Source organism: Pediococcus pentosaceus (genome assembly GCF_001437285.1).
In the GTDB taxonomy this organism is placed as follows: Bacteria; Bacillota; Bacilli; order Lactobacillales; family Lactobacillaceae; genus Pediococcus; species Pediococcus pentosaceus.
In genome coordinates, this window is sequence record NZ_JQBF01000001.1 from 230,687 (window position 1) to 346,029 (window position 115,343).

The 115,343-nt window shown below is 36.5% G+C and carries 97 protein-coding genes and 1 riboswitch (2 of these 98 running past the window's edge); of the genes, 75 read left to right on the forward strand and 22 right to left on the reverse strand.

Going from position 1 to position 115,343, the window contains the following annotated elements; all coding sequences use genetic code 11:
* The 9 genes from IV86_RS01135 to IV86_RS01175 form a co-directional block, all read left to right on the forward strand.
* Positions 1–2,337 carry the 3' portion of an HAD-IC family P-type ATPase gene (locus tag IV86_RS01135; protein WP_056979300.1) on the forward strand. 369 nt of this gene lie to the left of the window's left edge, so 2,337 of the gene's 2,706 nt are visible here — the last part of the coding sequence; its start codon lies off the left edge, out of view; it ends in the stop codon at positions 2,335–2,337.
* Positions 2,338–2,365: 28 nt separating this feature from the next.
* Entirely contained in the window at positions 2,366–4,303 is a 1,938-nt protein-coding gene (locus IV86_RS01140) for an ABC transporter ATP-binding protein/permease (protein WP_002832923.1), read from the forward strand.
* Between the two features lie 248 nt (positions 4,304–4,551).
* The gene (locus tag IV86_RS01145) at positions 4,552–6,174 is read left to right on the forward strand and encodes an ABC-F family ATP-binding cassette domain-containing protein (RefSeq protein ID WP_011673785.1); all 1,623 of its coding nucleotides are present in this window, start codon (positions 4,552–4,554) and stop codon (positions 6,172–6,174) included.
* A gap of 273 nt (positions 6,175–6,447) precedes the next feature.
* Positions 6,448–6,891, forward strand: a complete 444-nt coding sequence (locus tag IV86_RS01150) for a MarR family winged helix-turn-helix transcriptional regulator (RefSeq protein WP_002832925.1) — start codon at positions 6,448–6,450, stop codon at positions 6,889–6,891.
* Between the two features lie 154 nt (positions 6,892–7,045).
* Positions 7,046–7,960, forward strand: a complete 915-nt coding sequence (locus IV86_RS01155) for a DMT family transporter (protein ID WP_056979301.1) — start codon at positions 7,046–7,048, stop codon at positions 7,958–7,960.
* Positions 7,961–8,086: 126 nt separating this feature from the next.
* Positions 8,087–8,539 carry a CopY/TcrY family copper transport repressor gene (locus tag IV86_RS01160; protein WP_002832927.1) on the forward strand — a complete coding sequence of 151 codons (453 nt, stop codon included), beginning with the start codon at positions 8,087–8,089 and terminating at the stop codon, positions 8,537–8,539.
* A 1-nt stretch (position 8,540) separates the two neighbouring features.
* Complete coding sequence (locus tag IV86_RS01165; RefSeq protein ID WP_002832928.1) at positions 8,541–10,631, forward strand: heavy metal translocating P-type ATPase; 2,091 nt, start codon at positions 8,541–8,543, stop codon at positions 10,629–10,631.
* 96 nt (positions 10,632–10,727) lie between these two features.
* Positions 10,728–11,165, forward strand: a complete 438-nt coding sequence (ndk, locus tag IV86_RS01170) for a nucleoside-diphosphate kinase (RefSeq protein ID WP_023440769.1) — start codon at positions 10,728–10,730, stop codon at positions 11,163–11,165.
* A 181-nt stretch (positions 11,166–11,346) separates the two neighbouring features.
* Entirely contained in the window at positions 11,347–11,769 is a 423-nt protein-coding gene (locus IV86_RS01175) for an Hsp20/alpha crystallin family protein (protein ID WP_002832930.1), read from the forward strand.
* 60 nt (positions 11,770–11,829) lie between these two features.
* Here IV86_RS01175 and IV86_RS01180 read toward each other — a convergent pair whose 3' ends face one another.
* The gene (locus IV86_RS01180) at positions 11,830–12,510 is read right to left on the reverse strand and encodes an EAL domain-containing protein (RefSeq protein ID WP_002832931.1); all 681 of its coding nucleotides are present in this window, start codon (positions 12,508–12,510) and stop codon (positions 11,830–11,832) included.
* Between the two features lie 160 nt (positions 12,511–12,670).
* Between IV86_RS01180 and IV86_RS01185 the strand changes: the two genes are divergently transcribed.
* The 9 genes from IV86_RS01185 (at position 12,671) to pepF (ending at position 22,535) form a co-directional block, all read left to right on the forward strand.
* Positions 12,671–14,017, forward strand: coding sequence for an FAD-dependent oxidoreductase (locus IV86_RS01185; RefSeq protein ID WP_002832932.1), 1,347 nt, complete (start codon positions 12,671–12,673; stop codon positions 14,015–14,017).
* Between the two features lie 18 nt (positions 14,018–14,035).
* Positions 14,036–14,587, forward strand: a complete 552-nt coding sequence (locus IV86_RS01190; protein ID WP_002832933.1) for a sugar O-acetyltransferase — start codon at positions 14,036–14,038, stop codon at positions 14,585–14,587.
* Positions 14,588–14,792: 205 nt separating this feature from the next.
* Complete coding sequence (locus IV86_RS01195) at positions 14,793–16,361, forward strand: BCCT family transporter (RefSeq protein ID WP_002832934.1); 1,569 nt, start codon at positions 14,793–14,795, stop codon at positions 16,359–16,361.
* 77 nt (positions 16,362–16,438) lie between these two features.
* Positions 16,439–16,912, forward strand: a complete 474-nt coding sequence (locus IV86_RS01200; protein WP_002832935.1) for an S-ribosylhomocysteine lyase — start codon at positions 16,439–16,441, stop codon at positions 16,910–16,912.
* Positions 16,913–17,210: 298 nt separating this feature from the next.
* On the forward strand, positions 17,211–17,771 hold the full coding sequence (locus IV86_RS01205) for a biotin transporter BioY (RefSeq protein ID WP_029258151.1): 561 nt from the start codon (positions 17,211–17,213) through the stop codon (positions 17,769–17,771).
* Between the two features lie 26 nt (positions 17,772–17,797).
* Complete coding sequence (locus IV86_RS01210) at positions 17,798–18,781, forward strand: biotin--[acetyl-CoA-carboxylase] ligase (RefSeq protein ID WP_002832939.1); 984 nt, start codon at positions 17,798–17,800, stop codon at positions 18,779–18,781.
* Positions 18,782–18,880: 99 nt separating this feature from the next.
* On the forward strand, positions 18,881–20,056 hold the full coding sequence (locus tag IV86_RS01215; RefSeq protein ID WP_011673776.1) for an MFS transporter: 1,176 nt from the start codon (positions 18,881–18,883) through the stop codon (positions 20,054–20,056).
* A gap of 144 nt (positions 20,057–20,200) precedes the next feature.
* Positions 20,201–20,668, forward strand: a complete 468-nt coding sequence (locus tag IV86_RS01220; protein ID WP_002832941.1) for a hypothetical protein — start codon at positions 20,201–20,203, stop codon at positions 20,666–20,668.
* 67 nt (positions 20,669–20,735) lie between these two features.
* Positions 20,736–22,535, forward strand: a complete 1,800-nt coding sequence (gene pepF, locus IV86_RS01225) for an oligoendopeptidase F (RefSeq protein ID WP_002832942.1) — start codon at positions 20,736–20,738, stop codon at positions 22,533–22,535.
* Positions 22,536–22,796: 261 nt separating this feature from the next.
* Here pepF and IV86_RS01230 read toward each other — a convergent pair whose 3' ends face one another.
* On the reverse strand, positions 22,797–23,642 hold the full coding sequence (locus IV86_RS01230) for a DNA-binding domain-containing protein (protein WP_011673773.1): 846 nt from the start codon (positions 23,640–23,642) through the stop codon (positions 22,797–22,799).
* A 270-nt stretch (positions 23,643–23,912) separates the two neighbouring features.
* Between IV86_RS01230 and argF the strand changes: the two genes are divergently transcribed.
* From argF to IV86_RS01260, 6 genes are all read left to right on the forward strand, one after another.
* A complete protein-coding gene (gene argF, locus IV86_RS01235) occupies positions 23,913–24,914 on the forward strand; it encodes an ornithine carbamoyltransferase (protein WP_002832944.1) in 1,002 nt (333 codons plus the stop codon).
* 13 nt (positions 24,915–24,927) lie between these two features.
* The gene (gene arcC, locus IV86_RS01240; RefSeq protein ID WP_011673772.1) at positions 24,928–25,857 is read left to right on the forward strand and encodes a carbamate kinase; all 930 of its coding nucleotides are present in this window, start codon (positions 24,928–24,930) and stop codon (positions 25,855–25,857) included.
* 52 nt (positions 25,858–25,909) lie between these two features.
* Positions 25,910–27,133, forward strand: coding sequence for an arginine deiminase (gene arcA, locus IV86_RS01245; RefSeq protein ID WP_002832946.1), 1,224 nt, complete (start codon positions 25,910–25,912; stop codon positions 27,131–27,133).
* Between the two features lie 95 nt (positions 27,134–27,228).
* Positions 27,229–28,647, forward strand: a complete 1,419-nt coding sequence (locus IV86_RS01250) for a basic amino acid/polyamine antiporter (RefSeq protein ID WP_002832947.1) — start codon at positions 27,229–27,231, stop codon at positions 28,645–28,647.
* Between the two features lie 165 nt (positions 28,648–28,812).
* Positions 28,813–30,234 (forward strand): arginine-ornithine antiporter, encoded by a 1,422-nt coding sequence (gene arcD, locus IV86_RS01255; protein ID WP_056979302.1) that lies wholly within the window; start codon positions 28,813–28,815, stop codon positions 30,232–30,234.
* 364 nt (positions 30,235–30,598) lie between these two features.
* On the forward strand, positions 30,599–32,140 hold the full coding sequence (locus IV86_RS01260; RefSeq protein ID WP_002832950.1) for a YfcC family protein: 1,542 nt from the start codon (positions 30,599–30,601) through the stop codon (positions 32,138–32,140).
* A 96-nt stretch (positions 32,141–32,236) separates the two neighbouring features.
* On the opposite strand, the gene IV86_RS01265 is transcribed toward IV86_RS01260, so the two are convergent.
* From IV86_RS01265 to IV86_RS01280, 4 genes are all read right to left on the reverse strand, one after another.
* Positions 32,237–32,956, reverse strand: a complete 720-nt coding sequence (locus IV86_RS01265; protein WP_002832951.1) for an MIP/aquaporin family protein — start codon at positions 32,954–32,956, stop codon at positions 32,237–32,239.
* Between the two features lie 13 nt (positions 32,957–32,969).
* Positions 32,970–34,787, reverse strand: coding sequence for a type 1 glycerol-3-phosphate oxidase (gene glpO / locus IV86_RS01270; RefSeq protein WP_002832952.1), 1,818 nt, complete (start codon positions 34,785–34,787; stop codon positions 32,970–32,972).
* Between the two features lie 17 nt (positions 34,788–34,804).
* Positions 34,805–36,319, reverse strand: coding sequence for a glycerol kinase GlpK (glpK, locus tag IV86_RS01275; RefSeq protein WP_002832953.1), 1,515 nt, complete (start codon positions 36,317–36,319; stop codon positions 34,805–34,807).
* 347 nt (positions 36,320–36,666) lie between these two features.
* Positions 36,667–38,187 carry a ClC family H(+)/Cl(-) exchange transporter gene (locus IV86_RS01280; RefSeq protein ID WP_056979303.1) on the reverse strand — a complete coding sequence of 507 codons (1,521 nt, stop codon included), beginning with the start codon at positions 38,185–38,187 and terminating at the stop codon, positions 36,667–36,669.
* A gap of 129 nt (positions 38,188–38,316) precedes the next feature.
* Between IV86_RS01280 and IV86_RS01285 the strand changes: the two genes are divergently transcribed.
* From IV86_RS01285 to IV86_RS01295, 3 genes are all read left to right on the forward strand, one after another.
* Positions 38,317–38,946, forward strand: coding sequence for an HAD-IA family hydrolase (locus IV86_RS01285; protein WP_002832955.1), 630 nt, complete (start codon positions 38,317–38,319; stop codon positions 38,944–38,946).
* A 75-nt stretch (positions 38,947–39,021) separates the two neighbouring features.
* Positions 39,022–39,936: an aldo/keto reductase gene (locus tag IV86_RS01290; protein ID WP_002832956.1), complete on the forward strand. Its 915-nt coding sequence runs from the start codon at positions 39,022–39,024 to the stop codon at positions 39,934–39,936.
* Between the two features lie 194 nt (positions 39,937–40,130).
* The gene (locus IV86_RS01295; protein WP_002832957.1) at positions 40,131–41,501 is read left to right on the forward strand and encodes an FAD-dependent oxidoreductase; all 1,371 of its coding nucleotides are present in this window, start codon (positions 40,131–40,133) and stop codon (positions 41,499–41,501) included.
* 53 nt (positions 41,502–41,554) lie between these two features.
* Here IV86_RS01295 and IV86_RS01300 read toward each other — a convergent pair whose 3' ends face one another.
* Positions 41,555–42,442 (reverse strand): LysR family transcriptional regulator, encoded by an 888-nt coding sequence (locus IV86_RS01300; RefSeq protein WP_002832958.1) that lies wholly within the window; start codon positions 42,440–42,442, stop codon positions 41,555–41,557.
* A 135-nt stretch (positions 42,443–42,577) separates the two neighbouring features.
* Between IV86_RS01300 and IV86_RS01305 the strand changes: the two genes are divergently transcribed.
* The 3 genes from IV86_RS01305 to IV86_RS01315 all read left to right on the forward strand — a co-directional run bounded on the left by IV86_RS01305 (position 42,578) and on the right by IV86_RS01315 (position 47,256).
* Positions 42,578–44,206 (forward strand): malolactic enzyme, encoded by a 1,629-nt coding sequence (locus IV86_RS01305; protein ID WP_002832959.1) that lies wholly within the window; start codon positions 42,578–42,580, stop codon positions 44,204–44,206.
* A 116-nt stretch (positions 44,207–44,322) separates the two neighbouring features.
* Entirely contained in the window at positions 44,323–45,294 is a 972-nt protein-coding gene (locus IV86_RS01310; protein ID WP_002832960.1) for an AEC family transporter, read from the forward strand.
* 216 nt (positions 45,295–45,510) lie between these two features.
* The gene (locus IV86_RS01315; protein ID WP_056979304.1) at positions 45,511–47,256 is read left to right on the forward strand and encodes a hypothetical protein; all 1,746 of its coding nucleotides are present in this window, start codon (positions 45,511–45,513) and stop codon (positions 47,254–47,256) included.
* A gap of 112 nt (positions 47,257–47,368) precedes the next feature.
* Here the strand turns inward: IV86_RS01315 and IV86_RS01320 are convergent, their stop codons facing one another.
* Positions 47,369–47,869, reverse strand: coding sequence for a YbhB/YbcL family Raf kinase inhibitor-like protein (locus tag IV86_RS01320; RefSeq protein ID WP_056979305.1), 501 nt, complete (start codon positions 47,867–47,869; stop codon positions 47,369–47,371).
* 108 nt (positions 47,870–47,977) lie between these two features.
* Positions 47,978–50,917, reverse strand: coding sequence for an LTA synthase family protein (locus IV86_RS01325; RefSeq protein ID WP_029258147.1), 2,940 nt, complete (start codon positions 50,915–50,917; stop codon positions 47,978–47,980).
* A gap of 155 nt (positions 50,918–51,072) precedes the next feature.
* Between IV86_RS01325 and IV86_RS01330 the strand changes: the two genes are divergently transcribed.
* Together IV86_RS01330 and ligA are read left to right on the forward strand one after the other, a co-directional pair.
* The gene (locus IV86_RS01330) at positions 51,073–51,828 is read left to right on the forward strand and encodes an exodeoxyribonuclease III (RefSeq protein WP_002832964.1); all 756 of its coding nucleotides are present in this window, start codon (positions 51,073–51,075) and stop codon (positions 51,826–51,828) included.
* Between the two features lie 17 nt (positions 51,829–51,845).
* Positions 51,846–53,873 carry an NAD-dependent DNA ligase LigA gene (gene ligA, locus IV86_RS01335; RefSeq protein WP_036672901.1) on the forward strand — a complete coding sequence of 676 codons (2,028 nt, stop codon included), beginning with the start codon at positions 51,846–51,848 and terminating at the stop codon, positions 53,871–53,873.
* A gap of 11 nt (positions 53,874–53,884) precedes the next feature.
* Here the strand turns inward: ligA and IV86_RS01340 are convergent, their stop codons facing one another.
* Complete coding sequence (locus tag IV86_RS01340; RefSeq protein WP_029258145.1) at positions 53,885–54,304, reverse strand: GtrA family protein; 420 nt, start codon at positions 54,302–54,304, stop codon at positions 53,885–53,887.
* Positions 54,305–54,403: 99 nt separating this feature from the next.
* Here IV86_RS01340 and IV86_RS01345 point away from each other — a divergent pair, with 99 nt between their 5' ends.
* Entirely contained in the window at positions 54,404–55,330 is a 927-nt protein-coding gene (locus IV86_RS01345) for a glycosyltransferase family 2 protein (RefSeq protein WP_029258144.1), read from the forward strand.
* Positions 55,331–55,379: 49 nt separating this feature from the next.
* On the opposite strand, the gene IV86_RS01350 is transcribed toward IV86_RS01345, so the two are convergent.
* A complete protein-coding gene (locus tag IV86_RS01350) occupies positions 55,380–60,368 on the reverse strand; it encodes a bifunctional glycosyltransferase/CDP-glycerol:glycerophosphate glycerophosphotransferase (RefSeq protein ID WP_029258143.1) in 4,989 nt (1,662 codons plus the stop codon).
* 186 nt (positions 60,369–60,554) lie between these two features.
* Here IV86_RS01350 and IV86_RS01355 point away from each other — a divergent pair, with 186 nt between their 5' ends.
* The 5 genes from IV86_RS01355 to IV86_RS01375 all read left to right on the forward strand — a co-directional run bounded on the left by IV86_RS01355 (position 60,555) and on the right by IV86_RS01375 (position 66,716).
* Positions 60,555–61,370, forward strand: a complete 816-nt coding sequence (locus IV86_RS01355) for an ABC transporter permease (RefSeq protein WP_011673757.1) — start codon at positions 60,555–60,557, stop codon at positions 61,368–61,370.
* A gap of 15 nt (positions 61,371–61,385) precedes the next feature.
* Positions 61,386–62,447, forward strand: coding sequence for an ABC transporter ATP-binding protein (locus IV86_RS01360; protein ID WP_002832970.1), 1,062 nt, complete (start codon positions 61,386–61,388; stop codon positions 62,445–62,447).
* A 33-nt stretch (positions 62,448–62,480) separates the two neighbouring features.
* Positions 62,481–64,211: a hypothetical protein gene (locus tag IV86_RS01365; protein WP_002832971.1), complete on the forward strand. Its 1,731-nt coding sequence runs from the start codon at positions 62,481–62,483 to the stop codon at positions 64,209–64,211.
* 80 nt (positions 64,212–64,291) lie between these two features.
* Positions 64,292–65,401 carry a serine hydrolase domain-containing protein gene (locus tag IV86_RS01370; protein WP_056979306.1) on the forward strand — a complete coding sequence of 370 codons (1,110 nt, stop codon included), beginning with the start codon at positions 64,292–64,294 and terminating at the stop codon, positions 65,399–65,401.
* Positions 65,402–65,528: 127 nt separating this feature from the next.
* Positions 65,529–66,716, forward strand: coding sequence for a CDP-glycerol glycerophosphotransferase family protein (locus IV86_RS01375; protein ID WP_002832973.1), 1,188 nt, complete (start codon positions 65,529–65,531; stop codon positions 66,714–66,716).
* A gap of 52 nt (positions 66,717–66,768) precedes the next feature.
* On the opposite strand, the gene IV86_RS01380 is transcribed toward IV86_RS01375, so the two are convergent.
* Positions 66,769–67,533, reverse strand: coding sequence for a DUF4811 domain-containing protein (locus IV86_RS01380; RefSeq protein WP_002832974.1), 765 nt, complete (start codon positions 67,531–67,533; stop codon positions 66,769–66,771).
* A complete protein-coding gene (locus IV86_RS01385) occupies positions 67,533–69,011 on the reverse strand; it encodes an MDR family MFS transporter (protein WP_011673746.1) in 1,479 nt (492 codons plus the stop codon). Before IV86_RS01385 ends, IV86_RS01380 begins: the two co-directional genes overlap by 1 nt.
* Before the next feature lie 148 nt (positions 69,012–69,159).
* Here IV86_RS01385 and IV86_RS01390 point away from each other — a divergent pair, with 148 nt between their 5' ends.
* The 9 genes from IV86_RS01390 to IV86_RS01430 all read left to right on the forward strand — a co-directional run bounded on the left by IV86_RS01390 (position 69,160) and on the right by IV86_RS01430 (position 76,689).
* Complete coding sequence (locus IV86_RS01390; protein ID WP_023440739.1) at positions 69,160–69,618, forward strand: MerR family transcriptional regulator; 459 nt, start codon at positions 69,160–69,162, stop codon at positions 69,616–69,618.
* A 56-nt stretch (positions 69,619–69,674) separates the two neighbouring features.
* Positions 69,675–69,799: riboswitch (FMN riboswitch) on the forward strand.
* Between the two features lie 115 nt (positions 69,800–69,914).
* The gene (locus IV86_RS01395) at positions 69,915–70,499 is read left to right on the forward strand and encodes an ECF transporter S component (RefSeq protein WP_229564428.1); all 585 of its coding nucleotides are present in this window, start codon (positions 69,915–69,917) and stop codon (positions 70,497–70,499) included.
* A gap of 43 nt (positions 70,500–70,542) precedes the next feature.
* Complete coding sequence (locus IV86_RS01400) at positions 70,543–71,061, forward strand: biotin transporter BioY (protein ID WP_056979307.1); 519 nt, start codon at positions 70,543–70,545, stop codon at positions 71,059–71,061.
* 279 nt (positions 71,062–71,340) lie between these two features.
* Positions 71,341–71,490: a teichoic acid D-Ala incorporation-associated protein DltX gene (locus IV86_RS01405; RefSeq protein ID WP_011673743.1), complete on the forward strand. Its 150-nt coding sequence runs from the start codon at positions 71,341–71,343 to the stop codon at positions 71,488–71,490.
* Between the two features lie 19 nt (positions 71,491–71,509).
* Positions 71,510–73,036: a D-alanine--poly(phosphoribitol) ligase subunit DltA gene (gene dltA / locus IV86_RS01410; RefSeq protein ID WP_002832980.1), complete on the forward strand. Its 1,527-nt coding sequence runs from the start codon at positions 71,510–71,512 to the stop codon at positions 73,034–73,036.
* Entirely contained in the window at positions 73,036–74,229 is a 1,194-nt protein-coding gene (dltB, locus tag IV86_RS01415; protein WP_002832981.1) for a D-alanyl-lipoteichoic acid biosynthesis protein DltB, read from the forward strand. The genes dltA and dltB overlap by 1 nt, the downstream gene beginning before the upstream one ends.
* 22 nt (positions 74,230–74,251) lie before the next feature.
* On the forward strand, positions 74,252–74,485 hold the full coding sequence (gene dltC / locus IV86_RS01420) for a D-alanine--poly(phosphoribitol) ligase subunit DltC (protein WP_002832982.1): 234 nt from the start codon (positions 74,252–74,254) through the stop codon (positions 74,483–74,485).
* Positions 74,486–74,487: 2 nt separating this feature from the next.
* On the forward strand, positions 74,488–75,774 hold the full coding sequence (gene dltD / locus IV86_RS01425; protein WP_002832984.1) for a D-alanyl-lipoteichoic acid biosynthesis protein DltD: 1,287 nt from the start codon (positions 74,488–74,490) through the stop codon (positions 75,772–75,774).
* 84 nt (positions 75,775–75,858) lie between these two features.
* Positions 75,859–76,689 carry a YitT family protein gene (locus IV86_RS01430; protein ID WP_002832985.1) on the forward strand — a complete coding sequence of 277 codons (831 nt, stop codon included), beginning with the start codon at positions 75,859–75,861 and terminating at the stop codon, positions 76,687–76,689.
* Positions 76,690–76,786: 97 nt separating this feature from the next.
* On the opposite strand, the gene IV86_RS01435 is transcribed toward IV86_RS01430, so the two are convergent.
* Complete coding sequence (locus IV86_RS01435; protein WP_056979308.1) at positions 76,787–78,652, reverse strand: FAD/NAD(P)-binding protein; 1,866 nt, start codon at positions 78,650–78,652, stop codon at positions 76,787–76,789.
* Positions 78,653–79,082: 430 nt separating this feature from the next.
* Between IV86_RS01435 and IV86_RS01440 the strand changes: the two genes are divergently transcribed.
* The gene (locus tag IV86_RS01440; RefSeq protein ID WP_056979309.1) at positions 79,083–80,723 is read left to right on the forward strand and encodes a peptide ABC transporter substrate-binding protein; all 1,641 of its coding nucleotides are present in this window, start codon (positions 79,083–79,085) and stop codon (positions 80,721–80,723) included.
* Positions 80,724–80,839: 116 nt separating this feature from the next.
* Positions 80,840–81,472, forward strand: coding sequence for an HAD family hydrolase (locus IV86_RS01445; RefSeq protein ID WP_002832988.1), 633 nt, complete (start codon positions 80,840–80,842; stop codon positions 81,470–81,472).
* A 71-nt stretch (positions 81,473–81,543) separates the two neighbouring features.
* Here the strand turns inward: IV86_RS01445 and IV86_RS01450 are convergent, their stop codons facing one another.
* A complete protein-coding gene (locus tag IV86_RS01450) occupies positions 81,544–81,795 on the reverse strand; it encodes a hypothetical protein (protein WP_002832990.1) in 252 nt (83 codons plus the stop codon).
* Positions 81,796–81,972: 177 nt separating this feature from the next.
* Here IV86_RS01450 and IV86_RS01455 point away from each other — a divergent pair, with 177 nt between their 5' ends.
* The 4 genes from IV86_RS01455 to IV86_RS01470 all read left to right on the forward strand — a co-directional run bounded on the left by IV86_RS01455 (position 81,973) and on the right by IV86_RS01470 (position 85,222).
* Complete coding sequence (locus IV86_RS01455) at positions 81,973–82,632, forward strand: CPBP family intramembrane glutamic endopeptidase (protein WP_002832991.1); 660 nt, start codon at positions 81,973–81,975, stop codon at positions 82,630–82,632.
* A 19-nt stretch (positions 82,633–82,651) separates the two neighbouring features.
* Positions 82,652–83,992, forward strand: coding sequence for an MATE family efflux transporter (locus IV86_RS01460; protein WP_011673738.1), 1,341 nt, complete (start codon positions 82,652–82,654; stop codon positions 83,990–83,992).
* Positions 83,993–84,060: 68 nt separating this feature from the next.
* The gene (locus tag IV86_RS01465) at positions 84,061–84,591 is read left to right on the forward strand and encodes a hypothetical protein (protein WP_002832993.1); all 531 of its coding nucleotides are present in this window, start codon (positions 84,061–84,063) and stop codon (positions 84,589–84,591) included.
* A 103-nt stretch (positions 84,592–84,694) separates the two neighbouring features.
* A complete protein-coding gene (locus tag IV86_RS01470) occupies positions 84,695–85,222 on the forward strand; it encodes a hypothetical protein (RefSeq protein ID WP_002832994.1) in 528 nt (175 codons plus the stop codon).
* Positions 85,223–85,271: 49 nt separating this feature from the next.
* On the opposite strand, the gene IV86_RS01475 is transcribed toward IV86_RS01470, so the two are convergent.
* Complete coding sequence (locus IV86_RS01475) at positions 85,272–86,213, reverse strand: ROK family protein (protein WP_056979310.1); 942 nt, start codon at positions 86,211–86,213, stop codon at positions 85,272–85,274.
* A 132-nt stretch (positions 86,214–86,345) separates the two neighbouring features.
* On the opposite strand from IV86_RS01475, the gene IV86_RS01480 reads away from it, so the two are divergent.
* The gene (locus IV86_RS01480) at positions 86,346–86,726 is read left to right on the forward strand and encodes a DUF3899 domain-containing protein (protein ID WP_056979311.1); all 381 of its coding nucleotides are present in this window, start codon (positions 86,346–86,348) and stop codon (positions 86,724–86,726) included.
* Here the strand turns inward: IV86_RS01480 and yidA are convergent.
* Both yidA and IV86_RS01490 read right to left on the reverse strand, forming a co-directional pair.
* Positions 86,715–87,527 carry a sugar-phosphatase gene (yidA, locus tag IV86_RS01485; protein WP_002832997.1) on the reverse strand — a complete coding sequence of 271 codons (813 nt, stop codon included), beginning with the start codon at positions 87,525–87,527 and terminating at the stop codon, positions 86,715–86,717. The genes IV86_RS01480 and yidA overlap by 12 nt on opposite strands.
* Positions 87,528–87,538: 11 nt before the next feature.
* Positions 87,539–88,888 (reverse strand): HD domain-containing protein, encoded by a 1,350-nt coding sequence (locus IV86_RS01490; protein WP_002832998.1) that lies wholly within the window; start codon positions 88,886–88,888, stop codon positions 87,539–87,541.
* Between the two features lie 153 nt (positions 88,889–89,041).
* On the opposite strand from IV86_RS01490, the gene IV86_RS01495 reads away from it, so the two are divergent.
* The 6 genes from IV86_RS01495 (at position 89,042) to IV86_RS01520 (ending at position 94,956) form a co-directional block, all read left to right on the forward strand.
* A complete protein-coding gene (locus IV86_RS01495) occupies positions 89,042–89,482 on the forward strand; it encodes a YwiB family protein (RefSeq protein WP_002832999.1) in 441 nt (146 codons plus the stop codon).
* Positions 89,483–89,526: 44 nt separating this feature from the next.
* Positions 89,527–90,063 carry a DNA-directed RNA polymerase subunit delta gene (gene rpoE / locus IV86_RS01500; RefSeq protein ID WP_002833001.1) on the forward strand — a complete coding sequence of 179 codons (537 nt, stop codon included), beginning with the start codon at positions 89,527–89,529 and terminating at the stop codon, positions 90,061–90,063.
* Positions 90,064–90,275: 212 nt separating this feature from the next.
* Complete coding sequence (locus IV86_RS01505; protein WP_002833003.1) at positions 90,276–91,874, forward strand: CTP synthase; 1,599 nt, start codon at positions 90,276–90,278, stop codon at positions 91,872–91,874.
* A 149-nt stretch (positions 91,875–92,023) separates the two neighbouring features.
* Positions 92,024–93,295, forward strand: a complete 1,272-nt coding sequence (locus tag IV86_RS01510; RefSeq protein WP_056979312.1) for a UDP-N-acetylglucosamine 1-carboxyvinyltransferase — start codon at positions 92,024–92,026, stop codon at positions 93,293–93,295.
* A gap of 25 nt (positions 93,296–93,320) precedes the next feature.
* On the forward strand, positions 93,321–94,607 hold the full coding sequence (rho, locus tag IV86_RS01515) for a transcription termination factor Rho (protein WP_029258136.1): 1,287 nt from the start codon (positions 93,321–93,323) through the stop codon (positions 94,605–94,607).
* A gap of 103 nt (positions 94,608–94,710) precedes the next feature.
* Positions 94,711–94,956 carry a type B 50S ribosomal protein L31 gene (locus IV86_RS01520; protein ID WP_002833006.1) on the forward strand — a complete coding sequence of 82 codons (246 nt, stop codon included), beginning with the start codon at positions 94,711–94,713 and terminating at the stop codon, positions 94,954–94,956.
* Positions 94,957–95,083: 127 nt separating this feature from the next.
* Here the strand turns inward: IV86_RS01520 and IV86_RS01525 are convergent, their stop codons facing one another.
* Positions 95,084–96,310: a multidrug efflux MFS transporter gene (locus IV86_RS01525; protein ID WP_029258135.1), complete on the reverse strand. Its 1,227-nt coding sequence runs from the start codon at positions 96,308–96,310 to the stop codon at positions 95,084–95,086.
* Positions 96,311–96,389: 79 nt separating this feature from the next.
* Here IV86_RS01525 and IV86_RS01530 point away from each other — a divergent pair, with 79 nt between their 5' ends.
* The 10 genes from IV86_RS01530 to IV86_RS01575 all read left to right on the forward strand — a co-directional run bounded on the left by IV86_RS01530 (position 96,390) and on the right by IV86_RS01575 (position 105,166).
* Positions 96,390–97,079 (forward strand): class A sortase, encoded by a 690-nt coding sequence (locus tag IV86_RS01530; protein ID WP_002833008.1) that lies wholly within the window; start codon positions 96,390–96,392, stop codon positions 97,077–97,079.
* Between the two features lie 90 nt (positions 97,080–97,169).
* A complete protein-coding gene (locus tag IV86_RS01535; RefSeq protein ID WP_011673730.1) occupies positions 97,170–97,751 on the forward strand; it encodes a LemA family protein in 582 nt (193 codons plus the stop codon).
* Between the two features lie 15 nt (positions 97,752–97,766).
* The gene (gene htpX, locus IV86_RS01540) at positions 97,767–98,663 is read left to right on the forward strand and encodes a zinc metalloprotease HtpX (protein ID WP_002833010.1); all 897 of its coding nucleotides are present in this window, start codon (positions 97,767–97,769) and stop codon (positions 98,661–98,663) included.
* Positions 98,664–98,696: 33 nt separating this feature from the next.
* Positions 98,697–99,479: a hypothetical protein gene (locus IV86_RS01545; RefSeq protein ID WP_029258133.1), complete on the forward strand. Its 783-nt coding sequence runs from the start codon at positions 98,697–98,699 to the stop codon at positions 99,477–99,479.
* 164 nt (positions 99,480–99,643) lie between these two features.
* On the forward strand, positions 99,644–101,026 hold the full coding sequence (locus IV86_RS01550) for a UDP-N-acetylmuramoyl-tripeptide--D-alanyl-D-alanine ligase (protein ID WP_002833012.1): 1,383 nt from the start codon (positions 99,644–99,646) through the stop codon (positions 101,024–101,026).
* A 292-nt stretch (positions 101,027–101,318) separates the two neighbouring features.
* The gene (gene cshA, locus IV86_RS01555) at positions 101,319–102,899 is read left to right on the forward strand and encodes a degradosome RNA helicase CshA (protein WP_056979313.1); all 1,581 of its coding nucleotides are present in this window, start codon (positions 101,319–101,321) and stop codon (positions 102,897–102,899) included.
* Between the two features lie 89 nt (positions 102,900–102,988).
* Positions 102,989–103,345 (forward strand): holo-ACP synthase, encoded by a 357-nt coding sequence (gene acpS / locus IV86_RS01560; protein ID WP_002833014.1) that lies wholly within the window; start codon positions 102,989–102,991, stop codon positions 103,343–103,345.
* A gap of 1 nt (position 103,346) precedes the next feature.
* On the forward strand, positions 103,347–104,471 hold the full coding sequence (gene alr, locus IV86_RS01565) for an alanine racemase (protein ID WP_029258132.1): 1,125 nt from the start codon (positions 103,347–103,349) through the stop codon (positions 104,469–104,471).
* 54 nt (positions 104,472–104,525) lie between these two features.
* Positions 104,526–104,765: a hypothetical protein gene (locus IV86_RS01570; protein WP_029258131.1), complete on the forward strand. Its 240-nt coding sequence runs from the start codon at positions 104,526–104,528 to the stop codon at positions 104,763–104,765.
* 38 nt (positions 104,766–104,803) lie between these two features.
* Entirely contained in the window at positions 104,804–105,166 is a 363-nt protein-coding gene (locus tag IV86_RS01575) for a type II toxin-antitoxin system PemK/MazF family toxin (RefSeq protein ID WP_011673724.1), read from the forward strand.
* A 101-nt stretch (positions 105,167–105,267) separates the two neighbouring features.
* On the opposite strand, the gene cbpA is transcribed toward IV86_RS01575, so the two are convergent.
* The 3 genes from cbpA to IV86_RS01590 form a co-directional block, all read right to left on the reverse strand.
* Positions 105,268–105,912 (reverse strand): cyclic di-AMP binding protein CbpA, encoded by a 645-nt coding sequence (gene cbpA / locus IV86_RS01580; RefSeq protein WP_002833019.1) that lies wholly within the window; start codon positions 105,910–105,912, stop codon positions 105,268–105,270.
* A 65-nt stretch (positions 105,913–105,977) separates the two neighbouring features.
* The gene (locus IV86_RS01585) at positions 105,978–107,381 is read right to left on the reverse strand and encodes a L,D-transpeptidase family protein (protein ID WP_029258130.1); all 1,404 of its coding nucleotides are present in this window, start codon (positions 107,379–107,381) and stop codon (positions 105,978–105,980) included.
* 394 nt (positions 107,382–107,775) lie between these two features.
* Positions 107,776–108,738 (reverse strand): L-lactate dehydrogenase, encoded by a 963-nt coding sequence (locus IV86_RS01590; RefSeq protein WP_002833021.1) that lies wholly within the window; start codon positions 108,736–108,738, stop codon positions 107,776–107,778.
* 250 nt (positions 108,739–108,988) lie between these two features.
* Between IV86_RS01590 and pth the strand changes: the two genes are divergently transcribed.
* From pth to IV86_RS01615, 5 genes are all read left to right on the forward strand, one after another.
* Positions 108,989–109,546: an aminoacyl-tRNA hydrolase gene (pth, locus tag IV86_RS01595; RefSeq protein WP_002833022.1), complete on the forward strand. Its 558-nt coding sequence runs from the start codon at positions 108,989–108,991 to the stop codon at positions 109,544–109,546.
* Positions 109,547–109,564: 18 nt separating this feature from the next.
* Entirely contained in the window at positions 109,565–113,062 is a 3,498-nt protein-coding gene (gene mfd / locus IV86_RS01600) for a transcription-repair coupling factor (RefSeq protein ID WP_029258129.1), read from the forward strand.
* Between the two features lie 9 nt (positions 113,063–113,071).
* A complete protein-coding gene (locus tag IV86_RS01605; RefSeq protein WP_056979314.1) occupies positions 113,072–114,655 on the forward strand; it encodes a polysaccharide biosynthesis protein in 1,584 nt (527 codons plus the stop codon).
* Positions 114,652–114,921: an RNA-binding S4 domain-containing protein gene (locus IV86_RS01610; RefSeq protein ID WP_002833026.1), complete on the forward strand. Its 270-nt coding sequence runs from the start codon at positions 114,652–114,654 to the stop codon at positions 114,919–114,921. Before IV86_RS01605 ends, IV86_RS01610 begins: the two co-directional genes overlap by 4 nt.
* A 72-nt stretch (positions 114,922–114,993) precedes the next feature.
* Positions 114,994–115,343 carry the 5' portion of an FtsB family cell division protein gene (locus IV86_RS01615; protein ID WP_011673720.1) on the forward strand. The gene runs 7 nt beyond the window's last position, so the window shows 350 of its 357 coding nt (coding positions 1–350); it begins with the start codon at positions 114,994–114,996; its stop codon lies off the right edge, out of view.

Below are 115,343 nucleotides of genomic sequence, written 5' to 3' on the forward strand. Positions count from 1 at the left end.
AAACAGATGCTTCAAATTGAAGCGACTGTTATTCGGGATGGACACAGAACAGACATTCCTGCTGAAAATTTAGTGGTTGGAGATGTTGTTTTCCTAGAAGCCGGCGACAATGTTCCCGCTGATTTGCGAATTATCGACGCTGATAATTTAAAAATTCAGGAATCAATTTTAACTGGAGAAGCTGACTCAGTTTTAAAGAATACAGACAAATTGCCAGAAAAAACGACCCTAGGTGACCAGACTAACATGGCATTTACGTCAACGGCCGTGACCAATGGTAGTGGATTGGGTATCGTAGTAGCGACCGCAACCGATACCGAATTAGGACAGATTAGTTCGAGTGTGGAAGAGGTTGGCTCTAAAACTACTCCACTAATGCGTGAGATTAATGGACTAGGTAAGTATATTTCGTACGCGATTATCGTAGTAGCGATCTTAGTCGGTATTTACGGGTTTGTTACTAAAATTTATTCGTTACCGGTTTTAGTAATCGCCTTAATTACCATGATTGTCGGTTCTTTACCGGAAGGACTTCCGGCTAGTACATCGGTTGTTTTAGCGATGGGAGTAGGGAAGATGACAAAACAAAATGCCATCATGAAGTCTCTTCCATCTGTGGAAACCTTAGGAGCGGTTAATGTTATCGCTACTGATAAAACCGGAACGCTTACTAAGAACGAAATGACGATTGAAGAAATCATTACCAAGCAAGGAACCTATGAAATTACGGGGACCGGTTATCAACCACATGGTGAAATTCGGTTTAATAACCAAGTTATTGATGTTCATCAGCATGAAGATTTACGAAAGCTAATTATTGCTGGGCATGAAGCTAACGACACAATCTTGTCTAAGGAAAATGGTACTTGGGTAATTAACGGAGAACCAACTGATGGTGCATTCCTAACCCTGGCTAACAAAGCGTTTCATCAGCAGGTACCGCAATGGGAAGAGATCGATAAAATTCCATTTGACTCCGATTACCGTTACATTGCTGAACTAAGTCAGAGTCCTGAAGGGCAGCGAAGAATTTTAGTAAAAGGTTCGCCAGATAAGATTTTTAGAATGGCCGCAATCGATGATGCTACCTTTGATGAACAATATTGGTACAACAAAGTTTCTGAAGTAGCTCAAAAGGGGCACCGAGTAGTTGCAGTAGCCTATAAGGAAGTTGAAGATAATAAAGAAACGATTGTACATGAAGATTTACAGAGTGGAATGCAGTTCTTAGGAATTGCGGGATTGATTGATCCGCCACGTGAAGAAACGATTGTAGCGTTACATGAGATGCAAAAGGCGGGAGTTAAGGTAAAAATGATTACTGGTGATCATCCTGAGACGGCCTCCGCGATTGCTGAAAAACTGGGCTTGGATGACCAGATTGCTGCAATTACTGGTGCTGAAATCAACGAGATGGATGATGAACAGTTAAAAAATATCATTCAAGACTACAACGTCTTTGCGAGAACCACCCCTAATGATAAGTTACGAATCGTAAAAGCTTACCAAGCTAATAATTCAGTGACGGCGATGACCGGGGATGGTGTAAATGACGCTCCAGCTTTAAAACGAGCTGACATTGGGATAGCAATGGGAACGAAGGGGACAGACGTTGCCAAAGAATCGGCTGACATGGTGCTAACGGATGATAACTTTGCAACCTTAACTAAGGCAATCAAAGAAGGTCGTCGAGTATACGATAATATTAAAAAGACGATTCGTTTCTTGTTACCAACCAGTTTTGCAGAAGGGTTGATTGTTCTACTTTCTATCCTAGCGCAACAAGATCTACCATTAGTCCCAACCCAATTATTGTGGATTAACATGGTATCCGCCATTACAATCCAATTTGCATTTCTATTCGAGCCTGCCGAAGAGGGCATTATGGATAGAAATCCACGTCCAGCAGGCAGATCCTTCTTAAATCGAGCCGATGTAATTCAAATTGTTTATGTTTCCATCTTAATCGCCGGATTAGGAATTTTTGGTTACGATTGGTTAATTGACCATGGAGTTAGTGAAGTAGTGGCAAGTACGGTGACGGTTAATACCATTGTATTTGGTAAGATTTTCTATCTATTTAATCTACGGACTCCTAAGCCAGCGTTCTCCAAAGATATTTTGAGAAACTTACACGCTTTTTGGATAATTGCGGTATTATTGGTGTTACAATTTGCTTTAACATACGTACCATTCATGCAGTCAATCTTTGGCACTGCTTCCATGGGATGGGCACAATGGTTAATTCCAGTGATAGCCGGAATCATTGTTTTGATTGTGACGGAAGTAGAGAAATATTTCTACCCAACACATTTCCAACAAGTTCACTCCAAATAATCACTGAAGGACCATATAGGAGGAAAGTATGAGTTTATTAGAGGTTCGGGATGTTCATAAATCCTATTTTCTAGGTAACCAAGAATTTAAAGTATTAAAAGGAATCAATCTGCAATTTGATCGAGGCGAGTTCGTTTCAATTTTAGGTGAATCCGGTGGTGGTAAATCAACCCTGATGAATATCATTGGTGGATTAGATCACCAGTACGAAGGTGATATTGTCTATAATGGACAATCATTACGCTCGGCTAAACCTAAGGTGTTAGATGCTTATCGAAGAGAAAATATCGGATTCATCTTCCAAAGTTTTAATTTGATTAGTCATCTGAACATTTTGGATAATGTAATGGTTTCTCTGGAAATGACGAAACTTTCTCATGCTAAACGAGTAGAACGGGCTAAAGCATTACTAGAACGAGTAGGCTTGAAAGAACATATGCGAAAGCATCCTAATCAACTCTCGGGTGGCCAAAAACAACGGGTGGCAATTGCGCGAGCCTTAGCTGGAGACCCTGATGTAATCATTGCTGATGAACCTACGGGAGCTTTAGATAGTCAAAATACTAAAGAAGTCTTGGAAATTTTGGAATCTATTGCTAAAGATGGAAAACTAGTTATTGCTGTAACGCATTCGCAAGAAGTAGCCGATTTTGGTACACGAGTGGTCCATTTGGATGACGGAGTGATTCATGGTGAGGCTGATTTAAGGGCGGCTTATCCAGTCCCTGACGCTGAAAAAACGTTGGTCCCTAAACATTTGACGTTCCGGGCTTCGTTACGAATGGCTTTGAAACATATGAGCTACAATCTCAAACGAAACCTGTTAATCATTTTTGGGGCATCCATTGGGATTTTCTCGGTTATTTTAATGTTAGGTTTGGGAAATGGAGTTACGGGTTATATGAATGACCAAATTTCATCACAAATCAATCCAACGGCTGTTCAAGTTGCTAAAAATGTAACCCAAGAACAAATGGAAAACGGTGAAACCGCAGATCTATCAAACACAGATTACCAACGAATGAATAAGATAAAGAATGTTAAATCAGTAGAACGCGGCTACTATGTTCAATCTGCAAAGACGGTCGCTGGTAAAAAATCAATTAGTTTGCAAGTTTTACAGACATGGAATAAGACCGAACGTGAAGGCGATATCAAATATGGTAGCAAGCCTGGTAATGGAGAAATCCTGTTAGATAAGGCTACAGCTAAAAAATTTGATAAAAAGTATAAAAACGTTGTGGGTAAGAAAATTACAGTTTTCGTAACGACCGTGGATAGTAAAAAACAACCGGTTCAACTCCAAAAAGAAGTTACAGTTTCAGGGGTAATTACCTCGGGAACGAGTGCGATTGACTATAATACGTTGAAAGAAATGTTTAAAGATAAGAACTTGGATTACCAGCCCAACTTCTTTACAGTCAACGTCAATAACACTCAGAATGTTAAGAGCGTTCAAAATAAAATTAAGAACTACAAGCATGATGTTAAGGGTAAAGAACGCCCCCAATACACAATTACTGGGGTAGGCGCAATTCTGGATTCATTGAATACTTACATCATGTTAGCCTTCTATGTGTTAGCTGGAATTGCGGGAATCTCGCTATTGGTATCAGCAATTATGATTATTGTGGTACTTTATATCAGCGTTTCTGAACGAACTAAGGAAATTGGGATTCTTCGGGCGATTGGTGCGCGTCGAAAGGATATACGTAACCTCTTTGTTTCAGAAGCGTTCTTCTTGGGGCTTTTCTCAAGTATTTTAGGTTCAGCTTTTGCATTGCTAGCTCAATGGGGAGCTAACGTAATCTCTATGAAGCATATCGACTTTGCGATTATTGGAATCGCACCAGGTTATCTGATTTTTGGGGTAGTGATTAGTGTCATCATTAGTCTATTGGCGGCCTTTACGCCATCCCGTAAGGCCTCAAAATTGGATCCAGTCGAAGCTTTGTCAGCAGAATAGAGCTAAAAAAATAAAAGTTTTTATGGCTAATGGGTGACATACAAATGGTTAAAGTGAGCCCTTTGTCTTTAATGCAGAGGGACTAAAAAATTGTGTGTTAATAAAATATAAAAGCCATTTTAATTAAATATCCTAAACAATAAGGTTGTTCAAGGATAGTAGGTATGTTAAATTAAACAGACTGGTAGAAATTGGGACAAGACATTGTTTTGCCTCTTTTTCTTTTGTCTACAAAATGGAGGAACTAAATGATAACTGTAAATGATATGAGCATGCAATTCTCTGACCGAAAATTGTATAGCGATGTTAATTTAAAATTCACTCCCGGCAACTGTTACGGAATTATTGGAGCTAATGGTGCTGGTAAATCAACATTTTTAAAAATATTAGAAGGTAAACTTCAACCAACTTCTGGTAACGTTAGTATTTCGCCTAATGAACGGATGTCGAGTTTAAATCAGGACCATTATGCTTTTGAAGAATTTACCGTAATGAATACTGTAATTCAAGGTTATAAAAAGTTATACGAAGTAATGCAAGCTAAGGATGCTTTATATGCTAAAGCGGATTTTACTGAAGAAGATGGGATGAAAGCTGCTAACTTAGAGGCTGAATTTGCTGAAATGGATGGTTGGAATGCTGAAGCAGAAGCATCACAATTACTTCAACAGCTAGGCATTGACGAAAGTCTGCATGACAGTAAGATGAGCGAATTAACCGAAGGTCAACGAATTAAAGTGCTTTTGGGACAAGCTTTGTTTGGGAAACCAGACATTTTGATTTTAGATGAACCTACTAACGGACTTGATCCAAAATCAATTAGTTGGTTAGAAGATTTCTTAGCTGACTTTCCAAATACCGTAATCGTTGTATCCCATGACCGTCACTTCTTAAACTCGGTTTGTACGATGATGTGTGATGTCGACTTTGGTAAGATTGAACTTTTCGTTGGTAACTATGATTTCTGGATGGAATCTAGTGCTTTAGCCAAACGTCTTCGTGAAAATGCTAATGCTAAAAAAGAAGAACAAATCAAAGAATTACAAGAATTCGTTGCTCGTTTTAGTGCTAATGCTTCAAAATCTAAACAAGCCACTTCCCGTAAGAAGCAATTAGATAAGATTACTTTAGACGATATCAAACCTTCTTCACGTAAATATCCTTTTATTCGTTTTGAACCAGCCCGCGAATTAGGTAATGATCTTGTTCGGGTGGACAAGGTTAGCAAGTCAATTGATGGTGTGAAAATTCTAGATAATATTACTTTCACCGTTCGCCCTGGTGAGAAGGCCGCAATTTTGAGTCAAAATGACTTAGCTACAACAGTCTTGATGCAGATTCTAGCTGGAGAAATGGAACCAGATAGCGGTTCAGTAACTTGGGGACAAACTACTGAACGTAGTTATATTCCGCGTGATATTAACAGTTATTTTGAAGACGATCGTTTTGATATTTTGGAATGGCTACGCCAATATGCACCTAAAGAAGAAAGTGATAATACTTTTCTCCGCGGTTTTCTAGGTAAGATGCTTTTCTCAGGGGAAGATGTACTAAAAAATGTTACTAAACTCTCTGGTGGAGAAAAAGTCCGCTGCATGATTTCAAAAACAATGTTGAGCAAGGCTAATGTTTTAATCCTAGATGACCCTACCAATCATTTAGATTTGGAATCAATTACCGCATTAAATGAGGGATTGACTAGTTACAAGAGTTCTATTATCATGACCTCCCATGATCATGAGTTTATTCAAACAATTGCGGATCATATTATCGAAGTTTCTGATAAAGGTTCGGTTGATCGTGCTGAAACAACTTATGATGAGTTTTTAAATCATGATGCTATCCAAGAACAAGTAAGTAAATTATATTAGGATTATCAGAAGCTATGATATGGGTAAAGTATCATAGTTTCTTAGTATGAAGGGTTAAAACGTTTTAATATGAATTTGATATTACCTTCACAATTGTTTTAAAATAAGTATTAGTAGAACAATTACTCGTTTTAAAGGGTCATTCATTAAAAGTAAGTGAACAAAAGAACACGATATGTCATCAATAATTAATATTTGCGTTGACAAGTTCTGTGAGTCTATTAATATTTAACTATGTAAACGGCTGGGAAAGCTAGAATCGGGAGGAAGAAAATGAAACAAGCTGATATTACGTTTATTGCTCAAACGTATAACAAAAGTATAAAACTAATCGGTACGCTTTTAGAAAGTAAAATGTCAGATCCACAAGTATCTTTCGATATGTTCATGATTATGCATTTTATTAAGCAAGCTGATGGTGAAGCAATTACATTGAGCTCAATCGCTGATGCGCAAGAGGTTACCAAGAGTGCCATTTCAAGAAAAATTGGAACTTTATTGGACCTTGGCCTAGTCGAACAAAATAATGATAAACAAGATCGTCGAAAAAAATACCTCAAATTAACTCAAAAAGGAATCGATTTATATGAGGAAAATGACCGTATTTTTAGAGAAATGCTTGATGTGGTTGCTAGCAAATTCGGAAAAGACGACTTTGTTAAAACTCTAGAACACATTAACTCAATCCTTGAAATTATTAAGGGAACAACTGAATAATTATCAAAATGTAATAAAAGCAGGAGATTACTCCTGTTTTTTTATATTAGCAAAAAAATACACGGTGTTAGGAAATGTGACACGAATATACTTTATAGCCTATAACTTTTTAGGTATACTTAAATATATTAGAAAAATGTATGTGAGGTTTTTGATGGAAAAAGAAGTTTTGAACAAGCATATTGGTAAAGGAATTTTTTGGGCCCTTTTAGCGTCTTGTATGTGGGGGATTTCTGGAACGGTATTGGAAGTTATTTCTCAAGGAGAGAGTATTCCAGCTTCCTGGTTTTTATCTGCTAGAACATTAGGTGCTGGTTTAGTATTAATTGTTATCAGTTTTATTAAGTATCGGATGCAAATTTTTGATGTTTTTAAATCAGTTAAAACCGTTTTATGGTTGTTAGCGTATGCTATTTTTGGTTTAATGGCTAATTTATTAACTTTCTATATTAGTGTTCAAGAAGGTAATGCGTCAGCATCAACCATTCTTCAGTATTTAAGCCCCTTATTTATTGTTTTGGGGAGCTTAGTATTTCAGCGTGTTCGCCCGATGCGAAGCGATGTGATTGCTTTCGTAATCGCAATGGCAGGTGTTTTCTTGGCAATAACACATGGAAACATCCATGAACTAGCTATTTCTAATAAAGCATTGATTTGGGGAATTCTTTCAGGAATTACAGCTGCATTTTATGTTGTACTTCCTAAACCAGTAACTAAAAACCATCCGCCAATGATTGTTTTAGGATGGGCACTAATTATCGGTAGTATATTATTTAATATTCATCAACCAGTTTGGGTAAATACACCAGCTCTGACACCACAGTTAATGGTTTCAATGGCAACGGTAATTCTAGTGGGAACTATTTTACCTTTCTGGGCTTTATTACACAGTTTGAAATTTGCCCCATCTGCCGTTGTAAGTATTTTGGATGCTGTCCAGCCGGTCGTGACTTTTGTGTTGAGTTTACTATTCCTAGGCCATCCTTTTAACGTCGTAGAATTAATCGGTGCAGTATTAGTTATCATAGCTATTATTATCATTCAACGCTCAAGAACTAATCTAGAATAAAATTAAAACTTCATCTTAATTAATTAAGACCCGATGGAAATCGAGGTCTTTTTTCTTGACTTTTTAAGTTTACAAATGTAGTCTATATTTAAAGATTACATTTGTAAACAGATTGGAGGATATAGTTTGAATACCAGTGATGAAATTGAAATTAGTCAATCAGAATGGGAAACAATGCGAGTAATATGGACGCTCCAAAAGGCTACGAGTCATCAAATTATCGAAATTTTGGAAGAGAAGTTGGGATGGAAAGCTTCCACCACTAAAACTTATTTAGGGCGGTTAGTAAAAAAAGGGGCTTTAAGAACCAGTAAAAATGGACGAGAATTTATTTATCAGCCCATGATTGAAGAACAAGTTGCAATGGATAATGCTTCTAAATCCCTTTTTGTCCATCTTTGCCAACATAAGGTAGGAACTACTTTAGCTAATTTAATTGATCAAATTGAATTATCTAAAAGTGACATTCAAATGTTAATTGGTAAGTTGGAGGAAAAGGCACAAACAGCACCGGATAAGGTGAGCTGTAATTGTTTGCCAGAAGACTGTGATATGGATTGTAAGATGGAGGATATGTAACATGAATCATAAGCAAATGAATGAAGAGCACATGGACCATTCAAAAATGGATCATTCCCAGATGCATCATGAGATGAGTGGACATCAACATGACATGCACGATATGCATGGCATGGGCGATGGACATATGATGCACATGGGGAATCTAAAACAATTATTTTGGGTAAGCTTAATTGCTACTATTCCAATTCTATTATTATCGCCATTTATGGGAATGGATTTTAGAATTGGCGACTTGAAATTGCCGATTAGTTTTACCGGTTCTGATTATATTGTCTTAATCTTAGCAACCTTCTTATTCTTCTATGGGGGTAAGCCTTTTTTGACTGGGGCAGTCAGTGAGTTAAAATCAAAAGCACCCGCAATGATGACTTTAATTGCGATGGGAATTACCGTAGCATATGGCTATTCGCTTTATGCATTTATAATGAATCAATGGATTAATCCTAGCGGTCATGTAATGGACTTCTTTTGGGAACTTGCAACACTAATTGTAATTATGCTTCTAGGGCACTGGGTAGAAATGAATTCAGTGATGGCCGCAGGCTCTGCAGTTGAAAAAATGGCCGCACTTTTACCTAGTCAAGCGCATGTTTTACATGGAGATCATGTCATGGATATGGATTTGAGCGATGTTGAAGTTGGCCAAACGGTCCGCGTACTTGCAGGAGAACAAATTCCAACTGATGGTGACGTAGTTTCAGGTTCAACTAAAGTAAATGAATCTTTAGTAACTGGTGAAGCACGTTTAATCGATAAAAAAGAAGGTAGTCAAGTAATTGGTGGAGCAGTTAACGGAGACGGAGTTATCGAAGTTAAGGTTACTGGAACTGGCGAAAGTGGCTATCTATCACAAGTAATGAAGTTAGTTAGTGACGCTCAAAAATCTAAATCCAAAGCTGAAAGTTTGGCTGATAAAGTAGCTTCATGGTTATTCTATGCGGCTCTAATTGTTGGTGTGATTGCGTTTGTGGCTTGGTTACCACAAGGCTTGGATGTGGCATTTGAACGAATGGTGACGGTCTTTATTATTGCTTGTCCGCATGCTTTAGGTCTAGCAATTCCATTAGTAGTTGCACGAAGTACCAGTATTGCGGCCACCAATGGTTTACTAGTTCGTAACCGTCAATCGATTGAAGAAGCTAAAAAAGTTAAATACGTCCTGATGGATAAAACTGGTACATTAACAGAAGGTAAATTCACGGTTAACGCAGTTAAGAGTTATGCTGACGATTTAAACCAAGATGATATTCTAGCACTGATGGCTAGCTTAGAAGACCATTCCGATCATCCTTTAGCAACTGGTATTAAAGCAGCAGCTAAAAAGCTGAAGCAAACAATTAAAACAGCTCATGATGTTTCAGCTCAAAAAGGGATTGGTTTAACAGGTACAATCGAAGGTCAGAAGTATCAGATTGTGAACGCCCCTTATTTGAAACAAAAAGAGATTAAGTTTGATACAAATGATTTTGAGAAATGGAGCACAGCTGGTAATTCAGTTTCATTCCTAGTAAGAGAAAATCAAGTTTTAGGTGGATTAGCTGAAGGCGACCAAATAAAGGAAAATGCAGTTTCCTTTATTAAAGAACTAAAGCAATTGGGTTATATTCCGGTAATGTTGACGGGAGATAACCAACAAACAGCGCAAAAAATTGCGGCAAGCCTTCAAATTGATGAATGGCATGGAGAATTATTACCAGAAGACAAACTAAAGGCACTTGAAAAATATCAAGAGCAAGGAAAAGTAATTATGGTAGGGGACGGCATCAACGATGCGCCTAGCCTTGCTAAAGCAAACATTGGAATTGCCATTGGAGCCGGAACGGACGTCGCAATTGATTCCGCTGATGTAGTCCTTGTGCACAGTGATCCAAGTGATATCTTGAACTTCTTGAAATTAGCTCAAGCAACCAATGCTAAAATGGTTCAAAACCTCTGGTGGGGAGCTGGATATAACTTGTTTGCAATTCCACTAGCAGCTGGAATTTTGGCTCCGATTGGATTCGTCCTTAGTCCGGCAGTTGGAGCGGTGTTAATGTCACTTTCAACCGTTATTGTGGCATTGAACGCGTTGGCGTTAAAGATTAAGTAAAAATTTTTTTAGTAAAAGGCTTACATTCCATATTACGTGTAAACTAGGCGTTCTCTAGTATATAATTGGCATATAAAACCAATGGGGGATTTGCCAATGAGTACAGAAAAATCACTAATTTTAGTTAAACCAGACGGAGTTCAATGTGGACATATCGGTCATGTGATTTCACGAATTGAAAATCGTCGTTATGAAATCAAAGCCTTAAAGATGGTAAACGCAACGGAAGAACAGTTACGTCAACATTACTCACAATTAGTAGATAAACCATATTACGCCGACATTGAAAAATTTATGACAAGTGGTCCAATTGTGGCCATTATTGCTGAAGGCAATGAAATTATCGACACCTTCCGTAAAATGGCTGGTCCAACTAATCCGAGTGAAGCAATGTCCGGAACGATTCGCGGTGACTTTGCCAGAGCATGGGGGCCTGGTCCTATTAAGAATGTAGTTCATAGTTCAGATAGTGTAGAAAGCGCTGAAAAAGAAATTAAGATTTGGTTCCCAGAAAGAATCAATACTGAAAACTAAATCTACAATTATAGATAAAGACTTATGCAATGGACAATATCTTGTTCTTGGGTAAGTCTTTTTTATTGAAAACATTTTCTTGAGTAAAGTAATTGACATAATACTATAATGTGACTAACATTATAGGTGTAAGGATGAAGCGAAGAACTTCACCAATCATTTAGAAAGGGGTTTTGTTTTTATGGCTAATGAAATGATGAATCGTAGGAATGATATGTGGGATCCATTTTTTGACCGTTTATCGCGCGGATTTTTCAACAACGGCTGGGATGGAACCTCAAAAACATTGAAGACCGACGTGAGTGAATCAGATACTGATTACAAAGTTAAAATCGATGTGCCAGGAATTGATAAAAAAGATATTAAATTGGATTATCAAGATGGCGTGCTAAATGTGGAAGTGAAGAAAGATAGTTTTGCTGATCATGAAGATGAAAAGCATAATGTTACGATGACCGAACGAAGCTATGGTATCATGCGGAGAAGTTACGAATTACCAAGAGTTAAGGCTGAAGATATTAAGGCTAAAGTTGATAATGGAGTTTTATCAATTACCTTACCTAAGGCCAGTGGTGAAAAGACTTCCGGAATTGAAATCGAATAGAAACTAAATAAAAAACCGTGTTACGATTGTGTCTCGCAACGCGGTTTTTCTTTACATAAGTTAATCGGGATCATCGGGATGTATTTTCATTAGTGTAGGGCGGCCATAGTAGTATCCTTGGCGTAAATCGATATTCATAGAATCGGCCCAAGCATCATCATTATCATCTTCGATACCTTCCAAAATGAAACGCATTTGATGTTTAGTTGCTAGGTTTTGCCAAAAGGTAACGTGATTTTCAGCGGCGGATTCATCCAAATGCTCTTTATAATTTTGGAGAGCGTATTTAAGTTCACGAGTGTATGGTAGTAGAGGCTTAACTGCAGGCCATGTATTAATCCCGCTACCAACGTCATCGAGACAAAATTGGATTCCAAAGTCATTCAATTGCGTAACAACTTCAATTAATTGCTCATCAGACACCGAGGGTTTAACATCATTTTCAATTAATTCGATAATTAATTTAACTGGACGTAAAACTGTCTGGGCGGCAATTAAAGCGTGAATTAGTTGATCATCAAGAATTTGGTTACGATCAACATTAAATGAAACTGAACCAACTTTAAGAGATAATTCTTTAGCAGTTGCAATCAGTAATTCTGCCATATCATGGGCTGGAATTGCTGAAAAAGAAGCAGGCATTCGCCAGGTCCCATCGCGGTATTCTTTGATCAGCATCTCGTAACCAATTACTGAATCAACAATCGTATTTAACTGCGGTTGGATAAAAAATCTAAGCATTAAGTAAACTCCTTGAAATTTGGCGTGGTTAGTTTGCTAATTTTCCTTATTAAAGCATTTACAAAGTCTTAATCCAGTCTAAAATTAAAATATAAAGCATCTGGAATCGTGTAAAAAATTCTTAACAAGTAAGTCCAGTATAAAACAAGTAGGAGGCAAAATGAAAGTAGCAATCATCGGGTGTACCCATGCTGGTACAGCAGCAGTGAGAGAAATCTTACGACAAAATCCGGATACGGAGGTAGATATTTATGAACGTAATAATAATATCTCTTTCTTATCATGTGGAATCGCATTGTATCTGAATGGTCGCGTAAAACGGCTAGAAGACATGATGTATGATGATGCAGAGGATCTCCGTTCAGAAAAAATTCGGGTGAACCTGCGACATGATGTTCTAAAAATTGACCGAAATCAAAAAGAGATTTTGGTACAAAACATGGAAGACTATAGTATTCGTCGTGAACATTACGATAAATTAGTGATGTGCACGGGTTCAGCAGTGACCTTACCTCCAATTAAAGGCATTAATCATAAACGAGTAATGCTATGTAAAAACTATGAACAAGCGCAGACTTTACACCAAGTTTTAAAACCCCACCAGCGAGTTGCATTAATTGGTGGGGGATATGTTAACGCAGAGTTAGCAGAAAGCTTGTCTGATTTAGGTTGTCAAGTAACCTTATACCATAGTCATGATGTGATTTTAAATAATTACGTGGATGTACAGCTGAGCAAAATGTTAGTTGAAATCCTGGAAGATCACGGGGTCAAAGTTAAACTTAATAGTAAAGTCGCATCATTCACGGATCAAAAGGACTCCTTACTGGTTACTACCATTCATGATCAAAATGAAGAAGTTGACGTAGCGATTGTTTCAAAAGGCTTCATCCCGGTAACTAATTTGTTAGAGGGGCAGGTTAAAATGAGTCGTAATGGTGCAATTTTAACTAACGAATATGGACAAACTTCTGATCCGGATATTTACGCGGCAGGAGATGCTCGTACTGTACATTACAATCCGACGGATACAGATAGCTATATCCCATTGGCGACGAATGCAATTCGCCAAGGTAAATTAGTTGGTATTAATATTTTCGGTAATCGTTGGCCTGAAATAGGTTCGCAAGGAACATCAGGCTTACAATTGTTTGGTTATACATTAGCTACTACCGGTTTAACCTATCAACGAGCTTTAGATGCTGGTTTAAAGGTCAAATATATCAGCTATGAGGACAATTATCGTCCAGAATTTATGCCGACAACGGAAAAAATAAACAGTATAATTGTTTATGAACAGGACAGTTTAAAAGTTCTGGGGGCCCAATTCTTTAGTGAACATAATGTTTCTCAATTGGCTAATACAATGTCTTTAGCAATTCAGAATCAAAATACGCTGAAAGATTTAGCATTTGTGGATATGTTATTCCAACCATACTACGATCGACCATTTAATTTTATTAACTTGGTAGCGCAGGCAGGGTTGCAACAAGAAGGGCTAATTTAAAGAAGGAAGCGCGTAAATATGACAAGAACTGAACGAGAAAAAATGACTGCTGGAGAACCTTACCAGCAGTTTGATGCTGAATTAATTGGTCGTCGAAAGTTCATCCGTCAACAATTACAAGTGATTAACAACGAAACAGACAATGAGAAACGTAATGGTGGCTTTAAAAAACTACTAGGTGATGTAGATGACGATTTCTTTGTCGAGAGTGAATTCAAATTTGATTATGGATGGAATATTCACATTGGTAATCATTTTTATGGCAACTACGATATGACTTTCCTTGATACGTGTCCAATTACGATTGGTGAACACTGTTATTTTGGTCCTAACGTGGGGCTGTATACTCCTATTCATCCACTTGATCCCGTTAAGAGAAATGCTGATGTAGAATTAGGTGCTCCAATTACAATTGGTAATAGCTGTTGGTTTGGAGGACGAGTGACCGTTTTACCTGGGGTAACTTTGGGCAATAACGTCGTCGTGGGTGCTGGATCAGTGGTAACAAAGAGTTTTGGGGACAATGTGGTAATTGCGGGAAATCCTGCCAGAGTAATCAAACAAATCTAGCCTAATTTGATATTTAAATTAATAGTAGTAACATGAAAGTAACAGGTATGACGAATTTCGGAGCAATCCGATCGAGCAACGCCATGCAGGTGTGAACTTAATACGCCAATGGTGTTGCTTTTTTTGTACCAATTTTTTGAAAATATGGGAGGAATTTTTTATCTTACACAGTAAGAATGTCGATCGAGCTGTCTTTTTACCAACAATGGTGTTATTTGGGGTTGTATCAATCATCCTCATCACAGGCGGCCCAGCCGTTCAGCAATTAATGAACGCGTTGTTGTCATTCGTTACAAGCAAATACGAGTGGTTGTATATCTCAATTTATGTCATCAATTTCATGTTTTTTATCGTTTTGATTTTTAGTAAATACGGTAAAATCAGATTCGGAAAGGCTGATCCAGCTAAAGACTATAGTGGTTTTCAATGGGGAAGCATGGTTTTTGCAACTGCAATTGATGCAAGTATTTTGATGTTAAGTGCAACTGATCCATTGCAATACCTTCAGCACCCGGCATTTGGCGCGAAGCCATTATCGACCCAAGCGTTTGCCTATGCTAACGTAGTGGGCGAGTTTAATTGGGGGCCGATGGCATGGATGATGTTTGCAACTGCCACCATTGCTATTGCTTATACAATGTATGTAAAAAAAATTCCAGTAATGCGATTAAGTACTGTAATTCCCCTCTTGAAGGGCGATCAATTATACAAAAAAGTTTTACGTCAACTAATTGATTTCTTAGTCGTTTTTGGGATCATGGGCGGAATTGGTTCTTCGATTGGAATGGAAATTCCCGTGATTGCACGTGTTTTAAGTATTATCGTAGGTATTAAAGATACGATTTATTTAAAACTATTTTTATTCTTTATTTTATTGATTTTATTTACGTTAACCGTGTACGCAGGTTTAAATAAGGGAATTAAAAAACTATCAGCATGGCACATTTATTTGGCAATTATTTTCTTAGCAATTGTTTTAGTAGCTGGTCCAACTAAATTTTTAGTGGGCTCAGAAGGTCAAACCTTGAAATTAATGGCGCAACATTTTACTGCGCTTTCCTTTAATAAAGCTAATGCTGGCACCAATGGTTTTGCTCAACATCAAACCCTGTTTTATTGGGGTTGGTGGTTAGCCTACATGCCGGTAATGGGGTTATTTATTGCCCGGATCTCGCATGGTAAGACGATTCGCCAAGTTGTTTTAGGGATGATGACTTATGGAGTCGGTGGCTGTATTTCATTTTATGCAGTTTTAGGGGGCTATGCTCTATGGCTTCAACAATCAGGCACTTTAAACATCGTGCACATTTTGAATACACAAGGACAAGCAGCAGTTCAAGCAGCATTGATTACAACTTTGCCGATGAATAAATTGATGCTAATTCTTTTCTGTGTTTCATGTTTTATCTTCTTAGCAACGACGATTTCTTCTTCCGCATTTATTGTTTCATCATTCACCAGTCTAGACTTGTCGCATGGTCGCCAACCTAGCCGATGGAATCGAATGGCTTGGGTCATCGTGTTTATTATTTTCTCGTTAGGAATTGTTATAGTAGGTGGATTTGAGGTCGTTCAAGCAATCTGTACGGTTGCAGGATTTCCGCTAATTTTTGTATGTATTTTGTTATTATATTCTATCTATCAAGATGTAACTGGACGTGAATTTAATCGGGTTAGAATGCCTAGTTACCTCCCCGTTGTTAATCTCCGTCCTTTGCAAAAAATGATGGTCAGTTATCATTTGATGCATAACATTAGCCAGGACGATTTTTAAATGAATTTTTTAATTTATATCAGGATCGAGTTGTTCTAAAATAGGACATAGATACCGATGAATAGGGGGATGTTTTTATGGCAAAAGTAGAAAGCTTTGAATTGGATCACACAAAGGTAAAGGCTCCGTACGTACGTTTAATTACAGTTGAAACGGGGAATAAGGGCGATAAGATTTCTAATTTCGATTTACGTTTAGTTCAACCAAACGAAAATGCGATTCCCACTGCAGGACTACATACGATTGAACATTTGCTAGCTGGATTATTGCGAGATCGAATGGATGGAATTATCGACTGTTCTCCATTCGGATGTCGAACAGGTTTCCATTTGATTGCTTGGGGAGAACCTACAACCACAGAAGTTGCTAAAGCATTGAAGGGTGCACTAGAAGAAATCGCAAATGTTACTAAGTGGGAAGATGTACCAGGTACGGACATCTACAGTTGTGGTAATTACCGTGATCATTCACTATTTTCAGCTAAAGAATGGGCGAAAAAGATTTTGGATGACGGTATCAGTGACCAACCTTTTGAACGAAATGTAATTTAATAAATTAAAAACCGAAACCGAATTAGAGTAGTTTGAATGCTGCTTTAATTCGTTTTTTTGTACAACGGATAGATCATTAATTTTAGAAGTGACAATTGAAAAGATTTTGTCAAAGAATGAAGAAAGGAATAGCTCACACCAAAATTATGAGTAAAAAGTAATCTCCAACACGGTTTAGACCTAAAAATTTTGAAATTAACCGATTAAAAAATCTGTAATAGTAACCTTGTTATATAAAAATAGGTTACTATTATATATAATGAATTTGTTTCAAAATTAAAGAAGGTAGGTTTTAAAAATGGAGAGAAGCAACCAAAGTGCAGTAAAAATGATGACTTTAGCAGCAATGATAACAGCTTTAACGATTGTGATGGGGCTGATGCCTAGAATTCCGCTCTTGTTAATTCCAGTTCCCATTGTCTTACAAAATATGGGAGTAATGATGGCTGGTGACATGCTAGGTACTAGATATGGAACGTTATCAGTAGGAATATTTTTATTATTAGTAAGTTTGGGATTGCCAATCCTTTCCGGTGGTTTAGGTGGCGCCGTAGTATTTTTAGGAGCTACCGGGGGCTATTTAGTGGCTTGGTTGTTTGCGCCACTAGTAATTAATTTAATCAAGAATGCTTTGAAAGGCAAAATTAAGAATCAATTAATACTTAGTTTACTTTCTGTTTGGCTTGGAGGAGCAGTTTTTATTGATGTATTTGGTGCGTTCTGGTTAGCGATTCAAGCACCCATGCCACTTTCAACGGCCATGTTTTCTACTTTATTATTTATCCCAGGTGATACAATCAAAGCTATTTTAGTAATTATCATAGCCAATCGATTGGAGAAGATAGTACACTTAAACTAGTTAAATAGATTAAGGGTGGTTATAAGATGGGGAATAAAACAAGCCAAAAAGTTTTATTAGAATTATTGAAAGATCGAGATCGTTGGGTATCTGGAAATGAAATAGCAGATAGTCTAGGCGTTACCCGCGAAACGATTTGGAAAAATATTAACCTATTAAAGAAACGCGGTCACCAAATCCAAAGTCAGAAAAATCTAGGTTACAAATATGAAAGTAGCTCTAAGTTGGATGAAGTAGTCATTAATTTTTATAAAAATAAAAGTGTTGATCATGTTGCTGTTGAAGAGCAAGTCGATTCAACTCAAATGTATGCTAAAAACTATCTCGCTACTCACCAAGTCGAAAAGGCATTTGCTGTGATTAGCGAGCAGCAAACGCAAGGATACGGACGAAGAGGACGTAGTTTTTACTCACCCAAAGAACAAGGACTTTACTTTAGCATAGTTATCCCTAAGCCCACTTTTGAAATTAACCAGGTGGGCTTAATAACTACTGGGGTTGCCTATGTGATTGCACAAACATTTAAAGATTTCTTCCCTGAACGTGAATTTAAATTGAAATGGGTTAACGACATTTTAATGAATCAACGAAAGGTAGCAGGAATTATTACTGAGGCAATTACCGAAGTAGAATCTGCTTCTACGCAAGCGTTTGTAATTGGGGTGGGAATTAACTTAACCACGCCTGAATTTCCAGAAGAATTACAACAAAAAGCGGGAGCCATTGTTGCTAAAAATGAACCGAACATTGATCGTAATCTAATCGCCGCCCAATTAATTAATACGATTGTAGATAATTGGCAAAATTATTTAGATGGCAGCTTTTTGTCCGAGTATCGAAAAATGTCAATCGTAATTGGTAAGCCAGTTACCTTACAAGTCGGAACGAAACAAGTAAAGGGGATTGCAACGGATATTAACGAGTATGGAAATATCGTCGTAAAGTTGGATGATGGACAAGTTAAAGCTTTTAATAACGGTGAAATTACCAAGGTGAATTTGGACTGGTAATTATGGTCTCCGTAAGATATAGGTAATGAGCTTGAGCTTTTTTATTCATTGAGTGTTATCATGAAAGAATGTATCAGATAACGAAGGAGATGAATTACAATGAGTGAAAAAAACAGAAAGACATTATATATCTTAATTGCTGGAAACTTCTTAATTTGTTTGGGGATTGGTCTAGTCATACCCGTCACACCATTTATTAAGAATCATTACGGTTATACTACTACTCAAATGGGAATTATGACGGCATTGTTTGCTTTCTCGCAATTTATCGCTTCTCCATTAGTTGGACGAGTTTCAGATAAAATTGGACGTAAGCCACTGATTGTAGCGGGATTATTTTTCTACGCCGTTTCGGAAGTAATCTTTGCTTTATCAAATTCGTTATTACTATTTAACGTATCCAGAGTTGTTGGTGGCATTTCAGCCGCTTTGTTTATTCCAACGTCGATGGCTTTAGCATCTGATGTTACCACTACGGCGCAAAGGGCTAAGGTAATTGGTTGGATTTCAGCCGCATTTAGTGGGGGACTAATTTTAGGACCAGGGCTCGGTGGTGTATTAGCAAATATCCATTATAAAGTGCCGTTTTGGGCGGCTGCAGCCTTAGGGCTGGTTTCAACATTATTTACGTATTTGGTAATGCCGAAGACTGAAGTGAAAATAGAAGAAACGGAAATGACCAAGTTTACTAAGCCGAATGCTTTGAAGAGTGTCATGACGGCACCGCTAGTAATTCTATTTACGATGATTTTTGTAGCAGCCTTTGGGTTACAGGGATTCGAAAGTATTTATAGCATCTACGTTAACCAAGTCTTCAATTTTAGTTTAGGAACGATTGCACTAGTATTGACTTTTAATGGGATTTTCTCGTTGATTTTGCAAGTGTTTATCTTTGATTTCTTGGTGCGGAAAATGGGTGAAGTGAGACTGATTGGGGCATGCTTCTTAATTGGAGCAATTTTTGTTTTTTGGATTACCCAAGCTCATACTCAAATTGAAGTAATCATTGCTACATTAGTAGTTTTCTCTGCCTTCGATGTTTTACGTCCGGCCATCACCACCTTATTAACTAAGGAAGGCAAAGACAATCAAGGCTTAATTAATGGATTAAACATGTCTTTAACTAGTGTGGGGAACGTCATCGGACCAATTATTGCCGGAATGTTGATGGATTACAATACTCACATTCCATATATGATTGTCGCTGTAATTTTATTCATATCTTATGGAATTACTTTCATCGTAGGACATGTGATGAAAAAAGAAACACGGTAGATGATAAAAACTGTAGCAGGGCGATCAAGCTCGGCTACAGTTTTTTGTTTGATATAGTTTGGAAAGTTTCATATTAAGATAGTTATTCCTTGAAAATGTTATACAATGAAAGCGTAAGCAATCTAATAATGGAGGGGTACAATCATGATTAAAACTAATAGCAATTTAAATGAACTAAAAAAAGCTGCAACAAATTTAATTGGAATGGATAAAATACCAGCGGGTAAGTATCAATTAGCTGAAATTATAGCTCGAGGAATCGATGATACATTTGAAGCACGGGAGAGTGACGAATGGGAAATTGATGAGTATCTAAGAGATCGAGCTTTAAACTTTTGGTTTTACCCATCAATGAATCTGGAAGAATTAGTACCTAAATTAACAGATGAAATCGCAAATAACTGGGAAATTAAAAGAGGAGACGACCGGATGTTATCAACATGCTTAGCGGCCGTGTTGACTTATCACCCGCACAATTTATCAGTCACATTAGGAGAACTTTTAAAATCAGATCCGACGACTCAAAATTTAGCGACGTTAGAGGGTTTCGATATTACTAAGATTAATCAAATCCTAGTTCAACACAATGCACGCCCCTTATCAGTTAATTAAGTGCCTTAAGTTGTGTATAGTTTCGGAAGTTGTAAAATAAAAGGCAATAGTATTAGGAGGATTTTACATGGCAAAAAAACAACTAACACGGGCAGAGGTTCCGGAAGCGTTAACTTGGAACGTCACCGATATTTTTACAACTGAAGCAGATTTTAAAAAGGCCATTCAACAAGTTGAAAAACAAATTGTTGAAATTCAAGCCAATTCTAGACATATGACCGAGAGTGCTACACAACTATTAGCATTAACTGAATTACTTTATGAGAGTGAAGAACTCCTTATGAAAGTTTATGGATATGCGGCTCGGGTTAATGATGGTGATACTGCTGACCCACATGGGAACGATTTGATGAATCAAGCATTATTAATTGTTAATAAGTGGGAAGCAGCCGTATCATTTTATGATCCTAAAATAACGCAACTATCAGCAGCGCAATTAGATCAATTTTTAGATGATAAGCCAGAATTAAAACGATATGAATTTAATTTACGTCGAATTCAAGAGCAAGCTGCCCATACCCTTACTCCTGCTGAAGAAAAATTGTTGGCTCAACTTCAACCGGCGATTGATGATGCTTCAGACATTTCTTCGAAATTAGATGACGCTGATTTAGATTTTGGAATGATTAAAGATGAAAATGGCGAAGAAGTTCAATTAACTAATGCTACAGCCAGTGAATTTGCTACTTCAGCAGATCAGGACATGCGAATGCGTGCTAGTAAACAAGTTGCTAAGGCGTACCGTTCAATGCGGAATACCTTTGGTGCTACCCTTAAAAGCCACGTTCATGCCCAAAATATTTTAGCCACAATTAGGCATTTTGATAGTGCACGTCAGATGAATTTGGCTGATCAAAAAATTCCAGAAGCCGTTTACGATACGTTGATTAATACGACACATGAACATCTGGATTTGATGCATGATTATTATGCTTTCCGAAAAGCATACTTAGGATTAGATCATATGTATCAATTTGATCGACATGTTCCTTTGGTTGCAGATGCTAAGTTAAGTTTGGCATTTGAAGAAGGCAAAAAGGTTACGATGGCAGCCTTGGCTCCGTTAGGCAAAGATTATCAAAATTATTTGCAAGAGGAATTTGAACAACGTTGGATTGATGCAGCTGAAAATAAAGGGAAACGTAGTGGGGGCTATGAGGACGACGTTTATGGAGTGCATCCATATATCTTACTAAATTGGAATGATATTTATGATAGTACTTCAACGTTAGCCCATGAATCGGGCCACGCACTTCAGAGTGTTTACACGGATAAGGCCCAACCTTTCTGGTATTCACAATATCCAATCTTTATTGCTGAAATTGCTTCAACTTTAAACGAAAGCTTATTAAACCATTATATGTTAGAAAAATATGCTGATGATCCTCAAATTAAAGCATTTATTTTAACACAAGATGTGGACAACTTTATTGGCACGGTTTATCGTCAAACTCTTTTTGCGGAATTTGAGCATTTTATTTATACAGAAGATGCCAAAGGAACGACCCTTACCCCCGATTTGATGGCTGATAAATTTAACGGATTGTTCAAAGAATATAATGGAGATGCTGTAACAGATTTACCTTGGAAAGACGATACTTGGGCGCAAATTCCTCATTTCTATTACGATTATTATGTTTACCAATACGCTACATCTAAAGCCATCGCAACCGCTTTAGCCGATGATATTATTTCTGGTAAACCTGGTGCATTGGAAAACTATAAGAAATTCTTATCAGCCGGAGCAAGTAATTATCCGGTCGAAATAGTTAAACAGGCTGGGGTAGATGTAACCAAACGTGACTATCTTGATCAAGCATTTAAACTATTTGGTGAAGAAGTCGAAGAATTAAAGCGAATTTTATAATATTTAAACTAAGACATTGGAATTAAAGTCATAAAAAAACTCCCCGAGTTAAAATGGGGAGCATCTAGTTTTATACATTCAATTTAGGCATGATACTTGTAATTTATCCTACTTGTACCATGTTTTTTATTTAATAAAATTGATCTTTTAAACTATTTGAAGAACTTAACTATATTTAATTTAGTTGGGTTCTTTTTTTATGGACTGAAGAAATTTTTAACTAGTATTGGGAATAAATTTTATTTTAGGGTCATATTTTTACTATGTGTCTTCGCGATAACTCTCTTGTAATAATCCATCGAAGAAATGTTGAATCGAGATTTGACCGCGTTGGGCTCCGACTTCTCGAATTCTTTGCATTTCATTATAAACGTTCTGGAAATCAAATAAACTGTTGGCATATTCTAGCAGAACTTCATTTTCGGGATATTCAATACACATACCGGCTAAATTGCAAATACCAACACGTAAGGCACGCCGAATTCTTTGAAAGGCACTTTTTTTCTCATGTTCATTTAAAGAAAGACTTTCTTGAAAATCAATCTTTGAGAAAGGAATATTTTGATCGACCATAACTTTAGCAATCCGTAAGATATCATCACAACCGTTTTCAGAAGCAATCCCTAAAAAGCGGAGGATTGAATGGATTCGATCGGTTCGAAGACGATGCTTAGATTGTGGTCGATTAAATGGTGTGGCAATTCCAGACGTTAATTTGTTAATTTCAGCCATTTTATCAACTACTTGGCAGTAAGAACCCACTAGCTTCGTAATATTTTTAAACTCCAGATGATTAAAAGGATAATCTAAATAAGCGTCAATTCCTACACGATAAGCTTCGTCTTTATAGGCTTCATTATGAGGTCCCACCACAATAAAGTGAGGTTTGATGTGGACTTGAGCGAGACGTTTGATCAAATTTAGCCCTTCTGGAAAAATTTCTAAGCAATTGATGATCATTACGTCGACTCTTAGTTGTAATAAATCGTCATAGGCACTATCAACATCGAAATTAACTCCAACTAGTGAGTTGCTAAAATCCGATTCAATAATATTTTGAACGATGGAAACACTTGATTCATCGTCTGATAGTAAATAAAAGTTCATAGTCGGATCTCCTTTTGAAGTTTTTTGAAGTTATATGATACTTTATGAATTATACAATAATAAGATATAAAAATGAAAAAAATGACAATTTTTTTGTTATATAAAATATTTATTCAAAAAATAAGTGATTTTATTCAAAAAATATTCATTTATGAAAACGTTTTAAATAAAAATAATATTAATTTTTAAGAAAATCAATTGATCACTGAAGCTTTGTGAAAGCGCTTGCTAGAATTAAACACGTAATCAAATATAGAGGAGGACGTTAAAATGTCATTTAACTTACGTAACCGCAGTTTTTTAACCTTATCAGATTTTAGTACTCGTGAAATGGAATACATGCTTAATTTAGCTGAGGATTTAAAGAAAGCTAAATATGCTGGCTATGAAGGTAATCGCTTGGCTGGCAAGAATATCGCTTTGATTTTTGAAAAAGATTCAACTCGAACACGTTGTGCTTTTGAAGTTGGTGCTAAAGATGAAGGCGCTCACGTAACTTATCTTGGTCCTTCAGGCTCACACATTGGCTACAAAGAATCAGTTAAAGATACAGCTCGTGTCTTGGGTGGTATGTTTGATGGGATTGAATATCGTGGATTCTCACAACGCTCAGCAGAAACGTTAGCTGAATATTCAGGTGTTCCTGTATGGAATGGTCTAACTGATGAAGATCACCCAACTCAAGTTTTAGCTGATTTCCTAACGGCTAAGGAAGTTTTGAAGAAAGAATATAAAGATATTAAATTTGCTTTTGTTGGAGACGGTCAAGACAACGTATCTAATGCTTTGATGCTAGGTGCTGCTGTAATGGGAATGGAATATCACGTTGTAACCCCTAAAGAACTTGAACCAACCAAGGACGTCTTAGACAAAGCTAACGCAATTGCTGCTAAAACGGGCGGTAAAATCGTTGTTGAAAATGACGTTAAAGCTGGTGTTAAGAATATGGATGTTATCTATACCGATGTATGGGTATCAATGGGTGAACCAGATGAAATGTGGCAAAAGCGTATTAAATTATTGAAGCCATATCAAGTAACTAAAGAAGTGATGGAAGCTACCGAAAATCCAAATGCAATCTTTGAACACTGTCTGCCTGCATTCCACAATACAGACACATCAATTGGTAAAAAGATTGAAGAAAAATATGGTCTATCTGAAATGGAAGTTACTGATGAAGTCTTTGAAAGTAGTCAATCAGTTGTATTCCAAGAAGCTGAAAATCGGATGCACACAATTAAAGCTGTCATGGTTGCAACTTTAGGTGACTAAGGAGGGCGAGTTTATGTCAAAAATGGTGGTTGCCTTAGGTGGCAATGCTTTAGGAAAGAGCCCTGAGGAACAGTTACAGTTAGTGAAAAATACGGCTGCATCATTGATTGGTTTGGTACGTGATGATCATCAAGTAGTAATTAGTCATGGGAATGGTCCTCAAGTTGGGCAAATCAATCTTGGGATGAACTACGCCGCCGAACATGGTAAAACAGCAGCTTTTCCGTTCCCAGAGTGTGGGGCAATGAGTCAGGGTTATATAGGGTATCATCTACAACAAAGTTTACAAAATGAACTTGCAAAACGAAACATGGATAAAAATGTTGTGACAACTATAACTCAAATTGAAGTTGACCAAGATGATACTGCTTTTCAAAAACCGACTAAACCAGTGGGTGATTTCTACAGCAAAGAACAAGCCGCACAAATTGAAGCTGAAAAAGGATATACATTTGTCGAAGATGCAGGACGTGGATATCGCCAAGTTGTAGCTTCTCCATTACCAAAATCAATTATTGAAATCAATAGTATTAAAACGCTTGTCGAACACGGTGATTTGGTAATCGCTGGCGGTGGTGGTGGCGTTCCAGTCATTAAAACTGAAACTGGCTTAAAGGGAGTACCAGCTGTAATTGATAAAGATCGTTCGAGCGCCTTGCTAGCTGATAACATCGATGCCGATAAATTAATTATTCTCACAGCTGTTGACTATGTTTACGTTAACTATAATAAGCCAGAACAAAAAGTACTCAAGCAACTAAGCGTTGAAGAAGCCCAAAAGTACATGGATGACGGACAATTTGCAGCTGGAAGTATGCTACCAAAAGTACAGGCATGCTTATCTTTTGTTAAGGGACACCCTGAACGTGAAGCAATTATTACCTCATTAAATGGTTTGGATGACGCTTTGAAAGGTAATTTAGGTACAGTAATTCACGGCTAAATAATTTATTTAAGTACCAGGTAGAAAAAATAAGAATAGGAGTGTGATTATAGTGGCGAACGCAATTCATGTAACTTCAGAAATCGGAAAACTTAAGACAGTTATGTTACATCGTCCGGGTAAAGAAATTGAAAATATTACCCCGGATTCGATGGAAAGATTATTGTTTGATGATATTCCATATCTACCAATCGCTCAAAAAGAACATGACTTTTTTGCTAAGACCTTGACAGATCAAGGGATTGAAGTGATTTATTTTGAAAAATTGGCAGCTGATGCTTTAAGTGACGATGGAGTAAGAAAAGAATTCTTAAATAGAATGATTGCTGAATCTGGCTATGCAGTTGGAGTAATCCATGACGCTTTAATGGAATATCTTTACGCAATGGATCCTCAGATGATGATTAATCAAATTATTGAAGGGGTACGAGCAAGCGATGTTAATATTGTTACTCCTGACTTACAATCCGTTTCTGAGAATACAGATTGGCCTTTCTTAATGGACCCAATGCCTAACGCATACTTTACTCGCGATCCCCAAGCATCAATTGGAGATGGGTTATCTATCAACAAGATGACTTTTGAAGCACGCATGCGGGAGTCCTTAATTACCGAATATATCATGAACTACAATCCTCGCTTTGCTGGAAAAGTCAAGGTATGGCGAGACCGTAATCATCGTACCCATATTGAAGGTGGGGATGAATTAGTTTTAAATGATCATGTATTAGCAATTGGTATCTCTCAACGTACGACAGCGAATGCAATTGAAGATATCGCTCGTAATTTATTCAAAGATTCTAATTATGACACGATTATTGCAATTTCAATACCTCATAATCATGCAATGATGCATTTGGATACAGTATTTACGATGATTAATTATGAACAATTTACAGTACATCCAGCAATTTTAACTGGTGATGGAAAAGTTGATAACTGGGTACTTCATCCTGGTAAAGATGGTGAGATTACAATGGAACATCATACAGACATTAAGGAAGTCTTGAAGAAGGCTCTTAATAAGTCTGAAATTGACTTAATTCCTACTGGTAATGGTGATTCAATTGTGGCTCCAAGAGAACAATGGAATGATGGTTCAAATACGTTATCAATCGCTCCTGGCGTTGTTGTAACTTACGACAGAAATTACGTATCGAACGACTTACTACGTCAACACGGTATCCTGGTCCATGAGGTTCGTTCAAGTGAATTATCTCGCGGACGTGGCGGTCCACGGTGCATGTCCTGCCCAATTGTTCGTGAAGACATCTAAAAATAATTTTATGGCAGAAGTGAACTGTGGTACTAGAAAATAGTAGACAGTTTACTTTTGCCATTTTTATTAAATTTAAGAATGGAGTGAAGAACATGGAAAATAAAAACGGAATTGGGCGACTAGGCTTAACCGCCTTAATTGTTAGCTCTTGTATTGGAACCGGAATATTTGGAATTACCAATGCGGTTGCCGCTGCTGCCGCACCAGGACCAGCATTATTGTCTTGGTTGTTTGTTGGGATTGGTTTTTTGTTCTTAGTTTTATCATTAAATAATTTATCTGAAAAACGCCCCGATTTAGAAGCAGGAATTTTTAGTTATGCGGGAGCTGGATTTGGTCCATTAGGTGAATTCATTTCTGGATGGGCTTACTGGCTTTCAGCTTGGCTTGGAAATATTGCTTTTGCAACCATGCTGATGAGCGCGATTGGAACTTTTTTACCGGCTTTCAAGGGTGGCCAAAACTTACCATCAATAATTGTAGCAATTATTTTCTGTTGGGCTTTAACTCTACTCGTCAATCGTGGGGTAGAAAGTGCTTCGTTTGTTAACACCATTGGAACTTTCTTTAAGATAATTCCACTAGTTTTGTTTATTATCATTGTAATTATTTTCTTTAAAGGTCACATGTTTACAACTGATTTTTGGGGAAACGTTACCAATAACTTTTCCAAAGGAACTACAACCGGATCAATTTTTGAACAATTGAAGGGAACATTATCAACTTTAATTTGGGTATTCATTGGTGTTGAAGGTGCTTCAGTTATGGGCCATCGTGCTAAAACTAGAAGTCAAGCTCAGCAAGCCACGATTATCGGCTTTGTTTTACTTCTGATAATTTATGTCATGATTTCAATTATCCCTTACGGAACACTAACACGTGCCCAGTTGGCGGGTGCTGAACAACCAGCTTTAGGAAATGATTTACAATTAATTGTTGGTAGTTGGGGCGCAATGATTATTAATATAGGTTTGATCATTTCTACGGTTATCTCATGGTTATCGTGGACGATGTTACCAGCTGAAACTACAATGTTAATTGCTAAAGATAAGGTTATGCCAAAAGTTTGGGGTAAATTAAATGAAAGAAAAGCTCCAACAACGTCACTAATGATTACAGCGGTTCTACAAACTATTTTCTTATTCTCATTGCTATTCACCTCCGAAGCTTATAATTTTGCTTATTCATTAGCTTCAGCAGCTATTCTATTCTCCTACCTATTTGTGGGATTGTATCAAATGAAATACAGCTACAAGGAAAAGCAATGGGGACAGTGGACAATTGGCTTAATTGCAGCTTTATTCCAGTTTGCCTGCATGGTGCTATCTGGTTGGCAACAAATTTTGTTAGTCTCTATCAGTTTCATCCCAGGATTCATTATCTATTATCAAGCAACGAAAGAAAATAAACGTACTTTAACTGGTAAAGAGAAAGGTATGATGGGGATGATTTTGATTCTCAGTTTGATTGCCATTTATTTGGTAGTTAATGGAACAATTGTTGTGAGCTAATTAAGCAGGTTAAAAGTATAATTTGCCTAAGAAATTAAGACGAAATATGATTTTTTTGATTATATAGGGTATTGGACACTAATTTAAGTTACGAAGAATTTAGATAAATATTCTGAAGCATCACGTATATCAAATAACTAATTAAAATTTTTGGGAGTAATTTGAATGACAGAGAAAAATGAGAAAATAGGCTTATTAACTTTGAGTGCCCTAGTGATTAGTTCATCTATTGGTAGTGGTGTTTTTGGAATTATGTCAGATCTTGCGAGGGCTGCAGCGCCGGGACCGGTTTTAATTACGTGGTTTATTGTTGGTTTGGGTGTTATGATGCTGGCTTTATCGTTAAATAACTTATTATTAAAAGAACCAGAGCTAGAGGGAATATTTTCCTATCCCAAGAAAGGATTTGGTCCTTTCATGGGTTTTATTAGTGGTTGGGGATATTGGTTGTCAGCATGGCTGGGCAGTGTGGCATTTGCAACTTTTCTAATGAGCACAATAGGTTATTTTTTCCCAATTCTTAGGTCAGAACGAAACTTACCATTAATTCTAATTGCAAGTATCTTTTCATGGGGACTGACATATTTAGTTAACCGTGGCATCGAAGGTGCTGCCATAATTAATACAATTGTAACCGTATGCAAATTGATTCCTTTATTTGTATTTATTGTATTTGGAATTATTCTTTTTAAAGGCGGAATGTTTACGCATGCCTTTTGGAATAATATGAATAATAATTTTGTTGGTGGAGATGTTATAGGTCAAGTTAAGAACTGCATGATGGTAATGATGTGGGTTTTTGTTGGAATTGAAGGTGCCTCAATACTATCGGCACGAGCCGAAAAGAAATCGGATGCGGGAAAAGCAACCATTTTGGGTTTAATTAGCTTGCTAGTTATCTACATTTTGGCATCAGTTTTACCATATGGATATTTAACCCAAGAACAGTTGGCAACGATTAAACAACCAGCCATGCTATATATATTTGAAAAGATGGTTGGTACTTGGGGTGGATACTTCATTGGAATTGGATTAATTGTATCAATCCTAGGTGCATGGCTTTCCTGGACGATGTTACCAGCCGAGACAATGTTATTGATGGCAAAGCAAAAACTATTACCAGAATATTTTGGGAAAATTAATGATAAAAAAGCTCCCACCTTTGCCTTAATTTTAACGGCTGGATTAATACAGATTTTCTTATTCACCCTATTTTTTACAACTAAAGCATACAATTTTGCTTATTCTCTTTGTACCGCAGCGGTGATTGTGTGTTATATCCTGGTTGCAGCTTACCAGATTAAATATTCGTGGACACATATCCATGAAAAAGGAAATCAGCAACAATTGGTAATTGGTGTCCTAGCCTTGTTGTTTGAAGTAATAGGCATTTTAATGGCAGGGTTAAGTTATTTATTGCTATGTTTTATTGCATACATCCCTGGAATTTATTTTTATGGTCGGGCTCGTAAAAATAATGGACACGAATATTTCCTCTCTAAGGGAGAATTGATAGTAACAGTATTTATAACAATTGGTGCTCTAATTGGAATGGGGTTAGTGATAATGGGAAAAATTATAGTTTGAATTGTAGAAAAATAAAGGTGCAACGATTAAAGAAATTCAAGATATGGAAGCATTAGCCAGCGAACTAAAACATTAACCACTTCGAGTAGGCTTATACAAGCTTTGATAACAGAGTGTGTCGGAGATTTGTATATTTCTCACATCCATTAAACAACAAAAAATTTGTATAGGCTCAAAGAGATCATATTTAAAAATCATTTTTAATTAAGTAAATAATTTAAAGTAGTAGATTGAAAAAATATAAGTTTCAAGAAATTTTAATATATGGCCTGAAGCGTTTTAAGTATAGAAAGTTTAACTTCCAAAATGGTGTCTGACGCTTAAGGCCATATTTTATATCCACATAAAATATGAGGTGATAAAAATGACCAGTAAAGCCAAAAGACGTTTTAAGTTAAAAATGCCCGGGGCCTTTGTAATTTTATTTATTTTAACAATTGTAGCAGTTATTGCGACATGGACAGTCCCTTCTGGTAGTTATGCTAAGTTAGCCTATAATCAGACTACTTCAAGTTTGCAGGTTAAAGATCCTGGGGGCGAGGTTCATAAGGTGCCTGCCACTCAAAAGGAATTAAATAAGTTGGGAGTTAAGATTGATATAAAAAAATTTACTTCAGGAGGGATTACGCAAGAAATTTCGATTCCCAATACATATCAGCGTTTGAAGCAACATCCAGCTAGTATTACTAAAGTGACTACGAGTATGGTACGTGGAACAATTGAAGCTGTAGACATTATGGTATTCATCTTTGTCTTAGGCGGGTTAATTGGGGTTGTTAGGGCTAGTGGAGCATTTGAATCAGGACTGGTTGCGTTAACCAAGAAAACTAAAGGTCATGAATTTTTATTAATTTTTTTGGTAGCAATTTTGATGATATTAGGTGGAACGTTGTGTGGGATTGAAGAAGAGGCCGTAGCTTTTTATCCAATTTTAGTGCCGGTATTCATTGCAATGGGATATGATTCCATAGTATGTGTAGGAGCAATCTTTTTAGCAAGTTCGATTGGAACAGCATTTTCAACGATTAATCCGTTTTCAGTCGTAATTGCATCGAATGCGGCGGGAATTAATTTTACAGAAGGAATTGGATGGCGTGTGTTTGGATGCATAGTGGCAGCTATTTTTGTTGTAGGTTATTTATACTGGTATAGTCGAAAAGTTAAGAACAATCCCCAGTTTTCATATTCGTATGAAGATCGTAACACGTTCAATAGTAAGTGGTCGGTTGAAAGTACTGATGACAGTGAGGCAAGTTTTACTAAACGGAAGAAAATTATTTTATTGTTATTCGTTGCCGGATTTCCACTGATGGTGTGGGGGGTAATGACACAGGGATGGTGGTTTCCAACCATGGCGTCTTCGTTCTTAGCATTTGCGATTATTATCATGTTTCTGACTGGTACAGGAGCAAATGGTATTGGTGAAAAAGGCGTCGTAGATGCGTTTGTTAATGGAGCATCTAGTTTGGTAGGAGTTTCTTTGATTATTGGGCTAGCACGTGGAATTAACCTTATTTTAAACGAGGGGATGATCTCTGATACAATTCTAGATTTCTCTTCAGCTCTAGTAGCTAACATGAGTGGTCCAATATTTATTATTGTGATGTTATTGATTTATTTTGTATTGGGATTCATTGTTCCGTCTTCTTCTGGATTAGCAGTCTTATCGATGCCGATTTTGGCCCCTTTGGCTGATACAGTTGAAATACCAAGATTTGTGGTAGTAACAGCATACCAATTCGGTCAATATGCAATGTTATTCTTAGCACCAACTGGATTAGTAATGGCGACGTTGCAAATGTTAGACATGCAGTATTCACACTGGTTAAGATTTGTATGGCCTGTGGTGGTCTTCTTATTAGTATTTGGCGGAGGAATCCTAGTAGCACAAGTTTTAATATATTAAAAAATAAAAACACCGGAATTTAAATTCCGGTGTTTTGCTGCTTTAATATTAAGCATAAAGGGTAAAAAGGGTGCATGAATTATAAAGTGTTAATTGTTAAGGGATCAAATTGAAGCAAATTGCTCCTAGAATGGCACCAACAACTGGTCCCAAAATAGGAACCCAACTATAGGCCCAATCTGAGCCGCCTTTGTTAGCGATTGGAAGCATCGCATGTGCGAGACGAGGACCTAAGTCCCGCGCAGGATTGATGGCGTAACCGGTAGTTCCACCAAGTGAAAGTCCGATTGCTGTAATGAGAACCCCAACAGCGATTGGATTAAGACCCTGAGTGAATTGTCCCCGAGTAAAGGCTAATAAACCGAAAATAAGTACTGCTGTACCAACAACTTCACTAATAAAGTTCATGCTGTAATTGCGAATAGCAGGTTCTGTAGCAAAGGTACCAAGAATAGCATCTTTATCTTTGGTTTCTTTCCAATGTGGGTAATAATGAATCCAAACGACAATCCCGCCAACTAAACCACCTAAAATTTGAGCAATGCTATAAGGAATAACGCTTGACCAAGGAAATTTACCGGCAATTGCCATTCCGACTGAAACTGCAGGATTTAAATGGGCAGGGCTGAGAAAAGAGGATGCATAAACCCCTAATGTAACAGCTAATCCCCAGCCTAAAGTAATGGCGATCCAACCAGAGCCTTCAGCTTTTGACTTTCTAAGGCTAACTCCAGCCACAACACCGTCACCAAGTAAAACTAGTACAAATGTTCCAATAAACTCCCCCAGTAGTTGAAGCGATAAACTATTATCCATGAAAAGGTTCCTCCTATTTTAGGTAAGTAAGGCTAGCTTCATCGATTGTTTCTTGGAGTTTCTTCGCTTGAGCTTCACGCTCTTCGTCAGACCATTCGAAGTAACGAGCCATTTCATTAATAACACCCTTTTTAACATCATCAATTGTATCGTGGTGGAAAAGAAGGTGATTGGTACGGCGGAGCAAGTAGTCAACGGGTGTCAGCGTCATTTCTTCATTCATTGAATAATGTAGACTAATTGTCTCAGCAAGTGTTAGCCCAGGTGCTGCTTCAATTTTACCAATCTGGCTAAATACACGAGCAGCATTTGATCCAAATAGGTTAGCTATTTGTTCAGCCTCAGCTTTTGATAGACCACTTTCAATTCCTTGTTTAGCGAAGAATGAAAGGGTAGCGTCGACGTTATTAGGATCGATATCACCACCAGAAACTTGGAGATGCTTAGAATCAATTTCGTTGAATGTTTCGTTGAAGTCTTCTTTGAGAACTTTGGTGATTAAAGCAATGGCTCCAGCAGCCATTTTACGATAATCGGTAATCTTTCCACCTGCAAGGGTGATTAGCCCATCGTTTGCAACGTCGAGGGCGCTACCACGAGATACAGCAGAAGGATTTTTTTCTGAGAGGGTGCTTTCTAGATTATTAAGGACATCTTCAACGTCAACTCGATCAGCTTCTTTATTTTCATACTTATTTACAATATCAATGACTTCATCAAAGCTATCCGAAGTAATTTTTCCGGAATTACCACCATTGTAGTCTGAGCTACCATTGGAAGAAATTAGAGGACGTAAACCTGCCCAACTAGCTTCAATATCATCAATCGTAATCTTAGCTTCTGGATAATGTTTATTAATGATACTTAACAAGTAATCGACGTCCTCTTGCTCAACTCGTGGATGCAAGAAGTCGCCTTTGTAATCTGTATCGGTGGTTCCAAAATAGGTCTTTCCTTCGCGAGGAATTGCGAAAATCATACGACCATCTTGTTTGCCAGAGTCAAAGTAAGTTGGCTGAGGGACGTTTAGACGTGAGCGATCAACAACCAAGTGCACCCCTTTAGTAGGGCGCATCTGTGGAACAACTTCTTCTTTATCATCCATTTCACGAATAAAGTCCGACCAAGGACCCGTTGTGTTGATTACCAATTTAGCGTGAATATCAAATTCTTCACCAGTCAAGAGATCTTTAACGTTAACACCATTTACACGACCATTTTCATCATGCAGAATGTGTTGAGCTTTGATATGACTGACCATTAAGCCACCATTTTCATGAGCTTTTTTGATGTTTTCAATCACTAAACGAGCATCATTATTACGAAAATCAAGGTAAACACCACCACCCAAAAGACCTTCCGGATTAAGTTGAGGCTCACGTTGAAGAACCTCGTCTTTTGAAATAGTGTAGTTGGTGTATTTAGGATCTGTAACACCAGCAAGTTGATCGTACAAATTCATTGCAATTTTAACTGAAAACATATCAAAGGTTGATCCAGGTTCGTCATAAATTGGAAGAAGCATTGGATCAGGGCGAGGAATATGAGGGGCAATTCCTTGAACAACCGCGCGTTCTTTAACGGTATCAGAAACTACCTCGACATCGAAGTTTTTAAGATAACGAATTCCACCATGAACTAACTTGGTTGAACGAGAAGATGTTCCTTCAGCGAAATCTTGCATTTCAATTAGGGCGTTGTTCATACCCATGGCGCTTGCTTGAATAGCAACACCTGCGCCGGTGATTCCACCACCGATGGTAAGTAAGTCGAGCGTTTCATTTTTCAATCTTTCGATATCTTGTTTTCTACTAATTAATGAGAATGACATGAAATAAGCCTCCTAAGTTATTTTGATTGTCGTGGTCGATGTTTAAATTGACGAGTTGCTGCAACCGCTTCTTGCCAACCTGTGTATAAGTCTTCACGCTCATCAGTTGACATCTTTGGTTTGAATACCTTCCCTGGCTTATATTCTTTCTTTAAATCTTCAAGGTCTTTCCAGAATCCAACTGCTAATCCCGCAAGAAATGCGGCGCCTAGAGCGGTGGTTTCGAGATCACTAGCACGATCAATTTCAATTCCTAAAATATCAGATTGGAATTGCATCAAGTAATCATTATTAGAAGCGCCACCATCGACACGAATGGAAGGAATATCAATTCCCGAATCCTTTTTCATAGTGTCAATAACGTCACGAGATTGGTATGCAAGGGATTGAAGGGTAGCTTTAATGAAATCTTCACGGGTAGTTCCACGAGTGATTCCAAAAACTGAACCTCGAGCATTAGGATCCCAGTACGGAGCACCCAGTCCGGTAAAAGCTGGTACAACATAGACTTCATTATCATTTTGAGAAGCAACAGCGGCTGCCTCTGATTCAGAAGCCTTTTTAAACAGTTTCATTCCATCACGAAGCCATTGAATTGCCGAACCAGCCACAAAAATACTACCTTCTAGTGCGTAATAGACTTTGCCATTAATACCGTAACCAATGGTGGTTAATAAATTATTATCAGATAATTGCGGTTTTTCACCTGTGTTCATTACGGTAAATGCACCAGTCCCGTAGGTATTTTTGACCATTCCGGGTTCGAAAGCTAATTGGCCAAATAAGGCCGCTTGTTGATCGCCAGCCATTCCAGAGATGGGAACTTCGCTACCATAAAAGTGGTAATCTTTGGTTTTACCGTAAATGGTAGAGTTAGGTTTAACTTCCGGAAGCATTGAAGCAGGGATATTAAGTAAAGCGAGAATTTCTTTGTCCCATTCTAATTTGTGAATGTTATACAACATGGTGCGGCTAGCGTTGGAATAGTCAGTGACGTGCACATCACCATCCGTTAATTTCCACATTAGCCATGTATCAATGGTTCCAAACAACAGCTCGCCGCGTTCGGCGCGTGCTTGTGCGCCATCAACGTGGTCAAGAATCCAGCGAATTTTGGTTGCCGAGAAGTAAGCGTCTGTAACTAGTCCCGTTTTTTGGTGAATCATGTCGCCATACCCATCTTTTACGAGTTGTTCAGCAATTTCTGCTGTCTGTCGAGATTGCCACACTACAGCGTTATAAATGGGAAGCCCGGTCTTTTTATCCCAAATCACGGTAGTTTCTCGTTGATTGGTAATACCAATTCCACTAATTTGGTTGGGCTTAATTCCTGACTCGATAAATGCATTAGCAATGGTCGACAATACGGCATTCCATATTTCGTTGGCATTATGTTCTACCCATCCAGGTTTCGGAAAGTACTGTGGAAATTCTCTTTGAGCATCTGCCATTTTATTTCCAGCATGATCAAAGATGATTGTACGAGTACTAGTCGTCCCTTCGTCGATGGCAAGAATATATTTGTCTGCCATGTCCGTACCTCCGTTTTTTTAATTTGTTAAGATTCAAGAAAGCGCTTTCTAAAGATCTCGTTGTTAATTATAAATCGTTTTTAATAATTAAAAAACAAAAACGCTTGTGAAATATTGTCTAATATTTATCATTTTTTAAAAAAATGTTTTACTATTTGAAAGTTAATATCATTTTATGATTCGAAGTGACTGTTATAGGGGATTTTGATGCGGATAATTGACAAAAAAGTGCTATTAATTAATGATTCAATCATTATTTGGTGAAAATAAAGGAACTGGTTGTAAACTCACTATAAAAAGAAGCATCAAGCAGCACGCTAAGTGCTGTTGGATGCTTCTTTAGTGGTTTAGTTTATTTTTGCAAAATGGGCAGCGATTTTTTTACGATTTTCCCGATGAGTAGTAACAATCAACGTATCACCAGGTTTAATTACTGAATCACCACTTGGAATAATTGAATTAGAGCCGCGACGAATGCTAATTAATAAACTTTCTTTGGGCCAAGAAATATTGCGGACTGCTAAACCATCCAGCTTAGAACCTTCGACAATTGGAATTTCTACTCGGTCTTGAGGCCCACTAGGAGTAGCAGTAATAGTTGGAACTAATTGATGAAGTAAAGATTCATAAATTGGTTCACCGCCGAGTAAATCTAATACAATGTAGGCGGTAAGCGCCACAACGGCTAGTGGCATTAAATGTTGTAGCGAACCAACCATTTCAGTAATCAGTAGAATTGCAGTAAATGGCGCTTTACCAATGGCGGCAAAGTAGCCAGCCATGGCATAAATCACAAAGTTGGGTAAGTAATGGATATCAATTAGATTAAGATTAGCCATGATACTAACGTACAAAGCCCCAAATATAGCACCCAGGGTTAGGATTGGAAGAAAAATTCCTCCGGGTAATCCAGACCCATAAGATACCATGGAAAAAATGAATCGAATAATTAATAGGGTGAAAAGCGTCATAAAAATCGGATTTTTGTTAGCAATTGCAGTAATGATGGAATTTCCACCACCTAAATATGATGGCCATAAAATTCCGATGGGAATAATCGTTATAAAAGGCACTAAACTATGGAGCCAACGTGGTAAAAAGCTAATTTTTTGATACCATTTTTTTAGATTTAATGTACAAAGCTGATATAGTCGTCCAAAAAGGCCCAGTAAAATTCCCAAGGCAATTAGGTGCCAGTAAAGCCCAAGAGGCAAAGAATGAGGATATCTAATCGCTAAAACTGGAGTTAAACCAAAAAAGTTAAGAGAAACAAAGTTTGACACAACGGCGCTGGTAAGGGCACTAATCCAAACCAACGGAGAAAAGTTATGGTAGATTTCTTCCAAAACGAATAGAGTACTAGCAATAGGAGCATTAAAAGCAGCTGAAAGGCCAGCTGCGGCTCCACCAGCGATTAAAACGCGACGTTGAGAACCACTATAGTGGAGGGTTTCACTCCAACCTTGACCTACTACCGCTCCTAACTGAATAGAAGGGCCTTCACGCCCTAGCATCAAGCCAGATCCGATTGCTAAAATCCCACCAGTAAACTTTTTCCAAAGTACTGGCCACCATTTTTCTTCATATTCACCAGATAATTGTCCTTCAATTTGAGGAATTCCTGAGCCAGATATTTGGGGAGAAGTTTTAACTAACAATCCTACCAACACTGCTAAAATAATATTAATTACTACAATCAGGGCCAACCAATGCCAACTGGAACTGGCTAGTCGATAAATTGATTGTGAAATTTCTAGAAGATGTTCGATTGCTAGTCTAAATGTGCTGACAATTAAACCAATCAAAATTCCAATAAAAATAGAGTTTAGTAAAGTAGATAATCGAGTATCTTCAATTTTCAAATGCATTTGTTTCACACCTTATTCAAACGTAGTTATTTCTATAGTATCATACGAAGAAGCTGAAAATGTTCAAATTTATTTGATAAATAAAAACGGTATAATAGAAGGAAATAGATTTAGGATGGTGTTTCAATAATGAAAAAAGTAGTTAGCTTTGCAGGATTTGATACTTTATTTGATACAGAAGTTTTTTACAGAGCAATTGGTCGATTAGGTGAACGTTATAATATTGACGATAATTTAGTTCGTAACACTTACGTTGAAAAAGAATTAGCTTTGATGAAAGCTGATGAGTTTGTAAAATACTCTAAGTTAATGGAAGAAGCCCTCAATCAAACGGCAGATGAGTTAGGATTTAAAGTTGACCCTAGTGACTTTAGTGATGTTTTGATTGCTCATACCGTGATGAAGCCTTTCCCTGATGCACCGACTGCGCTTTATCAAATTAAAGCTAAGGGCTATGAAACAGTATTAATGACGAACCATTCTAGAGATTTAATTCAAAGTAATGTGATTAATCTAGATCATGAATTTGATATGATTATTACGGCAGAAGATGTTCAGACATATAAGCCTAATCAAAAATTCTTTGACTATGTTAATGATCAACTCGGCAATGATGTAGAGAAACATGTTCATGTTGCCGTAGATGAAGTTAAAGATTTGAAACCTGCCCAAGATGCTGGTTGGAACGTGATTAAGATTGATCGTAAGTCTGAGGATGCATCGATTGCATCATTAATGGACACAGTAGATAAACTATAATTTGTCGCATATTGTTAGTTTGTAAAATCGATTTCTGTTATTCTAACCATGTTTAGATGATAGGAGGAAAGTACAATGTTAAATCAAATCAAAATTGGTAAAAGTGCAGTTGAAACTACAACTTTAGGATTAGGGACCAATAAAGTTGGTGGACATAACTTGTTTGAAGGATTAGAAGATCAAGATGGTTACGAAGTAGTTAGAACCGCTTTGGATAGCAACATTAAGTTGTTAGATACAGCTTATGCATACGGGTATGGTCGTTCAGAAGAAATCATTGGTGATGTAATTAAAGATTATGACCGTAGTAATATAACGATTGCAACTAAGGCAGCTCAGGACGTAAACCATGATTATAAACCTAACAATAATCCGGAATTTTTAACTCAACAAATTGATCATGCCTTGAAACGATTAAAAACCGATTATATTGATATTTTTTATATCCACTTTCCAGACGAAACCACTAACAAAGCAGAAGCAATTGAAGCTTTAGTTAAGGCACGGGATGTGGGTAAGATCAAAGCCATTGGAGTTTCTAACTTTAGTTTAGAGCAAATTAAAGAGGCCAATGCTGATGATGTTATCGACGTTGTCGAGGATCATTACAGTCTTGTGCATCGTGATGCTGAAAAAGAATTAATTCCATATTTAAATGAGCATAATATTACTTTTGTTCCATACTTTCCATTAGCTTCTGGAATTTTGACTGGTAAATATGCTAAGACAGATAGCGGAAAGTTCAACCAATATTCCCAAGCGGAATTTGATCGAATCATCGATGCCGTTGAGAAAGTACGTGGAATTGCTGAAAGTAAAGATGCAACGGTAGCTCAAGTAGTGTTGGCATGGTATCTAAAGAACCCCAACCTCGGCGTTGTAATTCCAGGAGCTCGTAAAGCAGAACAGGTAAAAAGTAACGTTAAAGCTACCGCAATCGAACTAAGCGATCAAGAATACCGTCAAATCGATGCGTGGTTTAAATTTTAATAACTGAATCAAAAGTCATTAACAAAGATGCTAGAGCACCAAAAAGTTAGACCAAAAATCTAGCTATTGGAAGTCACTACAGAGATAGGTTAATGGCTTTTTTTATTTGTAGTTTATAAGCGTTTTAATTGTAAGCGGTTCACAAAAAGAGTTAGACTGTAGACGTAATATTAAGAAATAGGGGGACAATACAGATGGATAAAGTGAAAGTTATCATTGTTGGGGCATCACATGGAGGGCACGAATCGGCGATTGAGCTATTAGATAAATACGATAATGTCGATGTTACAATCTATGAAATGGGAGATTTCGTATCGTTTATGTCGTGTGGGATGCAACTTTATTTAGAAGACCAAGTTACAGACGTTAATGACGTAAGAAATTTCCGGCCAGAGGATATCACTTCTAAAGGTGGAAAGATTTATAACAATCATCAAGTTACAGCAATTGATGTTGATCAAAAACAGGTGACAGTTAAAGACCTGAAAGCAGGTTCAGAAGAACAAGTAGCTTATGATAAATTAATTCTTAGTTCAGGAGTAACACCTAAGAATCTACCGGTACCAGGCACAGATCTTAAAAATGTTTATTTAATGCGTGGTTATGACTGGGCAACTAAGATTAAAGCTGCCTTGACTGATGATAGCATTAAAAACGTAGCCGTAATTGGTTCAGGATATATTGGAATTGAAGCAGCTGAAGTATTTGCTAAGAAAGGTAAACACGTCACCTTATTCGATTTCATCGACCGTCCCCTCGGAAATTACCTAAACCATGAAATGACGGAAATTATTGATAAAACATTAACTGACAATGGTATTCAAGTAGAAATGAGCCAAAGTATCACTGCATTTAAAGGCGATGATAAAGTTGCCAGTGTAGAAACTAAAAAGGGAAGTTATCCTGCAGATTTGGTAATTCAAGCTGCGGGTGTCCAACCTAATACAGAATGGCTTAAGGGCGTTGTGGACTTGACTGATCGAGGATTCATCAATGTAGATGGATACTTGAGGACCAATGTGCCAGACGTATTCGCCATTGGAGATGCGATCTTACCATTATCGATTCCAGCCGGAAAACCATCGCCGATTGCCCTAGCTACAACCGCCCGTCGAGAAGCTCAATATGTTGTGAACCATATTTTTGAAAAGAAACCAACTCAAATTTTTAAGGGAGTTGTTGGTTCATCAGCCTTACATGTGTTTGACGAACATTTTGCTTCGACCGGTGTAAATGAATTTACAGCAGAACGTTCTAATGTTGAAATTGTTAACTCACATTACGTAGATCATATTCGCCCCGCGTATGTTCCCAAGGCGGAAGGAAATGTGCGCGTTGATGTTGATATCACGTTTGATCCCCATACCCACATTGTTTTAGGCGGCGCGGTACTTTCGACCGCTGACATGACGGCACAAGGAAATGTTTTAGCTTTGGCAGTGGAACACCGATTGACGGTAGAAGACTTGGCTGAAGCAGATTTCTTCTTCCAACCAGGCTACGACCGACAATGGAGTTTAATTAATTTAGCTGCGCAACATGCTTTAGGATATGCACGTTTCTAAAGTAGATTCAAAAAAAGTTTGATACGCGATTTTTAATCAAGTATCAAACTTTTTTATTTCATTAGCGAATTTCCATAAATTAAATCGGCAATCTTTTGTTGATTGGGACTTAGAATCCGGTCTTTACGTTGGACCAAATTCATATAGAAGAAAGGTTGGTCTTCATCATAAAAAGGCAATGCTTTAATATCTGGGCGGGTAGTGAGTGCTGAATTGGCGATAAATCCGACTCCAACATTTTGAGCAACCATTTCTTGAATGACCTGAGCGTCGTTACTTTGATAGACGATATTAGGTCGAAAGTTTGTAATTTTACTAAAATTTTTTAAGGCTTCAGAATGAACGAAGTTACTATCAAAAGTAAGAAATTTTTCATTCTTTAATTCAGAAAACCAAATCTTTTCACGTTTAAAGAAAGGTGATTGGTTACCAACGATAGCGGTAAAATGGTCTTTTCCCAAGTGTTGGTAGGCTAAATTTCGATGATGTTCATTTTGAACTGATCCCATTAATGACATATCCAAAGTTCCATTTAACAGCATTTTTTCTAACTCAGCTGATCCTTTTTCTACGGGAACAATCGCTTTTAATAGATTTTGTTCGGTAAGCTGTTTAGCGATTTTTGGAAAAAAGTATTTGGTCATAATAGGGGGTAATCCCAAAATGAGTTTGTTGGTATTAATATTGTTGATACTATTTTGCGCAATGGCGATATGATCCAAAATCGCATTAACATGTTCATCTAGTTGTTGACCGCTCAAAGTGACATTTAAGTGGTGACGTCCTTGGTCGCGAGTGAAAAGGGTGGTATTAAACTCTTCTTCTAATCGGCGAACTGACATACTAATTGTCGGTTGGCTAACATGAAAAATTTCGGCAACTGAAGAAAAATTTTTATTTTTTACGAGTTCATGAAAATAATTCAAATCTTTAATGTTCATATTGCACCTCCGAAATACTATTATAACAGCATTTTTAGAATTAATATAAAAAATATTTATAACTAATAACAAATTTGACTATAGTTTTTACGAGGGATTAGACTTACACAGTAAATAAGAACTGGAGGAAGAAAAATGACTGAAAAAGCAATGAGTATTCTTAATAATCCATATTTAAATAAAGGAACGGCGTTCACTAAAGAAGAACGTGACCAATTAGGATTGAATGGTTTAATTCCACCATACATCCAAACAATCGATGAACAAGTTGAACAAGTTTATGCACAATTTCAAACCAAGGCTAATGACCTTGAAAAGCGTTTGTTCTTGATGCAAATCTTCAACGAAAACCGCGTGTTATTCTACAAGTTATTTAGTCAACACGTTGTTGAATTTATGCCAATCGTTTACGATCCAACCATCGCAGATACGATTGAAAACTATAGTGAATTATATGTACAATCACAAAATGCAACATTCCTATCAATCGATGATCCAGATATGATGGAAGAAGCTTTGAAAAATTCAGCTGCTGGACGCGATATTCGTTTGATTGTTGTTACTGATGCAGAAGGTATCTTAGGTATTGGTGACTGGGGTACTAACGGTGTTGATATCTCTGTTGGTAAATTGATGGTTTATACAGCTGCTGCTGGTATCGACCCAAGCCAAGTATTGCCTGTTGTTCTAGATGTCGGTACTAACAACCAAGATTTATTGAAGAACCCAATGTATTTAGGTAACCGTCACGAACGGATTAAAGGTGATCGTTACTACGATTTTGTTGATAAGTTTGTTGAAACAGCTGAAAACTTATTCCCTAACATGTACTTGCATTTCGAAGACTTTGGTCGTGATAATGCAGCTAACATTTTGAATAAGTACAAAGATCGTTATGTAATCTTCAATGATGATATTCAAGGAACAGGAATTATCACATTAGCTGGTATCCTTGGAGCATTAAACATTTCTAAGCAAAAGATTACAGACCAAGTTTACTTAAGCTTTGGTGCAGGTACAGCCGGAGCCGGTATTTTAGGACGAATCTACGAAGAAATGATTGAAAATGGTTTATCAGAAGAAGAAGCTAAGAAGCACTTCTACATGGTAGACAAGCAAGGACTATTGTTCGATGACGATGAAACATTGACACCAGAACAAAAACCATTTGCTCGCAAACGAAGTGAATTTGATAATGCTGATGAACTAACTGATCTATTATCAGTTGTTAAAGCAGTTCACCCAACAATTATGGTGGGTACTTCTACTCAACCAGGTTCATTTACAGAAGAAGTTGTACGTGAAATGGCAGCTCATACAGAACGTCCAATTATCTTCCCACTATCAAATCCTACTAAGTTAGCTGAAGCTAAAGCTGAAGATTTACTTAAGTGGACTGATGGCCGCGCATTAATCGCTACTGGTATTCCAGTGGGAGATATTGAATACAACGGTGTAACTTACCAAATTGGTCAAGCTAATAATGCTTTAGTTTACCCTGGTTTAGGTTTAGGTGTGATTGCTTCGACTGCTAAGGTATTGAATGACACAATGATTTCTAAAGCTGCTCATTCATTAGGTGGTATCGTGGATGTTGACCAACCAGGAGCTGCTGTATTACCTCCTGTTTCAAAATTGAGCGATTTCTCTAATACTGTTGCTAAGGCAATTGCTCAAAGTGCTGTTGATCAAGGACTTACAAAAGAAAAGATTGATAATGTTGATCAAGCAGTTGAAGATACACGTTGGAATCCTGAATACTAAAATCAGGACAATCGGAGAAAGCAAAGAGAGAATTAAAATAAGAGAAGCAAAACTGTGGAGAGGACGTTGGTGAATTCGAGCGTTTCGGTTTTGTGAAAAGAAGAGAGTGTGAGAAAATGACTGCGTTTATTACGTCTGTTGGAAGTATTGTTACGATTCTTTTAATGATGGGCCTCGGTTTTGGGTTACGAGGAATGGGTTGGTTTGACGACCAATTTAGTGGTAGTATTTCAAAATTAATTATGAATGTGGCTTTACCAGCTTCAATTTTCATGTCAGTAATGAAATATCTAACATTACCTAAGTTGATTGGTCTTTCAAGTGGATTGATTTATTCATTTGGAGGAGTAATTATTGGTTACATCATTGCTTGGATTACGGTTAAATTATTAAAGGTGCGTCCAGGTCGTCGTGGACTATTTATGAACACGGTAGTTAATGCTAATACCATCTTTATCGGATTACCTTTGAATATTGCTTTATTTGGTACAAAGAGTTTGGCCTACTTCTTGGTTTATTATGTAACAAATACAGTTTCAACATGGGCCTTCGGGGTCTTCTTGATTGCTAATGATGATCCAACTAAGAAAGCTGACGACAAGTCTACTGGCCGTAAGATAAACTGGAAGAAACTTCTTCCACCTCCATTACTTGGTTTCCTAGTAGCTATCGTTTGGCTAGTACTTGGCTTACCTGTTCCAGGTTGGGCTGGTAACACATTGAGTTACGTAGGTAACTTGGTTACACCATTATCATTAATCTATATCGGTATCGTATTATACGATGCAGGTTTGAAGAGTATTCATTTTGATCGTGATACAATCTTTGCCTTGATTGGTCGTTTCGTTCTTTCACCACTTGTAATTACAGGGTTGATCTTATTAGGAGCACATACAGGTCACAGCTTACCAACGATGGAAATGCAAACTTTAATCGTTCAAGCAGCTGCACCTGGATTAGCTGTTATGCCAATCTTAGCTAATGAAGCACATGGTGATGTTAAGTACGCTACCAACTTGGTTACAACTAGTACGATTTTATTCATTGTCGTTGTACCAATCGTAATGACATTGATCCAATTTATCTAAAAATATAATTTAAAAGTCACAATTATAAAAAACATCAGCAGCCACTTGGAGTGGTTGCTGATGTTTTTTGTTTACTAAAAATTTAATAAGTTCTATTGATTAAATAATATAATTTATGAATTTAAAATATCATTTTACATTATGACGGATATTCTGGTATTGTTAATATCGTTGCGTGTATAAAAATATATTAAAGGTTTAGTGGGGAGAAAATATATGGTTGCTCTAAATAAAAAAATTAAGACGCACTGGTATCTTATAATTATATTAGTCATAGGTATATTCATAACGATCCCTCAGATACACCATCATATTACGATTATTGGTGCAGATGGATTATTTCATTTTAACCGGATATATGATACTGCTATGCAGATAAAAAATCATAATTTTTCCTACTTTATTCAATTATATGGGTTCTCTAACTCAGGTCGAATGGTCACATCAGTATATAGTCCGTTAATCACATATATTTTTGGTGGAATATTGCTTATTTGCGGGAGTTTTTATAAATTTGAAATTGTAACGCGTTTTTTATTTTTTATTTTATCAGGGTTATCTATGAATTATGCCCTTAAAATGGGAAAGGTAAAAAATCAATTCATGATCCAATTGGTTTGTATTATGTACGCATTTAGTCCAGCTGTAATTAGATGGGATGCGGCACAGAACTTTACCAGTATTGGTGCAATGCTTATTCCTTTGGTAGTCGGGTGCGGCATGCGGATGGTTAATAATAAAGATGAACCTATCAATTGGGTTCAACTAGGTACTATTATGGCAGTAGTGGTACAAACACACCTAGCAACTGCTATTCAATCAGTATTCTTGTTAGTTATCTATGCTATTATTGCCTTAATAATTAATAGAGCTTCTAGAAAAAAATTACTTAAAAATGGTATTTACGCAGTTTTGCTTTGTATAAGCTTATCATTAAATGTAGTAGCGGGAATGTTCGAATTATATAATGGTAACTATATAGTGCCTATCGTTAAGTTTGATTTTGTCGATGGCAAGGGTATTTATAATATTTTACAAATATTTTCTGGAAAATGGGTTAACTTGTTTTTTATTTTAGCCGTTTCTTCAACTTTATTGTTCTTCTTTAAAAAGATATCTCTAGCTATGAAGATTACAGGGTTTTTATCATTAACATTATTTTTGTGTTCAACAACTATTATTATTGATTGGCCTACTATCATGCATGATAGTGCTGTTTTTAGTAGTTTACTACAATTTCCAGCACGTTTAGTAGGCCCAGCCACAGTGTTAGCATTAATTACAGTTGCCAGCATTGGTGATTTTGAGTGTACAAATTTCTTTATCAAACAAATTAGGAATGGACTAATCCTAGTGTTGTTACTTTTCTTAGTAGTAAATATGCGCTCTAATTTTCGCTATAATCGGAGTGCAAGCCACAATGTATTAGTTTCAAAATCGACTACTATACCATATATTGGACGTGATCCTAAAACTTTAAAACATATTACTTATTTGATGAAGCAGCCTTTAAATGAACAGGATATTAATTATATTACTAAGTCAACTTCGGATTATATGCCTGCTAATCATAGCATAGATAATTCTGTATACTGGGATTATAACAATAAAATTATCCAACCGACCAAAAATAAAAATTATAAAAAGGAAGTAGCGCAACATAAGATTATTGTGACATGGAAGGGCAATGGAACTTATGATAATCCACCAGTTGCATATTATAAAAATAATCATTTTAAATTAAACGGCTTACCAGTAATCCCTAGATCTTCGGGAGGTATAATTAAGGTTCCTAAGGTTAAAGGAAAGATTGGTAAAAATGTTATGGAAGTAACGTATACGCCTAAAAAAGTTAGTGTAATGATGCTGTGGATAGCTATGTTAAGCCGGATTTCAATAGTATTTTATGCTTTTATACGTCTATTCAGACAGGTAAATCGTTCATTTTTATTTAGTAATTAAAAAGGCGTTGTAACAAGTGTTTTCTATACAAAATAGGAAAATATTCCTTAATATTAAGACAAAAAAATAAGCTGTTATCAAAGATTTTATTTCCTTTGGTAGCAGCTTATTTTTAACCTCGCGATGGGATCTCAAGTGTTGCTTTTTTAATTGTTCGTTCTTTGGTTTGGCGCATTAAATCATTAAGATAAAATCCTGGTTTTAAACCAGTCTTTTCTTTTAAGGCATAGACCGTCAGAGTATAGTCGTGATCAGCAGGAGGTTTAGGACCTAGGTAACGGGCCTCGATTGCTGGGTCATGAAAATCAATATATTTAGAAACAGAACTATTTTTACCTTGCACGATACCTGTATTTAAAATACTAATATTTTCAGGGATATAATTAGTTGCATCAATATCAGTAGCAATCCAATGAATCCAAGGGAAACCAGCCACAGGAACAGCATCATAGTCGATTAAAGTTAATGCTAATGCTTTAGTTCCAATCGGAATATCACTAATATTGATAGGGAATGAGCGAGTTGGAAAATCATGGGATGTATATGCTTTGGGAGCATGCTTACCAAATTGATCTGGTAAGTAGCCATTAATTAAGTCAACGCTAATTTTCATTAAAAACACCGTCCTTTTTTATTTAATTATAGCGTTTTTTAGTAACTAAAGAAGATAACTTTTGATATAAAAACGCACAGTAACTTTACTGTGCGTTTAGATGGTATATTATTTTACTGTGAAAAAGTTAGACCCCTTCTTTAAATAGTGTTTTCCAGCAGTTATATCGTACTGAATCAAACGGTATTCGTGTAATAATTTCTTTTGTTTATTTGTAAGGTTCTTTTCATAAATCTCTGTACCGTTAGCTAACATGTACTTATTACGTTCACCAGCAGGCAGTTCCTTCATACACTGGGTCAGTAATGCGTAGTATGGTGAAACTTTGGAGTTAGTTTGTTCTAGCATCATAGGTGTAAACATATATGGTGCAGCAACGGATTTTTGGACCTTTTTATTAGAATGGTTAGAGTAAATGAAATAGTCTGTCTGATGTAGCATTGAATCATATTGATTCATTTTTTGATCGTTATTTTGAGCCCATTCATAAAGGCCAGGTAGATGATCACCGTAGAAGACAATTGTTACGTCTTTCTTAGAATTATCTGCTATTGAAATTAAGTTTTTTAAAGCTTTATCGGTTTGGTTGATTTCGTATGAGTAGGTTCTCAATCGACCCTGACTAGCATCAGATAGATCACCAGTTATAGCAAATGGATTGCCTTTTCCGTATTGCCCAGCAACATAAGGCATGTGATTTTGCATAGTTGATAATTGAATGAATTGGCCGCCTTTATTCATATTCATGACGCGCTTAACTTCTTTGTAAGCCGATTTATCAGATATATACTTAGAATTTTGGCTAACCCTATTACCAGTAGCATTCTTTCCGTCAATAGTTTTTGTATATTTAACCTTGTTAGGAGCAGAAGTGTTATAAAATTTATCAAAGCCTAATTTCTTAAATACATTAACTCTATTGTAGAGATCAGGTTGAAAAGGATGAATTGCATTTTTGTTTTTAAATATATCTAGCACAGAAGGCTGATAGCTAAGCTTGGGGATTAACTCAACATAGGGTGTTGATAAAGTTGGTGCAAAGTTATTTAGTGAAAGACCAGTAAGTGCCTCATATTCAATATCAGCTGTACCGCCTCCATAGCCATAGCTATCCATTAAACCAGAAGTAGTTTGTTTTTTTAGTTGGGTAGTTTCAGGAATCGGATTTTTCATTTCTACTCCTGGAACGCGTTGAGGATTTGAGAAACTTTCACTCAAAACATAGATAACAGTATCGTTTTTAATATTACGGTCACGGGTTTTATTAATAGAATCAGCTTGCTTTCCTAAATCTTCAGCTATTTGGTTAATAGTTTGTTTAGAATAATTAGCAGGTTTATCCATGATAGGAACGATGATTCTACTTGCTAGTGCAACGGCGCTCCCATTCAGTTTGAAATCAGTTTTTATACTTTCTGGATGATAGGAGTAATTAAGCTCGTTAATCATCATTTTATTAAAGAACGTATAATCCTCTTTTTTCCAAGTTACACTTGAACTAGGTACAGAAGGTAATTCTCGAAGGAAAATACCAATTAATATTGAGCAAACCAATATAATAGAAAAGCGACTAAACCAGTTAAAAATAGAATTAAATTTTAATTTTTTCTCTATAATTAAACTTAATATAATCATTATTAGTAGCAAAATTAATAAAAATACTACTAACCAAATATTTACTAGTTTAAGTATTGCATTCATGTTCTGGATATTACTAGTGATGTCAACCGGAATAATAGGTTCATTTCTAGAAATTATTTTTTGAACATTAGCAAAGGTAAATGCAACTAAAAATGCTAAAATAATCATGCTTGTTAATAAAACCCTATTAAAAATTGCAAAAATAATCATGATTAATGCGAAGAATAACAAAACATTTAGCAACATAAGTTGGGAAGATTTAATAGCTGAAAAAGCGTCTTGTAAAATAAATAAACTATTAGAATTTACTAGGGCAAAATTTGCTACCAGAGCTAAGCCTAGAGCGCTTAGTAGAGCGGTTGCCTTTCTAGGCGAAGCTAATGATAATTGTTTCATGGAATACTTTCTTAGTAATTCAAGTGCAATGAGTATAAATGAAGTAATAATTGTCGAAGTTAATAAGGATACCAAAAGTCTAGGCGAAGTTTGATCAAGCCAAAAATTGGTCCTCCAAATATTCCGCCATAAGGGAATAGCAAATAAAAAATGAGATGAAAATAGTACTGCTCCAAAAAGTAGGTCCCAAGAGATACTACGAATTAAGTGTTTATTTTTCAATAAGATAAAAAGACATAATGCAATCATGAATGAAACGGTATTAGAAGTTAAGAAGGATAGTCGATTAGCGAGAACGTCAGTAGAGTTAAGCAGTAATATTTTGTTGTTCAACAAGTCTAAGAAATAAAGTAGACCACTTCCAACTAATATTGTAACTACTCCCCCCCATATTATATTTTTATTAATTATTTTTGGCATGCTTTGTGGTAAATTTCTTGCTAATAATAGTAGAAAGACACCCCATAAAACGGTTCCGAAGAAGAAGTTAGATTTACCAGATAATTTTAAAGACCAGAGGATAGTTGGGATAATTGATAATGCTAAAAGAATGATATATTTTATTTTCTTGTCGAATTCAAGAAGTAAGGTATTAGTGCGGGATAATAAATACCCAATAAAAAGCATCACTATTACTGTAGTAGCCATTTTATTGGTCTGAAAAATTATTGGAAATATTGATTTAAAAAAATCATAGATATTAAATTTAACAGCAAAAATACCCCAACTAAATAAGGAAATGCCAAAGGAATAAAATAGAATTTGAAACCACCTATGTTGAAGCTGTTTAGGATTGACGCCGTCGATGATTTTTTGAGCGAGTATTAATAATACTAAATTCTCCATAATCGGTTTTAAACTACTTAATATTTCAAAAATAAAAGCGCGTTTACCGATAATATTAAAATGCCAGGCCCCTCCTGAAAATGCTGTTACTGAACCAAGCATAATTAACTCAACTAAAATAAAAGTTAAAAGGGATTTTTTCCAATGTTTCTTCAAATTAACCAATGATAAAAGCTCCTTCTATATTAAAAATAATGAATATTTTAAATATAACTTAAATTAACGAATCTTGCTATAGCTAAGACCATCCTAAAAGGTCCATTTATATGGCGAAATATGCGATAATAAAAGTAATTACATAAGCACTGGAGGAAGTCATTTTGAAGCTTATTTCATGGAATGTAAATGGATTGCGTGCAGCGGTTAAGCATGGATTTCTGGATGTTTTTAAGGAACTAGATGCAGATATATTTTGTATCCAGGAAACAAAGTTGCAAGAGGGGCAAATTGAATTAGAATTGCCTCACTACTATCAATATTGGAATTATGCGGAGAAAAAAGGATATTCTGGAACGGCAATTTTTACTAAAAAAAAGCCTCTTACTGTAAGATATGGACTTGGAATTGAGAAACATGATCAAGAAGGCCGTGTAATTACTTTAGAATTTGAAAAATTTTACGTAATTACTTGTTATACACCAAATTCACAGCCAAAATTAAAGAGACTAGAATATCGAATGGCTTGGGACGATGCATTTAGAGCATACATAGACCAGTTAAATCAGCATAAACCCGTTATTTTCTGTGGAGATTTAAACGTGGCTCACCAAGAGATTGATTTAAAGAATGATAAAACTAATCATAAAAATGCAGGATTTACGGATGAGGAACGCAATAAATTTACACAGTTATTAAATAGTGGCTTTACAGATACATACCGATACTTCTACCCCTCAAAAGAAGGAGTCTATTCTTGGTGGAGTTATCGATTTAATGCGCGTGCTAATAATGCTGGATGGCGGATTGACTACTTTGTTAGTTCAAAGGTGTTGGATCAAAAATTAACTGACGCTCAGATTCATACTGAAATTTTTGGTTCCGATCATTGTCCAGTCGAATTAGATCTTGATATATAAGTCATGGGAGAGAAAAAATGAGTTTACCAAAAAAATTGGAAGAGATGCAGGTTGAAGAAGCTAGTAAATTAGCGCAAAACCTTAGAGACACTTTGGATCGTTGGAGCAAATTATATTACACCAAAGATGCTCCTGAAGTTGAAGATTACGAATATGACGAAAAATATGCGGATTTAGTGGCGTTAGAAGAAGCTTTTCCAGAAATCATCACCCAGGATTCGATTACTCAACGAGTTGGTGGTGAAATTTTAGAGGGCTTTACCAAAGTTACCCATACAGAACCGATGTTGTCGATGGGGGATGTTTTTTCACGCGATGAATTAGTTGAATTTGATAATCGTATCCAAAAAAATGTTGGGCATCCAGTTGATTATAATGTTGAATTAAAAATTGATGGATTAGCAATTTCATTAACTTATCAAGATGGTGAGCTGATTCAGGGCTCTACCCGTGGAGATGGAAATATTGGTGAAGATATTACTAAAAATTTGAAGACTATTAAGTCAGTCCCCCAAAAATTGACCCGTCCGCTCTCGATTGAAGTTCGAGGAGAATGCTTTATGCCTAAAGCTTCGTTTGCTAAATTGAATGCACAACAATTAGAGGATGGAAAACCAGTTTTTGCTAATCCACGTAATGCGGCAGCAGGAAGCTTACGACAGTTAAATACAAATGTAACTAAGAAGCGGGATTTAGACACATTTATTTATACAGTTGTGGATTCAAATCAATTGGGGGCCAAAACTCAACATCAGGCAATTCAAATGATGGCTGAATTAGGCTTTAACACTAACCCTACTCAAGAAGTATGTGCTAATTTAGATGAAGTTTGGGATTATATTGCTAAATACGAAGGTCAACGGGAAGATTTGCCTTATGGAATCGACGGAATCGTTTTGAAGGTTAATGATTTAAGCCTTCAGCAAGAATTAGGGCACACGGTTAAGATTCCAAGATGGGAAATTGCCTACAAATTTCCACCAGAGGAAGCAGCTACAGTAGTTCGAGATATCGAATGGACGGTAGGACGAACAGGCGTGGTGACCCCCACAGCGGTGATGGACCCTGTGCAATTGGCAGGAACAACAGTTAGCCGGGCCACTTTGAATAATGTAGACCAATTAACAGCTAAAGATGTTCACATTGGCGACACGGTACTGTTGCATAAAGCTGGTGATATCATTCCAGAAATTACACGAGTAGTGTTAGAAAAGCGTCTAGCAGGAACTAGTGAGTTAAATATTCCAACCCAATGTCCATCATGTGGTAAGAAATTAGTTCACTTAAATGGTGAAGTAGCCCTTCGTTGCATTAACCCTGATTGTCCAGCTCAAATTGTAGCTCGTTTAGAGCATTTTGGATCACGAAATGCGATGAATATTATGGGGCTTGGACCAAAACAAATTCAACAATTATACGCGAAGAATTTTATTCATCACTTTGACGATTTATACAAATTAACTTCAGAGGAATTAAGCCAATTAGATGGTTTTAAAGAGAAACGTGTTAACAACTTACTTGAAGCCATTGATAATAGCCGAAAAAATTCTTTAGAGCGTTTAATTAATGGATTAGGGATTCAAGGGGTTGGTACGAAGATGGCGCGTACTTTAGCGGAAAAATTCGGAACGATGGATAATTTAATGCAAACAACAATTGAAGAATTTGATGCTGTAGATACGATTGGAGAAACCTTAGCTAATAATTTAGCAACATTTTTCCAAAGTGATGTAGCCCAAAATATGATTGATGAATTGAAGGCTGTCGGAGTTAATATGGAATATTTGGGTGTAAAGCCAGCTGAAAGTCCTGATGGTTACTACAAAGGGAAAAAAGTTGTTTTGACTGGAAAATTAGAACAGTATACACGAAATGAATTGAAAGAGCGTTTAATTAGTTTAGGTGCAGATGTGGCGGGTTCAGTTTCGAAGAAAACTGATATCCTCATTGCAGGAGCCGATGCTGGTAGTAAATTAACTAAGGCACAAGCTTTAGGAATCGAAATTTTAGATGAAACCGAAGCTATTGCTAAATTTGAACAATAAAAAAATGGGATTTAATCCCATTTTTGTTTGTTTTTGAATACGACCATTTTACTAAACGCATAGTTTGAAATGACAACAACGACATTATCAATAATTTTCACGATAATATCGTTTCCGTTTAGAAGCGTAATTCCAATATATAAAATAATAATATCAATTGCTAAAGTAGCTGTTCGCATTAAGAAGAATCGAACTGCTTCGGTTACAAGTTGACCAGTAGTTTCAGTATGAGAATTAAAAACCCAAAGTTTATTACTAACATAAGCCACAAGCACGGAAACAAACCAAGCAATTACATTACTAACTTGGTAGAACAGATGTAAGTAATCTGATAGAATGGCAAAGACACCAATATTTACGATGGTGGTTACCACGCCCCAAAAGAGATAGGATATAACAGATTTATATTTGTTAAATAGTTGGTTAAGCATGATTTCATCTCCGAAATAAGTGTAAAGTTAACTTATTAAGTAAAACATGAAAATATAAAAAAGAAAAGTTTATTTAACGATTTGGATAGGTGAAGTAGTTTGAAAAAGTTATCAATAATTGTTCCAGCGTATAATGAAGAGGAGACAGTCGGGTTATTTTATGACGCTTTCTCTAAAGTAGAATCACAAATGGATGTGGAACCAGAAATTATTTTTGTAGATGATGGTTCTAAAGATAAGACTTTAATTGAATTAAAAAAATTACAAAAAGAGCATGAAGAAGTTCACTACATTAGTTTTTCAAGAAATTTTGGAAAAGAAGCGGCCTTGTACGCTGGACTTCAAAAAGCGACAGGAGATTTTGTAGCAGTGATGGATGTTGATTTACAAGATCCTCCGGAGTTACTTCCTAAAATGCTTAAAATTGTCGAAGAAGGTGAATATGACGCCGTTGCCACCCGAAGACAAGATCGAGATGGCGAAAGCAAGATTCGTTCATTTTTCGCGCGCATGTTTTATAAGTGGATTAATAAGGTGAGTTCTTTAGAATTAGTTGATGGTGCTCGGGATTTCCGCGTAATGACTCGTCAAATGGTTGATAGTGTATTATCTATGGACGAACGTGAACGTTTCAGTAAGGGACTTTTTAACTGGGTTGGGTTCAATACCTATTACATTTCTTACGAAAATCGTGAACGAGTAGCCGGTAGTACATCTTGGTCCTTCTGGGGGTTACTTAAATATGCGATCGAAGGGTTTATTTCATTTTCAACAGCTCCATTATCGTTTGTTACTTCTGCAGGAGTATTAACGTGTGTATTAGCTGTTTTGGGAGCTATAGTAGTGGTGATTAGGGCAATTCTATTTCCACATACTGCAGCCTTTGGATGGCCTTCTCTAGCAGTGATTATATTGTTCTTCAGTGGGGTTCAATTGTTGAGTCTGGGTATTATTGGACGTTATATTGCTGAAATCTATTTAGAAACTAAGAATCGTCCAATTTATATTGTTAGAGAAGAAAAATAATACAATAAAAATAAGAGCTAGGTTTACAATTAGTAAACCTAGCTCTTATTTAATTATCAATATTTTCAACGTTAAACCAGACGTTGGAATTGTCAACAATACTGTTAATCCAAACTCCGCCTGTATACAAGTTTGAAGAACGGAAATCTCTAGGTGTAAGAGTGGCTATTTGTTTTATGAATACTGGTTCTTCTCGTTCAGAGAGATCAATATTCTTAATAAATTTAGTTCCTTTCACTCCAGGAATTCCTGACCATAGAATCGTGGTATCTTTAATTTGTATTTGATCGCCAACAACTAGACTATCACTATTAGTTAATTGCTGAAGTTCATAAGGAGGTTTATTTTCGAGAACCGTTTCTAGTAATCGTTCTGTTGAATGGCCATCTTCCCATGAAGCAAATTTTTCTAAGAAAGCTCGATACTGATCGTTGTCAATGAATTTAGTAGGCTCGGTTAAAGCCTGTTGAACCAATGGAATTAACTCTTCATTAGTTTCAACGACTGGACCAGGAACCGTTGAATTGTAATCCATATAAAAACCACGAATATCTTCAGCATATGCTTTTAAATCGTATGCAAAGAAGATCATAGGACGTCTAAGAATCGAATAATCAAAAAATACACTGGAATAATCGGTAATCAAAACATCACTTATTAAATATAGGTCGGTAATATCTTCATAATCACTAACATTAATAACTCGATTACCATATTTGGTTAAATCAAGATTATTAGCAATTAGATAATGCGTTCTAACTAAAATTAAGGTGTTTTCAGGTAGATCTGCAATTAATTTATCTAAATCAAGGTGCAATTCAGCGCGATAGTGATCTGCTCGTACAAAGTCATTGTCACGCCAAGTTGGTGCATAGAGGACAACCTTTTGATTATGAGCAATATTTAAGCCATCTTTTAATAGATTGATATCATCTTTAGTTGCATTACTTAAACGATCATTACGAGGATATCCAGTTGGGAGTAGCTGTGGATATTGCTTTCTAAAGGCGCGTTGCATGATTTCGTATGAATATGGGTTTGGCGTTAATAGGTAATCCCAACGCGCTGAATCCCGTATTACTTGTTTATGGTATTTCATCCGAGTTACTCCAGGCATAGTGACCTGCTGAACGTCAGTTCCAATTGTTTTTAAGGGTGTCCCATGCCAGGTTTGAACTACTACTGTATCTTTAGGTTTAAACCATCTAAAAGGACGACGAACATTAGTAAACCAATATTTAGCGCGTGCTTGAATCCAAATACTTCTTAGGCTAAACCTTATTACATAGGGGATGTTATGCTTTTTAAAGTATTCCTCGTAGTCTTTATTGACATTCCAATAAAGTTTAATTTCTGGATAATTTTGTTTCATGTATTCATAAATAGCTTTTGGATTGTCAGAATATTGACGTCCAAAGAAGCTTTCAAACATTGCAATATTTGCCTTTGGTAGAAGTTGTCCAAGAATATTTAATAATTTGTGTTGTATGTTATTTAGTTTTAACAAACGTTGGATTTTTGAGCGTATTAGATTATTTTCTACTGATGATTGGTTTTCAGGTTTTAAGCTAAGCATAGCTTCACTTAAACGTTGAGCTGCATCTCCATCGCGCCCATATTCACAAAATTTATCATAAAATTGTTGAAGTTTATCAGAATATTTTACTTTTACATCATCAATGTGTTTGAGCGAATTAACTACATCAGCGGTAGTTAGTGCAACCGGTCCGGGAACCGTAGCATCATAATCCATATAAATACCACGGTTAGAAGGATCCAAGTACCAATCTTTATCATATGCGAAGAAAATCATTGGTTTTCTTAAGTAACCGAAATCAAACATTACACTTGAATAGTCAGTAATCAAAACATCACTAATCAGATATAAATCATTAATATTGTTATAGTCACTGACATCATAAACAAATCCAGAATTATTCAAGAAATTTTGTGAATGAGATACAAAGTAATGAAGACGTACAAGCAGGACGTATTCATCACTGAGTTCTTTTTGCATCATATCTAAATCCAACTCAAAATTAAAAGCATCTTTTGTTGTCCTATACGTAGGAGCATACAAAATAACTTTTTTGTTGTCCGGTAAATTTAGTTTCTTTTTAATAGAGGCTAAATAGTCAGTATTATTATTGGTAATCAACTCATCTGTGCGAGGAAAGCCCGTTTTCAGTATTTTCTTTTCAGGATAATCGAATGCGGCAGATCCATGTTTCAGCATGAAGTCAGAAGGCACGGACATTAAATCCCAACGACCGATTCGCTTAGCGAAATTTTTCTGAACACGATTCGATGCATTTTTAAAATGAGGTTCGTCAAAGCCCATTACCTTCATAAATGTTCCATGCAGAGTTTCAACCTCAATTTGACCAGCTCGCTTAGAATACTGATTTGGAAAGTTAGTATTTTGAACAAGATACTTAGCTCTGGCCATATAATACCAGTATTTAAAGGACATCTGACGAACTCGAATTGCTGGTCCCTCAACTGGAGTTTGTTCATTTTTTAGGATCCAAACGAATTCCATATTAGGACGTTGTTTGGATAAATATTTATACATAGCTCTTGGACTGTCGTTATATGATTGACCCCAAAGACTTTCAAATAAAACAGTGTCTTTTTTTAAGGGTAACAATCGCATTAAAGGATACAGAACGGAATAAGTTAACCCTCTACGAATTTTTGTCCGATCAATCCAACTTTTGGTCTGATTAATATTAAGCTTCAAAAAACCGAATTTGTCTAAAAGAACGGTAGAATTAGTTCTTTTATTAATCGAATGATTTTGAACAGTTATTTGTACAGGATTAATATTAGCTAATTTAAATCTGTAAGAAATATTTTTAGAATCTAAAAGATTTAGATAAATATGATATTTTCCAGAAAGAACGTTTAATTGTGTTGGGTTTCCCAAGGGAATTGTGCCAACGATTTTATTGCCTAAAACAGTAGCTGTACCACCATTTAGATAGCGATTGATTAGGTCAGATGATAGTAGTTCGATTTTTCCCGTAGCGTTCAATTTTTCAGTAGATATTGAGGGGATTACCTCAAATTGAAGGGAAACAGCATTAGAATTCTTAGTAAATTGTACATTATTAGCTGGAGCTATCGAAACATCAGGTCTAATCCATAATCCCTTAGCTGGATTAATTGAAAGTGCAACACTTAAAGTAGAGTTGTTTAGTAATTGTTCAGTAATTTTAAAACTAGGCAAAATCGTTAGTCCAGTCTGAGTGTTTATAAAATTAACTTTACAACTCTGATTAAAGTAATTTTTTAAAAAAGTTGATTCAATTTCTAACTTGAAATTACCGTTATTATCAAAAGAACAAGGTAATAGAGTATCTTGAATTTTAGCAGTTAAATTTAATTCTGAGGAAGATCCGCTGATAATTAGACTACCAGAACTGGCTAATTTAACATCTGTTACTGTTGTTGGAAGTTTAGTACTTCCAATTGCTAAATCGGAAGTCGGAACTACCTTAATAGTGGTTTCCCAATTGGTATTATGTCCGTAGATAAACGAAATATCACCTGTTGGGTCAGTAAAAGTTGAAACTGATCCAGACCCCTTTTTAGGCTGTCCTAAATAGACTGAAAGTAACTTAGAGCTTTTACTTTTTTTATAATCAATCTTAATTTTGTAAGTTCCAAGCCCAAGCTTTTCAACGTATTTAACTGGGTTCACTGAAAAACTAAATTTACTTGCAGGAGGCGTCATGCGTTTTAAATGGAAATTAAAAATGGTAAAAGGACGCGTAAATGTATTGATTTTAACTTTTTTACCCGTAGCAATATTTTCCAGATATACATTGACGATTTCTTGCTTAAAAGGAAAATGATGAGGAGATTTTTTTCCTATTTGTAAACTTCCAGCAAAATTAAGCTGTTCGTTCAAATATTTTACCTTTGTTATCCGAACCTTTAATGATGCAGGTGTATGAAAAATAGGAATGTTTCGATTCTTTCTATCAAGATTTGCCACTTTACCATTCAATGGATGGCCAAAAGATAATTGTTTTAAAAGGTTAAAATTACCGGTTTTTAATGCAAAGTATTGATACTGCTTTTTAGCAGACAACAGTTTGATGAGTGGTGTATCTAACAAATCCCACTCTCTAAAAAATTTGATAGTGGCCTCTTGAAACGCATAAATAAAAGTATCATCTGCATCGGCAATATCGTCCATGAATAATGGAATATCTACGTCTAATAGTTTAAATAACAATTGGCGCTTACTAGAACCGTGCCAAAGCGAATATTGTTCTAAGATGTTTTTTACTTGATATAAACTTTTTAAGCGGTCGAGGTATCTAGGTAATTCATTTTTTACTTGAGTAAAAGATGAATTACCACCATCACGCCATCTCCATCTGTATACAACATTGGTGAGGATATCTATACCGGAACTCGCTAAAAATGCCTTTGAAGTGAAGGAAACATCTTCATAAATTTGATTAATGGGAAATTTAATATTTTCTCTCTTGAGAACTTCTAATTTATACAACTTGTTCCAACTTGTAGTGTCATATAAAAGTTCTGGATGTTCTTTTAGACTTGTGTGTTTATAATCATCAATAATTGCTTTTTTGTGGAGATAGGAAGGTTTATCACGACTCTTATCAAACCGGCGCACAAAACCCGTCACAATTTCGGAGCCTGAATTCATAGCTGAAAGCATCATCGTAGAATATGCATTGGATGGGACGATATCATCTCCATCTACAAAGGCAATCCAATTTCCAGAAGCTAAATCAATGCCCTTGTTTCTAGAGGCACTAGGACCTGCGTTTTCAGGATTATGAACAGCAATAAAATTAGGATGATTTTGAGCATACTCATCGATAATTGAAGGAGTAGTATCGTCAGAGCAATCATCAATCATTATTACTTCGATTTTTTGAAATGTCTGTTCTGCTAGAGAATCTAGGCATTCTCTTAAATATTCAGATACATTATAGCAAGCGACAATTACACTTATTAAGTTATCTTGCCGGTTTGCTTTTTCTACGTTTTTCAAAATGTTCACCTTTACCTAAGTTGTTTAATATTTATGTGTCTAATAATGTATTATAATATACGTTATTGGTTTTTACATAATTTTAGAAAATAAGATTTTTAAAAGTTTAGTAATACTGTTTAATTACTTTTGAAATTATAGTAAAGTTTTAAATTAGTTATATTTATTAAAGGAGCAATACAAACGATGAATACAATGTTCAAAATAATTAGTGACCAATTCACTAATTTTAAGATAATTCGACGGATGGCTAAGTATGATGACCGTGCTAATTATCAAAGTCATTATCTAGGTTTAGCTTGGGAATTTTTGAATCCGCTGATTCAAATTGGAATTTACTATCTCGTCTTCGGGGTGGCTTTGAAGCGTGGAGATCCAATGCCAGGAGTACCATATTTGCCATGGATGGTGATGGGAATTGCTCCTTGGTTGTATATGAATAAGACAACTTTAGATGCTTCTAAAAGTATTTATCAACAAGTTGGGCTAGTTTCTAAAATGAAATTTCCAATTAACGTTTTGCCATCTATTAAAATTATGGGAAATTTATATAGTTTCTGGACGATGATGGCTTTTGGTGTGTTTTTGATGTTTGTTAATCGAATTTGGCCAACCATTTCATGGGTCCAATTCATATATTATTTTATTTGTATGATTGCACTTATGTATGCGTTGGGAATTTTTAATTCAACAGTAAGTGTACTAGTGCGTGATTGGCAAATTGCCCTACAATCAGTGTTAAGAATGCTGTTTTATATGAGTGGAGTATTGTTTAACTTCGTTACTTCAAATTTTCCACCTGTATTAGTACGTCTTTTAGAATTGAATCCTTTTTATTACGTTATTAACGGAATCCGGGAGTCGTTGCTTTCTAAGGGCTGGGTATGGCAACAACCAAATCTCAACTTAACGATTTCGTTCTGGTTGTTTATTTTTATTGTGATGATATTTGGTAGTTATCTACATAATAAATTCCGTGCTAATTTTGTGGATTTGATTTAAGCCGAGGAGTCTGAAATGGATAATACTTATAAAATTAAATTAGAAAATGTAACAAAAGAGTATGACCTTTTTAAATCAAAAAGTGATAAACTAAAGAACTTTTTTAATATTGGGAAAGTAGATGTTCCACATTTCTGGTCTTTAAAAGGTGTTAGTCTAACAATTAAAAAAGGGGAAACTTTTGGAATAATTGGAGTGAATGGTTCAGGAAAATCAACCATTTCAAATATTATTTCCGGAATCATTCCTCAAACCACAGGAATGGTCGATGTTAAAGGTGATACTTCAATTATTGCTATTGGCGCTGGTTTAAAGAGAAACTTAACTGGTGCCGAAAACATCCGTCTAAAGGGTCTGATGCAAGGTTTGACAATCAAAGAAATTGATGAAGTTAGAGATTCCATCATCGATTTTGCCGATATCGGTACTTTTATTGATCAACCAGTTAAGGACTATTCTAGTGGGATGCGTTCCCGTTTAGGATTTGCAATTGCGGTACACATTAACCCTGATATCATGATTATTGATGAGGCATTGTCTGTTGGTGATGATACTTTCTATCAAAAGTGTGTGGACAAGATTATGGAATTCAAGGAACAAGGAAAGACTATTTTGTTTGTTAGTCATTCCCTTAATCAAGTAAAAATGATTTGTGATAGAGTTGCATGGATGCATTTTGGAGAACTACGAGAAATTGGCGAGACAGAGGAAGTAATTGAACACTACCGTAAATTCTCAAGTGACTTCAAAAAGAAGACGGCCAAAGAACGTAAAAAATACCAACAAGATAAGAAAAAAGAGCAAATTAAATTTAACATAGATGAGTATCGTAAGTCTCTAATTGAAGATGAAGTCAAGAAGGGCATCGATAAAAATCAAGCAGAAAAGGATGTACAGGAAAGAATGTATCATCAAATAACTCCAGACAAGATGTCTTTGACAACTAGGATTGTTACTGGAATAGCAATATTAGGACTTGCATTCTTTGCGTTGGTAAACATTTCTGGCCACTCAGTTACTAATTCGCTGGAACATCCAACAACGTTAATGCATCCAGTACAACATAAAGTTAGGTAATTTTCATATCGTAAATTTGGAAGGGTTTAAAAAATGAAATTTAAAGAAAGAACTATGAAGAATCCTAACGTTGGGACTTTTTTAGTTATTTTAATTACTGGATTATTACTAACGATGCCTCAAATTTTGAATAAAAGTATTATATTAGGGGCAGATGCTATTTTTCACTTTAATAGGTTGTACGATATCGCAATGCAATTTGATAGTGGTAATTTTAGTTATTTTACATCTAATTATGGTTTTCAACAAACCGCTAGAATTGTGAATGCGGTATATGGTCCAGGACTGGCATATATATTAGGTTTTATTTTATTCATTTGTAGGAGTTGGTTAAAATTTCAAGTAATATCATCATTATTATTATTTCTGATCAGCGGCTATACAATGAACTATTTATCTACTAGTGTTGGACTATCTAGAAAAGTAGCCAATATGAATTCTATGCTTTTCATGAGTAGTTTTTGGGTAATGGGTTGGACAGTTAGCCAGATGTTTATGCCGTGGGGGATTGCTGTAGCTCCACTAATCGTCGCTGTGGGTATTAAATTTATTAAGAGTGATAAATTTACGATTGTTGAATTATCTATCTCCGTTTCATTGATGATTCAGATACATATGTTAAGTGCAGTTATATCGGTCTTTATATTGTTTCTATTCTTTATAATTGGAATTATAAATGTGAAAGATAAACTTACACTATGTGTAAAAGTGATTGCGGCTGCTGGACTAACTTTATTGCTTACATTTAATGTGTGGGGATCAATCCTTGAAATATATATTGGGAATAAATTGTATCCTCCTTTTGCTGCAAATTTAGCAATGAAAACTATGAATTTATCGGTAGGCAATGCTGATTTTAACCATATTGGAATTATTGTAAGTGTATTATTTGCTTTTGAAATAGCGATTACTATTATGAACTGGTCGATCTTATCTCTAACTACTAAAGCTGTAACTGGTATAGGGACAGTGATGTTAGTACTTTCATCTAATATTATGCCTTGGATGGTTATAGGTAGAAAGATACCTATGTTAAATAGTTTTTTACAATTTCCTAGTCGACTTGAAGGTTTCGCATTTGTATTGTTGCTGGTAGGTTTAGGTTTATGTATTGAGGAGGTTAATGAACCTTCTTTTAAAAAGTATACTAAGCTTTTTTTAATGATAGCAACACTTTTTTCCGTAGTACAATCTTACTATAACGTACAGTCAAAAAGTGAAGGCTGGAATGGTCATCAGCCGATAGCAAATAGGACTAATGTAATAGTTAAAAATAATGCTTCAGAAAGTGAAATAAGAAATGCTTTTAGGAGTAACGACTTAAGTAAAGGTATTGAGCTGGCCGAAAAACCGACGACGGACTATGTACCAATTAATGTTAATAATACTGATAATGGCAAATCACAGAGTGCCTATGAAACATATGCAGCATTGTTTATTAACTCAAAACAAGGTGTAAAAAAGGAAGTTAAAAATGGAAAATTAATAGTCTCGTGGTATGCAAATCATAAAGGAGAAAGTAAAAAAATACCAATTACCGTTTATAAAAATACGATATTGCTAATGAATGGTTCAAAATTATTAAAAGGGAATATCACATTAGGCACGATGAATATGCCAACTATAAAAGCAACCCAATCTGGGAAAAATGTATTAACAGTTAGCTATAAATCAAGCTTTATTAATGGATGGATCATGATTTTAACTGGTCTACTATGGTTTAGCATAACGGCATTTAAATTAGTAATGGGTAGAAAAAGATAATTTAAAAATACTCTAAGATTTAGGACGCCAATTTAAATTTTAGAGTATTTTTAGTATCTATCTGTAAGGGGAGCAAACCAATGAAAAAATGGATTTATACCTTTATTGGTATTTTAATGTTTATATGTATAGCATGTTATATCGTTACTTTAAAAAAGGGAGATACAGTTGTTTCTAATACTAAAACAAAAACAGCCATAACAAGAATTGTAGATAGAAAAGAGTCTGGAAAATTAAAAAAAAGTCTCTCGAAGACTAAGTTTAGCGGTACAGCGGTCTTAATTAAGAACAACAAAATAGTAGATAGTTACGTATCAGGATCTGCCACTGATGTTGATAAAAATATGTTAACGACTACTTATGAAATAGACTCTCTACAAAAAGTTTTAACAGCAGGTTTAGTAATGAACCAAGTCAATAAAGGAAAGCTAAAATTAACTGATAGGGTCAATAAGTTTATTCCGGATCTACCAGGTTCTAAATATATAACAATTCGAGAACTACTTGATATGAATTCGGGATTATCAATGAAAAAAATGAAATTTTCGGGGAACAATTTATCTAGTGCCGAATTGCTAGATGTTGTAATTGATAATGTTAGGTTTGATGCTAATACAAAAAAAAGCGGGAAGTGGAGTTACCAACCAGTCAATTTTGTGATTTTATCAGAAATTCTTGAAGAAATTACGGGAAAGAGCTATAAACAGTTGTTTGATGAAACTTACATAAAAAAATTAAAGCTTAAACAAACTGAATTTGCTTATGACAATAATATAAAAACAAATCGGGCCTATGGATATGTAGTAAAAGGAAATGGGGATAGAATTAAGCAGAATCCCAATGGTGCGACTGTCTTTTCAGAGCTAGGAACTGGTCAAGTATATATGTCTGCACCAGATTATTATAAATTAGTAGCTAGTCTATTAAATGGGAAAGTTTTAGGAACAGACGCAGCTAAAGAACTTTATTTACCACTAGGTAATGGTAAATATCGCGCTGGTCTATATACATCTAAGAAACCATTTTATAGATATGCTAATGGTTATGGATATGGCTTTGAAAGTCATGTTCGTATTAGCCAAGATGGAAAGAAAGCTGTTGTTGTATTTAGTAACCATCAAGTGAGTGGTAACAATGGTCTAAAGAAAAAAGTTGACCAGTTATCGAAGAAATTTTTAGGTTATAAGTAATTAGAAAAAGCATGGAAAATAGTTCCATGTTTTTTTGTTAATAAATTATTCAAGTTTTATGCTAACTGAAATCATAAAAATATAATATACTAAATTGAACAACTAAGATTGAGAAAGATGGAGTATTATGTACTTAATTAATTTTTTGAGAAAAGTAAAACGCCGATTTTTAGTTTATTTATTTAACATAAATTACAAACCTTACTCACAGCCTACCATCATCTTTGAAAGCTTTGGTGGACGTCAAATCAGCGATTCTCCGTTAGCTATTTATAAAGAGTTGAAAAAAACTCATCCTGAATATTGTTTGATTTGGGTTGTAAATAAGGGATTAGCAACCCAGGCAGAGAAGAACGGATATGATTATGTAATACGTGGCTCTTTCAAATGGGTTCGAACAATCGAAAAAGCCCAAGTTTGGGTTGAAAATGCTCGTTTACCGCAGTGGGTGCAGAAACCCGATCACATAAAATTAATTCAAACGTGGCACGGGACACCTTTGAAAAAACTCGGATTAGATATTAAAAATGTTGTGATGCCTGGGACGAACACGGAACGTTATCATCAAAATTTTGTTAGGGAAGCCAATCGTTGGGATGTATTAATTAGTCCAAATACATACTCGACTAATATTTTTCGACGAGCTTTTGGTTATCAGAACAAAATTGTAGAAATCGGTTACCCACGGAATGATAAATTGGCTAATCCCACAAAAGAAGAAATTAAATTATTAAAACAAAAATTAGGAATTCCTTTAAATAAAAAGGTTATTATGTATGCTCCAACATATCGAGATAATCAATTTTTTCAAAAGGGTAAATATTCATTTGAATTACCTTTTAGTTTAAAAGAATTCCAAGAACGATTTGGAAAAGATGCAGTGCTTTTACTTAGAATGCATTATTTAATAGCGAATTCAATGGATATTTCAGGATTTGAAAATTTTGCATACGATGTATCTAGTTATGCAGATATTTCTGAATTATACTTAGTATCGGATTTATTAATAACGGATTATTCGAGTGTCTTTTTCGATTATGCTTATCTTAAGCGGCCAATTTTGTTCTATCCTTATGATTATGAAATTTATAAAGATGAATTACGCGGTTTTTATTTAGACTATCAAAAAGATCTACCGGGGGAAATCGCCTACAATCCAATCGAGCTTTGGGATAAAATTGAATGCGGACTAGCTCAGTCTAATATGAGCATCGACCAACGCTTTAATACTTTTTATGATCGCTTCTGCAAGATTAATGCGGGAAATGCATCAAAGGAGATTGTTGAAGAAATTAGTAAATTTATTTCAAAGTAAAACAAAAAACACGTTGAACTTCAAAAGTTCAGCGTGTTTTTATTAGTTGTAATTATTTCTTAGCTTCTTCAATCATCTTCTGCATCATTTGAGCTTGATATTGAGCAGCATATTGTTTAGAAGCTTTAGCCGTTGTATCAGCCATTAGTTTCTTTTGATCACTAGCACTCATTGTAGGATTCTTCTTAAGTGCGGCAGCCATTGTTGACTTCACAGTAGCTGTGACCTTAGCTTTAACATACTTTTCAGCATCAGCTTTCATTTGAGCTTGATTCTTTTTAACGTTCTTTTGAAGCTTAGCGGCTTGTTCTGTTGATAAGGTAATCCAATTATTAGGAACGTAGAAAGTATTAACACGTTTTGAAACTTCACGGTTATTACCGGCAATTCCAAACCAGAACTTGTAAGTGTTGTTCTTATAAGTCCAACGGGTTGTAGATTTAACTAAACGAGCCGTACTCTTTTTAGTTGTTTTAACCTTGTTAGTAGTTTTATCAGTTTCAGTATGACTAGGTTTCTTTTGAGAAGTAGTCTTATTGTAGATATAAACTCGATCTTTATCAGCGGTACCGATACTCTTATAGAGTAACATGCTCATTTGTTTAGAAGGTGAGACTGAGTAGATTTCTTGGGTAGTTGTTTCAGTAATTTTATGCATCCCAAAATGTTCACGATCATTCATTACCATCAAAGCAACCGAAGCAATTACGACGATTGCAGAAATAACAGAACAAATAACACGGACAGCTGTTTTAGAGATAAGTGTCATCGAAAGGAACGTTGCGATGACTGCGATAATTAAAAGAAAGATAATCATTATTTATTACCTCCTGCTTGAGGTTGTACTTTGGCAGTGCTACCTGCTTTACGACTTACAAAGAATGCGATGATTAAACCAAGGGCACTAAAGCCAATGGCAATCCAGAATGTCGCATGGTAACCAGCAACGGTTGCGTCAAATGCTTGATCTTTGTAAGCGAGTGGTTGGGCTGAGAGAAGATGCTTACCAGGCATTTGGTTCTTGGTAACGTTGGTCAAGACACTAACCAAGATGGCTGTTCCAACAGAACTGGCTACTTGACGAAGAGTGTTATTAACCGCAGTACCATGACCCATCTTTTCAAATGGAAGAGAGTTCATACCAGCAGTTGTTACAGGCATCATTGCCATCGCAATTCCGGCCATTCGAACAGCATACAAGACAATGATATAAATCATTGGTGTAGTCTTGGTAATGAAAGCAAATGGAAGCGTTCCGGCAGTTAAGAGGAACATTCCAGTGATTGCTAGACGACGGGCACCAATTTTATCAAATAGGCGACCAGTAATAGGACTTAGGAATCCCATCATTAAAGCACCAGGTAATAGTGTTAAACCTGAATGGAAAGCTGATTCGCCACGTACAGTTTGAATGTAAAGTGGAAGTACCATTTCAGCCCCCACCATGGCAATCATTGAAACTGAACTTAAAGTAGCAGAAATTGAAAATTCTGGAATCTTTAGTACACGTAAATCAAGGAATGGTTTTTCTAATCTCAATTGGCGGATACCAAATAAAATAACAAAGATAACACCAACGATTAATGTAGTAATAACTACTGCGTCGCCCCAGCCTTTGTCTCCAACTTCGGAGAAACCAAAGAGTAAACTACCAAATCCAATTGTAGATAAAGCAGCTGAAATCCAATCTAGCTTCTTCTTGTCGGTTTCCAAAACGTCTTTCATAAATAATAGACCAGCGATTAGAACGATAAATACGATTGGAATAATCATTCCGAATAGGGTTCTCCAGTGATAGTTATCAATAATCCATCCAGAAAGAGTAGGACCAATTGCTGGAGCTACCCCAATAACTAATCCGGCAAGACCCATGGCTGAACCACGTTGGTTAGCTGGGAAAATTGTCAACATTAGAGTTTGGAGGAGTGGCATGGTAACACCAACTCCGAGAGCCTGGATTAAACGTCCGGCAAGTAAAACTTGGAACGTAGGAGCTGTGTAACATAGAATGGTTCCAATTAGGAAAACAGCCATAGCAGATAAATAAAGTCGTTTAGAAGGAACACGACTTGTTAACCAGGCACTAATGGGAATCATGATACCGTTAACCATCAGAAATCCAGTTGTCAACCATTGAACAGTAGAAGTACTGATATCAAAAGCATCCATTAATGTAGGAAATGCGGTGGTTAAAATTGTTTGGTTCAAAACGGTACAAAAAGTACCTATTAATAGCACAAGGATCAATAAGGATCTCTTATAGGGTTTACCATGTGCGTCAATTGCTTGTGGCATAAGCTTACAACCTCTTTTCAAAAACTTTTCTTTAATACTATAAGTTATCATAACATCTTTGTCAACTTGTTTGACAAAGATGTTAGAGAAGTTATAATTAGTTTAAAAGATGCAACAAGATATACAGCATTAATGAGGAGGAGCAAACATGGAAAACCCCGCGGGTCGCCTAGCAGTGGTAAAGAAAATAATTGATAGCGAAGCTATGTTACTTAGTATCGGTGATGTGGCCAATGCTGTCGATGTATCAACTAGACAATTACGTTATTGGGAGAAAAAAGGTTATATTAAGTCTAAAATTTCAAAAACAGGTCAACGAAAATATACCTATTTTACGATGATTCAAGCTGGTAATATTGCTAGCTATATTGAAGATGGTTTCACTTTAGCCAAAGCAGCTGAAAAAGCGCAAAGTAACGGACGCATTATGAAAGCGTTACGTCACTTTCTTAAAGAACGTTTTAGTGGTGGTCGTGAGATTCCTAATGGCTATGAATTTGACTTAGGTGAAATTAAGGGTTTACCAAAAGATCAACGTTTGTTTATCGAAGTGCTAGAAGATGGGGAAAGTTTTTTTCAAGTAAAAAAAGAAAGTACAAATGATTGACGAATAAGCTATTTGTACTATATATTTATTAATGAAATACTTACAAAAAAATAACGGTTCATCTTCAAGGGGCAGGGTGCGATTCCCGACCGGTGGTAAAGTCCATGAGCTGTCATTCGTGATGGCTGATTCGGTGAAATTCCGAAACCGATAGTTAAAGTCTAGATAAAGGAAGATTGAATTTATTTGCGCAGACTAACGTAATAATAAAACAGTCTAAACACCAATGCCCCAGTTGCATTGGTGTTTTTTGTGTAAATAAACCAAGAAGGTGCTCCTAAATCCAAGGAGGCAGTATGATGAGTGTTTCTAAAGTTAATAAGATGGTTGTAGTCGCTATGCTAGCAGCTATCTCGTTTGTTTTGATTTTCATTGATTTTCCAATTTTACCCGGATTTTCGTTCCTAAAGATTGATTTCGCGGATGTCCCAGTTTTAATTGGGACGGTATTATTTGGGCCAGTCTGGGGGATGGTGACAGCTGGTTTAGCCGGACTGATGGATATAATCCTTCGAGATAGTAATCCAGCAGGTGCATTGGGCGCATTTGCTAACTGGTTGGCAGCTTTGTCATATATCTTACCGATTTACTACGCAATTAAAGCGGTTCAAGGTAGCACGCATAAAAAAGAAGTGGGGGCCTTGATTAAGGGGGTCTTAATCGGTTCGGTTTTGATGACGGTATTTATGAGTGTGATAAATTTATTCATTCTATTGCCCTTATATATGAAGTTAGCAAGTTTCCAAATTAATGTTTCGACCTTAAATATGGTTCTTTATGGTGTAGTGCCTTTTAATTTGTTAAAAGGGATTATCGTTGGAATTGCAATTGGATTGGTATATTTTAGATTAATTCCGATTATCAGAAGAGCTTCAAATTAAAATGGTATAATATAACCTCATTAGTTTAGTGGGGTGAAATTTAATGCACATCGAAGTTCAAAGATTAACACGTATGGCATTGCTATTAGCTATAGTCATTGTTTTGGGACTAATTCCAGCGATTCCGATTGGTATAATTCCAGTACCGTTGACAGTTCAAAACATTGGAATTCTATTAATTGGGTTATTGTTATCGCCGTTTGAAGCATTTTTAACAACGGGAGTATTTTTATTGTTGGCGTTAATAGGACTACCCATTTTGACTGGACTTCGGGGTGGGATGGCCGTTTTTATCGGACCTACTGGAGGATATCTCCTAGGATATTGGATTGGGGCCGTTTTATTAGCTTGGTGGTCGAAGAAGCATCGCCATGAATGGTTCTTGCTATTTGCAAAAATTGCGATTGTAGCTGTCTTAATTATCGATTTGTTTGGTAGCATGGGCTTTGCTGTTAATATGCACATTCCACTAATCAGAGCTGTAGCACTCAATAGCCTTTTAATCCCAGGAGATATACTTAAAGCAATCTTGGTAGCAACGATTGCATACAAACTTAAATAACACATGAAAGCTAGAAATTATTTAGTACCGCTGGAGACAGCGATATTTCTAATTTTTAGCTTTTTTTAAACTTTTTTAAAATAAGTGTCGAAAATGCTGTATTGATGGGAACACTTCTTAAAAACCATATGAACTTTATGTGATAAATATGAATTTTTTTAGCCCGTTATATTACAGGAATTTTACAAAGAGCGAAAAAAATGGCATACTTTTACGTAACGCAATTAGATTTTTATAAATTCACTATCAAATTAGTGAAAATTAGCAGGGGGGATTGTGATGCTGAATTTTTTTAAAGATTTATGGCAACATGATTCAGTAAAATTTATTACGCGAACTGTTTTTTACTTTGCAGTTTTAGTCGTCTTGTTGTACTTGTACGATTACAGCGGAATGACTGGCGGAACATTTATCTATAACGAATTTTAAACGGGGGATTTAATTAATTATGGGGAAAGTAATTAACGTGATTGAGCAAATTGATTCAATCGCAGTTAAACATCCAGATTGGATTGCTTATGATTATCTAGGTACTAAGAACACATATGGAGAATTAAAAGCTTATTCAGATAGCTTAGCTTCATATATTTTAACGCAAGGGTTGGAAGAAGATGCGCCAATTATGGTTTATGGTGCTCAAACCTTTGATATGATTGCAACTTTTTTAGGGGTTGTAAAAAGTGGACACGCTTATGTCCCAATTGATCGCCACTCACCAGCAGAACGATTAACAATGATTAATGAAATTGCTAATCCTGGGATGTGTATCGCGGTTGAAGATTTGCCTGTAAATTTGGGTGATCTACCAGTTCTAGAAGGACAAGAATTAAACGATGCTTTTAATGCAAATAAAAATGTAACACCTAATAGTTTCGTCACTAAAGATGATAATTATTATATTATTTTCACGTCTGGGACAACTGGTAAGCCTAAGGGAGTACAAATCAGTCACAATAATCTTTTAAGTTTTGTGAATTGGGAAATTGGCAATCTAGGTTTACCTGAACGTCCAGTGACGTTATCACAGCCACCTTACTCATTTGACCTATCCGTAATGGATTTATATCCCACATTAGTTATGGGTGGAACAATCAAAGCGGTGCCCAAGCAAGTTACGGATGATTTCAAAAAATTATTTGAAATATTACCCACTTTGGGCTTAAATGTGTGGGTTTCAACACCATCCTTCATGGATATCTGTTTGTTGCAACCGACTTTTGATGCAGAACATCTACCAGCATTGAGCCGATTCTTGTTCTGTGGTGAAGAATTAACACACGCTACTGCGCAGGCTCTTAAACTACGTTTTCCAGATGCAAAAATCTTTAATACGTACGGGCCTACAGAAGCGACCGTCGCAGTTAGTGCAATCGAAATTACAGATGAGGTACTTAAACAATATGATCGTCTACCAATTGGATATTTAAAAGAAGATACTCTGGGATTTATCCTTGATGATAATGGAAGAATGGCCAATGCTGGTGCTGAAGGAGAATTAGTTCTATCAGGACCAAGTGTTTCCAAAGGTTATCTCAATAATCCGGAAAAAACGGACGAAGCCTTTTTTGAATATGAAGGTCAACGTGCCTATAAAACCGGTGATTTAGTTAAGATTGATGATACTGGAATGCTTTATTATCATGGACGGACTGATTTCCAAATTAAACTGCATGGTTACCGAATCGAACTTGAAGAGGTTAACCATTACTTAAATAACGATCCATTAATTCAGGCTGGAGTGGCAGTTCCTAAATATGGGAAAGACCAAAAGGTGGCTCAATTAGTGGCCTATGTTGTTCCTGAAAAAAATGAGTTCGATTCTCAAATTCAATTAACAGTTGCGATTAAAGATAGTTTGAAGGATAACATGATGGAATATGCTGTTCCAAATCGCTTTGTATTTGTTGAAAGTTTACCGCAAACGGCCAACGGAAAAATCGATATTAAATCTGTTATTGCTGAGGTTAATGCCTAATGCTTTCATTAACACCATATGAAAATCCAATGTATTTTGGCATGCTAGCTGTGGCATTTATTCCCATTGTTGTAGGAATCCTTTGGGGCAAGAGATTTCGTTGGTACGAACTATTAGTATCAATCGGATTCATTCTCTTATCCTTTGGAGGACCTAAGTGGGAGCAAGGCGTTGCACTAGTTGGATTTTTAATTTTTGAAGTGATTTTAGTTTCACTTTATAACGTATATCGTAAAAAGAAAAACGACACGTGGGTGTTCGTTATTGCGGTTCTTCTTGCGATATCACCACTAGTGGTCGTGAAATTAACGCCACTGATGTCGGGGACTCCATCAATTATTGGATTCTTGGGGATTAGTTACCTGACCTTTAAAGCTGTACAAACCGTTATGGAAATTCGCGATGGAGTGTTAAAGGATTACAATCCGTGGTTCTTTTTACAATTTATGGCCTTCTTCCCATCAATTTCATCCGGTCCTATTGATCGTTATCGTCGTTTTAGAAAAGATTATGAGAGCGTTCCGGACCGCGAAAAGTATTTAAATATGTTGGAAAAAGCCTTACATTACGTATTCTTAGGGTTTGTCTATAAATTTATGTTGGCATATCTCTTTGGGACAATTTTACTTCCAAAGGTACAGCATTTAGCTGTGCAATCGACTGGTCTGTCGTGGGGGCTGGTAGGAGTAATGTACGTATATAGTTTCTATCTTTTCTTTGATTTTGCTGGTTACAGTTTGTTCGCTGTAGCAACTAGTTATTTCATGGGAATTGAAACACCAATGAACTTCAATCAACCATTTAAATCTAAAAATATTAAAGAATTTTGGAATAGATGGCATATGACACTTTCATTTTGGTTTAGAGATTATGTATATATGCGATTAGTATTCTTTTTCATGAAGCATAAAATATTTAAGAATCCTAAAACAACTGCCAATATCACCTATGTCTTAAACATGTTATTAATGGGTTTTTGGCACGGTGAGAAATGGTATTACATTGTTTACGGTCTAATTCATGGGGTAGCCTTAGTTATTAATGACTGGTGGCTAAACTTGAAGAAAAAGAATCCGGATCGATTCCCACATAATAAATTTACTGAATACTTGGCGATTTTTATTACGTTTAACTTTGTTTGTTTCACGTTCCTCGTATTTTCAGGATTTTTAGACACATTATGGTTCCACTAAAAATAAAGGAGAATAATTAATTATGAATACAAAAGAAACAGTTTTAAACATTTTGGCAGATCTTACAGGTTCAGATGTAAGTAATAGTATGGATGAAAACCTTTTTGAAACAGGCTTGTTAGATTCAATGGGTACGGTGCAACTATTACTCCAACTCCAAACAGAATTGGGAATTATGGCCCCAGTTTCAGAATTTGAGCGCAGTGAATGGGATACACCAAATAAAATTATCGCTAAAGTAGAGGCAATGCAGTAATCGTGGGTAAAAAACTTTGGATGATATTTGGTCCATTGCTAGTCGCATCAGTTGTTTTGATTGGGCTTTTATTTTCCCCATTCAAAATAAACCGAATCAGTCCAACAATTGAGAAGCAAGCCGCGACATCATTGTCACCAAATATTTTAAAGGGCGATGCAGTTAAGCGAGCCGCCTTATCAGATCCATATTATGTACCATTTTTCGGATCGTCAGAATTTTCACGCTTTGATTTGACGCATCCCTCAGTTATGGCAGAAAAGTATAATTGGGATTTCCGTCCATTCTTAATGGGAGCAGCTGGGACGCAATCTTTAACCCATTATTTCCAGATGCAAGGAATCAATCACCAGCTTAAAAATGGGAAGGCCGTATTTGTGATTTCTCCTCAATGGTTTGTCAAAAAAGGGGCTAATCCTCAAGCATTTTCATTTTATTTCTCACAACTGCAAGCTGTTAACTTTTTACAAAAGCAGCATGGTACAAGAACTGATCGGTACGCTGCCCATCGCTTATTAAAGATGGAACAAAACACTGATAATGGAAATGGAATGATTAACAAAGCTCTTCGTCAAGTAGCACAAGGGCAAAAATTATCAGCAAGTACTCAACGAAATATTAGTTATTACAAACGTTTGTTAGCTCACGAAGATCAACTTTTCTCTAGTTTGAAACTGAAAGATGATAATCAAAAGAAAATTAATCGCCAGCTGCAAGCTCTACCAAATAGTGAATCGGGAGATTTAATTCGCCAAGCGATTATTAAACAGGCCAAGCAACAAACATCAAATAATGATTTTGGAATCAAAAATTCCTTCTACAGTCATCGACTGAAAGATAAATTGGGTAAGTTTAAAGGATTTGAAAGAAATTATGACTACACTAAGTCCCCAGAGTTCGCAGATTTCCAATTGGTTTTAAATCAATTTGCTGCTGATAAAACTGATGTATTATTTGTAATACCACCAATTAATCAAAAGTGGGCAAATTATGCTGGTCTATCACAATCGATGCTGAAAGGTTTCAATAAGAAGATTAAGTATCAATTAAAGAGTCAAGGATTTGACCACATTGCTGATTTATCTAATCAAGGTTCACAACCCTACTTTATGCAAGATACAATTCATTTGGGTTGGAATGGTTGGTACGCTTTCGATAAAAAGGTTAAGGCTTTCGTTGATGGCGAACAAGAAATCCCATCATACAAAATGAACAATCAGTTTTATGCCAAGTCGTGGCAAAATTTAGCTCCAGATGATTTAAATTCGTATATCAAGAATAACGGTTAAATTTTAGTTATAATAAAAGGAGGTTAAGTCTTAATTTGGCTTACCTCCTTTTTTTAGAAGGAAGTCAGTGAAACGGAGGAATGTATGAAAGAAAAAGGATTTAAGTTAATTATGCAATTTGCGGTAATGTTGGTTGCACTAGAGGTGCTAGCAATAAGTATCAATATGTTCTACGCTCCTCACAATGTTGCGGCTGGTGGAGCCACCGGTATCTCAATTCTTTTAGAAGATGCCCTAGGTTGGAATCGTGCTTTAATTGTATTTGTTATTAACATTGCCATGTTACTTGCGTCGTACTTTACTTTGGGAAAAGAAACTACTGCAAGAATTACAGTGGGTAGTTTACTATTACCGATCTGTATGGCAATTACTCCTAGTATTAGTTTAGTGTCAGATCGAACCTTAGCAGTTATTGTTGGTGGTGCTTTATACGCACTTGGAGTAGCGCTCTTATATCAAATCGATGCATCTAGTGGTGGGACAACGGTACCTCCACTAATTTTGAAGAAATACTTCAATTTTAAGCCATCTGTCAGCTTGTTGGTAATTGATACAATGGTTTGTGTGATGAATATCTTTAGTTCCGGAATTGAAGCATTTATTTTAGCTTTATTCTCATCGGTAATTACTTTATTAGTAATGAACTATATTGAGACAGGTATCGATCGTAAAAAAAGTGTCTATATTATGAGTAGTCACTTAGCCGAGGTTGAAGAAATTATCTCGGAGTCTCTCGATCAAAGCTATACTAGCTTAGATGTACAAGGTGGCTTTTCGGGGGATAACAAGCGCATGTTGATGCTTGTAGTAGAAAACTCAGAATATCACCGTATAATCGGTCGGATTCGTGAAATCGATCCCCAGGCATTTATTTTAACTACCAACGTTGCTGAAGTACATGGTGGACAATATTAATTTTTGAAATAAAAACAAGCGATAACAAAAGGTGGTCTGAATTTTAGATTCAACCAAACTTTTTATTATCGCTTGTTTTTTATACTTTTTAAATGAGTTATTTAGCAGATTTTACAATCCTAGCGGCAATCATATCAGCCATACGTAAGCGAACATCATTTACACCAGGAATTGGGGCACCATTAGTCAGCCAATGCCGTTTTTCAGTAGGAAGCCCCCACAAAAAGAAATTAGGCATGATTTTACCGTTGGGAGTAACTAGTTCAGCCGTTTCGGTAGTGACATCTAAAGCACCGGTCTTAAATAAAGTTCCGTCGCTCAAATACAAAGAGTAAATGCGAGCCATTTTATTAGCAAGCAAATTTTTAATTAAAGGATTTTGAGTTGTTTCAGCACTAGGCTGTGGTAACCGTCCTTCGATTAAAACATTCCCAGAATAACGTTGATGATCACTCAATACGGATGAATAAGTTACAAAATGGTCATCTTCATTTTCAACGACCATACCTGGACCGGTTAAAGTGAGCACACCTGCCTTAATTAGGGCTAAAATTTGCTCAATTCTGAACGCAGGCGGTCCCACCGCTAAAAAGCTATTTAATGCGTTAAAGTACTTTAAAATATATTTCACGTAATCATCGTCACTTAGTAATTCGTAGGTGACGATTTTACGAATGTTGGAACGTAATTCGCGTAATTTTTCAACAGCGCTCGTGAAAGGAGAAACTTTGTTACCTTCATTAGCAATATCAATATCTTGTTGGAGATAAGTTTTTATAAAAGTGGTAAAGGAAGCAGTGTCAGTAACACTGGTAGGAATTGGATTCTCCCAAGCTGACCAATCCACGCGATCTTTAGCGCTAATATTGTATTTATCTAGAATTTTTTTGAATCCATTAGAAGCCGTAGCCAATTCTTTTTCAAATTCAACGGAGTTAATATCAGGGTATAGTAACTTAGCTAAAGTAACGTAGTAAGTTAATTCGACGTCTAACGTAATACGCTTAATAAATTCTGATCCTGTAATTGATTGATTTTTAAGCACCAAGTTATTAACATACGCGTCTGATAGAAAATAACGTGGATAAGTCTCTCCAACTTTTTTCTGGTCTAAACCACGAGCATGGTAAGGAAGTCCTCGACGAGAGCTAGCGTAGATCGTTGGTTCATCGCCAGAACGTGTATAAATTAACGAACCCCGTTCATCACGCTGAAAAACACCACTACGACGTTCGGTTAGTTCGGACAGGTAATCAATAAAGCTTAAGCCTAGGCCGCGAATGATAACCTGATCAGTAGGCGCAATGTCATCAACATCAACTTCGGCGGGATAGCGAACGGGAACGTATTTTAAATGATGTGCTTCAGCAAATGCTTGAGCCTCTTTTTCTGCGTCACTTGGTTCATCCATCCCTTCGCCCAGAGCGGCTGAAATAGCATCTACTTGGTATGCTAACTCATCTGTAAGCAAGATGTACTTTTCATTGTCAAATTTGACGTTATGGATCAAATTTGAGTGAATTTCGATACTAAAATTACTAGGCATGCGTTTTTCAACATGTTGAAAGAACCATTGTTGATAAATACCAAATAGAGCCCGAGAGCTATAAGAGTATTTAGTTAAATGATCAATCTCTTCTAATAAAAGTTTTTGGCGCTTAAAATTATTATTTTCAATAAAATCTTTTCCAAGAGTTGTTGCCCATTCAAAAAGAGTTGGACCTAAATGAGGATTGCCTTCCATTTGAATTGAATCATCCGTAAATAAAGTTATTTTGGAAGCCAGAGAGTTCATTTTTAGTTCATGATTTTGGTTAGGGTTCCAAACTCGTCCACCTATTCCAAATGGGTCAAATATGAGTATTTTAACTTCATCTGCCCATTTGCGATCTAATGCCCAATAAACTAGACGTTCAAAGGCCATTAAATTACGTGGACCAGCCCCTATTAATGCTATTTTCATCGTGTTGTCCACCTCATTTATTAATTACAGCTATGATAGCACAATAATTAAATTTACCGTAGTTTCATAGTTGAAACGTTTACATGTAATTATACAACTATTTAGAAGTTAAGCCATTTGAATTGACAAAAAATAAGTGAATAGGGTATTCTAATAATTGAAAATAAAACAAGGAGTAATTCTATGCTATTTACGAATACTAAATCAGTAGTTGAAGCTTGCGCATGTTGTCTAAAAGACCACATGTCATTTGGCAGGCGTAAATAGCGGAATTATTCAACGAACCAATTGGGATTAGTTGAACCGGTTAATTACACTGCGGTGTAGTTAGCCGGTTTTTTGTTTGTTAAGGACGTGATGATATGGAATCTGAATGTAGCGATTGTAGGGTGTTTCCAAGTTGATGTGATTAAAATTAAAGGAGTAGAAAATGAAAAATAAAAAGTGGATCGGGTTTCTTTCGGTTATTTTAGTATCATTGGTGGTATTGGCGGGTTGTGGAGCTAAAAAAGGTGGCTATGCTGCTGAACAAACCATGAATTTAGCAGCTGATGCTCCCTTGGACACGCTGGATGTATCTAAAGCCAATGGTTATGGACAAACTGGAAATGTATTTGAAAGTCTATATCGCCTAGGGAAAAATGGTAAGACAACCCCAGGTTTGGCCAGCGAGGCTAAAGTTTCTAAAGATGGATTGACGTGGACTTTCAAGATTCGCAAAAATGCTAAATTTAGTGATGGTAGTAAAATTACAGCTCATGACTTTGTCTATTCATGGCAAAGAACGATTAATCCTAAGACTAAAGCTTTGTATGCTTACTTATTTGAAGGGATTAAAAATGCCGACCAAATTAATGCAGGTAAGATGGATCCCTCTAAGCTAGGGGTCGAGGCTAAAGATGATCAAACTTTCGTTGTACATTTGGATCAACCTATTCAATATTTTAAAGTTTTAATGAGTTATCCACTATTTTCACCAATTAGCCAAAAGGCTGTTGAAAAATATGGCGATAAATATGGAACAAAGGCGCAATATACGGTTTATTCAGGGCCTTTTAAAGTAAAAGGCTGGACAGGAACGAACGATACTTGGAGTTTCGTTAAAAATCCACAATATTGGGATAAAAAAGTTGTTAAATTGGATCAAATTAAATTTAGAGTGGTGGAAAACCCACAAACTAAGTTGAATTTATACCAATCCGGGAAGCTAGATTATACACAGCTTTCCAGTGAACAAGTTAAAAACTATAAAAATAATAAAGATTACACCACCTTTCCATATTCCATTACCACTTTCTTACAATATAATTTTAATGATGCAGATAAAACCAAACGTAAAGCCTTTAATAATGTAAATATTCGTAAGGCTATCGCCTATTCAATCAATCGGAAGCAGTTGATTGAAAAAATCATTGGGGATGCTTCAACACCAAGTAAGGGCCTCGTTCCCACGGATTTAGCTAATAATCCAAAAACGGGAAAGGACTTTGCTGATGACGCATATTTAGACGGTACCATCGAGTACAATCAAAAACAGGCCAAGCAGTACTGGGAAAAAGGGCTTCAAGAAATTGGAGTAAAGAATTTGAAACTTAATTTAACTTCAGATAATGAGGGGAACAGTAAAAATTATGCTGAATTTTATGCACAGTCCTTGGAAAAGACATTACCTGGATTACAAATTCACATTGTTAACGTGCCATCGCAAGTAGCATATTCGAGATCTCAAAGTGGAGAATTTGATATTTTAGTTGGACATTGGGGAGCTGACTTTAATGATCCAATTTCACATCTTCAAATTTTACAAAAAAATAGTGCATATAATTATGGCAAATGGGACAACACGGAATATAATAGCCTTGTGAAAAAAGCCCAAAATGAAGATGCTAATAATGCTGAGAAACGCTGGCAAGATATGATTAAGGCAGAACAAATTGTGATGAAAGAACAAGCTGTTTCACCACTTTATCAAACTGTATATTCATACTTGAAAAATCCTAAAGTAAAAAGCGTTATTCACAACACAGCGGGTACCCAATGGAACTACAAGTATGCTTATATAACAAATTAGTAACAAAAATGTTTTATTTTAAGGAGAAAGTCCCAAATGAGGATTTTCTTCTTTTTATATTGGGCAAGGGGGCGTAATATAGGTGGCAAATACTAATAAGATTTTTGGAGGATATTATGACTAAGTATAAAGTTGCTTTATTTGATTTAGATAACACCCTTTTAAAAACTGAAGATGCATCTGTGGCAGCATTAACATATGCTTTAAACCAAGATGGCGTAGAAGTCACCCCGCAAGCAATTGTTGAATTAATGGGTCTTCCAGGAATTGATATGGCACGCGAGTTAGGTTCATCGAATCCAGCCAAGACAATTGATATTTTTAACGAACGGATTAATCAAGAAGTTGATTTAATTAAGGAATATGATGGAATTGATGAAATGTTTGCTGGTTTAAGAGAATTAGGAATCGAATATGGAATTGTAACTTCTAAGCTTAGACGAGTTTTTGATGATGAAATGCGTAGTTTTCCTAAGATTAGAGCAATTGAAAAAGTCGTGCTTTCAGATGATACGAAAAAGCATAAACCTCATGCTGATCCAATTGAATTTGGTATGCAGAAGTATTTCCCTAAGCTAAATCGAGCGGATGTGATTTATGTAGGTGATTCGCTATTTGATATGCAATCAGCGCATGCCGCTGGAGTCGATTTTGCCAATGCTGGATGGGGAGCAATCCCAGCGAATGATTTCTCTGAAGCAGAATATATTTTAAAAACACCAACTGATTTATTAGAGATTGTTAAATAAAAAGAAGCTGTGAATCAAATGAAGGGGATTAAATCCTAGCATTTGTCACAGCTTCTTGGTTTAATATCGGATTAAATTTGAATACTTGGTACAAGCCAATCACTAGCTATCAATTGATGAAATTGTTTAGTAATTGGAAGCCACATTTTATTATTAATAATATCTTTTAAACTTTTCCAAAATAAAGGATCGTTAGTTTGTTCGGTGGTAGGATAAACAAATATGTATTGTCCAGCGCTGGTTTTGGCTTTGATTTTGTTATCTTTATGGCCAATTAATTGAACTTCAAGGTACTGGTCCATTTTTTTATCGTTAATAATCATCAAGCATCACCTTTCTTTACTTTTTCAGAATACCATGGAAAGGTTAAGGAATTATAAAATATACCAATAATTAAGTGCATCTTAATAAAAATCACGTTTACGAGTTTTTAGTGATTGTATTCTATGGATAAAATGCTATCTTTAAAATAAAGTTGGTATCTTAAAAAGGAGTACTTAATGAGAGCGTTACAAGTGTTGAAGAACTGCCTATTTTTAGTATTACTATTTGGAATGGATCAATTGGTTTCTATTCCACAACTAGTAGCAGCATATACACAAAACCATCATCTCTTTTTATTTTTTCTAATAATCGTCTATATTGCGATTGCCATAGCAGTTATCGTCTTTTTCTGGCAATTTTATCGATATAAAATTAAAAAAAATCATAGTATTTATGGGGATTTACCACCAAGAAGGGTGCGAACTCAAACAATGCTGCTAATGGTTCTAGTTTGGATGATTTTTATGCTTTTTCAAATCTGGTATACCAATCAATTTAAAGTTAATATTTCTGCTAACCAATTAGCAATCGAAAAACTATTTGAAAAACTACCAATTTGGACATTCATCGATGGCGTGTTGGTGGCTCCAGTCATGGAAGAGCTCATTTTTAGGGGGATTTTCTTTGAATTATTTTTCCAAACTGATCAACCAGTAATAAAAGTAATCGGAGTGATCGTTAATGCAGTTATCTTTGGTGCATTGCACGATACAGGAATTAATTTTCCTATTTATGCAATCATGGGCGCAATTTTAGCGGTTACCTATATGCGTACCCGTGATATTAAATGTAGTATTGGAATTCACATCTTAAATAATTTTATATCTTTTATTTAATAAAAAACGGAGGATTTACATGGATAGTATTTTAACTAAGGGAAGTCCCATCAAGGGCATTATTTTGTTCAGTATCCCACTTCTTTTGGGAAATATTTTCCAACAGATTTATACGCTTTCTGATACCTTGATTGTTGGTCGAGTAGTCGGTGTACAAGCATTGGCTTCTGTCGGGGCAACCAATGGACTTACTTTTTTGATTATTGGATTTGCGCAAGGGATGACAACGGGGTTATCGATTATTACGGCTCAGCACTATGGGGCTGGGGATGTTAAAGCAGTTAAGCAAAGTTTTGCTACGAGTATTTGGATTTGTGGCGTATTCGCCTTAATGCTGACGGTAGTTAGTGTACTGGCGGCTAGACCGTTGCTAGAAATGATGCAAACCCCAGCTAACATTATTGACGGTGCCACGACCTTTTTGACGATCATTTTTGGTGGTGTGCTTGCAACTATGTTTTTTAACCTTTTCTCCAATATGTTACGGGCGTTGGGAAATAGTCGTTTGCCACTCGTATTTTTGGTAATCGCCTGTATTATCAACGTGGTATTGGATATTATTTTGATTGTCTTTTTACACATGGGAGTTGCTGGAGCCGGAATTGCTACGGTTACGGCCCAATTAATCTCATGCTTTCTATGCTGGTTCTATATTAAGTCTCACGTTCCGGTTTTATCGCTTGAAGTAAAAGAAATTAAAACAAATATGAAATTGGTTCGTGAACAAATCAAGATTGGATTACCAATGGGGTTTCAGGCGTCCATTATCGCGATTGGGTCAATTATCCTACAAATTTCTTTGAACCATCTTGGGTCATCAGCAATTGCTGCTTATACTGCTGCTGGGAAAGTCGATCAGCTAGCAACGCAGCCAATGATGTCACTGGGGATCACAATGGCAACCTTTACGGCTCAAAATTACGGGGCCAAAAAATTTAAACGTATTTTGAAAGGTATTCGTCAAACGTTGATCACTTCGGTCGCTTACAGTTTTATTGTGGGAGCTTTAATTATTTTGAATAGTCGCGTACTGGTTAATCTATTTATTGGAAACTCAGAACAACATATCACCAACTTGGCGCATGAATATTTTGTGATCGTTAGTGCGAGTTATTTCTTGCTAGCAATCTTGTTCATCATCCGATATACCTTACAAGGATTCGGAAAGAGTGTGGCCCCAACGATGGCTGGGGTAGCCGAATTGATTTCAAGGATGTTAGTGGGACTCTTTGTGGTTCCGGCTTTTGGATTTTGGGGAGCATGTACCGCTAACCCATTGGCTTGGTTAGGTTCAAATTTAGTATTAGTTTATTCATACGTTCAAGTTGTACGACAATTGAGAAAACGTGCTGAGCCGTAGAAAATGCTAAAAGAGCGTGAACACGATATAATCGAGGTATAGAAAGTAAATGCGTTGGGGGTAGAGTGATGATTTTTACTTATAACATTCTAAAGAATGTGATTGATACCGGGAAACCGATTATCATTAATGATCAGAGTCAAATCAAAAAAATGGATAGTGATCAAATCGATGCAATCACCTTCATCTCAGAATTGAGAAATGAAAGAGATTACTATGCTTTCTTAGAATTAAACCCAGGAAAAGGCATTGTTTTTTATTCCGATGGTAACACCTTTGATGGCTTTACGGTTTTTGAGATCCCCTTAAGTGAGTTTTATTTCGAAGTGAATACAGAAAAGGGTGTCATTGATATTGAAGACGGAGTTGGAAATCAAACTGATTTTCTAGATCTCTTTACAGGACCAGTTATCGAGGATTTAACTAAAAAATATCGTAATGCTACTGATGAAGAAATTATCCAGAGTAATGAATATCAAATGGCGGATCGTTATATTAGTGTTTATCTGGGTTACAGCGATGGAGATGAACAAAAGGTCAATTTAACCTTGTTGAAATTCGCAATGGCGATTTATATCGACCAAAATGAATCAAAATAATTCCAGTAATTTTACAGTAAGATTACAACTGTTGCTTTTTTGATTGCAGGGAGTATAATTTCTTCTGTTCCAGTATTTATGGTTATTTTTTGGAGGAAGAAAAATGATTTTTAAATATGATGTTTTATCAAAAGTGATCGAAGAAGATAAAACAATCAAAATCAACGAAAACAGCTACATCACTAAGATCAAAGGTTTAAACGGTATTGATTATAGTGTGAGTGATCATAATCGTCACGATTACTATGTATTCTTGCCGCTTAACGACGATGAGGGTGTAGTAATTAGCACGGACAATCATACCGGACTGGGTTTTGAATTGTTGAGAATACCTAAGCGAGAGTTTTGTTTGGGAATTAATACAAATAATAATTTTGTCGATTACTATGATGGACCAGGAACACAGACGGATTTTCCTGATGTAATTGAACAAGAAGAACTTGATCAAAAGTATATTCAATACAACGATGCTAGTGACGAAGAATTAAAAGAAACTAAGCTATACCAACAGGTGGATACATGTGTAAGTAAATACTTACGGGTTAGTTCAGGTCTAGAAGAAGCCTTGAACTTAGCTATTATCCGCTTAGCGTTCTTGGCTCATACTGTTAACCAACGTGCGGTGGCATAGTTTATAGAACAAAATAAAAAGGAGTTATGGCTTAAGCCGTAACTCCTTTTTATTCCGCTTTGTTATCTGTAGGCTGTGTAAAGTCCAAGTGATCCAAAGCATTATAAAATGCACCGAAAAGGTCAGTATCCTGTTTAAAAATCGAAGTTTCAATTACCGGCATTTCCAGCATTTCTTTAAGGACCGGAATCGTTTCTCGAATAATTTGAATTTGGTGATTAATTTCAGGAACGAGAATACTCTGATTACTAATTCGTCCACTAATGACGTACTTATTAAGGTCAAGAACGGCCTGCGTATTCACAATCATGTAAGCTACATTTCGACAATATGCGTTAAACATTTCGCGAGCGTTAGCATCTCCATTTTCAATCGCCTTAAATACTTTGATATCGTCATTGGGATCAGATAACTCTAACGCACTGCCGTTGGTGTTAATCATTTTTGAGGCAGAACAGGCGTTGAACATGATATCTTCAGGTTGATGATTTTCAACCGTTGGATTGGCAATAATCATGCCAATTCCGCCCGCTTGTAAGTGGGAACCAGAAAAAATCTGGTGATTTAAAACTAAGCCAGAACTTACACCATCATCAAGGGCGATGGTTGCTCCGTTAGTGACACCCTTTAAATTACCATTCCATTGAGAAGCTAAAGTAACACAAAAACCAGTACTTTCCATCGACACCGGTAATTCGTAGCGAGTGGCAAGGATTTTTCCAAGGCTGAGTCCGTGGAGCATGGGCAACGAGCCCCCCTGATAAATTACGCCATCTTTTGGGTCGACTTGGCCGGGAACACTAAGTCCGATTCCATAAATCGATTTAAGATGGTCAGTAACAATTTCATAAATTTGTTTTAGAAAATTTTCAACGCTATCGGTTGGCGTTGGAACTTGTTTTTTTACTTTAAGACTGCCACTTTCGTCAAATAGTGCGTAACGAATAAAAGATGCACTGATGGCAATACTTAAGTAGTTCGTATTATTCATATAATCATTCCTTTGTGTCATTATTATACATTGATTGAGAACGATTTCAAAGTTACGAATGAGGAATAAAGTTTTAATTAGTAAAAAAAGACGCTATAGTAGTAAGCAATACCAGACTGAAGAGGTAAGACTATGAAAGTATTTAATCTATTAAATAAATTAAGCACCAAAGCAATTATTTTTATTATTTTGGTAGTAGGGGGATTAATTTTTAAAGGAACCTACATTGTAAGTAATATTTATTTTATTTTAGGGATGCTTTTACTATTATGGGGAATTTTAGCAATTTTATTCAATGCTCACTTATTTAATGGATGGAAATTAAATGGCGATCGAAAAAACAGTGAATTTGTTGAAAAAATTGAGCATAAAGCTGTCCAGTCTAAAACTGAGCGGGCAAAAGAAATTGCTGCACAAAAAAACGAGCCCATGCGGTTCACCCCATTGACTCGTTTAATACTAAGCTATGCTTTGATTCTAATTGTTAATGCGATCCTAGTTTCATTTTTCTAGTACAAATTTTTGAATGGCTTTGGCAACGCCACTTTCGTTATTATTGGCCGTAATGAATTGTGCATTTTGTTTAACTTCATCAATTGCATTTTCCATTGCTACACCAGTTCCGGCAGCTTTAATCATGGAAAGGTCATTACCTTGATCACCAATGGCCATGACTTGGTCTAAAGTAAGGTTAAGACGTGTAGCTAACTCAGTTACAGCGTTACCTTTGCTAACGTTTTGGGGCATAAGTTCAATAAAGTATGGTTCACTTTGAACGACGCTAAAGTTGTCTTGGAACTTAGCAAAAATCTGGTCGCGCGCTTTACTTAAAACTTTAGGATCGTCAATGAACATTACCTTGGGCATTTCTAAGTTAGGGTCCATTTCATTAACGGCGCGATAGCGAAGACCCATTTCAACTAGAAAACTTTCACCTACCGTATAAGTGCTGATATTCTTATTGGCAGTGTAAATGTGATTTTTACCATCTACGTGGAAATGCACACCAATTTTACGGCTAAATGCTTCAGCAGTGAGATAGTCTTCAAAGGAAAGTGTGTGTTTAATGAGGGTTTCGCCAGTCAGAGTTTGAGCGAGTGCTCCATTATAAGTGACGGCATATTCCTTTTCGTTAGTAAGGTCTAGTTGGGTGAGGTAACGTTGAATTCCTGTAATGGGACGTCCGGTACAAAGGACGACGTTAACCCCGATTTTAGAAGCAGCGTTGATGGCCGCGATATTTGCTTCTGTAAGTTGTTTGTTGTCATTTAAAAGGGTGCCATCAAGGTCGATGGCGATTAATTTTATACTCAAGATTATTACTCCTAACTAATTATATTGTTTTTGATATGAGCTTGAAAAGCTTCAAAAGTATCTGTAAACAAACTCTCGTTACTATCTATAAGCATTTCCTTGGGGAAAAAGAAGCGCTCGTCACGAGAAACTTTACCTGAAATTGCTCGTACTAAATCACTAACGGTCGAAAGTTCGACTAGGCTACCATCCGATTGCATTAGTTCAATTTGAGTCCGTGGTTTTTTAGAGGTTGGATCATAGGCATCATATGGTAAGTCATAACTGTCATTTTCAGCAGTATAATATTCAGAATCAAAACCAGCTTCAGCCACCAATTGTTTTAATTCAGGTAGAAGACTCCGAGTTTGATCGGTGATGCGTGCTGATTTTAAAGGAACACGATCCAAGAAGCGATGGGCAAGATCACTCAAAATAGGATCTTCATCATCCACCCATTGAAGAAAATACGTATTTAAGACGCCATCATCTAGTTTTAAATAATCATCTAACGTAAAATTTTCATCAAAAAATGGCATTAAGTAATGGGGTTGAAAGTTACGTTGTCGATGGTTAGCTCGCTCAGACTGATATAGCTGGTTAGCTAACTTTAAGAGATGTCCAAGAATGACCTCCATAGAACGGGAAACAGAATGAAAATAAACTTGAACGTACATTTGAAAACGACTTACAATAAAATCCTCGACGGCATGAATGCCACTCATTTGAAAGGCGATACCATGCTCATAAGGACGCATCACACGTAAGATGCGGGTTAAATCAAAGTTTCCGTAGTTAGTTCCGGTGTAGTATGAATCACGTAAAAGATAATCCATACGGTCGGCATCAATTTGGCTAGAAATTAGCTGTACTACTTGTGGATTAGGATAATCATGGCTAATTACAGAAGCGACCTTTGTTGGAAAGTCGGGACTAATACGCCGTAAAACTTGGTTAACTTCGGTTTGAGGGTCCGTAATAATCCGGGTAGTAAATTTTTCATGGTCGGTATTAAAAATATGTTCAAATGTATGCGAGTAAGCCCCATGACCAATATCATGTAAGAGGGCGGCACAAAGCGTTACTAACCGTTCATCATTATTCCACAATCCATCACTGGGAGTTTTTGAAGGATAATTTCGAGCAAAGCTTTCAACGATGCGACGTGCTACTTCATAACATCCTAATGAATGCGAAAAGCGGGTATGTTCAGCTCCATGAAACACAAAGGAAGTGGTTCCCAATTGATGAATTCGACGAAGACGCTGAAATTCTTTAGTATTAATCAAGTCTAAAATGACTTGGTCTTGAACATAAACGTAGTCATGGATAGGATCACGAAAGACTTTCTCCATCGGTAAACGTTGATTTTCTTGGGACATCTTACTACCTTCTTACTTTGTAATTTTAAAAAGAAACATCTAACTAAAATTATACAAGTTTTAAGGTGAGATTGTAAAAGCTTAAAGCTAGAATAATATATGAAATGAATTATAATTATTACATTAGAACAGTGAACAAAGAGGAGGATTCAAATGGCTGGATTAAACAATGGCATTCCAATTGAAATCCATTTAGAGACATTTATTGAACAAGAAGGTGAAAAAACACACCTAGCTTTTGACGAACCCGGACAGATTTTTAAAATGGGCGATTCACTTTACTTAAGATATCAGGAAAAAAATGAAGAAACTGGAAAAAAATCACCCGTAACCATGAAAATTGATGGGGATGGCAATGTCCTATTAACACGTTCGTCTGAGAGTGAAATGCGTTTGCGTTTTGCTAACGGTAAAAGAATTGAAGCGCGGTATCGCACGCCTTACGGACTTTTTCCGATTGAAACAGTAACACCATTTCTAGAGATAGAACTCCAAGAAGGACCCCTGGCGGGAAGGGTAAATATTGATTACCAACTTTTTGCAGGAGAACAGTTGATTGGTAACTACAAAATCCGATTGCAATTTACTGCTTAATTGTAGTATTATTTGAGATAGACTGTGGAAAGGACGTGCACCAGTTGGAATTAGAAAATTTTAAGGGTCAAAACAAAAACGAACTCTCAATGATCGAAGTTGCCCACGCTATTTTAGCTAAGAGTGGTGAACCAATGGCTTTTGTTGATTTAGCCAACGCGGTTCAGAGTTATTTAGATAAGACAGATGAGGAATTTAGAAATCGATTATCACAATTTTATACTGATTTAAACGTTGACGGAAGTTTTATTTCCTTGGGCGAAAATACATGGGGACTTCGTACTTGGTACCCATTCGAATCAATTGATGAAGCCTTAATTCACGCTGAAGATGAAGACGAAGACCGTCCTGTACGTAAAAAACGTAAGAAGGTTAATGCCTTTCTTGCCGATGCAGCTGATGACGATGATGTAATTGACTACGATTCTGATGATCCAGAAGATGAAGAAGTCGAAGCTGAAGATACTACATCAGATGACGCTCCAGCATTTGAAGATCTTTCTAACGATGACGATACTGATGTTCTTCCAGATGGAATTGAAGGTCAACTATCAGAATTAAACGAAGATGACGAAAACTAAATATACAAACTTGACTTATAGTCTGTAACTCTGTATTATATTTTTTGGGCTCTGGAGATCCTTTTGAGGATTTTTCAGACAATGAACGGTAATACCCCCTATTCTCAGAATAGGGGGTATTTTTATTGTTGTATCAGTATTTCAACAGTAAAAACAACTGTTTTGCGTTTCCTAATTTAACCAGTCATAAATGTTAGAAAAGGAGAATTTTAATGACCAAATATATTTTTGTTACAGGTGGGGTTGTTTCATCTTTAGGTAAGGGGATTGTTGCTGCATCCCTTGGACGTCTTTTGAAGAATCGTGGACTTAAGGTTACGATTCAAAAATTTGATCCATATATTAACGTGGATCCAGGAACGATGAGTCCTTACCAACATGGTGAAGTTTTTGTTACTGATGATGGAACAGAAACAGATTTAGATTTAGGCCACTATGAACGTTTTATCGATATCAACTTAAACAAGTATTCTAACGTTACAACTGGAAAGATTTATTCAGAAGTATTACGTAAGGAACGTCATGGAGATTATCTTGGTGCAACTGTCCAAGTTATTCCTCATATTACGGACGCAATTAAAGAAAAAATTATGCGCGCTGGTAAAGTGACTGATTCTGATATCGTAATCACTGAAATTGGTGGAACGGTTGGGGACATCGAGTCACTTCCTTTCTTGGAAGCTATCCGTCAGATGAAGAGTCAAGCCGGATCAGAAAATGTTTTCTACATCCACACGACTTTGGTTCCATACCTAAAAGCTGCAGGGGAAATGAAGACAAAGCCAACGCAACACAGTGTTAAAGAACTTCGTGGTTTGGGAATTCAACCTAATATGCTGGTTGTTCGTACAGAAGAAGATATCACAGATGGTATGCGTTCGAAGATTGCTGCATTCTGTGATGTTGAGCCAGAAGCTGTAATTGAATCTCAAGATGTTGCAAGTTTATACGAAATTCCATTGAACTTAAAAGCACAAAAGATGGACGACATTGTGATGGACCACTTTGGTTTGCAAGCACCACAAGCAGACATGTCTAAGTGGGAAGATCTTGTCGATCACGTTAATAACCGTTTGAACCATACCATTAACATTGCATTGGTTGGTAAATACGTTGCCTTACAAGATGCTTATATCTCAGTGAATGAAGCGTTAAAACATGCAGGTTATGTTGTCGATGCCGACATTAAGATTACCAAAATTGATTCAGAAAAACTTACTAAGGAAAATGTTGCTGAACAACTTGCCGGACAAGATGGAATCATTGTTCCTGGTGGCTTTGGTGATCGTGGGATTGAAGGAATGATTCATTCTATTCAATATGCTCGTGAAAATGATGTGCCATTCTTAGGAATTTGTTTAGGAATGCAAATGGCCAGTGTTGAATTTGCTCGTAACGTATTGGGTTACCAAGATGCTAATTCGGCTGAAATGGATCCAGCAACTAAGCACAACATTATTGATTTAATGGCTGATCAAGAAGGTGTTAAAGATATGGGTGGTACTCAACGCCTCGGTCTTTACCCATGCAAGCTTAAAGAAGGATCTGTAGCTGCTGCCGCTTATGACAACCAAGAAATGATTGAAGAACGTCATCGTCATCGTTTTGAATTTAACAATGACTATCGTGCCGAAATGGAAGCTAAGGGTCTTGTATTCTCAGGAACTTCACCAGACAATCGTTTAGTAGAAGTAATTGAGTTACCAGAAAAGAAATTCTTCGTGGCAGCTCAATATCACCCAGAATTTTTATCACGTCCACAACGTCCAGAAGGATTATTTAAGGCATTTATCGCTGCTGCAAATAAATAAGCATAAAAATAGTCGAATTTTTCGGCTATTTTTTTATTTGTTGCGTTCATGAGGTTGTATTTTTGGAACAAATTATTTATGATTGAGGTTGACTGTAAAATACATTCCTTAATTTTAAAGTACTTAAAGTTCGTTTGTGAGGAAAAACCATGAAAAAAATGATAATCAAGGGTGGACAGCGACTGTCTGGAGAAGTGACTATCGGTGGTGCTAAAAATAGTACCGTTGCGTTGATTCCGGCTGCAATTTTGGCGGATACTCCAGTACGGTTTGATTCAGTGCCCGACATACTTGACGTGCATAACTTAATGATTATCCTTGAATCGATGAATGTTCATTCAACGTTTGAGGATGGAGTTATGGTGATTGATCCAACTGAAATTGTTGAGAATCCATTGCCTAGTAAGGCAATTAAGAGCTTACGAGCATCATATTACTTTATGGGCTCTTTACTTGGTCGTTTCAAGCGTTCAACAGTTACATTTCCAGGTGGAGATAATATTGGTCCAAGACCAATTGATCAGCATATTAAAGGCTTCAAAGCCTTAGGTGCCAACGTTACAGAAGATGAAGATACAGTGTACATTTCAGCATATGATCGTGGACTCCATGGAGCGCACATCTTTTTAGATGTGGTTTCTGTAGGAGCAACGATCAATGTTATTTTGGCTGCCGTTAAGGCCCAAGGTATTACAACGATTGAAAACGCAGCACGTGAACCCGAGATTATTGATTTAGCAATGTTTTTAAATAATATGGGGGCTAAAATTCGTGGAGCAGGGACTGATGTTATCCGGATTGAAGGTGTGGATAAGTTGGTTTCTACAGCTACGCATACCATTATTCCGGATCGAATTGAGGCTGGAACCTATTTGTCTTTAGCTACGGCTGTGGGGGATGGTGTGATGGTAAATAATATTATTCCAGAACACCTAGAATCGTTTACTTCAAAGATGCTTGAACTTGGCGTCGATATTAAAATTGATGGCGATAAGATTTTTGTTCCTAAAGTGGATCAATTAAAAGCAATTGAAGTCAATACGAGTCCTTTCCCTGGATTTGCGACTGATTTGCAACAACCTTTGACGGCTTCCCTATTAAAAGCAACTGGTCAAAGTGTTGTTAATGATCATATTTACCCAGAACGTATCAAACACGTAATTGAATTACAAAAAATGGGTGCTAAGATTAAACATGCTGATGGGGTGATTTATATTAATTATTCTGAAAAACTTACGGGCGCTGAAGTTGAGGCTGGAGAAATTCGGGCAGGGGCTTGTTTAATGATTGCAGCCTTTATGGCCCAAGGCACTACAACCATCACCCGAGCAGATAACATCCTACGTGGATACGACAGTTTGGTTAAAAAACTAACTAAGCTCGGAGCGGATGTTTCAATCACGACCGACAATACATTGTAGTCAAAGATATAGGAGAGTTAAGTCGATGGATAATTTTTTAACAATGAATGACTTGCAAGAAATGACTCTCAAAGAAATATACGGCCTTGCCCGTGAATATAAGATTTCATATTACAGCCAGATGAACAAGAAGGAATTGTCTCTGGCTGTTTTGCGTGCTCAGGCTAAAAAGAAGTCATTTGTTGAAATGGAAGGCGTTTTAGATATCGTTGGAAATGATGGATATGGTTTTTTACGGCCAATCAACTATGGTTCTTCGCAAGAAGATATCTATATTTCAGCATCGCAAATCACACGTTTCGGTTTGCGTAATGGGGATTTAGTTGGTGGTGAAGCTCGCCATCCCAAACCAGGTGAACGGTATTATGGATTAATGCGGGTTACTTCAGTGAATAATAAGGACCCAGAAGAAGCTAAGCAACGTCCTCATTTTCCAGCTCTAACCCCCATCTACCCCAATCAACAATTAAAATTAGAAACAACTTCTAATATTTTATCAACGCGATTAGTTGATTTGTTTTCACCAATTGGATTTGGACAACGTGGTCTGGTAGTAGCACCACCTAAAGCAGGAAAAACCACTTTACTAAAGGCTATTGCTAATGGGATTACCACAAACTATCCAGATGTGAAGCTCATTGTTTTACTAATCGACGAACGACCAGAAGAAGTAACTGATTTAGAACGCTCGATTAAGGGAGAAGTGGTTTATTCCACCTTTGATCAAGAACCCCGGAATCATACTCGTGTTTCAGAATTAGTATTACAACGGGCGCTTCGTCTAGTAGAAGATAAACAAGATGTTGTTGTCTTACTAGATTCAATTACGCGATTAACCCGTGCATATAATTTAGTGACCTCCCCTAGTGGTCGAACACTTTCTGGTGGGGTTGATCCGGCAGCGTTTTATAAGCCTAAAAAATTCTTTGGCTCTGCTCGAAATATTGAAGAGGGTGGATCACTTACCATCATTGGGACAGCTTTGGTTGATACAGGAAGCCGGATGGATGATGTGATTTATGAAGAATTCAAAGGTACGGGTAATTCAGAGCTAGTCTTATCACGGAATTTGGCTGAGCGCAGGGTATTTCCGGCGTTAGATATCCGTCAGTCAGGAACTCGTAAAGAGGAACTAATGGTCTCAAAAGATATACTTAATCAGCTTTGGGATATTCGCCGGTCGATGCGTGGAGATGCTCTGGAGTATACGGAACAAGTGCTTAAGTTATTGAAAAACACTAAAAACAACGAAGCGTTTATTGCTAACTTAAAGAATTTAAATTTAGGTCCTAATGGTAGTAAAAAATCTTAATCGACCTTGTTTAAGTTGTTTTTCTATGCTATTATTGGGGACGTTGATTTATAATAAATAACTATGACTCAGCAAATGACTCATGGCAAAGGAGCGTAATATCATGAAAAAAGGAATTCATCCAGACTATCATCCAGTTGTATTTCAAGATTCAGCAACTGGCTTTAAGTTCTTGTCAGGTTCAACTGTAGGTTCAGCTGAAACAATCAAGTGGGAAGACGGTAACGAATACCCATTGATTCGTGTGGAAATCACATCTGACTCACATCCTTTCTACACAGGACGTCAAAAGTTCCAACAAGCAGACGGTACTGTTGCAAAATTCAACAAAAAGTACGGTTTGGCTTAATTATAACCATTGGTTATCAAAAAGAGGCACCGCTGAATTTATCAGTGGTACCTCTTTTTTTGTAGTCTGAAATATAGTTTAGGATTGCTTCTCAGTAATCAACATAACACAGCGTTACTAACTTGATTTATGCTACTGATCGTCCGTTTAACCAACGGAATAAGATAAAGTTAATTAAAACTAATACAGAAGTAGCAATAAAGACAGCGTTATAGTCAAATAAACCAGAGACTGCAGAGCCTAGTAATGGGCCAATCATATTTCCGAGTGCTTGGAAAGACTGGTTCCAACTAAATACACGCCCAGTTACCGCAGCAGGTGTTCGTTTAGATAAAATACTCTGAACCGCTGGTAGCATCGCTCCATCAGAAATTCCGATAAAGAAGCGGAAAACTCCTAGCCAAAAAATAGAAGGAACAAAGGCCATTGGAATGTAGAATACCATGGCGAAGAGAAAGGCCACAGAAAGAACTTTTTCGGTTCCAATCTGGTCCCCAAGTTCTCCTAAGCGCGGAGCCGCTAACATGTTAGCGATTCCCGGAATTGCAGCAATTAAACCAGCAACCATTGTTACACCAGCCCCATTATGCATTAATTCTTTAACGTATAAACTAATAATCGGCGCGATTGAATTATTAGATGCTTGAATAATCATCGTTGTGATAAACATGCCGAATACGGCCTTAGGCTGATTTAGTTTACCAATTACCTCTCGAGCAGAAAGCGAACCAGATTCACTTTCTACGGGAACGAAGTGTTCATGTACCAAGAAGAAACTTAGGAAAAAGACGATTAGTAATAAACCACCTGTAATAAAGAAAGTTACTCGATATGAAAAAATAGAAGCTAGTGCACCACCAATGAGGGGACCTAGTAGAGATCCGGATACAGGACCAGTAGATAAAATACCAAGTGCATAACCACTTTTTTCTTTAGGAGTTTCGGTAGCGATGAGTGCATTGGAGTTACTAATATAACCTGCAAAAACACCTTGTAATAAACGAAGGCCAATCAGTTGAAAGACGTTTTGAACAAGGCCCATTGCGCCTAAGACGAAAGCCATTCCGAGTGAAGCTCTTAAAATCATTACTTTTCTTCCACGCTTATCCGCAATTTTTCCCCAAATTGGAGAAATAATTGCTAAAATTAAGAAAGTAGAAGAATAAGTTAGACCACTATAAAAAGATAGTTGCGATTTTGAGAAGTCACCGAGTGTGTTGACATAAAGCGACAAAAACGGCATAATCTCACTAAATGCGACCCCGGCTATGAAGGTTCCGAACCAAAGCACAAAAAGATTTTGTTCCCAAGGTTCACGTTTCTTTCTAGATTGTCCTTTTCGATTGAAAAACATCATAAAAAGCCCTCTTTCAAAAAAGATATACCAATATACAATACCATAAAAATTAAAAATAGTAATGGAGCAAAAGTCAATGAGTAAAAAACTAAAAAATTGGTTAGTTTCGATTGGATTAACATTATTGGTGCTACTAAGTTTAGCGATGATTTTTAATCGTCAAATCAAAACATGGATGGTAGCACAATATAATCCAGAGGTGAACGAGAAAGTGGTTGCTAAAAACACTGAAAAGAAAGCCAATTTTGACTATACAAAAGTAAAATCATTGGATTGGCAGACGGTTCTAAAGGCACGGACTTCGGAGAAAAGAATTAAAGTGATTGGTGAAATTGTTTACCCTGATATAAACATACACCTTCCGATCGGCAAAGGGGTCGATAATCTTACGTTGGCGTTGGCGGCGGGAACTTTAAAAGAAAATCAGCGAATGGGTGAAGGTAACTACGCATTGGCTGGACATCATATGGTTGATAAAAATGTTTTATTTAGTCCGCTTTATTGGAAAGCCAAAATTGGGCAAAAGGTTTATTTGACAGATGAGACCAATATTTATGAGTATCGGGTAGACACCCGTAAATTTATAAAGGCGACCGATGTGCAAGTAGTTGACGATATTAAAGGTAAGAAAATTTTAACGCTGGTTACCTGTGATGATACGGGAGCGGGTCGTTTGATGATTCGGGCTAAATTTATCAAGAAAATGAGTCATACCAAGGCTCCGGAAGCAGTTCAAAAAGAGTTTTCAGAAAAGTTTAATCGTTAAGAAAATTTAGTGTTCAAATTCATATAATTTGCTTGACGAATTTGTTACTATTAATATCATATATAGGAAGTTTTGAAAGGATGGGATTGAATGGTAGGAATGATAATAGCACTAATTGTAATTGTGGTGATTGTAATTGCGATTGTCTCAATGTACAACGGCTTGGTAAAAGCTAGAACCTATACACAGGAATCATGGAGCCAAATTAGCGTTCAAATGAAGCGTCGAAATGATTTGATTCCTAATCTTGTAAATACGGTTAAGGGATATGCAGCCCATGAAAAAGATACTTTGAGTAAAGTGGTGGCACTTCGTAATCAATTAGTGGATCAGACTGATAATTCAGCCCCTTCTACTAAACAACGTGAAGAGATTATGAAAACTTCTAACCAGATTAGTGACTCACTTAAAAGCATTTTTGCTTTATCTGAAAGTTATCCTGACTTGAAGGCTAACCAAGAATTTACTAAATTAATGGAAGAATTAACTAATACAGAAAATAAAATTGCTTATTCTCGTCAACTATATAATTCGAGTGTAGCAAGTTACAACATTAAACTACAATCTTTCCCTAATAATTTAATTGCTGGGATGGGTGGATTTAAGCCGGTTGATTATCTTCAAGTTCCTGAAGAAGAAACTAAAAACCCAACCGTTTCATTTGATAAATAATTAAGAGGTCGATTAATGTTATATCAACAGATTGCAAGTAATAAGCGAAAGACCGTTTATGTGATGATCGGTTTTGCTATCTTAGTATTGTTTATTGGTGCTGCAGTTGGTTATGTTTTCTATGATAGTGCAATGGCAGGGATTATTATGGCGGCAGTAATTGCCGCTATTTATATGGCCATGATGATTGCCAATTCTACTAACGTCGTGATGGGAATGAATCACGCAACTGAAATTAGTGAAGCCGATCATCCGGAAATTTGGCATATTGTAGAAGACATGGCCTTGGTAGCTAATATACCAATGCCCAAGGTTTATATTGTTAACGATGCCAGCCCTAATGCATTTGCAACAGGAAATAGTCCTAAAAATGCTGCCGTAGCAGTGACTACTGGTATTTTAGAACGGCTTAATCGAGAAGAACTTGAAGGCGTAATTGGACACGAAGTTTCACACATTCGAAATTATGATATTCGCCTTTCGACCATCGCCTTGGCATTATCTTCGGCGATCGCAATGCTAGTAAATATTGGAATGCGCTCATTTTGGTGGGGCGGGGGACGACGTCGCAATGATAATGACAATGAAGGCGGAAGTTTGGAAATTGTGATGATGATTATTTCCATCGTATTGGTTATTTTAGGTCCAATTGCCACAACTATCGCTCAATTGGCTTTATCACGAAATCGAGAATATCTCGCCGATGCCTCTAGCGTTGAATTAACACGTAACCCACTGGGGCTAATCCATGCTCTACAAAAGATATCGGTCAGTGAACCGATGAAAGAAGCCGATCCAAGTAGTGCTGCACTTTATATCTCTGATCCATTTAAAAAGAAACGTACCATGGCACATCTATTTGATACGCATCCACCAATTGAAGATCGCATTCAACGTTTGGAAAGAATGTAAGTATATAGTTAATTGAAAGAGAGTTATGGGATCATGCGTGATGACTATATTTTTGTACATTTAGAATCAATTGTTAATTTAATTTATTCGCGCGGGATTACGGCAAATGATTTCCTAAAGGGAGTCTTGCAAATACCAACCAATATTTTATTATTAAATCGGGAAGTCAGTGATGATTTAACGATTGATAATCATACATTTTTAAATGAAATTAATGGCGCTAAAAAAGTTAGTGAGTATTTAATGGGAAACCATGGCCCACGCAATTGGATTGATTTTTCTCAGCGAGATGCGTTGAGTGAGCTCACGCCGGCTGATATTGCTAACCTTTTATATATGGGGCATATGAAAACTCATAATGATACGCCATTTTCGTATAAGCTCCAAAACGACTATGTTTATTTAGACATTGGCGAAAATCAGGTGAAGACCTATTATCGTCGTCTAAAAAATTTTTATTTAGTTTTGAATCAATCTATTATTCGTCATGCTGAACAAGCTTATAACGAGCATCGAATTGTATTTCGTCGGGGAAATAAATTTGCTGAATTACCAGCTGGAATGGTTCGACAATTAATTCCTGTGTTAGGAGAAGGATTAATTTTTGCGTTTGATCAAGCTTTTGAGCAAGATCGCGAATATCGAATCCCGATTTTGATTGCTAGCGACAGTAATTTGGCTCCTACGTTACGCAGCAAAGATTCACTTTATAATAATGCCCAACAAATTGCGATTTTGAAATATAATCTACGTAGTAAACATTGGCATTTTATTATTACTAACCCGCAAGCCTTTGATGCGGATGCATTATATTAAATTGAGAACTTGTGTCAGATAAGATATAAGTTCTCTTTTTTAGCAAAAAAGGGTAATCATTTTGGGGATAAGATGTTTAGTCTACTTTTAAGGTAAGTTAATTTAATGAGCTATTATGGTATAATTGTAGCCAGGTTTTTTAATTTAAGGGGAGTTTTAAAAAGATGAAAATGCAACTTAGCGAAATTGCGCGCGCTCTTGGAACGGATGAATATCCTGAACTATGGAACGATATTAGCGTAACGAGTGTTCAATTTGATAGTCGAAAATTATCTCCAGGATCACTTTTTGTGCCAATTATGGGTGAACGTGACGGACATGATTTTATTAGTCAAGCAGTAACAGCAGGCGCCGTTGCAACTTTATGGGCAGAAGACCACCAAGAACGGCGTCCAGCTGATTTACCAAGTATTCTAGTAAAAAATCCATTAGAAGCTCTGCAAAAACTTGCTAAATATTATCTGGATAAGATTAACCCTAAGGTAGTTGCTATTACTGGAAGTAATGGAAAGACAACTACTAAGGATATGACTGCAGCAGTTCTGGAAGCAGAATATAATGTGGTAAAAACTAAAGCAAACTTTAACAACGAACTGGGCGTGCCAATTACTATTTTGGGAATGAGCTCTAATACGGAAGTATTGGTAGTTGAAATGGGAATGGATCGTCCAGGACAGTTACACTTTTTAAGTGAATTGGTTCAACCTGATATTGCTGTGATTACGATGATTGGCGAAGCCCATATTGAATTTTTTAAGACGCGTGAGCGGATTGCTGATGCAAAAATGGAAATTACAGATGGCCTAAAAGAGGACGGTTGTTTTGTTTTTAACGGGGATGAACCGCTATTAGAACAGCGTGCTAAAGACCTCAATGTTGAACAATACCGTTTTGGGCTTAAAGCAGATAATGATGTCAGCGCCAGCGATATCCAGGGAACTGACACAAGTACAATGTTCAAAACTAATTTGGATGAAGAAACCACCGTAACAATTCCAGTACTTGGTGATTACAATGTAACTAATGCATTAGCAGCAATCGCCGTTGGACATAAGTACCATATTGACCTAAAAAAAGAAGCTGAAGCGCTAGTTGACTTTGATTTAACCAAAAATCGAACAGAGTGGTTAACTGGAAAAAAAGGCGAACGTATTTTAAGTGATGTTTATAATTCTAATCCGACTGCTGCTCGAGCAGTATTGGATTCATTTGCTAACGTAAATACTGAAGGACGTCGTTTGGTAGTTCTAGGAGATATGTTGGAATTAGGTGAGAATGCTGATCAAATGCATGCTAGCTTAGCTGAAAAATTAAATGCCAAGCGTTTTGCGCAAGTATATTTAATCGGCCCACATATGAAAGCTCTTGAAAAACGACTGATTGATGAAGATATCTACAGTAAAGATGCTGTTCATTATTATGAAACTGGCGAATTAAAGCGACTTACAGATGATCTTTCAACTGAAATTCAAGCAGATGATAGTATTTTATTAAAAGCAAGTCACGGAATTCATTTAGAAAATGTTGTTGATAAAATTAAAAATTAAAAATTAAAGTTGTGATGTGGCTTTTAGATTTTTTACAGCGTATGTAAATTATTCTTAAAACGCGGTTGCCGACCTTTGAGTGGGGAATGCTAGCCTAAATATCACAACTTTATTTTTATTAAAAAGGCCAAATAGAGCTGTTTTAACAGCGTTTTCAAGAACTTTTGTTTGCTAATCCCTAAGCAGGGGTGTATGATTATAAAGTTATGTTTACACGATTGTCACCGTGGGCGCGGCCCTAAAAGGACGGATTTTCTTTGATGCGGTGACGAAAATTTAGGAGGAATTATATTTGAAATTTACCGAACTAGGGTTAGACGAAGACATTTTAAAAGCAGTTTTAGACAATGGGTATGACGAACCAACACCTATCCAAGCTGAAACTATTCCTGGTGTTTTAGAAGGAAAAGACATCATTGGACAAGCTCAAACAGGTACTGGTAAGACAGCTGCTTTCGGATTACCAATCCTACAAAATGTTGACCTAGATAATCCTAACATTCAAGCAATTATTATCTCACCTACACGTGAGTTAGCTGCTCAAACACAAGCAGAAATCTTTAAATTAGGAAAATATAAAAAAGCTAAAGTTCAAGTGGTTTACGGTGGATCAGATATCCGTCGTCAGATTAATGCTTTAAAGAGCCATCCACAAATCGTGGTTGGTACACCTGGTCGTTTGTTGGACCATATTGGTCGAAAGACAATTCGTTTAGACCACGTTAAAACATTAGTTCTTGATGAAGCTGACGATATGCTAGATATGGGATTCTTACCTGATATCGAACACATTATTGAACAAACACCTAGCGAACGCCAAACATTATTGTTCTCAGCCACAATGCCAGCACCAATTAAGAAAATTGGTGTTAAGTTCATGACTGATCCAAAACAAATTACAGTTAAGTCTAAAGAACTTACTGCTGATTTGGTTGATCAATACTACGTTCGTTCTAAAGAATTCGAAAAATTTGATATTTTAACCCACGTACTTGATGTACAAGCACCAAAACTTGCAGTTATTTTTGGTCGTACTAAGCGTCGCGTTGATGAAGTTTCTAAGGGATTAGTTACTCGTGGTTACAATGCTGCTGGAATCCATGGTGATTTAACTCAACAACGCCGAATGAGTATTTTACGTCAATTCCGTGAAGGACAATTAGATATTTTAGTTGCTACTGACGTTGCTGCACGTGGGCTTGATATCTCTGGTGTAACTCACGTTTACAACTATGATATTCCTCAAGACCCAGAAAGTTATGTTCACCGTATTGGTCGTACAGGCCGGGCCGGTGCTACAGGTACTTCAGTAACCTTCGTTACTAACTGGGAAATGGACTATCTTCGTGACGTTGAACATTTGACAAAGAAACGTTTGTTACCAATGAAGCCACCAACAGAAGAAGAAGCTTTTGCTGGACGTGCTGCAATGGCTGAACAAAGCATTGAAGAATTGGTTCAAAAAACAGATGTTGCTAAGTTCGAAGAACAAGTTGATCATCTTTTAGAACAACATGATGCTAAAACGCTGGTTGCTGCACTTCTAAATGAAGTAACTAAGTCTGACGCTAGTGAAATCAAAGTTAAGATTACTCCTGAACGCCCACTTCCTCGTAAAAAAGGTGGCAACAAAGGCGGTAAAGGTGGCGGCGGATACCGTGGCGGAAATCGTCGTGGTGGTAATGGTCGTCGTAGTAATGGTAATAGTAGCAATGGCGGAGGCCGTGGTGGTAAATGGAATAACGATCGTAAGGGTGGCGGCAAGTCACGCTTTGGTCGCGATGACCGTAACCACAATGGTGGTAAGCGTAATGATCGCAACTCAGGTAACAAGGGTGGATCAAACCGTCAATTTGTAATTAAAGAAAAATAAACATTTTCAATAAACTAAGGGGCCCGGAAAATACATTTTTTCTTGACCTCTTTTTTTGATACAATAGGAACGACATTGGAGGTACTAGGATGATTTACGGAATTGGCATTGATATAACAAACATTGATCGATTTAAAACTCTCCACAATCCAGCAACGTTTATCCAAAAGGTTTTGACGCCCACTGAATTTGATGAGTTTGAAGCTAAGAAAGGTCAACGCGCGTATGAATTTTTAGCAGGGCACTTTTCGGTTAAAGAATCATATAGTAAAGCTTACGGGACAGGATTAGGTAAAAAACTTAATTTTCAAGACATCGAAATTAATTACGATGGGGTTGGAAAACCTAAGATTGTTAAACATCCGTTTAGTGGAACCGTACATGTGTCAATTTCCCATTCTGACCACCATGTTGTAACACAGGTAATTTTAGAGGGGGATAATTGAAATGGTTGTAGGGATACATCGTCCCAGCAAGCTAGTTATTAATGCTGAGGCAATTAGAAATAATGTAAAAAATGAGATTAGTCGATTAGATGGACACAGTGAATTATTTGCCGTGGTTAAGGCTAATGGCTATGGACATGGAATTGTAGAAACAGCCAAATTTACGAAACAAGCTGGGGCAACTGGTTTTTGTGTTGCTATCTTAGACGAAGCGTTGGCTTTGCGAGATGCTGGGCTAACAGAAACTATCCTAGTTTTAGGAATTACAGATGTTAAATATGCTAAATTAGCTGCTGAAAATGATATCTCGTTAACGGTGGGTGATCAAGCATGGCTAGATGAAGCTACGCAAATTCTAGATCAAAAGCCGCTGAAAGTTCATTTAGGTATTGATACAGGAATGGGACGGATTGGTTTTCAAGATGGAGCTTCTTTTAAGAAAGCGGCCGATTATCTTGAACAAAGTCAACAGTTCAATTTTGAAGGTGTGTTTACACATTTTGCAACAGCAGATGAAAAGGATACGACTTATTTCAATTTACAGGTGGAACGTTTTAACCATTTCATCAGCCAATTAACTCGACGTCCACGTTATGTGCATGTTTCTAATACTGCTACCAGCTTGTGGCATGCAGCTTGTAATGGTAATATGATTCGTTTTGGAGTCGGCATTTATGGGATGAATCCTTCTGGAAAAACACTGGAAAGTCCTTTTGATTTACAGCCAGCTATGAGTCTGGAGTCTGAACTATCTTTTTCTAAACTAGTGCAAAAAGGCCGTTCAATTAGTTATGGAGCGACTTATACAGCTAAAGAAGATGAATGGATTGGGACGATCCCGATTGGTTATGCAGATGGTTATGAACGTCGTTTACAAGGATTCCATGTTTTGATTGATGGTCAATTTTGCGAAATAGTAGGACGAATTTGTATGGATCAAATGATGGTTCGCATACCAAAGTCATATCCTGTGGGAACTAAAGTAATTTTAGCGGGAAAATCAGGCGAAAAATCAATTACCATGACAGACATTGCCGAATATGCTGGGACCATTAATTATGAAATCACATGTGGATTCACACAACGTTTACCACGAATCTATACTGAAAATGGTGTAGTAAATTAATGTATTGAATGCTAAAATAATGTTAATAATTAAATAGTACAGGAGAGCAATCTAATGAGTATTCAACCAAAAGATATGTCAATTGAGAAAGAGACTTACTGTGAAATGTTTGGTTTTGAACCTAGTTGTGTAAATGATGATATTGTAAGGAGCTTTTTTACCCGTCACGCAACTGAGCATCTTGAACAGCTTAAAGCCGGATACCTTCAAATGGCTGATATCAATTCCGAAATTACTCATGACTTTTCTTCATGTGAAGCGGATTGTGAAAAGCATGTGCTTGAACGTTACTAAGTTAAATTTTTTAAATTAAAAGTTAATGGGGTGACACTGTGGACGAGTCGAAGATAAGACGCGGTGATTTATTCTATGCAGACTTGTCACCAGTTGTTGGTTCTGAACAGGGCGGGATGCGACCGGTTCTTGTTATCCAGAATAACATCGGTAATCACTATAGTCCGACGGTCATTATTGCAGCAATAACGGCTAAAATTTCTAAGCCTAAGATGCCTACCCATGTAGGAATTAAAGGTGGAGAACAAGGAGTAGGCCGTAATTCAGTTATTTTAATGGAACAGATTCGAACAATTGATAAACAACGTCTACATGATAAAATTGGTCGATTAGATGACCAGAAGATGAAACAGGTGGACGAGGCCTTAAAGGTAAGTATAGGTCTCGTACCGAATACATAGAATAGAAAATGTGAACAAAGTTTCACGCTCAAATTTTAAAACCACCTATTTCAAGATAGAAAAAAGGATTCGCAAACTGCGAATCCTTTTTTATTTACGAACTATAAACGATCTTGTTTTAGGTTTTCAACTTCAGGAACTCTGAAGCCTTTACGTTCTAAGTTGCTAATAATTTGATGTAATCTCTTTTCATCAACACTTGCTGGGAGAGTGAACATCATCCGATGCACTAAATCCCCCTCTTCAACGTCTAAAGAGATAACACTAGCAATTGAGGTATATTTAGTAATGATCTTTGCAATCGTCTCTAAATCGCCTCGTTCGTCCCCAGAAATGACAGTAATCACATAACTACCAACATTTACGTTCCACGATTGAGATAACCCATCCAAGAGACGTGCATGGGTTAAAATTCCATAGAAGTAATTGTTATCATCTAATACAGTAATGAAAGGTAAATCCTTAATTGAGAAGAAGACGTTAAAGAAAGCAGCATTAACATTAATATACTTAGTGGCATTTTTTAAAAGAGAAGTCACAGGTTCTTGCATTGATCCACCGCGTGATTTGTGGCGATAAATATGCATTTTGTAAATATTTCCACGGAACAAGCGACCCGTTTTATCTAAAACTGGAACGCAACGGAATCCAGATTCTTCAAGAATATCAAGCGCTTCTTCAAGAGTTGCATCTTCACGAACAGTTGTTAAATCTTTCTTAGGTTTGACCATTGATTTTAAAAGCATTAGAATTTCCTCCCAAAACCGCAATTTTCTTTAATACAAATTTAATAATAACACAAAATGATAATTTAGAACACGACTACCGGTGTTCCGAGGGCTACTTCAGCATAAACAGTTTTCATTGTTGCAGGTGGAGTGTTGACACAACCATGGGAACCATGGGTTTTATACCAATCTCCACCAAATTTAGGTTGCCATGAAGCATCATGGAGACCAACTCCAGTATAATCAATTGGCATCCAGTAGCTGACTGGTGAGGCATAATTAGAGCCATCCGTATTTTTACCTTTTAGGGTAGCATTACGTTTTTTATTCCAAACAAAGAACACACCAGTTGGAGTGTCATCATTATTTGCAGGCATTCCAGTAACAACATCAGTTGAAATTTTAAGCTTGCCGTCTTTGTAATACCACATATGTTGGTTAGTTTTATCAACTTCGACATACGTTGATCCGAGTTCACCTTTTTTAAGAGATTGTCCAGAACCTGAAATTGTAGCTTTTTCGGTGAAGTCTTTACCAGTTGCAATTTTTTGGGCTATATCAGCTGCGTCGGTGGTAGTATCAATAGTCCAACCAAAAATTTCATTTTTAACAGTTTGAGAACCACGTTTAGTACTATTAAAGGTCACACTAGCTCCATAGGTAGAATACTTATCGTTTAAGTCATCTAGATAGGCTTTAACTTGGGCATTATCAACCGAAACAGTTTGAGTACCGTCGTTTTTAGAAGTAAGAACTATCCACTGCTTTAAAGTATCACTTGGAATAGTGACATTGGTACCGTTGATGTTATAAGTAATTTTTTCTGCTGTATACTTTTTAATTTGTTTTTGAATATCATCTGAATTAACAGTAGCTGATTGATATGTTTTGGTTAAATCAATATCTTTTTGTCCTTTTGCGATGCTGGTTTTGATTTCCTCTGCAAGCGCAGTAGAACTAATTATCTTATTACCTTTTTTAGAGCTTGAGCTAGCCAGTTCAGTGGCACTAATAGCGGAAGCTGAACCAGTATTACGATTCTTATTCAAAGTAATCGCTGTTTTTTTAGCAAATTCTTCTAATTTAGCCTTGCTAGTTGCGTTTACTGTGTTATCAGCATTAGCGGCATGGACAAGTTGTAGGGGCCACATTAAAGCATTTTGTTTATTGAGAAGCTTAGCTATAGTCTTATTATCAGAAGAGGTTAAACCTGCATCTGCATATTTAGCAGTTTTGAGAACTTTGTTTTTTTCAGTTAAATTAAAAGTTTGGTTTTTAACATGATTGTTAACCAGCGTTTGTGCCTGATTTACATTTTTCCCAGCAACATTTACGCCATCAATTACAGTATTAGGCATGAATGTGTTGGAAGTACTGTAGTAGATTGCTCCTCCTGCATAAATTAAGACTAGCACAGCAGCGACTGCACCAAGTATTATGTAAGGAAGTTTCCTTGTTTTTTTAAGATGATTTGATCTACGTTGCATCGTGAGCCTCCGAAATAAATTTTATCCTCTGTAACATTACTGTAATAAAGAATATTAATCAAGCCTATTTATATATTTTTATTTAGTAAATAGAAATATATAGGTCAACATGGAGTGGTTGATTTTTAATGACGAGAGAATATATAGAAAAATTAAATAACTAAAACATTAAAAGTGTTTGCTATCTTCAAAATATTTAATCAGTTATTATTATCCAGTAATTAATTGCATACGGTAAATATTACTTACTTATTATATCAGAAGAAATGCTATCTTTTTATGAAGAAGTAATGTTAGAAGCGTGAAATTAGTAAATTGGGCATAAAAAAACGACTCTGAATATTTATTCAGAGTCGTTTTTTCAACTATTTGAAATTAGTTGATGTTGAAAAGCTTATTTTTCTTCAAGAGCTTTCAAACCATCTGTAAGAACTTTTTTCAATGTTGTAGCTGAATCTGTCATCTTCTTCATTTCGTCATCACTAAGTGGTGATTCGATAACACGGTTCAAACCTTGGCCGTTAATAACAGCAGGTGTACCGATGTAGATGTCATTCAAACCATATTCGCCGTCCATGTAAGCACCAACAGGCAATACAGCATTTTCGTCACGCAAGATAGCTTTTGAAATACGCATCAAAGCAGTACCAACACCGTAGAATGTAGCACCCTTCTTGTTGATGATTTCGTAAGCTTTGTTACGAACACTGTCTTCGATTTCAGCTAATTCGTCAGTTGAAACGCCTTCTTCTTTAGCGATATCAAGCAATGGCTTTGTACCGATTGAAGCAGTTGAGTAAGCAGCGAATTCACTGTCACCATGTTCACCCATGATGTATGCATCAACTGAGTCAGGGCTAACGTTGAATTTCTTACCAAGAGCAACACGTAGACGTGCTGAATCAAGAGAAATACCTGAACCGATAACCTTTTCTTTAGGGAATCCTGAGAATTTCCATGTTGCGTAAGTAAGGATATCAACTGGGTTAGCAGCAACTAAGAAGATACCGTCGAAGCCTGAGTCAACAACTGGCTTAACGATTGTTGAAAGAATGTTTAAGTTCTTGTTAACAAGGTCAAGACGTGTTTCACCTGGTTTTTGTGGAGCACCAGCAGTGATAACTACAAGATCTGCATCTTTACAGTCAGAATATTCACCTGAGTAAATGTTCTTAGGTGCAGTAAATGGAGTAGCATCTTCAAGATCAAGTGCGTCACCAACAGTACGGTCCTTAACAACATCAACGATTACGAATTCTTCTGCAATTCCTTGTTGTGCCATTGCAAAGGCATAACTTGAACCTACAGCGCCGTCGCCGACTAATACAACTTTTTGATGGTTTTGAATTTTAGACAAAAGATCAATCCCCTTTTTTCATATAATATTTGAATTTATCAAACAATACTAAGTATAGCATTTTCATAAAAGAAAGTTGAGTAAAAATTTTATGAAGTTCGGGTATAGTTAGTAAAGTGATTGATAAGTTAGAGGTTAAAAGACCCGCTTGGGGTCAATAATATGGTAATATTACATGAAAATAAACGTGGACAGCTGAGGGGTTTTTGCTCTTTCAGCCGTTTTTGCGTGTTGAGGGTGGAAAAATAACATGAAAATGATTGTGGGTTTAGGAAATATTGGTAAAGAATATGATAAAACGCGCCATAATACTGGTTTTATGGTTGTCGATGAATTAGCAAAAAAGCATGATATAAATAATTTTAAAGTTCAAAGTGATGCCTTGATCGCAGATTTTCGAGTAAATGGTGAAAAAGTTTTGTTAGTAAAACCAACTACTTATATGAACGATTCTGGTCGAGCAGTGCGTCCTTTAATGGATTACTACGATGTTGATTTAAATGACATGATTGTGGCCTATGATGACATGGATATGCCAGTTGGTAAAATTCGACTTCGTCAAAAGGGCTCAGCCGGGGGACATAATGGGATTAAAAGTATAATAGCCCATGTAGGAACCCAATCCTTTAATCGAGTGCGAGTAGGGATTGATCATCCGACTAAAGAAAGCGTCGTGGATTACGTACTAGGTAAGTTTAGGAAGGAACAGATAACCGATTTTGAAATTGGTGTTCAAAATGCAGTAGCAGCATTAGAAGATTGGACTACAATTGAAAATTTCAGTCAGCTAATGAATAAATACAACTAGGATTATTTAGGAGCAAGTATGAATATAAATGAAATTTTTGCATCTGATTCGGGAGTTACAACCGTTGTTGATGCACTCCAAAAAGGGACGCGGCAATTAGTTACCGGTTTACTAGAGCCGGCTAAACAACTTTTCTTAAGTACGATTATTGAAACTAAATCAGCCCCAATTTTATATGTAACAGATAGCTTAGCGCGGGCCGAACATGTCTATAACTTGTTTAAAGAAGAACAGTCCGAGATTGATACGTATTGGTTTCCAGCTGAAGAGATTATTGCGGCCGAGGTGGCCACTAGTTCACCAAATTATCGTACGGCACGAATCCAATTTTTAAGTGCTTTAGCGACATCAAAAACGGGTATTTTTATTACTTCTACATCCGGTTTACGCCGATTAGTTCCCGAACCTAAGGATGTTATTGAAGCTCGAATCACTCTGGAAGTGGGGGCTGAATATGAGTTCCAAACTTTAATTAGCGATCTGAATGCGCTGGGATACCAACGGGTTGAACAGGTGGAAAAGAAAGGCGAATTTGCGGTTCGAGGTTCAGTAGTTGATATTTTTCCACTTAACCAAGATGACCCAATCCGAATGGATTTTTTTGATATCGAAATCGATTCGCTGCGAACTTTTGATCAAGCAACCCAGCGAAGTATTGAAAATATCGAAAAAATTGAAGTATTGCCCGCTACAGACTTGATAATAAATGAAACAAAATTAAACCAAGCAATTAAAACGATGAATAACGAGCTGGCGCAAGCTCAAAAAAAATTAAGTGAAGAAAACTTTGAGGCTTTACAACAAAATATTAATGAAGTAATCGAGCGCTGGAAACACCACCAACTGATTCAAGAAGATACAATGTACGCTAAACAATTGTATGCAGCTAAAACTTCATTGCTAGATTATCTAACAAAGGGCACGCTAGTTTTAGACGACTATCCCCGGATCTTGGATGCTGAAACTGACATTGAAAATAATGAAGCCAGTTGGATCGTTGATCAGTTAAAAAATAACGTGTTGTTAGATAACGAATCCTTTGGCGTCGATATTCGAACATTGATCAAGAAAAAGTCTGTTCCTCAGTTATTTTTGTCGATGTTCCAAAAAGGGATGGGGCGCTTAAAGTTTGACCAGTTGACGGAAATCACTACTAGGGCTGTCCAAGATTTCTTTGGACAAATGCCTGTTTTAAAAGGTGAGGTGGAACGATGGTTAGCTCGTAAGCAAACGGTGTTAATCTTTGCCAATTCCAAAGAACGACAAGGAAAAATTACCGAAGTGCTTCACGATTTTGAGATTGCTGCTCAAAAAGTTAATGCTGATCGAATTCAAATGGCAGCGGTTAACATTATTGGACAATCATTTCCACAAGGCTTTGATATGCCTAGTACGAAATTGGTAGTGTTAACGGAGAAAGAGCTATTTGCTAAGGTTCCTAAAAAACGTCCTCGCCAACAACATGTGGAAAATGCCGAACGTCTCAAAAGCTATACAGAACTAAAAACTGGGGACTACGTTGTTCATGTCAATCACGGGATTGGAAAGTTTATGGGAATGACCACGATGGAAGTCGATGGCGTTCATCAAGATTATATGACCATCCAGTACAAAGGGAGTGGTCAATTATTTATTCCGGTAACACAGTTAAATCTTGTACAAAAATATGTTGCAGCGGAAGGTAAAAGCCCTAAACTAAATAAACTGGGTGGCTCTGACTGGGCTAAGACGAAGAAGAACGTTGCTTCTAAGATTGAAGACATTGCCGATGACTTAATTGAACTGTATGCCAAAAGGGAAGCTGAAAAAGGGTTTGCTTTTAAACCAGATGACAGCTATCAACGTCAATTTGATAATGATTTTCCATATACTGAAACTCCAGATCAATTACGGTCCATTGAAGAAATCAAGAAAGATATGGAAAGAGAACGCCCGATGGATCGTTTGCTAGTAGGAGATGTTGGCTACGGTAAAACAGAAGTTGCGTTACGGGCCGCCTTTAAAGCGGTTGAAAGTGGTAAACAAGTGGCTATTTTAGTTCCCACCACTATTCTGGCGCAACAGCATTTTGATACGATGAATGAACGGTTTGAAGGATACCCAATTGCAACGGGAATATTGTCTCGTTTCCAAACTGGGGCACAAGTTAAGGAAACCCTTGAGGGATTAAAAGATGGCAGTGTAGACGTGATTGTTGGAACCCATCGACTATTATCTAAGGATGTTGAATTTAAAGATTTAGGATTACTGGTAATTGATGAGGAACAACGTTTTGGTGTTAAACATAAGGAACGAATTAAAGAGCTTAAATCACAGGTGGATGTTTTAACCTTGACCGCGACCCCCATTCCTCGGACATTGAACATGTCCATGATTGGGGTGCGAGATTTGTCAGTGATTGAAACACCGCCAACTAATCGTTATCCGATTCAAACGTATGTAATGGAAGAAAACGCGGGGGCTATTCGTGAAGGAATTATGCGAGAAATGCGCCGTAATGGACAGGTTTTCTACCTTCATAATCGAGTTCAAGATATTGAAAAAGTAGTGGCTGAAATTGAAGCATTAGTTCCAGAAGCCCGGGTGGGTTATATTCATGGACAAATGACCGAGAAACAATTAGAAGATATCTTGTTTGAATTTATTGCGGGTGAGTACGATGTGTTAGTTACAACGACAATCATTGAAACCGGAATTGATATTCCGAATGCTAACACTCTTTTTGTGGAAAATGCCGATCATATGGGACTTTCCCAATTATATCAACTTCGTGGTCGAATTGGGCGTTCATCACGGGTGGCTTACGCGTATTTCTTGTATCAGAAAAACCGAGTGTTAACTGAATTAGGCGAAAAACGATTGGAAGCCATCAAAGATTTCACAGAACTAGGTTCTGGATTTAAAATTGCTATGCGAGATTTATCAATTCGAGGCGCGGGAAATCTGTTAGGAAAACAACAACATGGCTTTATCGATTCTGTTGGATATGATTTATACTCACAAATGCTGGCAGATGCGGTTAAGAAGAAGCAAGGTAAAAAGGTTAAACGGCGTTCAGATAGTGAGATTAGTCTCGGAATCGAAGGTTTTCTTCCTAGTTCTTATATTGAAGATGAACAGCAGAAAATCGAATTCTATAAACGATTACGTCAGGCTAACAGTCATGAAGAAGTTGTTGATATTCAAGATGATATGTTAGACCGCTTTGGAGATTATCCAGCTGAAGTTGATAATTTATTACAAATTACCGACTTGAAAATTATAGCCGATCAAGTTCAAGTCGAAAGAATCACCCGCAAGGACGGTATTTTAACTGTAACTATGACAAGGGCAGCCAGCCAAAAATTAACTGGTGAGCAGATATTTGAAGCATTATCAGTTACAAGACTAAGAGCGACGGTAGCGGAATCAGATGCTAAAATGCATATTAAGCTGGTAATTCAACCACGAATGACACAAAAGGATTGGTTTACACAGCTGTTTAATTATATTGAGAAACTTAAAGAATATGTGTGAGGACTGATTGTGAAAAATTCGAGTGCTAAAAAGGTTATGCGTGGGGCATTAATTTTATCCATCGCATCAATTGTGGCTAAAATTTTAAGTGCAGTCTATCGAGTGCCCCTTCAAAATTTAGTTGGTAATACTGGTTTTTATGTATACCAACAAATCTATCCAATTTATGGCATTGGAATGACCTTTGCATTAAATGGATTTCCGATTTTTATATCAAAAATTATTGCTGAGGAACCCGAAGAAGAAAAAAGGTTACGTTTAAGTCGCTATGCGATGCTAATTTTGGCAGGGCTATCATTGTTAATATTTTTATTTTTAATGGTAGGTGCTAGGTGGATTGCTGGTGCAATGGGGGATGTTAGTTTAACCCCACTATTGCGAATGGTTTCGACTATGTTCCTGTTTATGCCATTATTGGCGACGGGGCGGGGTTACTACCAAGGAATTTATGATGTGGCGCCGACGGCTAAATCACAAGTGCTTGAACAAGTAGTGCGGGTTTCAATCATTATTTTAGTTGCGGTATTGGCGGTTAAACTAAATTGGTCCGTGTATAAAATGGGGACTTGGGCGATGGCTAGTTCAACTTTAGCTGCCGTTGCTTCAACGCTCTTTTTTATAAAGTTTGGGTCCAGGTTAATAAAAGCTAAACGACATAAATTTAATTGGCAACTGTTTAAAATTTTAGTGAAACGCTTTGTGGTTGAAGGTGGCGTAATTTGCTTATTGGCAGCCATGATTATTTTGCTACAGTTAGTAGATTCGTTCACGGTTAAAAATAGTTTGGTCAGTGGTGGGCTAACTCAATCAATGGCTAAGTCGATGAAGGGGATTTATGATCGTGCACAGCCGTTAGTTCAATTAGGGACGGTGATTGCTACGGCTTTTGCCACCACGTTGCTACCATCTCTTACGGAGGCTTTACAAAAAAGGGACACAAAAGCCTTTTATCGATCAGCAACCTCACTATTGCGGGTTTCACTAACCATATCGATGGCTGCCAGTATAGGAATGGTGGCTTTAATGCCTCAAATCAATCACCTGCTATTTGGCAGTTCGGAAGGTTCCTTAGCTCTAGCTGTGTACAATTTAAGTGTGATTTTTGCTGCATTAATCTTTGTGTATAACAGCATCTTGCAAAGTGCGGGGGCTGTTAAACCGACCTTGGTGGCCATTATCACAGGAATTATAATTAAAGTTGTTTTAAATAGTTGGGCTACTCAATGGTTGGGAATCTTAGGAGCTAGTCTCGTGACAGTATTAAGCTTAGCTGTGATTGCAGGTGTGATGAATTATGCATTACCGAGTCAGTTGTCGAAACGGGTTTACCGAGAACATCACTTTTTAAGGAAACTCATCTGGGGAAATTTGTTAATGTTCATAGTAGTAAAATTACTCGTGATTGTTTTACAATTAACAGTAGTTTCTCCAGGACGCTTCGGCGCTACTATTATCACAGTAATGGGTGTAATCGTTGGAGCAGGTGTTTTTATTAGTTATATCTTTAAATTCAGGTTATTTAGTATTCGGGAATGGTTGACTATTCCCTATGGTTCAAAAATTTTAAGAATGGTACAGAGGATTGTTAAATGAGATTAGATAAATTTTTAAAGGTTTCAAGAATTATCAAACGGCGTGCTTTAGCTAAGGAAGTAGCTGATCAAGGACGAATTTTGATCAATGATAAAGTGGCTAAATCTTCAACTAATGTGGGAGTAAACGACCATATTGAAATTCGTTTTGGAAATAAAACGTTGGTAATTAAAGTTGATCAGCTTTTAGATACTACGAAAAAAGATGATGCAGAACGGATGTACACGATCGTTTCCGAAAATTACGAACAAGATTTTAGAAAATAATTAAGAAGTTAAAAATGATAGACAGTTAAAGAAAGCGTTGTTATAATTTAAGATAATTGAGAGGTTATTTTAATGGAAAATGTGAAGAAAAATAAGAGAAGTATGAAAGCAAGAACAGCGACAGGAGCAGTAAATCCCTATGCTAGGGCCCGTAAACAACGAGCACTATTTATTTTAGGTGTTTTCGCGATTATTGCGACCATTTTTATTTTTCAAATTGTCCATGCACATATTTCCAGAAGTAGCGTTAATAATAAATTAGCAATGGAAACAGCGCATTATGAAAAGATTCAAAATGATAACAAGGCGCTCAAAGTCAAAGTTAAGCAGATGAACGATGAACAATATTTGGAAAAATTGATTCGTTCTAAATATCTCTATACTAAAAAAGGTGAAACTGTCTATAATTTGCCAAATGATGC

Coding starts and splice junctions, on each gene's coding strand:
- IV86_RS01155 (WP_056979301.1), top strand. CDS start 7,046: ATGGAAAAAGAAGTTTTGAACAAGCATATTGGTAAAGGAATTTTTTGG.
- argF (WP_002832944.1), top strand. CDS start 23,913: ATGTCATTTAACTTACGTAACCGCAGTTTTTTAACCTTATCAGATTTT.
- IV86_RS01610 (WP_002833026.1), top strand. CDS start 114,652: ATGAGATTAGATAAATTTTTAAAGGTTTCAAGAATTATCAAACGGCGT.
- dltC (WP_002832982.1), top strand. CDS start 74,252: ATGAATACAAAAGAAACAGTTTTAAACATTTTGGCAGATCTTACAGGT.
- IV86_RS01185 (WP_002832932.1), top strand. CDS start 12,671: ATGAAAGTAGCAATCATCGGGTGTACCCATGCTGGTACAGCAGCAGTG.
- IV86_RS01435 (WP_056979308.1), bottom strand. CDS start 78,652: ATGAAAATAGCATTAATAGGGGCTGGTCCACGTAATTTAATGGCCTTT.
- arcC (WP_011673772.1), top strand. CDS start 24,928: ATGTCAAAAATGGTGGTTGCCTTAGGTGGCAATGCTTTAGGAAAGAGC.
- IV86_RS01510 (WP_056979312.1), top strand. CDS start 92,024: ATGAAAAAAATGATAATCAAGGGTGGACAGCGACTGTCTGGAGAAGTG.
- IV86_RS01470 (WP_002832994.1), top strand. CDS start 84,695: ATGATTTTTAAATATGATGTTTTATCAAAAGTGATCGAAGAAGATAAA.
- glpO (WP_002832952.1), bottom strand. CDS start 34,787: ATGTCATTCTCATTAATTAGTAGAAAACAAGATATCGAAAGATTGAAA.
- IV86_RS01505 (WP_002833003.1), top strand. CDS start 90,276: ATGACCAAATATATTTTTGTTACAGGTGGGGTTGTTTCATCTTTAGGT.
- IV86_RS01520 (WP_002833006.1), top strand. CDS start 94,711: ATGAAAAAAGGAATTCATCCAGACTATCATCCAGTTGTATTTCAAGAT.
- IV86_RS01260 (WP_002832950.1), top strand. CDS start 30,599: ATGACCAGTAAAGCCAAAAGACGTTTTAAGTTAAAAATGCCCGGGGCC.
- IV86_RS01165 (WP_002832928.1), top strand. CDS start 8,541: ATGAATCATAAGCAAATGAATGAAGAGCACATGGACCATTCAAAAATG.
- IV86_RS01440 (WP_056979309.1), top strand. CDS start 79,083: ATGAAAAATAAAAAGTGGATCGGGTTTCTTTCGGTTATTTTAGTATCA.
- IV86_RS01545 (WP_029258133.1), top strand. CDS start 98,697: ATGCGTGATGACTATATTTTTGTACATTTAGAATCAATTGTTAATTTA.
- ligA (WP_036672901.1), top strand. CDS start 51,846: ATGAGTTTACCAAAAAAATTGGAAGAGATGCAGGTTGAAGAAGCTAGT.
- IV86_RS01535 (WP_011673730.1), top strand. CDS start 97,170: ATGGTAGGAATGATAATAGCACTAATTGTAATTGTGGTGATTGTAATT.
- IV86_RS01375 (WP_002832973.1), top strand. CDS start 65,529: ATGTACTTAATTAATTTTTTGAGAAAAGTAAAACGCCGATTTTTAGTT.
- IV86_RS01570 (WP_029258131.1), top strand. CDS start 104,526: ATGAGTATTCAACCAAAAGATATGTCAATTGAGAAAGAGACTTACTGT.
- IV86_RS01550 (WP_002833012.1), top strand. CDS start 99,644: ATGAAAATGCAACTTAGCGAAATTGCGCGCGCTCTTGGAACGGATGAA.
- IV86_RS01190 (WP_002832933.1), top strand. CDS start 14,036: ATGACAAGAACTGAACGAGAAAAAATGACTGCTGGAGAACCTTACCAG.
- IV86_RS01205 (WP_029258151.1), top strand. CDS start 17,211: ATGGAGAGAAGCAACCAAAGTGCAGTAAAAATGATGACTTTAGCAGCA.
- IV86_RS01250 (WP_002832947.1), top strand. CDS start 27,229: ATGGAAAATAAAAACGGAATTGGGCGACTAGGCTTAACCGCCTTAATT.
- IV86_RS01200 (WP_002832935.1), top strand. CDS start 16,439: ATGGCAAAAGTAGAAAGCTTTGAATTGGATCACACAAAGGTAAAGGCT.
- IV86_RS01280 (WP_056979303.1), bottom strand. CDS start 38,187: ATGCATTTGAAAATTGAAGATACTCGATTATCTACTTTACTAAACTCT.
- IV86_RS01145 (WP_011673785.1), top strand. CDS start 4,552: ATGATAACTGTAAATGATATGAGCATGCAATTCTCTGACCGAAAATTG.
- pth (WP_002833022.1), top strand. CDS start 108,989: ATGAAAATGATTGTGGGTTTAGGAAATATTGGTAAAGAATATGATAAA.
- rho (WP_029258136.1), top strand. CDS start 93,321: ATGGATAATTTTTTAACAATGAATGACTTGCAAGAAATGACTCTCAAA.
- dltA (WP_002832980.1), top strand. CDS start 71,510: ATGGGGAAAGTAATTAACGTGATTGAGCAAATTGATTCAATCGCAGTT.
- IV86_RS01455 (WP_002832991.1), top strand. CDS start 81,973: ATGAGAGCGTTACAAGTGTTGAAGAACTGCCTATTTTTAGTATTACTA.
- IV86_RS01340 (WP_029258145.1), bottom strand. CDS start 54,304: ATGCTTAACCAACTATTTAACAAATATAAATCTGTTATATCCTATCTC.
- IV86_RS01380 (WP_002832974.1), bottom strand. CDS start 67,533: ATGATTATCTTTCTTTTAATTATCGCAGTCATCGCAACGTTCCTTTCG.
- IV86_RS01220 (WP_002832941.1), top strand. CDS start 20,201: ATGATTAAAACTAATAGCAATTTAAATGAACTAAAAAAAGCTGCAACA.
- IV86_RS01310 (WP_002832960.1), top strand. CDS start 44,323: ATGACTGCGTTTATTACGTCTGTTGGAAGTATTGTTACGATTCTTTTA.
- IV86_RS01215 (WP_011673776.1), top strand. CDS start 18,881: ATGAGTGAAAAAAACAGAAAGACATTATATATCTTAATTGCTGGAAAC.
- IV86_RS01525 (WP_029258135.1), bottom strand. CDS start 96,310: ATGTTTTTCAATCGAAAAGGACAATCTAGAAAGAAACGTGAACCTTGG.
- IV86_RS01210 (WP_002832939.1), top strand. CDS start 17,798: ATGGGGAATAAAACAAGCCAAAAAGTTTTATTAGAATTATTGAAAGAT.
- IV86_RS01395 (WP_229564428.1), top strand. CDS start 69,915: ATGATGAGTGTTTCTAAAGTTAATAAGATGGTTGTAGTCGCTATGCTA.
- IV86_RS01370 (WP_056979306.1), top strand. CDS start 64,292: ATGAAAAAATGGATTTATACCTTTATTGGTATTTTAATGTTTATATGT.
- IV86_RS01390 (WP_023440739.1), top strand. CDS start 69,160: ATGGAAAACCCCGCGGGTCGCCTAGCAGTGGTAAAGAAAATAATTGAT.
- IV86_RS01195 (WP_002832934.1), top strand. CDS start 14,793: ATGGTGTTATTTGGGGTTGTATCAATCATCCTCATCACAGGCGGCCCA.
- IV86_RS01295 (WP_002832957.1), top strand. CDS start 40,131: ATGGATAAAGTGAAAGTTATCATTGTTGGGGCATCACATGGAGGGCAC.
- IV86_RS01305 (WP_002832959.1), top strand. CDS start 42,578: ATGACTGAAAAAGCAATGAGTATTCTTAATAATCCATATTTAAATAAA.
- IV86_RS01150 (WP_002832925.1), top strand. CDS start 6,448: ATGAAACAAGCTGATATTACGTTTATTGCTCAAACGTATAACAAAAGT.
- IV86_RS01405 (WP_011673743.1), top strand. CDS start 71,341: ATGCTGAATTTTTTTAAAGATTTATGGCAACATGATTCAGTAAAATTT.
- IV86_RS01530 (WP_002833008.1), top strand. CDS start 96,390: ATGAGTAAAAAACTAAAAAATTGGTTAGTTTCGATTGGATTAACATTA.
- IV86_RS01465 (WP_002832993.1), top strand. CDS start 84,061: ATGATTTTTACTTATAACATTCTAAAGAATGTGATTGATACCGGGAAA.
- IV86_RS01285 (WP_002832955.1), top strand. CDS start 38,317: ATGAAAAAAGTAGTTAGCTTTGCAGGATTTGATACTTTATTTGATACA.
- IV86_RS01230 (WP_011673773.1), bottom strand. CDS start 23,642: ATGAACTTTTATTTACTATCAGACGATGAATCAAGTGTTTCCATCGTT.
- IV86_RS01450 (WP_002832990.1), bottom strand. CDS start 81,795: ATGATTATTAACGATAAAAAAATGGACCAGTACCTTGAAGTTCAATTA.
- glpK (WP_002832953.1), bottom strand. CDS start 36,319: ATGGCAGACAAATATATTCTTGCCATCGACGAAGGGACGACTAGTACT.
- ndk (WP_023440769.1), top strand. CDS start 10,728: ATGAGTACAGAAAAATCACTAATTTTAGTTAAACCAGACGGAGTTCAA.
- IV86_RS01430 (WP_002832985.1), top strand. CDS start 75,859: ATGAAAGAAAAAGGATTTAAGTTAATTATGCAATTTGCGGTAATGTTG.
- IV86_RS01445 (WP_002832988.1), top strand. CDS start 80,840: ATGACTAAGTATAAAGTTGCTTTATTTGATTTAGATAACACCCTTTTA.
- IV86_RS01290 (WP_002832956.1), top strand. CDS start 39,022: ATGTTAAATCAAATCAAAATTGGTAAAAGTGCAGTTGAAACTACAACT.
- IV86_RS01315 (WP_056979304.1), top strand. CDS start 45,511: ATGGTTGCTCTAAATAAAAAAATTAAGACGCACTGGTATCTTATAATT.
- IV86_RS01365 (WP_002832971.1), top strand. CDS start 62,481: ATGAAATTTAAAGAAAGAACTATGAAGAATCCTAACGTTGGGACTTTT.
- dltB (WP_002832981.1), top strand. CDS start 73,036: ATGCTTTCATTAACACCATATGAAAATCCAATGTATTTTGGCATGCTA.
- IV86_RS01180 (WP_002832931.1), bottom strand. CDS start 12,510: ATGCTTAGATTTTTTATCCAACCGCAGTTAAATACGATTGTTGATTCA.
- IV86_RS01355 (WP_011673757.1), top strand. CDS start 60,555: ATGAATACAATGTTCAAAATAATTAGTGACCAATTCACTAATTTTAAG.
- IV86_RS01400 (WP_056979307.1), top strand. CDS start 70,543: ATGCACATCGAAGTTCAAAGATTAACACGTATGGCATTGCTATTAGCT.
- IV86_RS01360 (WP_002832970.1), top strand. CDS start 61,386: ATGGATAATACTTATAAAATTAAATTAGAAAATGTAACAAAAGAGTAT.
- htpX (WP_002833010.1), top strand. CDS start 97,767: ATGTTATATCAACAGATTGCAAGTAATAAGCGAAAGACCGTTTATGTG.
- cbpA (WP_002833019.1), bottom strand. CDS start 105,912: ATGCTTTTAAAATCAATGGTCAAACCTAAGAAAGATTTAACAACTGTT.
- pepF (WP_002832942.1), top strand. CDS start 20,736: ATGGCAAAAAAACAACTAACACGGGCAGAGGTTCCGGAAGCGTTAACT.
- IV86_RS01140 (WP_002832923.1), top strand. CDS start 2,366: ATGAGTTTATTAGAGGTTCGGGATGTTCATAAATCCTATTTTCTAGGT.
- IV86_RS01300 (WP_002832958.1), bottom strand. CDS start 42,442: ATGAACATTAAAGATTTGAATTATTTTCATGAACTCGTAAAAAATAAA.
- alr (WP_029258132.1), top strand. CDS start 103,347: ATGGTTGTAGGGATACATCGTCCCAGCAAGCTAGTTATTAATGCTGAG.
- IV86_RS01480 (WP_056979311.1), top strand. CDS start 86,346: ATGAAAGTATTTAATCTATTAAATAAATTAAGCACCAAAGCAATTATT.
- IV86_RS01475 (WP_056979310.1), bottom strand. CDS start 86,213: ATGAATAATACGAACTACTTAAGTATTGCCATCAGTGCATCTTTTATT.
- IV86_RS01265 (WP_002832951.1), bottom strand. CDS start 32,956: ATGGATAATAGTTTATCGCTTCAACTACTGGGGGAGTTTATTGGAACA.
- acpS (WP_002833014.1), top strand. CDS start 102,989: ATGATTTACGGAATTGGCATTGATATAACAAACATTGATCGATTTAAA.
- IV86_RS01320 (WP_056979305.1), bottom strand. CDS start 47,869: ATGAAAATTAGCGTTGACTTAATTAATGGCTACTTACCAGATCAATTT.
- IV86_RS01495 (WP_002832999.1), top strand. CDS start 89,042: ATGGCTGGATTAAACAATGGCATTCCAATTGAAATCCATTTAGAGACA.
- IV86_RS01385 (WP_011673746.1), bottom strand. CDS start 69,011: ATGCCACAAGCAATTGACGCACATGGTAAACCCTATAAGAGATCCTTA.
- IV86_RS01585 (WP_029258130.1), bottom strand. CDS start 107,381: ATGCAACGTAGATCAAATCATCTTAAAAAAACAAGGAAACTTCCTTAC.
- IV86_RS01460 (WP_011673738.1), top strand. CDS start 82,652: ATGGATAGTATTTTAACTAAGGGAAGTCCCATCAAGGGCATTATTTTG.
- IV86_RS01175 (WP_002832930.1), top strand. CDS start 11,347: ATGGCTAATGAAATGATGAATCGTAGGAATGATATGTGGGATCCATTT.
- mfd (WP_029258129.1), top strand. CDS start 109,565: ATGAATATAAATGAAATTTTTGCATCTGATTCGGGAGTTACAACCGTT.
- arcD (WP_056979302.1), top strand. CDS start 28,813: ATGACAGAGAAAAATGAGAAAATAGGCTTATTAACTTTGAGTGCCCTA.
- IV86_RS01490 (WP_002832998.1), bottom strand. CDS start 88,888: ATGTCCCAAGAAAATCAACGTTTACCGATGGAGAAAGTCTTTCGTGAT.